Here is a 115,343-nt window from a genome sequence, read left to right as displayed (position 1 = left end):
CGACATCGGCGCGGCGATCATCGGCGTCAACGCCCGGGACCTGAAGACCTTCGATCTGGACCGGGACCTGTTCGGGTCGCTGGCCGATCGCATCCCCGCCGGAACCGTGAAGGTCGCCGAATCCGCGGTGCACACCCCAGAGGATGTCGCGCACTACCGCGCGGCCGGTGCGGATGTCGTCCTCATCGGTGAGGCGCTGGTCACCGGCGATCCGGTGGCGACGCTGCGGGCGTTCCTGGGCGAGACCGATCAGCACGACAAGGAGCACGCATGAGCCTTCGCGATGTGCACGGGCCGTTCTTCGGCGACTTCGGCGGCCGCTACATGCCCGAATCGCTGATCGCCGCCATCGACGAGCTGACCGCCGTCTACGAGACGGCCATCGCCGACCCCGCCTTCCACGCCGAACTCGACGCGCTGCTGCACTCCTACGCCGGCCGCCCCTCCGCCCTGACCGAGGTGCCCCGGTTCGCCGAGCACGCCGGCGGCGCACGCGTCTTCCTCAAGCGCGAGGACCTGAACCACACCGGCTCGCACAAGATCAACAATGTGCTGGGCCAGGCGCTGCTGACCAAGCGACTGGGCAAGACCCGGGTCATCGCCGAGACTGGTGCGGGCCAGCACGGGGTGGCCACCGCGACCGCCGCGGCGCTGTTCGGCTTCGACTGCACGATCTACATGGGCGAGGTCGACACGCAGCGCCAGGCGCTGAACGTCGCGCGGATGCGGCTGCTGGGCGCCGAGGTGATCCCGGTCACGACAGGTTCGCGCACCCTGAAGGACGCCATCAACGACGCATACCGGGACTGGGTGGCGAGCGTCGAGACCACCAACTACATCTTCGGCACCGCGGCCGGCCCACACCCGTTCCCGGTGATGGTGCGCGACTTCCAGAAGGTCATCGGCGAAGAGGCGCGCGCGCAGCTGCTGGAGACCGTCGGGCGCCTTCCCGACGCCGTGATCGCCTGCGTCGGCGGCGGCTCGAACGCGATCGGCATGTTCGACGCGTTCCTGGATGACTCCTCCGTCGCGCTCTACGGCGTGGAGGCGGCCGGCGACGGCGTCGACACCGACCGGCAGGCGGCCTCGATCGAGCGCGGCCGGCCCGGCGTGCTGCACGGCGCGAAGACCTTCGTGCTGCAGGACGAGGACGGCCAGACCATCGAGTCGCACTCGATCTCGGCGGGCCTGGACTACCCCGGGGTGGGACCCGAGCACGCCTGGCTCGCCTCGATCGGCCGGGCCGATTACATCCCGGCCACCGACGACGAGGCGATGTCGGCGCTGCGCCTGCTCAGCCGCACCGAGGGCATCATCCCGGCCATCGAATCCGCCCACGCCCTGGCCGGTGCGCTGCGCATCGGACGCGAGCTGGGCCCGGATGGTGTGATCGCCGTCTCGCTCAGCGGCCGCGGCGACAAGGACATGGACACTGCCGCGCGGTACTTCGACCTCTACGACAAGGGAGCCGCGTCATGACGTCCGCCCTGGCCGCGGCCCTCGACGCCGCCCACGCCGCCGGTCGCGGCGCGTTCATCGGCTATCTGCCGCTGGGCTACCCAGACCTGCGCACGAGCATCGAGGCCGCCGTCACGCTCGCCCAGAACGGCGCCGACATCATCGAGCTGGGTCCGCCGTACTCCGACCCGGTGATGGACGGCGCCGTGATCCAGGAGGCGGCCGTGGCCTCGCTCGCGGCCGGCTTCAGGATCCGCGATCTGTTCCCCGCAGTCAAGGAGATCACCGACCGCACGCACGTGCCGGTCGTGGTGATGACGTATTGGAACCTGGTGCTGCAGCACGGCGTCGACCGCTACGCCGACGATCTGCTGGCCGCCGGCGGCGCGGGCCTGATCACGCCCGACATCACTCCGGATGCGGCAGCGGAGTGGATCGCCGCCAGCGAGCGCACGGGCCTTGACCGGGTGTTCCTGGCCGCGCCGACCTCCACCGACGAGCGGCTCGAGCTGATCGCGCGCAGCACCACCGGCTTCATCTACACCGTCTCGACGATGGGCACCACGGGGGAGCGCACCGAGCTGGATGCCGCCGCGCGCACCCTGGTCGGCCGGCTGCGCGCGCACGGCGCCGTGCACTGCTGCGTCGGCATCGGCATCTCCAACGCCGATCATGTCGCCGGCGTGCTGGAGTACGCCGATGGGGCCATCGTCGGCACGGCACTGGTCAAGGCTCTGCGCGACGGCGGGCTGGACGCGCTGGCCGCGACCACGCGGCAGCTGGTCGCGGGCACCGCGCACGGAGCCGGGACACCGAGCGCTTAGACTCGTAGCCATGACGTTTGCCCCCGCCAGTGCGATCAATGGCGTGCTCGCCAGCATCCCGAGCCCCACCATCAGCTACTTCGACATCGGGCCGGTGCGGATCCACTTCTACGCGCTGTGCATCATCGCCGGCATCATCGTCGCGACTCTGATGGCCAACCACCGGCTGACCAAGCGGGGCGCCGAGCCGTGGATCATCATCGACATCCTGCTGATCGCGGTGCCGCTGGCGATCATCTGCGCGCGCATCTACCACGTGCTCACGCACTGGTCTTTCTACTTCGGCCCCGGCGCCAATCCTTGGACGGCGTTCTTCATCTGGGAGGGCGGCATCGCGATCTACGGCGCCCTGATCGGGGGTGCCATCGGCGCGTACCTGGGATGCCGGTGGACCGGCATCCGGTTCTGGACCTTCGCCGACGCGGTGGCCCCGGGCCTGATCATCGCGCAGGCGATGGGGCGGCTGGGCAACTACTTCAACAACGAGCTGTTCGGCCTGCCGACCAACCTGCCCTGGGGCCTGCAGATCCAGTCGACCAACCCGGCCTTTCCGGCGGGCCTGGCTCCGGGCACGCTGTTCCACCCGACGTTCCTGTACGAGATGATCTGGAACCTCCTGGGGGCCGCGGTCATCCTGTGGGCCGGCCACAAGTTCACGATGCGGTGGGGCCGCCAGTTCGGCCTCTACCTGATCTGGTACAGCGCCGGCCGCATCGTCTGGGAGACGATCCGGATCGACCCCAGCGACGTCTTCCTCGGGCTGCGCACCAACGTCTGGGCGGCGATCTTCGGCGTCATCCTCGGTGTGGTCATCATGATCGTGCAGAAGCGCCGGCACACCGGCCTGGAGACATCGCCCTATCGTCCCGGCCGCTCCTGGCACAACGAGGCTGTACAATCGGGAAACACCCCCGAATACGTCGATGTCAGCGAGCCTGGCGACGACGAATCCGCGGCAGACGTCACGAGCGCCGTAGCCGCCCCCGCGGGCCGATAACCGCGGCGGCCTTTCCCTTCCCGGGCCGACGTCGTCCCACCCTGAGAAATGTGAGGACGGCAGACATGCCCGTGACCCCAGCCGACAGCGCCCTCGGCGGCTCCCTCCCACCCCGGCAGGGGCTGTACAACCCGGCTTTCGAGAAGGATGCCTGCGGTCTGGCCATGGTCGCCACCCTCCGCGGCGCCCCGGGCCATGACATCATCGAGCTCGCCCTGACGGCACTGCGCAATCTCGAGCACCGCGGGGCGATCGGCTCCGACGCCGGAACCGGCGACGGCGCGGGCATCCTCACCCAGATGCCCGACGCGTTCCTGCGCGCGGTCGTCGGCTTCGAGCTGCCGCCTGCGGGCGAGTACGCCGCGGGCACCGTGTTCCTGCCGACCGAGCCGGCCGAGCGCGACGCGCTCAAGCAGTCCATCGAGCGCCTGGCGCAGTCCGAAGACCTTCACGTCCTCGGCTGGCGCGAGGTGCCGACCGACGACGACCAGCTCGGCAAGCTCGCGCTGGCGGCGTGCCCCGGGTTCGAGCAGCTGTTCTTGTCCCGCCCCGCCATCGGTGGTGCGCCGGCGATGAGCGGGCTCGAACTCGACCGTGTCGTCTATCGACTCCGCAAGCGCGCCCAGCATGAGCTGGGCGCGTATTTCGTCTCGCTGTCGTGCCGCACCCTGGGCTACAAGGGCATGGTCACGACCCTCCAGCTGGAGCCGTTCTACCCGGACCTGCAGGACGAGCGGTTCGCCTCCGAGCTGGCCGTCGTGCACTCGAGATACTCCACCAACACCTTCCCGTCCTGGCGACTGGCCCAGCCGCTGCGGATGATCGCCCACAACGGCGAGATCAACACGATCGGCGGCAACCGCAACTGGATGCGCGCGCGGCAGTCGCAGCTGGCATCCGATCTGCTCGGCGACATGGCGCCGCTGCTGCCGATCTGCACGCCCGGCGGCAGCGACTCGGCCTCGTTCGACGAAGTCCTCGAGCTGCTGACCCTCAGCGGCCGCAGCCTGCCGCACGCGATGCTGATGATGGTGCCCGAAGCCTACGAGGGCCGCACCGATCTGGCCCCCGACCTGCGTGCGTTCTACGAGTACCATTCCCTGCAGATGGAGCCGTGGGACGGCCCGGCCGCGATGATCTGCACCGACGGGAGCCTGGTCAGCGCGACGCTGGACCGCAACGGCCTGCGGCCCGGACGCTGGCTGGTCACCACCGATGGCCTGGTGGTGGTCGCCAGCGAGACCGGCGTGCTCGACATCGCCCCCGAGCGCATCGCGCGCCTGGGCCGGCTGCAGCCCGGGCGCATGTTCGTCGTCGACACCGCCGCACGGCGGATCGTCGAGGACGAAGAGGTCAAGGCGGAGCTTGCCGCACTGCAGCCCTGGGCGCTCTGGCTCCGGCAGAAGCTGGCGCTGAACGAACTGCCCGACCGCGAGCACATCGTGCACCCCATCGCCTCGATCACCCGCCGGCAGCGCACCTTCGGCTACACCGAGGAAGAGATCCAGGTGCTGCTGGCACCGATGGGACAGCACGGCGCAGAGCCCATCGGCGCGATGGGCACCGACACGCCCATCGCTGCGATCAGCGACCGTCCCCGGCTGCTGTTCGACTACTTCGCGCAGCAGTTCGCCCAGGTCACCAACCCGCCGCTGGACTCGATCCGCGAATCCGTCGTGACGAGCCTGGAAGCCGGCATCGGCCCGGAGCGCAACCTGCTCGCCTGGGGTCCGGACCACGCCCGGCAGATCACGATCGACTTCCCGGTGCTCGACAACGACGAGCTCGCGAAGATCCAGAACATCGAGCGCACCATGCCCGGGCGGCGCGCCGTGACCCTGCACGGCCTGTACCACTTCGACGCCGGCCCCGGCACGATGCGCCGGCGGCTGACCGAGCTGTGCGCCGAGGCCGATGCGGCCATCGCCGACGGCGCCGAGTTCCTGATCCTGTCCGACCGCGACTCGAACAAGGACCTCGTCCCGATCCCGTCGCTGCTGCTGGTCTCGGCCATCCACCATCATCTGATCCGCAACCAGGACCGGATGAAGGTCGGACTCGTCGTGGAGGCGGGCGACGTGCGCGAGGTGCACCACGTGGCCACGCTGCTGGGCTACGGCGCGTCGGCGGTGAACCCGTACCTGGCGATGGAGACCGTGGAGTACCTCGCCCGATCGGGCGTGATCGAGGGCCTCGAACCCGAAGCGGCCGTGGCCAACGTCATCCACGCGCTGGGCAAGGGCGTGCTGAAGGTCATGTCGAAGATGGGCATCTCGACCATCGCGTCTTACGCCGGCGCACAGGTGTTCGAGGCGATCGGGCTCGGGCAGGAGCTGATCGACGAGTTCTTCACCGGCACCGAGTCCAAGCTCGGCGGCATCGGCCTGGAGGACGTCGAGGCGGAGAACCAGCAGCGGCACGACTTCGCCTACCCGCCCGACGACGCCGCGCGCGTGCACGAGCGGCTGTGGACCGGCGGCGAGTACCAGTGGCGCCGCAACGGCCCGCCGCACCTGTTCAACCCCGAGACCGTGTTCCGGCTGCAGCACGCGACGCGCACCCGCCGGTACGACATCTTCCGCGACTACACCCGTCGCATCGACGATCAGGCTGCCGAGCTGAAGACGCTGCGCGGCATGTTCACGCTGCGCACGGGCGTGCGCCCGCCGGTGCCGCTGGAGGAGGTCGAACCCGTCTCGTCCATCGTGCGCCGGTTCGCCACCGGTGCGATGAGCTATGGGTCGATCTCGCGGGAGGCCCATGAGACCCTCGCGATAGCGATGAACTCGATCGGCGGCAAGTCCAACACCGGCGAGGGCGGCGAGGAGGTCGACCGGCTGCTGGACCCGTCGCGGCGCAGCGCCATCAAGCAGGTGGCGTCGGCGCGCTTCGGCGTGACCAGTCTGTATCTGACCAGTGCGGACGACCTGCAGATCAAGCTGGCACAGGGCGCCAAGCCGGGGGAAGGCGGCCAGCTGCCGCCGGGCAAGGTGTACCCCTGGATCGCGCGCACCCGGCATGCGACCCCCGGCGTCGGGCTGATCTCGCCGCCGCCGCATCACGACATCTACTCGATCGAAGACCTCAAGCAGCTGATCTTCGACCTCAAGCACGCCAACCCGGACGCCCGGGTGCACGTGAAGCTGGTCAGCCAATCCGGCATCGGCGCGGTGGCCGCGGGGTGTGCGAAGGCGCTGGCCGACGTCATCCTGGTCTCGGGGCACGACGGCGGCACCGGCGCGAGCCCACTGGGCTCGCTCAAGCACGCCGGCACCCCCTGGGAGCTCGGCCTGGCCGAAACGCAGCAGACGCTGATGCTCAACGGACTGCGCGACCGGGTGGTGGTGCAGACCGACGGACAGCTCAAGACCGGGCGCGACGTCATCATCGCCGCCCTGCTGGGCGCCGAGGAGTTCGGGTTCGCGACGGCGCCGCTGATCGTGTCGGGGTGCATCATGATGCGCAAGTGCCATCTGAACACCTGCCCGGTGGGCGTGGCCACGCAGGACCCGACGCTGCGGGACCGGTTCACCGGCAAGGCCGAGTTCGTCGTGAACTTCATGCAGTTCATGGCCGAGGAGGTGCGCGAGCTGCTCGCGTCGCTCGGGTTCCGGACGCTGGAAGAGGCCGTCGGCCACCACGAGCTGCTGGATGTCAACGAGGCGCTGCAGCACTTCAAGGCCCGGGGGCTCGACCTGGAGCCGATCCTGGTCGGACCCGAATTCGAGCCGGACGCGCCGCGGCGCCACCTGCGCGATCAAGATCACGATCTGTCGTCCCACATCGACGTGCAGCTGATCGAGCGTGCGCAGGAGGTCATCGCCGCCGGCGGGCAGGTGCACATCGACATGCCGGTGCACAATACCGACCGCGCGATCGGCACGATGCTCGGCAACCGCGTCACGAAGGCGCACGGCGAATTCGGGCTGCCCACCGACTCGATCACCGTCGACCTGACCGGGTCGGCCGGGCAGTCGCTGGGCGCGTTCCTGCCCGCCGGCATCACGCTGCGGCTGCACGGCGACACGAATGACTACGTCGCCAAGGGCCTGTCCGGCGGCCACGTGATCATCCGGCCGCCCGAAGGCGCGCACTTCGACGCCGCCACCAACGTCAGCGCCGGCAACGTGATCGGCTACGGGGCCACCAGCGGCATGCTGCTGGTGTGCGGGCAGGTGGGGGAGCGCTTCCTGGTACGCAACTCCGGCGCCACCGCCGTGGTCGAAGGCGTCGGCGATCACGCCCTCGAGTACATGACCGGCGGCATGGCCGTCATCCTCGGACCCACCGGGCGCAACCTCGGCGCGGGGATGTCCGGCGGCAGCGCGTATGTCTACCGGCTGGACACCGATCTGGTCAACAGCGACGCGCTGCGCGACGGATCGTTGATGATCGACCCGCTCGGACCGGCCGATGCCGCAATCGTGCGCGACCTGCTGCAACGCCATGTCGACGAGACCGGCTCGGCTCTCGCCGCGGCGATGCTGGCGAACTTCGATGAGACCGTCGCCGACTTCTCCCGCATCCTCCCGCGCGAGTACGCGGCGGTGCTGCAGACCCGGCAGGACGCGATCGAGGAGGGGCTGGACCCCGACGGCGACGTCGTCTGGAACCGCATTCTGGAGGTGACCCATGGCTGACCCCCATGGCTTTCTGAAGCTCACCCACCGCGAGCAGCCGCCGCGCCGTCCGGTGCCGGTGCGCATCATGGACTGGCGCGAGGTGTACGAGCCGGCCGACACGGCCATGGTCGGCAGGCAGGCCAGCCGCTGCATGGACTGCGGCGTGCCGTTCTGCCACCACGGCTGCCCGCTGGGCAACCTCATCCCGGAGTGGAACGACCTGGTGCGTCAGGACCGCTGGCAGGCTGCCAGCGAACGACTGCACGCGACCAACAACTTCCCGGAGCTGACCGGCCGGCTCTGCCCCGCACCGTGCGAGAGCGCGTGCGTGCTGGGCATCAACCAGCCGGCCGTCACGATCAAGCGCATCGAGCAGACCATCGCCGATGAGGCCTTCGCGCACGGCTGGGTGCGCCCGCAGCCCCCCGCCCGCCTGACCGGGCGGACCGTCGCCATCGTCGGGTCCGGACCGGCGGGCCTGGCCGCCGCCCAGCAGCTCACCCGCGCGGGGCACACCGTCGCGGTGTACGAGCGCGACGACCGCGTCGGCGGTCTGCTGCGCTACGGCATCCCCGAGTTCAAGCTCGAGAAGGCGGTGCTCGAACTGCGGCTGGAGCAGCTGCGCGGCGAGGGCACCATCTTCCGCACCGGCGTCGAGATCGGCCGGGACATCACCTGGGACCAGCTGCGCACCCGGTACGACGCGGTCGTGGTCGCCACCGGCGCGCTGGTGCCGCGCGATCTGCCCCTGCCCGGGCGCGGGGCCGACGGCATCCATTACGCGATGGAGTACCTCGTCCAGGCGAACCACGCCTCCGCCGGCGACACGGTGCCTGATCAGATCACCGCCGCCGACAAGCACGTCGTGGTCATCGGCGGTGGCGACACCGGCTCGGATTGCATCGGCACCGCGCACCGGCAGGGAGCGCGCAGCGTGACGAACCTGGCGATCGGCAAACGGCCGCCGGTCGACCGGCCCGACCACCAGCCGTGGCCGATGTCGCCGAAGATCTTCGAGGTGCAGTCTTCGCACGAAGAGGGCGGCACGCGCAGCTACCTGGCCTCCACCGTCGAGTTCCGCACCGACGAGGCCGGCCGGGTGCGTGCGCTGCGGGTCGCCGAGACCGAGGTCTCCGACGGTGTCCGGCGCCCCAAGCCCGGCACCGAGCACGAGATCCCCGCGGACCTCGTGCTGATCGCGATGGGCTTCGCCGGCACCGAGCAGGACACGCTGCGCAGCCAGATCGGCGCGAGCTTCAGCCGGCTGGGCGCGCTCAAGCGCGGTGCCGACTTCCAGACCGGGCAGCCCGGCGTGTTCGTGGCCGGGGACGCCGGGCGCGGGCAGTCGCTGATCGTCTGGGCGATCGCCGAGGGCCGTGCCGCGGCCGCGAGCGTCGACCGGTACCTGTCGGGCGACACGATGCTGCCCGCCTTCGTCGCGCCGACCGATTCCGCGATCAGCTTGGACCCCGCGTAGGCTGGCCAGAGTCTGCCCGCTCAGACAATCTGCTTTTCACATACGAACCCGGAGTACAGCTCTCTATGAGACGCGCGAAAATCGTCGCCACACTCGGGCCCGCGACATCGACGTATGAGATGGTCCGTGCGATCATCGACGCCGGTGTGGATGTGGCCCGATTCAACCTCAGCCACGGCGACTACGCCGTGCACGAGAACAATTTCGCCAACGTGCGCAAGGCTGCCGATGACGCGCGCCGCGCCGTGGCGATCCTGGTCGACCTGCAGGGGCCGAAGATCCGCCTGGGCCGGTTCGCCGACGGCCCGCACGACCTCGCCGTCGGCGATGTCTTCAAGATCACCACGGAAGACGTGCCCGGCACGAAAGAACTCGTCTCCACGACGTTCAAGGGCCTGCCCCAGGACGTGAAGGCCGGCGACTTCCTGCTCATCGACGACGGCAAGGTGCGGGTCCAGGTCGAATCCACCGACGGCACCGTCGTGACCACCCGGGTCATCGTGGCCGGCACGGTCTCCAACAACAAGGGCATCAATCTGCCCGGCGTCGCCGTGAACGTCCCTGCGCTCAGCGCGAAGGACGAGGCGGATCTGCGCTGGGGCCTGCGCATCGGCGCCGATCTGATCGCGCTGTCGTTCGTGCGCGACGCGAGCGACATCGAGCGCGTGCACGCGATCATGGCCGAAGAGGGCCGCAAGGTGCCGGTGATCGCCAAGATCGAGAAACCGCAGGCCGTGGACCACCTCGAGGAGATCATCGACGCGTTCGACGGCATCATGGTCGCCCGCGGCGACCTGGGCGTGGAGCTGCCGCTGGAGGCGGTGCCGATCGTGCAGAAGCGCGCCGTCGAGCTGTGCCGCCGGATGGCCAAGCCGGTCATCGTCGCCACCCAGATGCTCGAGTCGATGATCAGCAACCCGGTGCCCACCCGCGCTGAGACCAGCGACGTGGCCAACGCCGTGCTGGACGGCGCCGACGCGGTCATGCTCTCGGGTGAGACGAGCGTGGGGGAGTACCCCGTCGTGGTCGTGCAGACCATGGCCCGGATCATCGAGTCGACCGAGGACCACGGTCTGGAGCGCATCCTGCCGCTGGGCACGACCCCACGCACGCAGGGCGGAGCGATCACCGCCGCGGCCCTGGAGGTCGCCGAGTTCGTCGATGCGAAGTTCATCTGCATCTTCACCGAGTCCGGCGACACGGCGCGGCGGATGTCGCGGCTGCGCCCGAAGATCCCCATGATCGCGTTCACCCCGGAGCCGGCCATCCGCCGCCGGATGGCGCTGACCTGGGGCATCCAGTCGACCCTCGTGGAGCACGTGCCGCACACCGACCGGATGTTCCATCAGGTCGACGACTTCATGCTCGGCACCGAGGTCGCCGAGGTCGGCGCCAAGGTCGTCGTGATCTCGGGATCGCCTCCCGGGATCACCGGCTCGACCAACGACATCCGCATCCACAAGGTCGGCGACGCGGCGCACGGCGCAGCGCCGATCTACCGGGAAGGCAAGTAGCGGCGCAGGCGTCGGTCTAGGCTGTGCCCGTGAGCGCCGAGCCGGAACCGCCGCAGCAGGCCTTCGGCCGTCGCGTGCACTGGCTCGAGCTGTTCTTCGACCTGGTGATGGCCGCCTATATCGGTCAGATCGCGCTCGGGCTGCACGGCGACCCGACCTGGGGCGACGTGGGGGCGTTCGTCGTGCTGCTGGCGACTGCGTGGTGGGCGTGGGTGAACGCCAGCATCACGATGAACCTGTTCGGCGCGCGCGTCACGCCGGTGCTGTGGGTGGCGGGCACCGTCGCGATGATGGCGATCGGGCTGATGGCCGTGGCCGTGCCCGACGCGCTCGGCCAGCGCGCGGCGGCCTTCGCGATCGGCAACGCGGCCATCCGGCTGGTGTGGATGACGCCGTGGTTCATCCAGCGGCGTCGCACCGGGGCCGTCTGGTGGCGGCCGGTGCTGTACAACCTCCTGCCGGCGGCGCTGTGGCTGGTCTCGATCGCGCTGCCGATGCCGTGGCAGTTCGTGCTCTGGGCCGCTGCTGTCGCCGTCGAGATGGTGCTGCTGGGCACGATCCGCCGATCCGGACCGTGGCTGCAGCAGAACCTGGATCTGGACCACATGATCGAGCGGGTCAACCTGCTGGTGGTGATCGTGTTCGGCGAATCGGTCATCTCGATCATCGCGCAGCTGTCGGAGCACTGGATGCCGCTGCCGGCGCTCTGCGCAGCCCTCGGGTTCAGCACGGTGGCGCTGCTGGCGTGGATCTTCTTCGGGCACGCGGTGATCGGGGTCGAGCGCGGACTGCACCGGCTGCAGCAGGCCGGCAGCCTGTCGGGGCTGCGCGACACCGTGATGTACCTGCCGTACCTGCTGGTGGCGGGCATCGTGATGCTGGCGGCCGCCCTGGGCACCGCGGTGGCCGACGCAGCGGCTCGGTTGCCGCTGGGCGTCACGCTGCGCCTGGCCGCGGGCATCGCACTGTTCTTCGTCGCGGCGGGGGCGGAGTCGCTGCGCTACGGCGCACCATGGCGCGACGTGGTCGGCTGGGCGCCGGCCGGACTTGTGCTGCCCTGGCTGTGCGTGCCGCTCGCGCGCCTCGTGCCGGCGTGGGGCGTCGTGGCCGGCGCGCTGCTCGTGGTCGCCGCGCTGACCGTGCTGCTCACACGCAACGCGACCCGCATCGCACGCCGCCGACACGCCTGATCTCTGGTGGCCCGGCTCGCGACGGGTGAGAAGGTGCCGAGGGTGGGAGACCACGGGTACAGGTTTTCCCGCATGGAAGTGTGGCATGACACATTCGAGAGGGCCAACTTCCGCGCAGTGCCGCGGCAAAACGGGGTGCCGATGGTGGGAGTCGAACCCACACGCCCTTTCGGGCAACCGAGTTTGAGTCGGTCGCGTCTGCCATTCCGCCACATCGGCGTACCGATCGTGCCGATCGCACGCCGGGAACGACGATACCGTAGGATTCAAACGTGACTGAGCAGGAACAGAATCCCACTTCTTCCGCGCCGCGCCGTGTCGTGGTCGCCGAAGACGAATCATTGATCCGTCTGGACATCGTCGAGATCCTGCGCGACAACGGCTTCGACGTCGTCGGTGAGGCCGGAGACGGCGAGACGGCCGTGGCGCTTGCCACAGAGTTGCGGCCGGACCTGGTGATCATGGACGTGAAGATGCCGCAGCTGGACGGCATCTCGGCGGCCGAGAAGCTCAGCAAGAACCACATCGCCCCGGTCGTGCTGCTGACGGCGTTCAGCCAGAAGGAGCTCGTCGAGCGCGCCAGCGAGGCCGGCGCGCTGGCCTACGTCGTCAAGCCGTTCACTCCAAACGACCTGCTGCCGGCGATCGAGATCGCCCTGGCCCGCTACGAGCAGATCATCACGCTCGAGGCCGAGGTGGCCGACATGGTCGAGCGCTTCGAGACCCGCAAGCTCGTGGACCGGGCCAAGGGCCTGCTCAACGAGAAGATGGGCCTGACCGAACCCGAGGCGTTCCGCTGGATCCAGAAGGCGTCGATGGACCGGCGCCTGACGATGCAGGATGTCGCCAAGGCCATCATCGAGCAGCTCGCGCCGAAGAAGGCCTAGCCCCGCGGCATGTCCTTGATGAGGTTCGTGATGCGCACCGTGGAGCAGCGCCGGCCCTGATCGTCGGAGACCACTATCTCGTGCACCGTCATGGTGCGGCCGAGGTGGATCGGCGTGCACACGCCGGTCACCAGACCCGACTTCGCCGAACGGGTGTGCGTCGCGTTGATGTCGGTGCCGACCGCCAACCGCCCCGGGCCGGCGTACAGGTTCGCAGCCATCGACCCGAGCGACTCACCGAGGACGACATACGCACCGCCGTGCAAGAGACCGACCGGCTGGGTGTTGCCCTCGACCGGCATGGTCGCGACCGATCGCTCGATAGTGAACTCCACCCACTCGAAGCCCATCTTCGCCGCCAGCGCCCCGACGCCGCGGCGGCGGGCCCAGGCGAGGGCCTCGGACTCCGTCGGCGGAACGAACGGCTCCACGGGGGCCTGGTCGGACATCGCTCACCTTCGGTCGACGAATCGGGATGTCCGTCGCGCTGGCTAGGCTGTCAGGGTGACGGACTCCGCAAAGCCTACCCTTCTGGTTGTCGACGGTCATTCGCTGGCCTACCGCGCGTTCTACGCACTGCCGGTCGAGAACTTCTCCACGAAGGACGGGCAGCACACCAACGGCATCTACGGATTCCTCTCGATGCTGGTGAACCTGATCAAGGCTGAGCAGCCGACCCACATGGCGGTCGCCTTCGACACGTCCCGCGTCTCGTTCCGCACCCGGGAGTACCCGGAGTACAAGGGCACCCGCAGCGAATCGCCCGCCGAGTTCCGCGGGCAGATCCCGCTTTTGCAGGAGTGTCTGGCGGCGATGAGCATCTCGGTGCTCACGAAAGAAGACGTCGAAGCCGACGATATCCTGGCCACCCTCGCGACCCAGGGCACCGAGGCCGGCTACACCGTGCTGGTGTGCTCGGGCGACCGCGACAGCATCCAGCTCGTGAACGACCAGGTCACGCTGCTGTATCCGAGCGTGCAGGGCGTCTCGCAGCTCAAGCGCTACGACCCGGCGGCCGTGTATGAGAAGTACGGCGTCGAGCCCGCGCAGTACCCCGACATCGCGGCTCTGGTGGGCGAGACCAGCGACAACCTGCCCGGTGTGCCCAAGGTCGGCGAGAAGACCGCGGTGAAGTGGCTGAACCAGTTCGGATCGCTGGATGCGATCCTCGACGGCGCCGACCAGATCAAGGGCGTCGTCGGCGGCAACCTGCGCGATCACCTCGATGACGTGCGCCGCAACCGCCGGCTCAATCGGCTGCTCACCGACGTGGAGCTGCCGCTGGGCCCGGCCGACCTGGCGGTACGGCCGATCGACGAGGTCGCGGTGCGCGACATCTTCTCGCGGCTCGAGTTCCGCACGCTGCTGCCGCGCGTGTTCGACGCCACCGGCACCGTCGTCGCCGAGGAGGCGCCCGAGCAGATCGCCACCGCACCCGAACCCGGCCAGCCGGCGCCGCACGAGCTGGCGGCGTGGCTCGAGGCCGCGACCGGCGAGATCGGCGTCACCGTGACGGTCGAGGCAGGCCTGCCACGACGGCTCGGCTTCGCGGTCGCCGATGCCGCGGTCGAGACCGGCTGGTCGCCCGAGGTCGCCGCGGCCATCGGCGGCTGGCTGACCTCCGACGCACCCAAGGTGCTGTGCGACGCCAAGCCCCAGTACAAGGCGCTGCGCCGGGCCGGCGCCGACGCCGCCGGAGTGGCCTACGACGTGCTGATCGCCGGGTGGCTGGCGCGGCCGAGCTTTCCCGACAAGACGCTCGGTCACCTGGTCGAGCGCTACCTGGACGAGAAGCTGCCCGAGGCCGACCCTGCCCAGCTGGTGCCCGAGCACGACGGCGCCACCCCCGGCCAGTTGTCCTGGTATGCGCTGCGGGTCGCGCGGGCCCAGCGCGACCGGCTTCCGGAGCGAGTGGCCGGGGTACTCGCCGACATCGAGCTGCCGACCCTGGTCGCCCTCGCCGAAATGGAACTGGCCGGCGTCGCCGTCTCGCACGCCGTGCTCTCCGAATTCTCCGGCGAGCTCGGCGCCCGAGCTGATGCCCTCGCCCAGGACGCCTACGCCGCGATCGGGCGCGAAGTGAACCTCGGCTCGCCCAAGCAGCTGCAGGAGGTGCTGTTCGACGAGCTCGAGCTGCCCAAGACCCGCAAGACCAAGACCGGGTACACGACGGATGCCGGGGCGCTGGCCACTCTGCAGGAGACCAATCCGCACCCGTTCCTCGACCTGCTGCTGCAGCACCGCGAGGCGACGAAGCTGCGCCAGATCATCGAATCGCTGGATGTCGCCATCGCGTCGGATCGCCGCATCCACACGACCTATCTGCAGACCGGCAGCCAGACCGGGCGTCTGTCGAGCACCGACCCGAACCTGCAGAACATCCCGGTGCGCACCGAGGAGAGCCGGCGCATCCGCACGGCCTTCGAGGTCGGCGACGGCTACGAGACGCTGCTGACGGCGGACTACTCGCAGATCGAGATGCGCATCATGGCGCATCTGTCCGAGGACCCCGGCCTGATCGAGGCGTTCCGCACGGGGGAGGACCTGCATCGGTTCGTGGGGTCGCGGGTGTTCGGCGTCACGCCCGCCGAGGTGACCTCGGCGATGCGCTCGAAGGTCAAGGCGATGTCGTACGGCCTGGTCTACGGATTGAGCGCCTTCGGGCTGTCCAAGCAGCTGCGCATCGAGCAGTCCGAGGCCAAGCAGCTGATGGCCGAGTACTTCGCCCGGTTCGGCGCCGTGCGCGACTATCTGCGCGCCTCCGTTGAGCAGGCCCGGATCGACGGGTACACCGAGACGATCTATGGGCGCCGCCGGCCGTTCCCCGACCTGACCAGCCCCAACCGGGTGCTGCGCGAGAACGCCGAGCGCGCGGCGCTGAACGCCCCCATTCAGGGCAGCGCCGCCGACATCATGAAGATCGCCCTGGTGCGCATCCACCGGCAGTTCCGTGAGGAGCACCTCGCTTCACGGATGCTGCTGCAGATACATGACGAACTCGTGGTCGAGGTGGCGCCGGGGGAGTGGGATGCCGCCGAGCGCATCGTGCGGGGGCGGATGGGCGATGCCGCCGAGCTGACGGTGCCGCTGGACGTGCAGATCGGCCGCGGCCCGAACTGGGACGCCGCCGCGCACTGACCCGACCGGCCTTCGGTGCGGCGGATTGCCGGGTGCCGGCCGCACTCGTAGGCTCGGATGATGACCGATTCCGCACGCACACCCACACCCGTCGACACGATCGCGGAGCAGTGGGTCGATGACATCGCCGGACTGTTCCCCACGGTGGCCACCTACATCGGGCGCACCCAATACAACGACCGGTTCGGCGACTACTCACCGGCCGGCACCGAGGAAGCCGTGCGACGGGTGCGCGCCACGCGCGATGCGCTGCAGACCGCCGAGCCCGTCGACGCCGTCGACGAGGTCACCAAGGCAGACCTGAGCCGTGAGCTGGGGCTGCACCTGGAACTGGTCGAGGCGCGCGCACAGCTGCGCGACCTGAACGTGATCGCCTCGCCGGTGCAGGACATCCGGTCCGTGTTCGACCTGATGCCGACGGCCACCGCCGACGACTGGGACGTCATCGCCACCCGCTTGTCGGCGCTGCCCGGCGCGATCGAGGGCTACATCCAGACGCTGCGCAACGGCATCGGCGCGGGCGTCGTGCCGGCCCGCCGCCAGGTGCGCGAGGTCATCACGCAGATCGCCCGCTACACCGCCGACGACGGGTTCTTCGCCCACTTCGTCAGCGATGCCGCACCCGCCGAGGGACAGCTGCCGGCATCCCTCGCCCGCCGCCTCGCCGACAACGCCAACGGGGCGCGCGTCGCGTACGACAAGCTCGCCGCCTTCCTCGGCGCGGACCTCGCCCCGGTCGCCGCCGAGCAGGATGCCGTGGGACGCGAGCTGTACAGCCTGCACTCCCGCCAGTTCCTGGGCGCCGCCGTCGACCTGGACGAGACGTACGAGTGGGGGCTCGAGGAGCTGGCCCGGATGGTCGCCGAGCAGGAATCCGTCGCGCGCGAGATCAAGGCGGGGGCATCGGTCGCCGAGGCCATCGCCTTCCTCGAGACCGACCCGGCCCATCAGCTGCACGGCACTGCCGAGCTGCAGAGATGGATGCAGCGCACCGCCGATCAGGCCGTCGCCGACCTGGGCGCAACGCACTTCGACATCCCCGAACCGGTACGGCGCATCGAATGCATGATCGCGCCCACGCAAGAGGGCGGCATCTACTACACCGGCCCGACCGACGACTTCTCGCGCCCCGGCCGAATGTGGTGGTCGGTGCCCGAAGGGGTAGAGACGTTCGACACCTGGCGCGAGCTGACCACGGTCTACCACGAGGGCGTGCCCGGCCATCACCTGCAGATCGCGCAGGCGGTGTACAACCGCGGCGAGCTGAACTCGTGGCGGCGACTGCTGGCCGGCACGTCCGGGCACGCCGAGGGCTGGGCCCTGTATGCAGAGCGCCTGATGGAGCAGCTCGGCTATCTGCAGGACCCAGCGGACCGGTTGGGGATGCTGGACGGCCAGCGCATGCGCGCCGCCCGTGTCGTGCTCGACATCGGCGTGCACCTGGGCAAGCCCCGGCCCGACGGCCAGGGGGTATGGGACGCCGGCTATGCGCTGGAGTTCATGCGCGGCAACGTCAACATGTCGGACGAGTTCATCCGGTTCGAGGTCAACCGCTACCTGGGCTGGCCGGGGCAGGCGCCGTCCTACAAGGTCGGGCAGCGCATCTGGGAGCAGCTGCGCGACGACTTCCGCGCGGCCCAGGGCGACGCGTTCGACATCAAGGCGTTCCACAAGCGCGCGCTCGACCTGGGCGGCGTGGGGCTGGACACGCTGCGCGCCGCGCTGCTGCCGGGAGCCTGAGCCGATGACGCAAACCCCGCAGCGCGTGGAACTGGGCCTGGACACCTTCGGGGATGTCACCCGGGACGAGCATGGCGAACTGCTCACGCAGGCCCAGACGATTCGCAACATCGTCGACCAGGCGGTGCTGGCCGATCAGGTCGGCCTGGCGTTCTTCGGAGTAGGGGAGCACCACCGGCGCGAGTTCGCCGTCTCGAGCCCCGAGCTCGTCCTGGCCGCCGCCGCGGCGCGCACCTCGCACATCCGGCTGGGCACCGCCGTGACGGTGCTGTCCTCCGACGACCCGGTGCGCGTGTACGAGCGCTTTGCGACGCTGGACGCGCTCTCGCACGGCCGCGCCGAGGTGATCCTCGGGCGCGGTTCGTTCACGGAATCGTTCCCGCTGTTCGGATTCGACCTGAACGACTACGAAGTGCTGTTCGACGAGCGTGTGGAGCTGTTCAGCCGGCTGGTGACTGAGCAGCCCGTCACCTGGCGGGGCACCACCCGGGCGGCGCTGTCCGACGCGGATGTCTTCCCGAAGACTGAGAACGGCCTGCGGGCATGGATCGGCGTCGGCGGCTCGCCCGAGTCGGTGGTGCGCGCGGCGCGGTACGGCTACGGCCTGATGCTGGCTATCATCGGCGGCTCGTCCGCACGCTTCCGCCCGTTCGTCGACCTCTATCACCACTCGCTCGGCGAGTTCGGCCATGACCGGATGCCGGTGGGCGTGCACTCCCCGGGACACGTCGCCGACACTGACGAACAGGCGTGGGACGAGATGTACCCGGCGATGGCCGCCAACCGGGATGCGATCGGGGCCGAGCGCGGCTGGGGCCGGTACACCCGAGCGCAGTTCCAGCACGATGTCGGCCCGGACGGCGCCGTCTACGCCGGCGCACCCGAGACCGTGGCGCGCAAGATCGCGGCCACGGCCCGGACGCTGGGCCTGGACCGGTTCGATGTGAAGTTCTCCAACGGCACGCTGTCGCACGAGCGGCTGCTGCACAGCATCGAGCTGTACGGCACCCGGGTCGCGCCGCGCGTGGTCGAGCTGCTGGCGGAGGACGCTCCCGGCCGGCCGTAGGCTGGATCGGTGACATCCGTGCGATTCGTGGCCATCGGCGACTCCTTCACCGAGGGCGTGGGCGACGAGCTGCCGGATGGGCGCGTGCGCGGGTGGGCGGACATCGCCGCGCAGGGCTGGGCGGATGCCACGGGTGAGCCGATCGAGTATGCCAACCTCGCGATCCGAGGCAAGCTGATCGAGCCCATCGTGCGCGAGCAGCTGGAGCCGGCGCTGGCCCTGAAGCCGACGCACCTGGCGTTCAACGGCGGCGGCAACGATATGCTGCGCCCGCGCACCTCGATTGCGAGCGTCGCGGACCTGTTCACGCACGTGCTGCGCCGCTGCGACGAAGAGCGCGTGCAGCTCATAGCGCTGTCCGGGGCGAACCCGTCCGGCCAGCTGCCGCTGCGCGGACTCATCCAGCGCCGTGGCGACCTGCTCTCGGCCGCCGTGGCGCAGCGCCTGGCGACGCGCCCCGATGTGGTCACGGCGTGGAACTGGCCCGACCGGGAGCTCAGCACACCCGGCTACTGGTCGCAGGACCGCCTGCACATGAATCTGCGGGGCCATCACCGCGTCGCCGCGCGTGTACTGACCGCGCTCGGGCTGGATACCCCCGCGCAATGGTGGTCGCTGCCCGAGCTGTCCGACCGAGCGCTGACCTCGGCGGCGTACTACCGCCGGCATGTCGTGCCGTGGGTGCGACGCCGGCTCACGCACACCTCGTCCGGCGACGGCCATGCCGCGAAGTATGCAGGGTGGACCGAGATCGCGCCGCTGCCGAGCTGAGCCGCGCTCAGTGGCGGCCGCTGCGTGGCACGCGCGCCCGATCCAGCCCCATCCGGATGCGGGTGCGCTTGCGCTCGTAGATGATGAAGAACGCCCCCACCAGCCACAGCGGCACCTGGGTGAGGAACGCAATCCGGAACGCATCGAGCGTGAACGTCTCCGGCGTGCCGGCGCCCTGCAGGTCCAGGGCCGCGCCGATCAGGAAGATCGAGATCAGACCGGCGATGAAGCCGCCCGTGTTCGTGATGCCCGTGGCGGTGCTCAGCCGGTGGCCCGGGTTGTGCGTGCGGGCGTGGTCGAACGCGATCATCGACGCCGGGCCGCCGCTGCCCATCGCGACCGCGAGCACGAACAGGAGCCACAGCGGCGCCGGCCCCGGCCAGACGATCACCGTGAGCCACGCCACCAGTTGCAGCGCCACCGTGGGCAGCACCAGCATGCGCGACCGGTGGTTGGGCATTCGGCCCGACATGGTGCCCATGATCGGACCCAACACCATGCCCACCAGCACGTAGGCCGTGGTGATCAGCGCGGCTTCGCCGGCGGAGCGTCCCTCGCCCGCGGTCAGGAACGGGATGCCCCACAACATGATGAACGCGGTGCCGGCGAACGGCGTGGTGAAGTGCGACCAGAACGCCAGCCGGGTGCCCGGGTTGGACCACGTGTCCTTCAGACCGATGCTGGTGTCGACGGCCGAGGTGACGACCCGGATCGCCCCGGTGTCGGTGTTCACCGAGACATCCGCGTGCACCGTCGGCGGATGGTTCTGCACGACCGCCAACAGCAGGATCGCGAACAGGATGCACAGGCCGGCGACGGATCCGAAGGCGACGGCCCAGGTCGTGGCGTGCACGAGCGCGGCCAGCGGCGCGATGGCCAGCAGCTGCCCGCACATGCCGACGATGCCGGTCAGCTGCACCATCACCGAGCTGCGCTGCGCCGGAAACCAGGTGGCGACCGTCCGCAGCACGCTCGGGAACACCGCGGCGTCGCCGGCACCGAGCAGCATGCGGGCGCCGATCGCGATGCCGACGTTGGGTGAGAACGCCATGACCGCCTGGCCCACGGCCATCAGCAGCATCCCGCCGATGATGATCGGCCGGGTGCCGACCCGGTCGAGCATGACGCCGATCGGCAGCTGCATCGCGCCGTAGACAGCCAGTTGCAGGACCGCGAACATCGACAGCGTCGAGGCATCCGCATTGAACCGGTGCGCGGCCTCGACGCCGACCGCCGCCAGCGAAGTGCGGTTCGCGACCGCGAGCACGTATGCAGCGGCGGCGACGCCCCAGATCAGCCAAGAGCGCCACGTCGGTGCGGGGCGCAGAGGGATGATCGTCACGTGCGGTCCGTTCAGATGAGCAACCTGTCCAGCTTAATCCGCCCGGTGGTCGTGCTCTGCGGCCTGGCTCAGTCGCTGTCGCGGATGTCGCGTGCGAAGGCAGCGACGTTCGCCTGCAGCGCCGCGATGCGGCGGTCGCGCGCGGCGGCGCGGTCGAAGCCGGGGTAGGCCAGCGGCGGCAGCTTGCGCGCGTTGCGCGAGCATTCGAAGCCGGCGCAGGCGAGGGTGCCGACGGTGTTGCCGTTGCGCCCGGCTCGGCCGGCCCGCTTCGCGCTGTAGAACACGACGTCGTTGGGCAGCGTCACGTCTTCGCACCAGGCGCACTGTGCGCGCGCCGTCGGACGCCGGTCATGCTCGCGCAGCAGGACGCCGGTCAGCGCGCCGTCGAGCGGCACGACGAGATAGCCCTGCGGGGCGAGCTTCGGGTCGCGCCAGGCGAAGAAGTCGACTGTGTCCCAGTCCAGCGCGGCGAAGCCGTCGGGCAGGCTGAGGCTGCTGCGTTCGCGCACGGATGCGTTCACGAAGGACGTACGGATGTCGTTCTCGGTAGGGGCATGCACGACGAGGGCTTTCTGTGGTCAGAGGTCGAAGAGGGGTGCGAGCAACCCCGCGGAGCGGTGCAGCGGCTACCTGACGTCGGCGAGCAGCACGCCGACGACCTCCCGACGCCCGAAGGGGCGATGACGACACAGAAGCATGCCTGCGATTGTACCCGCGCCCGTGGCCTGCCCGGCGGCGCGCAGGGGCGCGATAGCCTCTCAGACGGTGCCGGGGGAGTACGACCCCGCCTGAGTGCCTCAGCGCGGCGTCCGCGCCCGCCGGACGGTCTGCACCGCCGCGCCGCCGATCAGCCCGAGGAGCGCACCGACGAGCACCCCGGGCACGGCGAGTTCGACGACGGCCGCCCACGCCGTGGGTGGGTACGCGATGAGCCCGAGAATGAGGCCGAGGATAGCACCGGCGACACCGAACACGATGATCCCACCCACGACGAAACGCGCCACCAGGGGCATGGTCTGCACGCCGCGCCATATCGGGCCCATGCCTGGAGCGTAGCGCCCAGCGCGTACCCGCATACTGACGGAGTTGCCCGATCAGAAGGGCGCGGGGTCTCGAGCGAGTGAGCGCTCGATCTGGTGTCTGTGGAGAGGGTCCGGGTCGATCAACGCGACCGGGTCGAATCTGACAGTGCCCGGTGGTCTGGTCAGATGCGTGCGTCCGGTGGGCGCGGTCCAGCGTAGGACCCCGCCCGGCAGCTGCTCCACACTCCAGTCGGTCTCGTGCTTGAGAGTGTGGTGTCGTTTGCACAGGTGCTCGAGGTTGCACAGGCAGGTGGGCCCGTCCTCGATGCGGGCGACGGTGTGATCGATCTCGCACTGCTGCGCGACGCGACGGCATCCCGGGAACCGGCACTGCTGGTCTCGGACCTGGAGGAACAGCTTCTGCTTCTTCGTCGGCCGGTATCGGTCGACGCTGATCGGCACGCCGCGGCAGGGGTCGGTGAAAACTCGCGTCCAGGACGGTGTCGCGCCGACCAGAAGCGTGGCGGTGTCGTTATCGATGGGCCCGAACCCGCTGACGGTTGCACCGCCGATGGTCTGACCAGCCAGTGCGGTGGCCGGAATGGTGACCTGCACGGTCGCGGTGATCGCGCCCAGGGCATCGCGCGCGTCCTTGGTGGCGCCGTGCCCGTCGGCCGCGCTGGTCAGCAACAGGTCGCAGAAGACATCCGCCATGATCTGCGCATGCGTGCGCTCATCGAACGTCGGCCCGTCGGTCTGTGCGTCCGCACCGCGCGCCGTGGAACCGGCATCCGTCGTGCTGGCGGCAGCTTCGACGGCCTGTGCCTCGGCTTTTTCTGCTGAGTTCAGATCGAACAGTTCGGCGGCCATGTCGCGCAGGCGGTTGTAGGCGCCGACGCCCTGCGCAGTGGGCACGTCCGCGGTGATCCGGGACAGTCCCGGCTCGAGCTCGCGCACGGTCACCTTCCGGCGCTGCGCGGCCTCGCGCACACGCCGCTCGGTGCCCTCCGGGTCCAGACGAACGACCAGCCCGCTCAGCGCGGGCCCCAGCTGGCCGGGGGTCATCTCCAGCGCCATGTCACGGGCGACCGTCTCGTAGTCGGCGCGCACCGAGTCATCCGCGATATCGGCGCCGATGTCGGCGATCAGGGTCGCATGGTCGGGGGAGATCTGGCCACAACTCGCGTCGCACAGCGTCTCGTGGAACCGATTGGTCAGTGCCCATGCGACCGACACCTTGCGGGCGACCTGCCATTCGCTCAATCGCAGTGCCGCGCCGATCTCGGCGAACACCTCGCGCATCGCGAGCTGCGAGGAAGAGGTGATCGCGCCGGTGACCTGCGTCGCGCGTTCCTGCTCACGCTTGTCTAAGAGGCCGGAGACGCGTTCGAAGAAGAACATCTCCGCCGCGAATGCCGACGCCGCACGCTGCCTCGACTGCGAGAGGTGATCAAGGATCTCATCGAGCTCGGAGATCGCTGGGGGCAAGCCGCCCGTCGTTGTTGACATCGACTACCTCCTCGTCGCCAGCTTCGGTCTGATGGTTCGATTGTATCGAACATAGCTACGATATACAAGACTCGATTACAAAACTCGCTGGCTATATTCCGGGGGAGTGGTGGCGCGGGAGGGGACATGGCGAGTCGTGTTGATACGGATCGAACGTCGTACGTTTCGACGCACGCTGTGGGTGCCTGACGTCATTCGCGCCGGTTTCGATGACTGCTCCGGCGCAGCGGCTGAGTTGATGACGCGCCGTCGGACGGTGCTGCCGGGGAGTCGAACTCGGCAGCGCTGACCGATCAGTCAACGCCGATTGTCGGTGCGGTTGGGGGAATGTCGTCGACCTCGTACCGACGCTCGATTCCGGCGCGGTTCGATCGTGCTGACATAATGTGCATTATCGGCAAAGAGCTTTCGCGGGATCAGGTCTGGTCGGCTGCAGCACCGACGAGCTCGCCGGCGAAGAACTGGCGGATGTCCGCTGCCAGCGTCGGCGCCGTCTCCACCGGTGCGAAGTGACCACCCGAGTCGAAGATCGTGTAGCGGCGGATGTCGTGGGTCCGCTCCGCCCATTCCCGCGGAGGCTTCAGCAGGTCGGCCGGGAACAGCGCGAGCGCCGTGGGCACCGGAACGAATTCGTACGGCGGCGGCGCCTCATAGTAGGGCCGCAGCGATGTCCCTATCGTGTTCGTGAACCAGTACAGGCTGGCCTGCGTCAGGACGAAGTCGTCGGCCAGCGAGAACGGCGTGCCCGCACGACGGTCGCTCCACTGGTAGTACTTCTCGAGGATCCACGACAGCAGGCCGACCGGTGAGTCGGAGAGGCCGAAGGCGAGGGTGAGTGGGCGGGTCTGGTGCTGGTGCATGTATGCGCCTTCGGTCCGCAGCCATGCCTTACCCGCCGCGAGGTGCTCCCGCTCGGCCGGGGTCAGCGAATCCTCGTCGAAGGAGCGCGGAGCCCCGAGCGACATCACATGGATCGCACGGACGGCCTCAGGATGAGCGGCCGCCAGGCGCGACGTTATTCCGCTGCCCAGGTCTCCCCCGTGGGCGAAGTAGGTCTCGAAGCCCAAGCGGATCATCAGGCGGTGCCACAACTCGTGAGTGGGAGTCGTGGGAGGCGACGATGCCGCCGGATCGGAGAACGTGAAACCCGGAAGGGAAGGCACGACCACAGTGAAAGCCATGCCAGTGTCGCCGTAGCGAGAGGGCTCCGCGAGACGCCGCGCAAGCTCGACGAGTTCGAAGAACGTGCTCGGCCATCCGTTGGTGAGCACGACCGCGGGGGCGTCCGGTGTCTCTGCGTCGAAGCGCAGGAAGTGGATGCGCTGACCGGCGATGATCGTCCAATAGGACGCCAGTCGATTGATCTCCCGTTCATGCCGGCGCCAGTCGTACTGGCTCCCCCAATGCTCCGTGAGCCGCCGCAGCTCGTCGAAGTCGGTACCCGCCGTCCAGGGCTCTCCGAGGGGCCAGCGGCGGGGCCAGCGCGTCTGGTTCAGCCGTCCGATGAGGTCTTCGAGATCGGCCTGCGGCACGTCGATGAGCGGGGTCCACCTGTGCACGCCCTTGCCCGCTCTGTCCACAGTCGCCTCCGAGCGCCATTGGTGAGTACGAGCCACTGTACCGGTGCCAGGGTGAGCTCGTTCGGCCCAGAGCCCCTTTCGTGACCAGAATCTATGGGCTTTCGGTGAGACTGCAACCGTCCGCTCACAGCGCGCTACCGTGAAAACTGCCGAGCAACGGCTATCGGCAGAGAGGTCAGCGCATGACTACGGCAACTTCTTCATTGGGCAGCAGCACGATCGGTGAGATCCGCTCCACGGTGGGCATGACCGGCACGGTCTCGGTGTTCGTTGGTCTTCTGATCCTGGTCTGGCCCTTGCACAGTGCCGTCGCCTTCGTGTGGGTGCTCGCGATCTACGCCGCCGTGGTCGGTCTGCTCTACCTGGCACTCGGCGCCCTCGCCGCGCCGCTGGGCACCGGGCGCCGGATCGGCCACCTCGTCCTCGGCCTGGTGTTCATCGCATCCGCCGTCATCGCGTTCTCCAATGCGGCATACGCCATGCAGTGGCTGGTCACCTTCTTCGGCCTGTTCCTGGGCATCGCGTGGATCCTCGAAGGCATCGCCGCGATCACGATCCCCACGACCGAGGACGGACGCTCCTGGGCGATCCTGTTCGGCATGCTCAGCGTGATCGCCGGCATCTTCCTCGTCGTCTCCCCTGCCTGGGGCGGCCTGGTGCTGTGGGGGCTGTTCGCGGTCTGGCTGATCGTGCGCGGCTCGGTGCAGGTCATGCGGGCGCGGCACTTCGAGGCGCCCGAAGGCTGATTCAGCGCGCGCCGACGTAGTCCGCCAGATGTCGTCCGGTGAGCGTCGACTTCGATGCCACCAGGTCGTGCGGCGTTCCCTCGAACACGACCCTCCCCCCGTCGTGGCCGGCACCGGGACCGAGATCGATGATCCAGTCCGCGTGCGCCATCACCGCCTGATGGTGCTCGATGACGATCACGCTCTTGCCGGCATCCACCAGGCGATCCAGCAGCGCGAGGATCTGCTGGATGTCGGCGAGATGAAGGCCGCTGGTGGGCTCGTCGAGCACATAGACGTCCCCCTGCTCCGCCATCTGGATCGCCAGCTTCAGACGCTGCCGCTCCCCTCCGGACAGCGTCGACAGCGGCTGGCCCAGCGACAGATACCCCAGCCCGACATCCTCCATCCGCGTGAGCATCCCGACGACGACGGCGACCTTGGCGGCGTCGCCCGCGAAGAACTCCCGCGCCTGTGACACCGGCATCCCGAGCACCTCGGTGATGTCCTTGCCGCCGAGCGTGTATCCCAGCACGGCCGCCTGGAAGCCCTTGCCCCCGCAGTCCTCACACGGGGTCTCGACGGTGTCCATGAAGCCGAGCTGCGTGACGATCACGCCGCTGCCCTTGCACGACGGGCACGCGCCCTCCGAGTTCGCGCTGAACAGAGCGGGCTTCACCCCGTTGGCCTTGGCGAAGGCCTTGCGGATGGGCTCGAGCATCCCGGTGTAGGTCGCGGGGTTGCTGCGTCGCGACCCCTTGATCGCGGTCTGGTCGATCACGACGACGCCCTCGCGGCCGGCGACCGATCCGTGGATCAGCGAGCTCTTGCCCGAGCCCGCCACGCCCGTGATCACCGTCAGCACGCCCAGCGGGATGTCCAGGTTCACGTTCTGCAGGTTGTGCTCGTTCGCGCCGCGGATCCGCAGGGCCCCGGCACCGCGGCGCGCTTCGGGCTTCAGAGCGGCGCGGTCGTCCAGATGGCGCCCGGTGAGCGTGTCGCTGGCGCGCAGCTGCTCGACGGTCCCCTCGAAGCACACCCGGCCTCCCCCGGTGCCCGCGTCCGGGCCGAGGTCGACGATGTGATCGCCGATCACGATCGTCTCGGGCTTGTGCTCGACGACGAGCACCGTATTGCCCTTGTCGCGCAGGCGCAGCAGCAGCGTGTTCATGTTCTGGATGTCGTGCGGATGCAGGCCGATGGTGGGCTCGTCGAACACGTACGTGACATCCGTCAGCGAGGAGCCGAGGTGGCGCAGCATCTTGATGCGCTGTGCCTCTCCCCCGCTCAGCGTGCCCGAGGGCCGGTTCAGGCTCAGATAGCCCAGGCCCAGCGTCACGAAGGAATTGAGGGTCGCGCCCAGCCCGGACAGCAGCGGGGCCGCCTCCGGCAGGTCCAGGCCGTGCACCCACGCGGCGAGATCGGTGATCTGCATGTCGCACGCGTCGGCGATGCTCACGCCGTCTATCTTCGACGACCGGGCGGCCTCGGTCAGGCGGGTGCCGGCGCAGTCCGGGCAGGTCATGAACGTCGCCACCCGCTGGACGAAGGCGCGGAGGTGCGGCTGCAGCGCATCGAGGTCCTTGGCGAGCATCGACTTCGTGATCTTCGGGATGAGCCCCTCGTACGTCATGTTGATGTTCTGGATCTTGACCTTGCGCGGCTCGCTGTACAGAAAGTCGTCGCGCTCCCGCGCGGAGAACTGAGATATCGGTTTGTCGGGACTGTAGAGGCCCGATTCGGCGAAGCCGCGCACCATCCACCCGTCGGCCGTGTACCCCGGCACCAGGATCGCGCCCTCGAGCAGCGATCTGCTCTCATCGACCACCTGCGTCAGGTCGATGTCGCTCACCGCTCCTCTGCCCTCGCACCGCGGGCACATGCCGCCGAGGTAGATCGCCTCCTTCACGATCTTCTTCTTACCCGTCGCCGAGGTCATCACCCCGCCCGCCTTCTGCGTGGGGACGTTGAATGAGAACGCCGTCGGGCCGCCGATGTAGGGGTGTCCCAGCCTGCTGAACAGGATCCGCAGCATCGCGTGGGCGTCGGTCACGGTGCCCACCGTCGACCGCGGGTTGGACCCGAGCCGTTCCTGGTCGACGATGATCGCCGTGGTCAGGCCCTCGAGCAGGTCGACGTCGGGCCGCGAGAGGCTGGGCATGAAGCCCTGCACGAACGCACTGTAGGTCTCGTTGATCATCCGCTGCGACTCGGCGGCGATCGTCGCGAACACCAGCGAGCTCTTGCCCGAGCCGGACACCCCGGTGAAGACCGTCAGGCGCCGCTTCGGGATGTCGACGTCGATGTTCTTCAGGTTGTGCTCGCGCGCACCGCGCACCCGGATCAGATCATGCTGGTCAGCCTCATGCATGGGCACCAGCGTAAGGCGTGTCGGGTGGTGCCGAGATAACGCGCCCAGTAGCCTCGAGACACCACGATCGCACGGAAGAATGTCAGGAAGGCGATTTCCCCATGTCCACTGATTCTTCATCCGCCACCAGCGCTGTCGCCCGCGGCATCCGCACCTCCCTAGGCGTCGGCGGCATCATCGCACTGATCATCGGCATCCTGATCCTCGTGCTGCCGGGGAAGACCGCCGTCGTCGTCACCGCGATCATCGCCATCTACGCGATCGTGGTCGGCCTGGTCTACCTCGGCCTCGGCCTGTTCTCTCAGGCCACCGGCGGATGGGCACGCGTGGGCCACATCGTGCTCGGCGCGATCTTCATCCTGGCCGGCATCGTCGCCTTCATGAACCTCAGGCTGGCGGCCGCATCGCTGGCGGTCTTCCTCGGCATCCTGGTCGGCATCATGTGGATCATCGAAGGCATCGTCGCCCTCACGACGCTCGGCTCGAGCCGCGCGAAGGGCTGGACCGCATTCTTCGCGGTGCTGAGCATCGTCGCCGGCATCATCCTGCTGCTCTCGCCGCTATGGGGCGCCCTCGTGCTGTGGTGGCTGCTGGGCATCTCGCTGGTGGTGCTGGGCATCACCCAGATCCTGCGCGCGTTCACGTTCTCGGTCACCAGCGACTGAGCACCGGCGGCCTATGGGGCGACGAACGAGCTCACGTCGCCCACCAGGCGGATGTTGTCGGCCGGGATCGGATCTACGGCAGCCGAGGCGACCTCGGCGGCGAACTCGGCGACGTTGTAGAGCCGACCGGCATCCGCCCGGCGCGACGCGATCGCGTCGGGGTTCGCGCGGGCCAGCAGCGTCGCGGTGATCGTGCCCTCGATCATGTCGCCCGAGACGACGACGAACCCGATGCCGTGCTCGGCGAGCTGCGGAATCCGCTCCCGCAGGGCATCCTCGCCCGCGCGCTTGGACAGTGCGACCTGCTCGTACTCCGGCATCGTGGGCGTCGTGTCGATGAAGTGCGCCTGATGGCTGGTCACGAAGACGACCCGGGACCCGGCTCGCAGCAGCGGTGTCGCGGCCTCGAGCACCCGCACTTGCGCGTCGCGGTTGAGTTGCAGCGCATAGTCCGCCGCCATCCCCGACTCCATGCCGCCGGACGCATTGAGCACCAGGACGTCCAGCCCTCCGAACTCGCTCTCGATCTGGGCGAACATGTCATCCACGGACTGCTGGTCGGTGAGGTCCGCGCCGACGACCAGCGCCCTGACGCCGAGTGCGCGCAGCTGGTCAGCGAGCTTCTGCGCACGCGGTGCCTTGTTGCGGTAGTTGATGACGACGTCCGCCCCCGCCTCAGCCAGATAGCGCACGGTGTCGGCGCCGATGCCGCGCGAGGAGCCGGTCACCAGCGCGGTCTTGCCGCGCAGGGACTCGGCCGGAAGGACCGGGACCACAGGGATATCGGCCGGAGGGATCTGGGACACGCTGACTCCTGGTTTCGGTGGGATGACGGTGCCGCGCGGGCGCGTCGCACCGTGCGTCTCGACCTTACCAATCCCGCTGTCCGCCACCGGCGCCATGCTAGATTCTGAGGACCAGAGGGGGCTGAGTGGAACTCATCACGGGTATTGAACAGTTCGCATGGATCGGCTGGATCGTGCTGATCGCGATCTTCCTGGTGATCGAGATGCTGACCCTCGATTTCACCTTCCTGATGCTCAGCATCGGCGGCCTCGCGGGTCTGGTCTCCGACCTGTTCGGCGCCCCGCTGTGGGGCCAGGTCGTCATCGCCGCCGTGGTCGCCGTGCTGCTGATCTTCGTGCTCCGACCGCCGCTGATCCGCCGGTTGCATCGCGGCGAAGACCCCACCCTCTCCAACGTCGCGGCGCTGATCGGCATGCGCGCGACCGTCATCTCCACGGTCACCGGGCTGGGGGGCCTGGCCAAGCTCGCCAACGGCGAGACCTGGACCAGCCGTGCCGTCGACGACGGCGTCTCGTTCTCGCCCGGCACCGCACTGCGCGTCGTGCGCATCGACGGTGCGACCGCCTTCGTGACATCCGATACCGCGACACCCCAGGAGAGCCAGGCATGACGCCAGAGCAGATCATCCCCACGGCGATCGGATGGCTGCTGGCCATCGTCGTCTTCATCTTCGTGATCGTGGTGATCGTCCGGTCGATCCGGATCATCCCACAGGCCACGGCCGGTGTCGTCGAGCGCCTGGGCAAGTACCACAAGACCCTCGATCCGGGGCTGAACATCCTCGTGCCGTTCGTGGATCGGCTGCGCCCGCTGCTGGACATGCGCGAGCAGGTCGTCTCGTTCCCGCCCCAGCCGGTGATCACCGAAGACAACCTGGTCGTCTCGATCGACACGGTCGTCTACTTCCAGGTCACCGATGCGCGGGCCGCGACCTACGAGATCGCGAACTATCTCGGCGCCGTCGAGCAATTGACCACCACGACGCTGCGCAACGTCGTGGGCGGTCTGAACCTCGAGCAGGCGCTGACCAGCCGTGATGAGATCAACAGCAAGCTGCGCATCGTGCTGGATGAGGCCACCGGCAAGTGGGGCATCCGGGTGTCGCGCGTCGAGCTGAAAGCCATCGACCCACCGCTGTCCATCCAGGACTCGATGGAGAAGCAGATGCGCGCCGAGCGTGACCGGCGTGCCGTGATCCTGACCGCCGAGGGCACCAAACAGTCCGACATACTCGAGGCCGAGGGGCGCCGGCAGGCGGCCATCCTCGAGGCCGAGGGCGACAAGCTCGCCCAGGTGCTGCGCGCCGACGGCGAGGCACAGGCCATTCAGCGCGTGTTCGACGCCATCCACGCCGGCAATCCGGATGACAAGCTGCTGGCCTACCAGTACCTGCTGACACTGCCCAAGATCGCCGACAGCGCATCCAGCAAGCTGTGGATCATCCCCAGTGAGTTCACCGAGGCACTGAAGGGCCTCACCGGCGCGTTCGCCGGCAAGATGGCGGATGCCGCCGCCGCCGCGACGCACGCGGGACCGCAGTCGACACCGCCGGTGGCACCGCCGGCCGCGAGCGAGCAGCCTCCGCTGACCCCGCCCACGCCGTGACCCATCCGTGGTTCACGGCGTCCACGCGTCCGCGCGTGCTCGCCCACCGCGGCCTGGTGACGCCGGACGCGGCAGCGCTCGGCGTCTCGGAGAACTCGTTCGCGGCGGTCGCCGAGGCGCACGCGGCGGGTGCGGGCTATGTGGAGTCGGACTGTCATCTGAGCGTCGACGGCGTCGTGGTCCTGTTCCACGACGACACCCTCACCCGGGTGACGGGGGACCCGCGGCCGATCGCCGAGGTCACCACCGCCGAGCTGGAAGACCTGATGGCGGACCGTGGGGGTCTGATCACGCTGGAGCAGGCGCTGGATGCCTTCCCCACGCTGTGCTTCAATCTCGACGTGAAGGCGCCCGGGGCCGCGGCCGATGCCGGTCGCCTCGTCGCGCCCCATGCCGATCGGGTGCTGCTGACCAGCTTCTCGGACGCGCGGCGGCGCACGGCTCTGGCTGCGGCAGCCGCTGCCGGCGGCACACCCGCGACCTCCGGCGGCAGCGGCACGATCGCGCGCGCCGTGGCGGCCGCCGCACTGCGCTCGGACCGGCTGCTGGCGCGGGCGCTGGCCGGCATCGACGCGCTGCAGGTGCCAGAGCGGCACAACGGCATGCGCATCCTCACGCCGCGACTGCTCGCCGCCGCCCACCGTCACGGCGTCGAGGTGCACGTGTGGACGATCGACGAACCCGCCGACATGACGCGGCTGCTGGACATGGGCGTGGACGGACTGGTGACTGATCGCGCCGACATAGCACTGTCGCTGGTGGCCGGCCGCGGTGGCCCTGAGCATCCGCTGTGAAACCCCGGTCTTCCAGGCCGGTTCGGATGATGCGCACAGGTGGTGACGTTATACCTGGGTAGCGACGAGAGGACCACACCATGGCAGACCGCAGCCTTAGAGGCATCCGACTCGGCGCCCAGAGCTTACAAAGCGAAGAGGGTGTCGTGTTTCATGAGCGTGTTCAGAAGACCTACGAATGCACCGTGTGCAAGCGCGACACGACACTGACATTCGCTGCTGACGCCGAGATCCCCGAGGCGTGGGAGTGCCGCGTTTGCGGCGCCGAAGCCGTGCTGCGCGTCGGCGACGGCACCGTCACCATCGACCACAGCGCCGACAAGGTCGCGCGCACCCACTGGGACATGTTGCTCGAGCGCCGCACGATCCCCGAGCTGGAAGAGCTGCTCGAAGAGCGCCTGGCCTTCGTGCGCGCCCGTCGCGGCGCCGGCGCGGGCATCTCCAAGCTCACCGCCTGACCCTCATCCCTGCGCTGCGATGCCGGTCCCTCCGGGGCCGGCATCCTTGCGTTGGGCACGGCGGCGCCAGGCCAGCAGACCGACCACCGCCAGCACCCCCGCACTCCCCCACCCGAAGACCGCCTTCAGTGCGGGTCCGGCGATCACCGCGGGTGTCAGCCCGGTGCGCAGCGGCACGTCTTCGAGCATGGCGCCGGCGGTGTCGGCGTCCAGCCCCGCGATCTCGCTGCCGTCGGGCGCGATGATCTGACTCGTGCCGACCGTGGAGATGTTCACGACCGCCCGCCCCGTCTCGATCGCGCTCATCCGCGCGAACGCCAGCTGCTGCAGGTTCTCGTCGGTGCCGCGGAAATCGGCGTTGTTGGTCTGGAAGGCGTACACCTGCGCGCCCGCGCGCGCACCGTCGAAGATCACGTCGTCATAGATGACGTCGAAGCAGATCGCCAGCCCCACCTCGATGCCGTGCACGTCGACGATCGGCGGCGCCGTGCCTGGTGTGTAGTCGCGCCCGATCAGATCGATCAGCCCCGGTGCGAAGAAGCGGTAGACGGCACGATCGGGCACATACTCGCCGAAGGGCACCGGATGCCGCTTGTCGTAGATCTGCACTGGGTTGTCGGCGCCCGACTCCCATAGCAGCGACGAGTTGAAGTAGTCACCGCCGCGCTGCGTGATCGCACTGACCAGCAGCGGCGCCTGCATCGAGGTCGCCAGGGAGTCCAGCGTGGCGGCGGTGGCCGCCTCGCGCGTCGGATCGGAGTCGATGCCGCCCTCGGGCCACACCAGCAGGTCCATCTTCTTGCCGCCCAGCGCGGCGGTCGCGGCCAGCTGCGCATCCAGCACGGCCCCGGGCGAATGCCGGTCGAAGTAGCCGGTCGGACCGTTGCCCTGCACGGCGCCGATGCGCATCGTGCCGGCCGGGGTGGTCGGGAACTGCGGCACCGCCAGCAGCACGACTGCGGCGGCCAGAATCGGGATGGCGAGCCGGAGGTCGCGCAGCCGCCGGATGCGCGCGTATTCGATCACCGCCGCGCACCCGAACACGACTACGAACGTGATGCCGCTGATCCCGGTCCACGACGCCAGCGGCGCGAACGGACCGCCCACCTGGCTGACGCCGATGCGGCCCCACGGGAACCCGCCGTAGGGCCAGGACCCGAGCACCTGCTCGCGCATCGTCCACAGCCCCGCCACCAGCGCCGGCAGCACGCTCACACGCGCCCAGGGCGCCGGCAGCAGCGCCGGCAGCCACCGGTAGGCCCAGGCGATCGGCACGGCGAACGCGGCGGTCAGAGCGGCCTCCAGTGTCGTCAGCGCGAGCCACGGCACGGGACCCAGATAGCGGGCGGTGAAGCCGACGTTGATGAGGAAGAACACCGCACCGAACACGAAGCCCACCAGCACGGCGCCCCATGCGCGGCGCCCGATCAGGGTCAGCAGCGTCGGCGGCACGGCGACCAGCGCCATCGGCCACCAGCCGAGCGCCGGGAACGCCAGGGTCAGCACCGCGCCGGCGACGGCCGCGACGAAGGCGGCGATGCCCAGCGGCAGCAGGGGGCGCGGCAGGGCACGGCGTTCGGGCACCCGTCCAGCCTAGGTCAGCGAGCCGGCCGGCCCGCAGCCTCCGGCGCTACGCGTCGATGCGGTCGCGGGCGAGCCGGTCGCTGGAGTCCACGATGAAGGAGCGGCGCGGCGCGACGTCGCTGCCCATCAGCATCTCGAAGATCCGGGCGGCCGACTCGGCGTCATCCACGTGCACGCGCCGCAGCGTGCGGGCGCTGCGGTCCATCGTGGTCGTGGCCAGCTGCTCGGCATCCATCTCGCCGAGTCCCTTGTAGCGCTGGATCGGCTCCTGCCAGCGCCGGCCGGCCTTGCCGAGCTTCGCCAGCAGGGCGTGCAGCTCCGCCTCGCTATAGGTGTAGATGGTCTCGTTCGGCTTGGAGCCGGGGTAAATCACGATCACCCGATGCAGGGGCGGCACGGCCGCGAACACCCGGCCGTCCTCGATCAGAGGGCGCATGTAGCGGAAGAACAGCGTCAGCAGCAGCGTGCGGATGTGGGCGCCGTCGACGTCGGCGTCGCTCATCATGATGATCTTGCCGTAGCGGGCTGCGCTCAGGTCGAATGAGCGGCCGGAGCCGGCGCCGACGGACTGGATGATCGCGGCGCACTCGGCGTTGGAGAGCATGTCGCCCACCGACGCCTTCTGCACGTTCAGGATCTTGCCGCGAATCGGCAGCAGCGCCTGGTACTCGCTGTGCCGCGCCAGCTTGGCGGTGCCCAGGGCCGAATCGCCCTCGACGATGAACAGCTCCGAGTCGGACACGTCGTTGGAGCGGCAGTCGACGAGCTTGACCGGCAGCGAGGAGGACTCCAGCGCGTTCTTGCGGCGCTGGGTCTCCTTGTGCGCGCGCGCCGAGATGCGCGCCTTCATCTCGGAGACGATCTTGTCGAGCACCTGGGCGGCCTGCACCTTGTCGTCGCGCCCCGTCGAGGTCAGCTGCGCGGTCAGCGCGGTGTTGACCACGTTCGAGACGATCTGGCGCACCGCCGGGGTGCCCAGCACCTCTTTGGTCTGGCCCTCGAACTGCGGCTCGGGCAGCCGCACCGTCAGCACGACGGTGAGCCCGGCGAGCATGTCGTCCTTCTCGACCTTGGCGGTGCCGACCTTGAGTTTGCGCGCGTTCTGGTCGATCTGAGCGCGGATCGCCTTGACCAGGCCCTGTTCGAAGCCCTGCTGGTGAGTGCCGCCCTTGGGCGTGGCGATGATGTTGACGAAGGAGCGCGACACCGTGTCATAGCCGGTCCCCCAGCGCAGTGCGATGTCGACCTCGCAGCGACGCTCGACCTCCGTCGGGATCATCGTGCCGGAGGGCTGCAGCACCGGCACTGTCTCGGTGAAGCTGCCCGATCCGGTGAGCCGCCAGGTGTCGGTGACCGGCGGGTCCACGGCCAGATACTCCGCGAACTCGGAGATGCCGCCGTCGAAGCGGAACGCCTGCTCGATTGGGTCGGCGGTGGCATCCCGCTCATCGCGGATCGCCATCTCCAGGCCCGGCACCAGGAACGCGGTCTGGCGCATCCGCTGCTCGAGTTCGGTGACGCCGAACTCGGCATCCTTCGTGAAGATCTGCGGGTCGGCCCAGTACCGGATGCGGGTGCCGGTGACGCCCTTCTTGACCTTGCCGACGGCGGTCAGCCGGCTGGCTGCGCGGAACGGCGTGAACGGGGCGTCCGGCCCCTGGCCGTCGAAAGTGCCGGGCTCACCACGGTGGAACGACATCGCCCACGTCTTGCCGTCCCGGTCGACTTCGACGTCCAGGCGGGCCGACAGCGCATTGACGACCGAGGCGCCCACCCCGTGCAGGCCGCCCGAGGAGGTGTAGGAGCCGGAGCCGAACTTGCCGCCGGCGTGCAGTTTGGTGAAGACCACCTCGACACCGGACAGGCCCGTGCGCGGCTCGATGTCGACCGGGATGCCGCGTGCCGTGTCGCGCACCTCGACGCTGCCGTCGGTGCGCAGCAGCACGTCGATGCGGGTGCCGTAGCCGCCCAGCGCCTCGTCGACGGAATTGTCGATGATCTCCCACAGGCAGTGCATCAGACCGCGCGAATCGGTGGAGCCGATGTACATGCCGGGCCGCTTGCGGACCGCCTCGAGCCCCTCGAGGACCTGGAGATGATGCGCGGTGTACTCGTCGGTCACAATCCTCAAGGATATCGGCCGGCCTCCCCGGGCCCGCCCAGGGACACGGGTGCGGGCTGAGGGTACGCGCTCAGCGAACTGTGCGCCGTTCGCGGCATTCACCCACCCGGCGCGTGGTTGTATGTGAGGAACGGCCCGAAAGTCAGCAGCCCGAGGAGGCAGACGATGAGCACACTTGCAACGCCCGAAGAGCACCGCGTCGTCGAGTACCGTCTGACCGCCATGGATCGGTGCGACGCCTGCGGCGCCCAGGCCTACATCGCCGCCGAGGTCAATGGCAGCGAACTGCTGTTCTGCGCGCACCACGGTCGCAAGTATCAGGACAAGCTGCGCAGCGTGGCAACCTCGTGGCACGACGAGACCTCGCGGCTTCACGAAGCGGTCTGACCCGGCACCGGAGGGCGCCGCGGCAGCCGCGTCAGGCAGCCGCGCTCAGATAGCGCCGCGGCAGTCGCGGCGAGATCCGCAGTACGACCTCTTCGCCGATCGTGTGCAGCATTTCGGCGACGTCGGTCGCGGATGCCGGTGCCCGGCCCCCGAACAGGGCGACATCGTCGCCCACGGCCGCACCCGGCCACGCTGCCACCTGCGCCGACACCGGTCCGATCGCGGTGACCGGCCGCGGCCCCGCGGGCGTGCCCACCTGCAGACGCCCTGCCAGGCGTGAGTCGAGCCCGTCCAGGCTCCCGACGTCCACCGTCACCGCGTCGGTCGCCACGTCCGTCACGGAAGCGATCAGGGTGCCGATCGGACGGATGCCCAGTTCGGCGTCGCTCGGGCCGTCGGACGGACGGATGCCGTAGGCGAAGGCGCCGATGCGCACCAGGTCGAGCTGGAATCCGGGACGCGCGAACGCCGCGGCGCTGGCGGCCAGGTGACGTAGCGGCGGCGCCTGCTCGAACGCGTCCACGGCGGTGAAGAACTCGTCGCGCGCCCGGTCGTCGGCCTCGTCGGAGGCCTCGGCGATGTGACTCCACACGCCCTCGATCGACAGCGCCCCGGCGCGCTGCGCATGCTCCGCGGCGGCGACGGCGGCGGCCCACCCTTCCGGCCGGATGCCGTTGCGGTGCAGGCCCGTGTCGACCTTCAGGTGCACTCGGGCCGCATGCCCGGTGCGGGCGCCGACGGCGGCGGTCGCCGTGATCAGTTCGTGCGTGCCCAGGCCGAGGTCGATGTCGTGGGCGAGCGCTAGGTCGATCTCGCCCGCGTTGTAGACCGTCCAGGCCACGATCCGCGGCGCCGGCCCGGTCAGAGCCCGCACCGCGACGGCGGTGGCCACGTCGAACGTGCCGAACCAGCGCACCCCGCCGACGCGGGCGGCGGGCACGATTGCGGCCAGGCCGTGGCCGTATGCATCGTCCTTGACGACCAGCATGTGCACGGCCGGGGCGACGGTCGTGCGGATCGTGACGAGATTGGTGGCGAATGCGGTCAGGTCGACCTCGAAGCGGGCCATCAGCGCTCGTGCCTCCGCGTCGCGCGCGCGCCCGCCAGCGTGGTGATCTCCCCCGCCGTCAGCCCGGTCACGGCGCACCAGTCCGCCAGGGCCGGCCGCCCCTGCCCAGGGTCGCCGAAGAAGCAGACGTCGCAGCCTGCGGCGGCGGGGGTGTCCTGCAGGTCGACCACACATGCGTCCATCGCGACTCGACCGATCACCGGCAGCAGGGCTCCACCCACCTGCACCCGCACCCGATTGCCGAGCTCGCGGACGATGCCCTGGGCGTATCCCCCGCCGACCAGGCCCACCGTGGTGTCGACTGCGGCACGGAACGTGTAGCCGTACGAGACGCCTTCACCGGCGAGCAGCGGCTTGACGCTGAGCACGCTGCCGTACAGCGACATGACCGGGCGGCAGCCGGCGCCGGCGAAGCCCCACAGCGCGGCGGGATCGACCACGTCCGCGTCACCGGCGGCGTCGGCGTCGGCGTCGGTCAGGATCCGCATCCCCGCTTCGGTCAGGGTCTGCGCGCACTCGGTGAGCCCGTGCCCCCACGCGTCACGGCGCAGGTCGGCCCACAGCGGCGCGCGGCCGGGCGCCCGGTCGATCAGGCGTTGGGCGTTGTGCCGCAGCGCGGCGTGCGAGATGACCGTGCGCACCGGAGACGGCACGTGCGGCGCGCGATCGGGGCCGGTCATCGCTACCAGGTCATCACGGCTTCGTGCTCGGGGCGCGAACCGATGCGGATGCCGGTGGCCGTCACCCGGGTCTCGTACAGGCCGGGGATCCAGTTGCCCTCGATCAGCACCGGCCCTTCCGCAGTCATCGCGATGTCCCAGCCGACATACGGCACCTCCGGCACGATCCGGGCGGCCCGGTCGATCAGTGCGACCGCCTCATCCCACCTGGGCACCCGGAAGTCGACGATGGACTTCCCGGAGTCGGGGTGGGTCGGGTAGAAGGTGTTGTTCTTTCCGGAGTGGCCCTGCCCGACGGCCCGGCCGTCGCGGTCGAGCATCGTGAAGAATCCGCCCCAGCTGAACTGGTCGCTGACGGCGCCGCGGCCGAACTTCTGCACCCGCGAGACGATGTGCACGTCGGTGCCGTCGAAGTACGACACCAGCCGCGTGGTGTTGACCGTGCCCGGGCAGTATTCGGCGAGGTACGGGTGCTGCACGATCGCCTCTTCGACCAGCAGCTGGCCTTTGGCCACGAGCTCGGCGTGGAAGGCCGCCCAGTCGGTGACCTCGTCGGCCCGATAGCGGAACACGCCGTGGCCCTCGCGGCTGATCGGCTCCTTGGCGATCAGCACCGGGTGCCGCACGGCGAACTGCTCCAGCTCGGCGGGGCCGGTCTCTTCCAGGTCGAGCCACTCGCGGCCGGTGAACCCGGCGAACGCCCGGTGGAAGCGGCGCTTGTCGGCGAACACCTCGGCGGCGTCGGCATCGTTGAGCCGGTTCGCGATGTGGTGCTGGATGAGCGAGGTCATGAACGTGCGGCGCTCGCGACGCGAGAGCGCCGCGAAATCGGCCTCGTAGTAGTCGATGAACGCCGTGTCGCAAAACGCCGCCGAGAACAGCATGTCGGCGGCCACCGCCGGCATCCACTTGTTCTGCTCCCGGGCGATCTGCCGGGCCAGGGCGGTCACTCGTGCAGGCTGGAACCGGCGGACGCGGCCGACGAAGTAGTGCACGCGCGCGCTCAGGTCGATCTTCATCCTGCCAGGGCCGCCTTCCGGGTTCGTCGTGGCGCGTTCGCGCCCGCGACAGGGACTGTGGGACGGCCCCAGCATACCGGCCACCGCCTGCGTGATACCTTCGAGCGCATGGGTCAATTCGCCATGCGGCTGCGCTATCTCGCAGACCGTGCCCGTCACCTGAGCCCCGCGAATCTGGCCGAGTTCACCGACCAGGTGCACCTGGTCTCGACGGCGCCGGCACCCGTGATCATCGCCGACATGCTGTGGTGCTCGCTGCGCTACGAGATGGGCTTCCGGGACTATGCCGTCTGGGACATACGACTGCTGAACGCGCGGGAGCGGGCGACCTGGATGACCCACCCCAAGTCGTTCCGCATCACGAAGGCGCTCAACAGTCCCACCGCGAAGCAGCTCGTCGAAGACAAGCCGCAGTTCTACCGGGACTTCCCCGATGTCATCCGTCGCGAATGGCTCGATCTGCGCACCGCCGAGCCTGGCGGGATTGACGCATTCCTGAAACGGCATGAATATGTGCTCGCCAAGCCTGCGACCGGCTTCGGCGGGGCCGGCATCGAACGGATCACCTCGGCCGATGTGACCGACAGCGACTCGTGGCGCCATGCACAGATCGAGAAGGATCAGACCCTGCTCGAGGAGATCCTCCCCCAGCATCCGGATCTCGCCGCCGTCTACCCCGACAGCGTCAACACGGTGCGGCTGGTGACCTTCCTGGACCCCGGCGGCACCTTCCACGTGATCGCCGCGGTGCTGCGCATCGGCAACGGCGGTGTGATCGACAACTTCGCCGGCGGCGGCATGTTCACGATGCTCGACGAAGACGGCGTCGCCCTCTACCCCGGGGTCGACAAGAAGAGCCACGTGTTCGTGAACCACCCGGTCACCGGAGTGCCGATCCGCGGCATCCGGGTGCCGATGTACGCCGAGGCCGTGCAGATGGTCGAGCGGCTCTCGCGCCGGCTGCCGCAGATCCCGTACATGGGGTGGGACATCGCGATCACCCCCGACGGCCCCGCGGTCATCGAGGCCAACCACAACTCCAGCGTGTTCCAGATGAAGCCGACGGTCTCGGGCGTGCGCACCGGGCTGCTGTCCCGCTATCGGGACGCCACGGGCCTGGACCTGTAGCTCAGGCCGGGCGCACGATCCCCAGGGGGGTCGACTCGTGGCCCTGGCCCAGCGGGTTGTCCTTCAGGATCGCGAGCAGCCGGTGCTCGCCGGCCTTGTCCATCGTGGACCCGAGGATGTTGCCGCCGAGATCGTTGATGTCGACGACGGCGACCTCGCAGCGCCCGTCCAGCAGCGCCTGCAGTCGCGCCGAGACCTCGCGCGGGCGGTCCGGCCCGAGCACGACGGCCTCGTTGTACGGCGGGATGGTGTGCTTGGTCGGACCGTCGATGGCCCGGGCCTTGGGTCCGGCGATGCGGTAGAAGTCGCCCTTGCGGCCCAGGGCCTTGGTGACGGCGGCGACGGCGGCCGCGAGCAGGATGCGCGGCGTGCCGCACTCGCGCAGCGCCATCTCCATCGTCTCAGGCATGCCCAGGCCGATGCCGTACGGAGTGCGGGTGACGTACTTCGACAGCAGCACGGCCAGCTTGCGCGGCGCGATCTCGGCCACCGGGAACGACCGCCCCTGTGTGATCGCGACGATCTTCTCGGTCACGAACAGGATGTCGCCGGGCAGCACCTGGTCGTCGGCATACTCGTGCACGAAGACATCCAGATCATCGCCGGGCAGCACCACCCGGGTGCGCACCGGGATGCGCGTGTACGAGGTGCCGTCGACGGCGACGCTCAGCGCCTTGCCGGTGTTGGCCTCGCCGCTCACTCGAGGTAGTCCCGCAGCGACTGCGACCGGGACGGATGCCTCAGTTTGGCCATCGTCTTCGACTCGATCTGCCGGATCCGCTCGCGGGTCACCCCGAACGTGTCGCCGATCTGGTCGAGGGTCTTGGGCTGGCCGTCGCCGAGACCGAAGCGCATCCGGATGACACCCGCCTCGCGCTCGCTGAGCGAGTCCAGCAGCGACTCGAGCTGGCGCTGCAGCATCGTGAAGCCCACCGCGTCGGCCGGCACGACGGCCTCGGTGTCTTCGATCAGGTCGCCGAACTCGCTGTCGCCGTCCTCGCCGAGCGGCGTGTGCAGCGAGATCGGCTCGCGGCCGTACTTCTGCACCTCGACGACCTTCTCGGGCGTCATGTCCAGCTCGCGGGAGAGCTCTTCGGGGGTGGGCTCACGGCCCAGGTCCTGCAGCATCTGCCGCTGCACCCGAGCGAGCTTGTTGATGACCTCGACCATGTGCACCGGAATGCGGATCGTGCGGGCCTGGTCGGCCATCGCGCGGGTGATGGCCTGACGGATCCACCAGGTGGCGTAGGTCGAGAACTTGAAGCCCTTCGTGTAGTCGAACTTCTCGACGGCACGGATCAGGCCCAGGTTGCCCTCCTGGATGAGGTCCAGGAACTGCATGCCACGGCCCGTGTAGCGCTTGGCCAGCGACACCACCAGACGCAGGTTCGCGCCCAGCAGGTGGCTCTTGGCGCGCTGCCCGTCGCGTGCGACCCACTGCAGGTCCAGGCCCAGCTGCGCGGATTTCTCGGCCGCCGACATCGGCGCCAGCTTCTCTTCGGCGAACAGGCCCGCCTCGATGCGCATGGCCAGCTCGACCTCTTCGGCCGCGTTCAGCAGCGGAACCTTGCCGATCTGCTTCAGGTAGTCCTTGACCGGGTCGGCGGTGGCGCCGGTGATCTGCGCCGAGTAGACCGGCACGTCATCCTCATCCTTGGATGAGATAACGATGGCCCCGGAGGGAAGGGGCTCGGTGAACACCTTCTTCTTGGCGTCGGTCTGCTCGTCGTCCTCGTCCTCGTCGTCGCCCGCGGCCGCGGCCTCGTCGACCGGGTCGACCTTCTTGACGCGGCCGCCGCGCGGTGCGGGCTTCTTCGCCGGGGCCATCTTGGCAGCGGCCTTCTTCGCGGGTGCCTTTGCGGCGGCGGCTTCAGCCGCGGCGGTCTCGGCGGCCTCGTCGGGCTCCGGGGCTTCGGCCGCCTTCTTGGCGGGGGCCTTCTTGGCGGGCGCCTTCTTGGCGGGCGCCTTCTTGGCGGGGGCCTTCTTCGCCGCCGGCTTCTTGGCCGCAGCGGACTTCGCGGGGGTGGCCGGCGGGGTGGTCGCGCCGTCGGACACGGCGACTTCGTCGACGTCGGTGTCCTCTGCGCGGGAGCGGGTGGTGGTCTTTGTGCCTGCGGTCACGTTTCGCCTTTCACCGGGGGCCATGACGCTGCCCTCGGTCGTTCTCGGACACTAGTAAGACCCTTGTCAAGTGCATCCGACGGTTGAGAGGAACTCGGGTCGGGTGCTGACAATGGGTCGCTGATCCATTGTCGCACATCCGGTCCTTGATCCTGGACACCGCGACGCACGGGTCATGCCCGACGAAACGTCCGTCCCCGTGCGGATATTCCGCCGCTCAGCCGAGCGGGCCCCCGAACTGGTCGTCTTCGCCGGTCGGCCGGTTGGCCAGGAACCGCTCGAGCTCGGCAGCCAGTTCGTCGGCGCTGGGCAGATCCCCGGTGTGCACGATCGGCGCGGCCAGGGTGGAACCGGCCATATAGGCGTCGTAGCGGTCTTCGAGTCCCTTCAGCATCTGGGTCAGATCGGCGCTCTCGCTGACCTGTTCGGTGACGCGGCGCAGGAACTCCCGGTTCTGCTCCCGCAGCTCGTCCCCTGAGAAGAGCAGCCCGGTCGCCGCGCTGATGCAGTCCAGCGCCGCCAGCGTCGCCGCCGGATACTCGGTGTCGCCCAGGTAGTGCGGCACCAGCAGGATGAAGCCGGCCACGGGGATCTCCTCCTGCGCGAACCGGTACTCCAGCAGGTGGCCGACGGTGCCCGGCACCTCGGTGTGCGGGCGCCACACCGAGTGCGCAGCCGTGAGCTTGTCTCGGGTGCCGCTGACGGTGGTGCCGATCGGCCGGGTGTGCGGCACCGGCATCGGGATCGAGTGCAGCCAGGTCACCGAGGCGACCTCGTGCTGCTGCGCCAGGCCGATCACGGCGCGGGAGAACCCCTCCCAGACGAAGTCGGGCTCATAGCCGCTGAGCAGCAGGAACGGTGCACCGACGGCGTCGCGGGTCAGGGTCAGCTCGAGCCGCTGCGGCCGGTAGTCGGTCAGGCGCTCCCCATCGAAGGTGATCACCGGGCGGCGCGCCCGGTAGTCCAGCAGCACATCATTGTCAAAGGACCCGACCAGCTGCGACGACAGCTCATCGCGCAGATAGGTGATCAGCTGCGACACCGCGCCGCCGGCATCGGTGAATCCGGTCAGCGCGATCACCAGCGGCAGCCCCGGGGGTACGGGCGGGGCCGATGCCGCACGCTCGAACAGCGGCGCGGATGAGGGCATGCTCCCACTCTAGGAGGCCAGGGCCCGCGCCCGACGCGATCCCGCTGTCAGCGAACACCGCCCCTCGTAGGATGGACCTCATGCCGTTCCCGACGCTGACGCCCACGAGCGCGCCGGTCCACGAATCCGATGCCGAGCTGCTGATCCTGGCGCTGCCGCCGCTGGACGATGTGGACTTTCCGCCACTGCCGGACTGGCCGGATCTGGTCGACGCGCTGACGGCCGTGGGCTTCACGGGGACGGTCGGCAGCGTGCAGCGCGTGCCGGTGCCCGCCGTGGCGCCGCGTCGGGTCGCCGTGGTCGGCACGGGTTCGCAGCCGACCCCGGCCGACCTGCGCGATGCGGTGGGCGCGGCCGCCCGCACCCTGACGGGGTTCGCGTCTGCTGCCGTCGCAGTGCCGGGTGCCGACGGGGAGGGACTGCGTGCGGCGGCCGAGGGCGCCGCGCTGGGCGGCTACTGGTTCGACGACTACAAGTCCGATCCCGCTCCCCAGCGCCGCGTCGCCGACGTCACGCTGCACGGTGATGCCGTTCTCGATCTGACAGCGCCCGAAGCCGCGGCCGCCGCCGTCGCACTCGTGAAGGACCTCGCCACCACGCCCGCACAGTGGCAGAGCCCCGCCGATCTCGCCGACCGAGCGGTCGCCGAAATGGCCGACCTGCCGGTCGATGTGCACGTGTACGACGAACAGGAGCTGGCCGCCGGCGGGTTCGGCGGCATTCTCGGGGTCGGCCAGGGGTCGGCGCGTCCGCCCCGGCTGGTGCGCCTGGACTACCGTCCGCAGGGCGCCACCAGGCACGTGGCCTTGGTGGGCAAGGGCATCACGTTCGACACCGGCGGACTCTCGCTGAAGCCGCCCGCCTCGATGGTCGGCATGAAATACGACATGACCGGGGCCGCCACTGTGCTCGCGGCACTGCAGGCGGCCGCGCGCCGTGCGCTGCCGGTGCATGTCACGGCATGGCTGTGCGTGGCCGACAACATGCCGTCCGGTTCGGCGATCCGCCCCGGCGACGTGCTGCGGATGCACAGCGGCTTGAGCGTCGAGGTGCTCAACACCGACGCCGAGGGGCGGCTGGTGCTCGCCGACGGGCTGGCTGCGGCCAGCGCCGAGCATCCGGACGTCATCGTGGACGTCGCGACCCTCACGGGCGCCATCGTCGTGGCCCTGGGCAACCGGCACACCGGCGTGATGGGCTCCGACGACGCCGTCGCCGAGTTCCTCGCCGCCGCCGAGCGCACGGATGAGCTCGCCTGGCACATGCCGCTGCCGCAGCACATGGAGCGGGAGTTGGACTCCCCCATCGCCGATCTGCAGAACGCGAAGATCGGCGACCGCTCGGGCGGCTCGCTGTTCGCCGGCCTGTTCCTGCAGCGCTTCGTCGGCCGCGTCCGCGACGCCGAAGACGCTGACCGCATCCCCTGGGTGCACCTCGACATCGCCGGATCCGGCGAGAACCACGGCTCCGGGTTCGGGTTCACCGACAAGGGCCCGACCGGCGCGACCGTGCGCGCACTGATCGCATTCCTCGAAGGAGCGGAATCCTGATGACACAGCACAATGTCGACCTCGTCGTCCTCGGCGGCGGCAGCGGCGGGTATGCCGCCGCGCTGCGCGCGGCAGAACTGGGCAAGTCCGTCGTCCTGATCGAGAAGGACAAGGTCGGGGGCACCTGCCTGCACCGCGGCTGCATTCCGACCAAGGCGCTGCTGCACGCGGCCGAGGTCGCCGACGCGGCGCGGGATGCGGCATCCTTCGGCGTCCGCGCACGCCTGGACGGCATCGACGCGGCCGGCCTGCGCGCGTATCGCGAGGGCATCGTCGCCAAGAAGTACAAGGGGCTGCAGGGCCTGATCAACGCGCGCGGCATCACCGTCGTCGAGGGCACCGGCACCCTGGCTTCGGACCGCACCGTGCACGTGGGCGACGACGTCTATGCCGGCACCGACGTGGTGCTGGCCACCGGGTCGTACAGTCGCAGCCTGCCGGGACTTGAGATCGGCGGCCGCATCATCACGAGTGAGCAGGCTCTCGAACTCGACGAGGTCCCCGCCTCCGTCGTGATCCTCGGCGGCGGCGTGATCGGGGTGGAGTTCGCCAGCGTCTGGCGCTCGTTCGGCGTGGACGTCACGATCGTCGAGGCACTCGACCATCTGGTGCCCAATGAGGACGTCGCTCTGAGCAAGGGGCTGGAGCGCGCGTTCCGCAAGCGCGGCATCGCCTCGTCGCTGGGCGTGCGGTTCGCCTCGGCGACGCAGACTGCGGATGCCGTGACCGTCACCCTTGAAGACGGCAAGACCCTCACCGCCGACTATCTGCTGGTCGCCGTCGGCAGAGGCCCGGCCACCGACGGACTCGGCTTCGAAGCGGCCGGCGTCGTGGTCGAGCGGGGCTTCGTGCACACCGACGCGACACTGCAGACCGATCTCGCGCATGTGTGGGCCGTCGGCGACATCGTGCGCGGTCTGCAGCTGGCCCACCGCGGATTCGCGCAGGGGATCTTCGTCGCCGAGCAGATCGCCGGGCTGGCCCCCGTGCCGGTGCCGGAATCGCAGATCCCGCGGATCACCTACTGCAGCCCCGAGGTGGCGTCGGTCGGACTGACCGAGGCCCAGGCCGTCGCGGCGCACGGCGCCGACGGCGTCACGTCGTACGAGTACAGCCTCAACGGCAACGGCAAGAGCGAGATCATCGGCACGACCGGGCTCGTGAAGGTCGTCCGCGCGGCCGGCGGCCCGATCCTGGGCGTGCACCTGCTCGGCGACCGGATGGGCGAGCTGATCACCGAGGGGCAGCTGGCCGTCGCCTGGGAGGCGTTCCCGGACGACATCGCCCCCTACATCCACGCGCATCCGACCCAGAGCGAGTCTTTGGGCGAGGCCTTCCTCGCGCTCGCGGGCAAACCGCTGCACGCGCTCTGACGCGTGCCCGCATCCGCACATCACTAAGCTGGAATAGTTATCGGCTTTTAAAGGAGACACACCCATGAGCACATCCGTGGTCCTCCCCGCGCTCGGCGAGAGCGTCACCGAGGGAACGGTCACCCGCTGGCTCAAGAACGTCGGGGACACGGTCACTGAGGACGAGGGACTCCTGGAGATCTCCACAGACAAGGTGGACACCGAGATCCCGTCCCCCGTCAGCGGCGTCCTCGAGGAGATCCTCGTGCAGGAGGACGAGACCGTCGAGGTGGGTGCGGTCCTCGCCAAGATCGGCGACGGCGCCGGATCGCCGGCCGCCGCACCGGCGCCCGACCAGGCCGCCGCGCCCGCCGAGCCCGCAGAGGCGGCACCCGCGCCCGCCGAGCCGGCTCCGTCCGAGCCCTCGGCACCGGCTCCGGCCGCGCCCGAACCGGCCGCGTCAGCCCCCACGACACAGCCTGCCGCCGGCGGCAAGGACATCGTGCTCCCCGAACTCGGCGAGAGCGTGACCGAGGGGACCGTCACCCGGTGGCTCAAGAGCGTCGGCGACACCGTCGCGGTCGACGAGCCGCTGCTGGAGATCTCCACCGACAAGGTGGACACCGAGATCCCGTCGCCGATCGCCGGTGTGCTGCAGGAGATCCTGGTGCAAGAAGACGAGACCGTCGACGTCGGCGCCGTGCTGGCCCGCATCGGCGACGGTTCGGCTGCGGCGGCACCCGAGCCCCCGGCGCCGGCGGCCGAGCCCGCTGCGCCCGAGCAGGCCGCGCCGCCGGCCGAGCCCGTCCCCGCGCCGCAGCCCGCCGCACCCGCAGAACCGGCCCCGGCCGCACCGGCACGGCCCGCCGCGCAGGCAGCACCCGCTGCTCCGGCTCCCCCTGCACCAGCCACCGCGGCCGCCGCAGCCGGCGATGACATCACCTACGTGACGCCGCTGGTGCGCCGCCTCGCGCAGCAGCAGGGGGTCGACCTTTCGTCGGTGCAGGGCACCGGCGTGGGCGGACGCATCCGCAAGGAGGACGTGCTCAAGGCCGCCGAGGTGGCCGCCGCCGCTCCCGCCGCCGAGGTACCGGGCGCCGCGTCCGCACCCGTGCAGGTCTCGCCGCTGCGCGGCACCACCGCGCCGATGTCGCGCCTGCGCAAGGTGCTCGCCGAGCGGGCGGTCGCGTCGATGCAGCAGACCGCGCAGCTGACGACCCTCGTCGAGGCCGATGTCACGAACCTGGCGGCGCTGCGGGAGAGCACCAAGGGCGCCTTCCTCGCCAAGACGGGCAACAAGCCGTCGTTCCTCCCGTTCTTCGCGCTGGCCGCCGCCGAAGCGCTGCAGGCCTACCCGGTGATCGGTGCGACCGTCGACGGCGACACGATCGTCTACCCGGCCACCGAGAACCTGTCGATCGCGGTGGACACCGAACGTGGCCTGCTCACGCCGGTGCTGCGGGATGCCGGGGGCAAGAGCATCGCCCAGATCGCCGCGGAGATCGCCGACCTCGCCGCCCGCACGCGGGACAACAAGCTCAAGCCCGATGAGCTCAGCGGCGGCACGTTCACGGTGACCAACACCGGTTCCCGCGGAGCGCTGTTCGACACGCCGCTGGTCTTCCTGCCGCAGTCCGCGATCCTCGGCACTGGCGCGGTCGTCAAGCGGCCGGGCGTGGTCACGGTCGACGGGACGGACGCCATCGCGGTGCGCTCCTACGTCTACCTGGCGTTGTCGTACGATCACCGGATCGTCGACGGTGCAGATGCCGCACGGTTCCTGAGCGTCATGAAGGCGCGGCTGGAGGCCGGCGCCTTCGAGGGCAATCTCGGCATCTGACCGGGCGTCACGGCGTCACCGGCTGCTGCGCGACATCATGGATGTCGCGCAGCAGCCATTTTCCGTCCTTGCGCACGATGACCACGAGCTGATCGCCCATCTCAGCGAAGTCGGCATGCGCGCGCAGCACGGCCGCACCGCCGAAGTCGTCGAGCAGGGTGAGCGTGCGCTGGTCGGCGTCCAGATCGATCACACCGGCGGGCAGGGTCCGTCCGGGCTGCTCCTGCGTACGCACGCGGCAAGCGGCATCGGCGCACCCTGCCCGTTCGACCAGCAGCGCGTCCGCTATCGCCGCCAGCGCGGGCGGGTCGGCCGACGACGCCGGCGGACCGGGTTCCGCACTGGCGGCGCGGTCGGGGCCGCGCAGGTCTCCGGCGGTCGGTGTGGACCCGGCCGTGCTCAGCTGGGCCGCATCGGCGTTCGCCGGCGCCGGCGCGCCGTCCGGCCACATCACCCCGACGCCGAGCACGATCGCACCCGCGGCGGCGGCCCACATCACCGGATGCCGCCGGCGGCCGGGCCGATCGGTCCGCAGCCGCCGCCACAGCGCGGTCGCCGCCCGGGATGCCATCTCGGGCAGCGCCGCGTCGACGTGCGGCGCGATCGCGTCCCACCAGCGGCCGCCGTCCGGCGCGTCGAGGGCGGGCGCCGGCGGGCGGTCGACCGCGACGGCTCGGGCCAGCGCGGGTGCGAACACGGTCGTGGCCAGCGGCTGCGGCTCGGCGGCCGCGAGCAGCCCCTCCTCGAGGTCGGGCACGACGTTGCCCAGTCCCCGCGGTTCGTCCAGCGCCGCGACCGCGGCATCGAGTGCCGCACACACCTCGTCGTGCCCGGGTGCGGCGGCGGTCTCCTCACGCACTCGCTGCAGGAGTCCCTGCGCCTCCGGTGCGGCATCCACCTCGCCGCCTGCCACCAGCAGCGGGCGGCCGTCGTCGGCGAGCCACCACGACCCGGTCGCGGCATCGCCCTCCCGCGCACACAGCGACACGGCTTCGGCGGTCCCCCGCAGCACGCTCACCGCCACCGTCACCGACTCACCCGGCGTCAGCGGCACGTCGCCGGCACTGCGCCGCGTCAGGAACACTGACAGCTGCTCGGTGCACATCGGCAGCACGACGTCGTGTCCTTCTGCGTGCCGCACCAGATCGCGGGCCGCGGCGAGGTGGCCGTCGGGGGCTCCGCGCCACGTCCAGGAGTGCGCGAGCTGGGCGGCATCGACCAGCACACACGCCCGACCAGCGGCATCCTGCGCCAGCACCCCGGACCAGGGCGCATCCGGCGGCCCGATCCGGCGGATCGGCCGCGGCCCCGGCGGCACGGCGGTGAGGGCGGCATCGCTCATGACTCCAGAATGGATGCCGCCGGCAGCCGGCAACCTCGATGGCCGTGGATCTGTGCACAACTGCCTCCTCGGCAGCGGCTGGGGAGGAGCCGCCGCGAAAAGGTAGGCTGGAGGGCATGGCCGCACGCAGTTCACAGACCGAGAAGAAACCCAACTTCTTCGTCCAGCTCAAGTCCCTCTTCACGTTCACCAAGGACGTGTTCGGATGGCTGCCGTGGGCCCTCGGCGGCATTCTGCTCGCGGGCATCTGGGTGGGCATCCTGATCGGCTTCCTGCTCCCGCCGCTGGAGCTGTGGAGCATCGTCCTGTGGGGCTTCACGGGCCTGCTGTTCGGAATCCTGGCCGCGCTGATGACGATGACGAGGCTCTCGACCAAGGCGATGTATCAGAAGATCGAAGGCCGCCCCGGCGCCGTCGGCCACGTCCTGTCCACCTCGCTCGGGCGCAGCTGGCAGGCCGGCGATACTCCGGTGGGCGTGAACCCGAAGACCCAGGAGGCGGTGTATCGCGCGGTCGGCCGCGGCGGCGTCGTGATCGTCGGCGAGGGCGCGCACGGCCGACTCACCCGGCTCGTGAACGAAGAGCGCGCCAAGGTCACGCGGGTGGCCAGCGGCGTGCCGGTGACGGTGCTGTATGTCGGCCACGGCGAGAAGGACGTCGCGATCAGCGACCTCGCCAAGACCGTCAAGAAGCTGCCCCGGGCCATCAACCGCGCCACCCAGGCCGCCGTCATCAAGCGCATCGACTCGGTCTCGCAGTCTCTGGCCTCGCTGCCGATCCCCAAGGGCATCGACCCGATGCGGGCCCGCGCTCCGCGACCGCGCTGACCAGCAGCAGCGGCAGTGCCGGCGGGGCGGGCCACCGCTAGACGCGGATCAGCACCGTGCCGGCCGCCTTGTCGTGCAGGCCGCGGTGGTCGGCGTCCCAGATGAGTGCGGGAATGATCAGGAACAGCAGCGCCGTGCGCACGACCGGCCGCCACACGCCGACCCAGCCGCCGCCGACCCGCACGACCCGCATGCCCAGGATGCGGTGACCCGGGCCGCCGCCGATGGTCGGGATGAACAGGATCTGCATGATCGCGAAGATGATGTTCGCGGCCAGCGGGTCGGCGACGAGGGCGCCGGTGGCCTGATCGGTGTGGTGGAAGAAGGCATAGCCGATGAGTGCGGCACTGGCGATGTCGATGACCAGCGCCCCCACCCTGCGCCAGAACCGCGCGACGCTCAACGGCCCCGATTCGGACAGCCCCATCCGCTCACCGGGAAACTGTTCACGTGGGGCCTCGGGCATTCCTCTAGCCTAGATGCGGACGTGTAACACGCCCGAAACACACCAGACACGGCCGGGCAATGCGACTTCGGTAGTTTCGAGCTCGCCACGCTGAGGCTGGCAGCCGCACCCGAAACTGGAGAGTACATGTTCAACGAACCCGCCGAGGTGCTGAAGTTCATCAAGGACGAGGATGTCAAATTCCTCGACATCCGATTCACGGACCTTCCTGGTGTGCAGCAGCACTTCAACATTCCCGCCGCCACCGTCGACGAAGACTTCTTCTCGGTGGGGCAGATGTTCGACGCCTCGTCGATCCGCGGGTTCGCCAGCATCCACGAGTCCGACATGCAGTTGATCCCGGACGTGACCACCGCCTACCTCGACCCGTTCCGGGACGCCAAGACGCTGATCATGCTCTTCGACATCTACAACCCGCGCACCGGTGAGATCTATTCGAAGGATCCGCGCCAGGTCGCCAAGAAGGCCGAGAAGTACCTCGCCTCCACGGGCGTCGCCGACACCGCCTACTTCGCCCCCGAGGCCGAGTTCTACATCTTCGACGACGTGCGCTATGAGGTCAAGCAGAACTCGAGCTTCTTCGCGGTGGACTCCGAAGAGGGCGCCTGGAACACCGGCCGCGAAGAGGAGGGCGGCAACCTCGGCAACAAGACGCCGTTCAAGGGCGGCTACTTCCCGGTCTCCCCCGTCGACAAGCAGGCCGACCTGCGCGATGACATCAGCCTCAAGCTCATCGAATCGGGCCTGGTGCTCGAGCGCGCCCACCACGAGGTGGGCAGCGGCGGACAGGCCGAGATCAACTACCGCTTCGACACCATGGTGCACGCGGCCGACGACATCCTGAAGTTCAAGTACATCGTCAAGAACACCGCCGAGCTGTGGGGCAAGTCGGCCACGTTCATGCCCAAGCCCCTCTTCGGCGACAATGGGTCGGGCATGCACACCCACCAGTCGCTGTGGATGGGCAGCACGCCGCTGTTCTACGACGAGAAGGGCTACGGCGGGCTCTCCGACATCGCGCGGTGGTACATCGGCGGCATCCTGCAGCACGCAGCCGCGGTGCTGGCGTTCACCAACCCGACGCTGAACAGCTATCACCGGCTGGTGAAGGGCTTCGAGGCCCCCGTGAACCTGGTCTACTCGGCAGGCAACCGCTCGGCAGCCATCCGGATCCCGCTGACCGGGACCAGCCCGAAGGCCAAGCGCATCGAGTTCCGCGCGCCGGATGCCTCCAGCAACCCCTACCTCGCCTTCGCGGCGCAGCTGATGGCGGGGCTGGACGGCATCAAGAACCGGATCGAGCCGCACGAGCCGATCGACAAGGACCTGTACGAGCTGCCGCCCGAGGAGGCCCGCGACATCCCGCAGGTGCCCAACTCGCTGCAGGACTCCTTGGACGCCCTCGCGGCCGACCACGACTTCCTCCTCGAGGGCGGCGTGTTCACGCAGGAGCTGATCGACACCTGGATCGAGTACAAGGTCGAGTACGAGATCCTGCCGCTCGCACAGCGCCCGCACCCGTTCGAGTACGAGCTGTACTACGGCGTGTAGCCGGCTCCGTCCCACACGTCTCCACGCAGCGCTGCGGTTGCCGGCGATCAGCGACAGCGGGGCGAACACAACTCCGAGACATGCCGAGCAGTCGTCGGACCATGGTGAGGTTCTCCTGGCCGCTCAGGTCCTTTGGTCTCGGGCCCCACCGTGTGTCTGAGGATGCGACTTCCGTCCTCGTCGAACAGTCTGGGAGACTTCGGTTCATAGGACCGTCGGTGCACGGCGACCGATTCGACGTCATCCCACGTGACATGCACGTCCCAGTCCAGCCCGTTGCGCACCCGGAGACCATCCGGTCCGAACGGCCTGCGAAAGACCGCACGCCCGATGCTCGCATAGATGACCTTCTCCACACTGCTGCCGCGAGCCAGTAGCGCCTTCACTCGACTGGGTTCGGGCGGCGCCGACAGAGATTCGACGCTCATCAGTAGTGCCCCGGTTCATACCGGGGCACTACTGGTCAATTCCACGAGTCGGGCGAGCATCGCGTCCATTCCCCGTCCGAATGCCGCGCGGTCAGCGGGGGCCACGGCATTGCCGAGGTCGGCGTTCAATTCGGCATGCTCCCGCTGCATCCGGACCATGACCGCGTCGCCTTCGGCCGTCAGCTGGACCAGCACCGCCCTGCGGTCCGACGGATGCGGAACGCGCCGCACGTAGCCGTGCCGTTCGAGCACATCCACGAGGCCGGAGATGTTGCGCGGGCTGACGGACAGAGATTCGGACAACGCCTGCTGCGTCGATGGCCCGGTCAGAGCAAGAGACCACAGCAGCGTGACCCGTGACTCCGTGAGCGGTGTGCCCGCAAAGGCCCGAGTCATGTCTTGTCGGAACAAGCTGGTGATGAGCAGAAGCTTGTCAAGGAGCACGGGACTCATATACGTACACTACTACATTATGAATAATGGTAACGATATGTGCGGCCGGCTCAGCCGTAGAACAGCTTCTCGAACACCCGGCGCCCGCGTCGCGCGGCGCGCAGCCAGTCCTCCTCGACGGCGCTGGCTGCGCGCGGCGGATAGGTCAGCAGCCGGCCGATGCCGTCCAGCTGTCGCCGGTCGGTGGGCAGCACGTTGCTGGTCCCCCCGGTCAGCAGCGTGTTGGCCGAGCGCAGTCGGCTCGCCAGACGCCACGCCTGCCCGAGCCGCAGCGCGGATGCCTTCGGCACGAGGTCGGCCGCCACCGCGGCATCCAGTGCACCCAGCGTCGAGGTTGTCCGCAGCCCGGGCACCCGATGCGCGTGCTCGAGCTGGATGACCTGCACCAGCCACTCGACGTCGCTCAGGCCCCCCGGGCCCAGCTTGAGGTGCCGCTCCGGCGGCGCGCCCTGCGGCAGCCGTTCCGCTTCGATGCGCGCCTTGATGCGCTTGATCTCACGCAGATCAGGTGTGCGCACGGCATCGGGGTAGCGCACCTCGTCGGCCATCGCCATGAAGTCGGCGATCAGCCCGGCGCTGCCAGCGATCCCGCGGGCCCGCAGCAGCGCCTGCGCCTCCCAGGACAGCGACCAGCGCCGGTAGTACTCGCGGTACGCCTCCAGAGACCGCACCAGCGGTCCGTTGCGCCCCTCTGGGCGCAGATCGGCGTCCAGCTCCATCGGCAGCCGGTGGTCCTCGGCGTGGGCGCGCAGCTCGGTGACCAGCTTCCGGGCGAGCGTGCTCGCGCGCTCGGGCTCCACCGAGCCGGCCCGATAGACGAAGAGCACGTCGGCGTCCGACCCGAAGCCCAGTTCGGCGCCGCCGAAGCGCCCCATCGCGATGACGGCGAACTCCAGCGACGAGTCCTCCTCGGGCACGACGTCCCGATACACCGCGCGCAGCAGCGACTGGATCGTCGTCTCGGTGATCGTCGTCAGTGCGTGGGCGAGCTCTTCCAGGCTCATGACGCCCAGCACCGTCGCCATCGCCGCGCGCAGCAGCTCACGACGGCGCAGCGCGCGCACCGACTTCATCGCGCCGGAGATCTTGGTGTGGCGGGTCTGGATCGCCCGGGCCTCACGATCCAGCGCCTGCGCGCTGCGCGGCTGCAGCAGGCCGACGTCGTCCAGCCATGCCGCCGACTCCGGGATCCACTCCATCAGCTCGCCGATGTAGCGCGACCCCGACAGCACCCGGGTCAGGCTCTCGGCGGCGCCGGACGAGTCGCGCAGCATCCGCAGGAACCAGGGCGTCGCCCCCAGTCGCTCGCTGATGCGGCGGAACGCGAGCAGCCCGTAATCGGGGTCGACGCCGTCGGCGAACCAGCGGATCATGATCGGCATCAGGTGGCGCTGGATGCTGATCTTGCGGCTGCTGCCGCTGGTCAGCGCGGCGATGTGCCGCAGCGCGCCGGCCGGGTCCGTGAACCCGATCGCAGCGAGCCGATCGTGCGCCTGCGCGGTCGACAGGCTGCGCTCGGCCTCAGGGAGGGCGGCCACGGCAGACAGCAGCGGCCGGTAGAACAGCCGCACATGGATGTCGCGCACTTCGCGCTTGACGTCGTCCCACACCCGCAGCACACCCTCGGCGCCATCGGCGAGCCGGGTCGCCCGTGCCAGGACGCGCAAGTCCTCCGGCCGGGCCGGCATCAGGTGGGTGCGGCGCAGCTCGCGCAGCTGCACGCGATGCTCCAGCACCCGCAGCACGCGGTAGTCGTGATCGAAGGCAGCGGCGTCGACTCGCCCGATGTAGCCCTCCGCGACCAGGGCCGAAAGGGCGTCCAGGGTGCCGCGCTGGCGGATCGCGGGGTCGGTGAGGCCGTGCACGAGCTGCAGCAGCTGCACGGTGAACTCGACGTCGCGGATGCCGCCCGGACCGAGCTTGATCTGCAGCGGCACCTCCTCGGCGGGGATGTTGTCGGTGACCCGTTCGCGCATGCGCTGCACGCTGTCCACGAAGTCGGCGCGCGCGGCGCTGCCCCAGACCCGTTCGGCCACGGCCCGCACATACTCCTCGCCCAGATCCGCGTCACCGGCGATCTGGCGCGCCTTCAGCAGCGCCTGGAACTCCCAGCTGTGCGCCCACCGGTCGTAGTAGGACAGGTGCGATTCCAGCGTGCGCACCAGCGCGCCCTGCTTGCCCTCGGGCCGCAGGTTCGCGTCGACATCCCACAGCGGCGGTTCGATCTCCATGCTCGCCACCCCGCGCATGGTCTGGATCGCCAGCCGCGTGGCGATGTCGATGGCACGAGTGGCTGCCAGGTCGGGCAGCGCTTGAGTGTCCGCCTCGCCGACGAAGATCACGTCGACGTCGCTGACGTAGTTCAGCTCACGCGCCCCGGCCTTGCCCATGCCGATGACGGCGAACCTGGTCGCCGCGACCTCGGCGCGGCTGAACAGCGACATCGCCCCGCCGGTCGCGATGCGGGTGCGCGCGACGGCCAGGGATGCCTCCAGCGCGGCGCCTGCGGCATCGGCCAGCGCCGCCGCGACATCGGCGACGGCGGCCACCGGGTCCTCGCTCAGCAGATCGTAGACGGCGATGCGCGCCAGCATGCGCCGGTAGCGGATCCGCAGCGCGACCCACGCCGCTTCGGAGCCGTCGTCGGCGAAGCCGTCATGGGCGGCGACGGCATCCATCAGCTGCCCGGTCAACTCTGCGGCCGTGGGCAGCCTCGTGCGGGCGACTGTCAGATCGGCCAGTTCATCCGGATGCCGCAGGTAGAAGCCGCCGAATCCGTGCGACGCTCCGACCAGCGCCCACACCGCCTGCGCGCCGGTGGCGGTGCCGAACACCTCGCGCACGGCCGCCGCATCCCGGCGCGCAACCAGCACCAGTGCCTCCAGCGCCCCGTCGGGGTCGGCCGCGACCGCGACCGGTTCCAGCAGCGCCGCGCGGGCCAGGCCGGTCGCCTCGGACAGCTCGGTCAGGTGCTCGCCGGCGGCGGCCAGCTGGGCGAAGCCGGCGCGCGCGAGCGCCGTCAGGCCGGACGCGCGATCGGCCCTGGCCATGGCTGCCTAGAGCATCTCCAGGTTGCGCGTCAGCTCGAACGGGGTGACCTGCGCGCGGTAATCCTGCCATTCCCGCCGCTTGTTCAGCAGCACGTAGTTGAACACCTGCTCGCCGAGCGTCTCGGCCGCCAGCTCGGAGTCCTCCAGGTAGTCCAGCGCGTGGTCCAGGCTTGCCGGCAGCGGCGCGAACCCGAGGGCCCGGCGTTCCGCGTCGGTGAGCGACCAGACGTTGTCTTCGGCCTCCGCGGGCAGGTCGTACTCCTCTTCGATGCCCTTCAGCCCGGCCGCCAGCATCAGTGCGTAGGCGAGGTAGGGGTTGGTCGCCGAGTCCAGCCCGCGGTACTCCACCCGGGTGGACTGCTCCTTGGTCGGCTTGTACATCGGCACCCGGATCAGGGCGGACCGGTTGTTGTGACCCCAGCAGATGAAGCTGGGCGCCTCATCGCCGCCCCACAGCCGCTTGTACGAGTTGACGAACTGGTTGGTCACCGCCGCGATCTCGTTCGCGTGCCGGAGCAGGCCGGCGATGAACTGGCGCCCCACCCGGGACAGCTGGTACTGCGCGCCCTCCTCGTAGAACGCGTTCATGTCGCCTTCGAATAGCGACATGTGCGTGTGCATGCCGCTGCCGGGCTGGCCGCCCAGCGGCTTGGGCATGAACGTGGCGTAGACCCCCTGCTCGATCGCCACCTCCTTGACCACGGTGCGGAAGGTCATGATGTTGTCGGCCGTGGTCAGCGCGTCGGCGTAGCGCAGATCGATCTCGTTCTGACCCGGGCCGCCCTCGTGATGGCTGAACTCCACCGAGATGCCCAAGTCCTCCAGCATCCGCACCGAGCGCCGGCGGAAGTCGTGCGCCGTACCGCCGGGCACGTTGTCGAAGTAGCCGGCGGAGTCGACCGGCACGGGGCCCTCCGGGCCCAGTCGCGAGGACTTGAGCAGGTAGAACTCGATCTCGGGGTGCGTGTAGAACGTGAAGCCGGCATCGGCGGCCTTGGCCAGCGCGCGCTTGAGCACGTTGCGCGGATCGGCGACGGCGGGCTGCCCGTCCGGAGTGGTGATGTCGCAGAACATCCGCGCCGTCGGATCGACCTCACCGCGCCACGGCAGGATCTGGAACGTGCCCGGATCGGGGTTGGCCAGCAGATCCGACTCATACGACCGGGTCAGCCCCTCGATGGCGGAGCCGTCGAAGCCGATGCCCTCATTGAACGCCCCCTCGACCTCGGCCGGCGCGATGGCGACCGACTTCAGCGTGCCCACCACATCCGTGAACCAGAGCCGGACGAACTTCACTCCGCGCTCTTCGATCGTGCGCAGGACGAAGTCCCGTTGCTTGTCCATGTCTCTCCTGATCGTCCCCGCGCCGCCGCGGTCAGCCTTCGATTCCGGCTTCGCCGCCGGTACGCCAGTCGTCCTCGGCGCGATCGTCTTCGCGCCACTTGCGCGCGCGCTCTTCGATGATCTCCGGGGCCCGGGCGGCTTCCTCGGCGGTGTCGAATGGACCGGCCCGATCCACTGCCGGCGATTGCATGCCGCGCTCGACCTGCCTGGTGACGAGGTTGTACCAGAACTTGTCGTCGTCGTCTGCCACGATGCCTCCTCGGATCCGCGCCGCCGAGCGGCCTGCGCCGGCCGTGTTCGGCCGCAGCTCGATCCTACTGAGCTTGATGGTGCGACGCGTGATGGGATTGCGCGGGCCGACGAACCCGCGCACCGCACCCACGGATGAGGGCGGCCGCCAGGTCTGGATAGGCTGGGACCCATGGGAGCAGAAACGACACGAGCGGTCGGAGTCGACATCGGCGGCACCGGGATCAAGGGCGGCATCGTCGACCTGCAGACCGGGAGCCTGGTCAGTGACCGGATCAAGGTCGCCACGCCCGACGGGGGACGCCCGAAGGACGTGCTGACCGCGGTCAAAGAGGTGCTCGCCACGCTCGGTGTCACGGATGCCGACACGATGCCACTGGGCGTCGCCTTCCCCGCCATCATCAAGCACGGTCGCACCCTGTCGGCGGCCAACGTCTCGCAGAAGTGGGTGGGGTTCGAGGCCGAGAAGTTCTTCGAAGAGGGACTGGGCCGCAGCATCCATTTCGCCAATGACGCCGACGTGGCCGGCGTCGCCGAGGTGCGCTACGGCGCCGCGAAAGGCCAGGAGGGCCTGACCATCCTGACCACGCTCGGCACCGGCATCGGCTCGGCGATGATCCACAACGGGATGCTGATCCCCAACTCCGAGCTCGGGCACCTGCAGCGCGCGAAGCACAAGCACGACGCCGAAGCGTGGGCGGCCTATTCGGCCGTGGAGCGCGAGAGCCTGAGCTGGGAGAAGTGGGCCGACCGGCTGCAGTGGTACTACAGCTACCTCGAGTTCCTGTTCAGCCCGGATCTGTTCGTGGTCGGCGGCGGCGTCTCCAAGCATGCCGACGAGTTCCTGTCGCTGCTGAAGCTGAACACGAAGATCATCCCGGCCGTGCACCGCAACAACGCCGGGATCATCGGAGCCGCCGCACTCGCAGCCGACTGAACTGCAGCGGGGGCGAATGGGCCGGCCTGTACGCCGGGTTCTGTCCCGGGGACGGATCCCCATGGATGGCCATCTCTCTCGGCGACACGTTGCCGTGCCGCTCCAGCGACCTACCCGGGGACTCGGCGGGCCGCGTCAACATCCCCTGTATGGTCTTGCTCCGGGCGAGGTTTGCCGTGCGAGTCGCGTCACCGCGACTCCGGTGGTCTCTTACACCGCCCTTTCACCCTTACCGGGGCACGCCCCGGCGGTCTGCTCTCTGTGGCACTGTCTCGCGGATCACTCCGGGTGGACGTTATCCACCGCCCTGCCCTGTGGAGCCCGGACGTTCCTCGGCGCACCCGGCGAACCGGCTGCGACGCGGCCATCCAGCCGACCCATTCGCGTGGCCGAGTCTATCCGCACTCCCGGGATACGCGCATACTTTGGCAATGGCCTCGCGATGACGTCGTGGCTGGGGTATGCTCGGCTGTGAAAGCGACCACTGGGAGGTCGCGGGTGGTCTTGGGGACCGCGTTACGCCTACTGGGGAGGCTCAACACATGTTCCGTGCGCTCACTGTCGCCGTATCTGTCACGGCACTCATCGCATTCGGCGGCGCAGCCGCCGCGTATGCGCAAGACGATTCTGGCTCCTCCGGTGCGATATCGCCGGTCGCGTCGCAGAACAACTACACGCCTCACACACCGACCGTGCCGAGCCTGGCTGGGTCCACCGCGCTGGCAGAGTGCGTCGGTGATGTGCCCTGGATTGTGTATTCGGTCACGCTGACCGACCCCGATAACCAGTCGACCGGCCACACGGCCAAACTCGTCTTGACCGACGGCAGCCAGAGTCACACGATCACTCTTGGCAAGCTCGTGAACAACAAGCTCAGCGGGCGTGTCCTGTGGCCCGGTGCGTCACTCGACTCCTCCGGTGACCCCAATGGCTGGCCCGGTTGGGAGTATCGCAACGGCCAGTGGGTGCAGACCTCGGGCAACTTCGCGTGGACCCGCGGACACATCACCGCGACCATCGAGGTGAACCCGCACATCACAGTCGCGCTGAGCTATCCGCCGGCGACCGCTGTCTGCGCTTCGCCCACGATCGCCCATGCAGCCTCGACCGACGGTACCTCGGCTGACCCTATCCTGGCCGTCACCGGACTGAACGTGCCGGTGATCCCGATCGGGATCGGCGGCGGCGTGATCATTCTGCTGGGTGCGGTGCTGTTGACAGCACGACGCCTGCGCCGACACTGACGGAATGACTGACGACGGCCGGGCGCCTGTGCAGTCCAGGTGTTGAGAAGACTTTGGCCGCGGGTCCGCGGGGCGAACTGCTGACGCGGCAGGATCACGGCGGCGACGACGTGTACGGTCGTCGACGGCGGTGGGAACCCGGTGATCGTGCACACGCCGATGCTGACGCCGCCTGCGCTGGTCACGGCCGGGCCGGCCTGCGGCTGAGCGGACCGTTAGCCCTTGGCGCCGGTCCGGCTGATGTGCAGGTCCAGTGGGAAGTCGATCGGGAAGTCGCCGAACAGCAGGGATGCCGCCGCCTGCGCCGCCTCGCGCACGATCTCGGCGACCGCCTCGGCGTGGCGGGCCGGCGTGTGCACGATGAGCTCGTCGTGCAGAAAGAACGCGAGATGCGGCACACGCGCGAAGGCGGCACCCGAACGCGGCGCGGCCTCGGCGGTCGGCACCGGATCGAGCCGGGCCAGGCGCGCACGCACCTCGCCCAGCCAGGCCAGTGCCCACTCAGCGGCCGTGCCCTGCACGACGAAGTTGCGGGTGAACCGGCCGCGGTCGCCCGCGGCACGCCGGGCTCGGTCTCGGTCGGCCGCCGACGCGCCCTCACCGGCCGCGCTCGCCTGCCGGGCCCGCCACCCGGCGGACGCCGGCGGCGAGGTGCGCCCCAGCCACGTCGAAACCTGCTCGCCATTCTCGCCGGCGCGGGCCGCGGCATCCACCAGCTCCATCGCACGCGGATAGGTGCGCCGCAGCCGCGGCACCAGCCGGCCGCTGTCGCCGGTGGTCGCGCCGTACATGGCGCCGAGCATCGCCACCTTCGCCTCGTGCCGCTCGGCGACGGCGCCGCGCTCGACGATGCCGGCGTAGAGGTCGTGACCGCGTGCGGACTCCGCCAGCGCGAGGTCGCGCGCCATGGCCGCCAGCACGCGCGGCTCCAGCTGCGCGACGTCGGCGACCACGAGCCGCCAGCCCGAGTCGGCGCGCATGGCCTCGCGCAGCTGTCGCGGGATCTGCAGCGCTCCCCCGCCGGAAGCGGCCCATCGCCCGGTGACCACGCCCGCCGGGATGTACACCGGCCGGAACCGGCCGTCATGGACCCACTCGGCCAGCCAGGCCCATCCATTCGCCGTGAGCAGTCGGTGCAGTCGCTTGTATTCCAGCAGCAGCTCGATCACCGGATGGTCGAAGTCACGCAGCTCCCACTTGGCCGTGGTGCGGGCCGGTATGTCGATGCGGTGCAGGCTGCGCAGCAGCTTGGCGGGTGAGTCGAGATTCGCCTGCGGGTCGCGCAGCTGCGCGCGCACCGCGGCGGCAAGCTCGGCGACGCGCGCCGGCAGCCCACCGGCCGCCGGTCGCCGGCCCAGCTCGGCGATCAGAATGTCCTCGTGCACCGCCGCATCCCACGGCAGCCCGGCATGACGCAGTTCGGCCGCGATCAGGGCACCGGCCGACTCCGCCGCGCAGAGGATCTCCAGCCGTCGCGGGTCGGCGGCGCCGGCGATCGCCGCACGCTGGCGGGCGAATTCGGCCAGCGCCTCGTCGATGCCCTCGGGCGGGCCGGATCTCGCAGCCGGGTCGTCGGCGAGCGTGAACAGGGCATCGCCGGTGGGGCCCTCCGGTGCCGCGACGGCGTCCCACTGCGTCGCGGCGCGCAGGTCCGCAGCGCGAGCGACCGACGAGCTGGTGCTCAGGATCGCGTGGCACAGTCGCAGGTCGTGACAGCGGCCCACGCGCACTCCGGCGTCCAGCATGGCCGGGTAGCGCCGCGCCGTGTCGTGCCAGACCCAGCGGGCACCGGGCTCGGCCTGCTGCCGCTCGGCGACGTGCACCGCCAGTTCGGCGGTGCCGACCACCCGGCGGTCCAGCTCGCGCCCGTCGGGAGCGAGGCGCACCACGACGACCTGCTCGGCCTGACCGCCCACGACGATCCACGCCGCGCCGCCTCGCGGTGCACTCATCTCGCGGTGGCGCCGGGCGCGATCACAGCCCCGACTCGTCGGTGCGCACCAGAATGCTGCCGCACTCGGGGCAGGTCACGACGTCGTCCTCGGCGGCCTGACGCAGGGCGCTGAGGTCCGAGCCGGAGAGCATCATGCGGCATCCCTCGCACATGCCGCGACGCAGCAGTGCCGCGCCCGCGCTGCGCTCGGCGAGCGTGTCGTAGCGCGCGACGAGGTCGGCGGGCAGATTCGCGACGATCGCGGCACGATCGCGCGCGATCTGGTCGAGCACGGTGGTCGAGTCGGCGACGATGGCCTTGGCCTCGGCACTGAGCCGGCCGCCCTCGTCGTTCGTGGCGGCGATCAGCGCCTCCTGCTCGGCGACGGCCTCCTCGGTGGTCTCGAGCCGCTCCATGGCCTCCAGCTGGGTGTCTTCCAGGTCGCTCAGCCGTCGCGCGAGCGAGGCGATCTCGTTCTCGAGTGCGATGGCGTCCTTCGGAAGCGTGACGGTCTTCAGCCGGTCCCGGTCGCGTTCCTGGCGGGTGCGCGCGACGGTGACATCGCTCTCGATCCGGGTGATCTCGGCCTGCACGTCGTCGCGTGCGCCGGCGCGCGTGGCCAGTTCGAAGTTCTGGGTCTGACGCAGCTCGGTCAGCTCGCGGATCCGGGCTGTCTGCGGCGGATTGCGCCGAGCCGCGTCGGCCTGCTTGCTGCGCCGGTCGAGGTCGGCGACGTCAAGGAGTGCCTGCTGTGCGGCGGGGCTCGATTTCACGGTTCCAACCTACCTTGCCTGCCGCGGCGATGTCCGTCGGCCGGGCGATCAGAGCGCGGTATCGGCCGCGGTCGCGTGAAACGTCGTGGTTCAGAAGGGGATCGGTTCGGGGGGTCCGAATCGGACGGTGCCGGGTGGCCTTGTCAGGTGGCGGCGACGGGTGGGTGCGATCCAGCGCAGGATGCCGCCGGGCAGTTGCTGCACGGTCCAGTCGGTGTCGTGTTTGACGGTGGGCCCACGCGCCGAGAGGCTCCGCGCAGCGCGCAGCGATGCGTGGAGTAGGCGTGGGGAGGGTGCCGTTTGCACAAGTGTGCGAGGTTGCACAGGCCGGTCGGTCCCCCGTCGGCGTGGGCGAGGGTGTGGTCGATGTCGCATTTGTGGGCGGGGCGGCGGCAGCCTCGTTTGCTGGGCCGGTATCGGTCCACGCTGATCGGGACCCCGGTGCACGGGTCGGTGAACACCCGCACCCAGGACGGGGCCGCACCGGCCAGGCACCTGGCGGTGGCATCGTCGGTGGCCCCGTACCCGGTGATGATGCCACCCCCGGTGGCCTGCCCGGCCAGGGTGGCGGCGGGGAGGGCGACCTGCACGGTCGCTCCAGGCCGAAGGCGGGGTTGGATGCTCAAACCGCGCATGTCGCTGGTTTGAGCATCCAACATTGGGTGGGCCCTGCCGGGTTCGAACCGACGACATCCACGGTGTAAACGGGCACGACCCCATTGGACACTTCATTTCCGGCGTTTCTGATGTTTCATGGGGCCCCGGATTCTGGCTGTTTCTCATGTTGGGGGTACGCCGGGGGTACGCGAAGCTCCGATCGCATGCCCGGGAGGGTGCTGGATCCGCTATGGCTCAACGCGAAACTATACATTCGCCACCGCGGAGCCGAGTCCGCCAGGGGGCCGCTCACCGCCGTCGAGTGCCGCGCGAGCTGCCCTGAGGCGAGCCTAGGAACGTTGTCCATTGGCAGTCGTTCGGGCGCGGAGAGGATATTCCTTATCCGCGGTGACACCACGCCAGAGTTTCTGCCTTAAAGAGATGCGGACGGCGGCTTGCGGAGCCAGTTAGGCGGTGACCAATTCGCAGCGATGGATCCATCGGGCAAGGATGCTCAGCGTTGCCAGCTGCTCCAGCGCTTCTTGACGCGCCATGTCGTCAGTCGAGTGAGTGGCGGGGTTACGAATTGCGGAGAAGACGCCCTGACTCATGTTCAGGATGCCCTGACGCATCGCCTTAACTGTCAGGTCGGAGTCTTCCCCTGCCCAACGCAGACGCGGGCGCTCAGCCTGAGGCGACTCCAAACAGAACGTCTGTTGCATCAGTCCGGCGTCTGACACGTCGTGACGCCCCACTCGATCTTGGACTTCCGCGTTGAGCGTGGTCGCTGCGCGCTGCACCGCCGCGGAGTAGTGACCTACATTCCAGTGTTTCGAAGCGGCGTCCCAGATCAACGGATGGAGCGCATCAGCCGCCATCGTGGGCGCATCGTTCCCGAGAATTGCCCGCGTCTCTGCGTCAGTGCGCAGCTTTCCGAGCGCGTAGGTGATCAAGTCGACCCCGAGCCCACCGAGATGTAACTGACACCGGGGTGACGATATAGAAGCTCAGGGAGCGTGTCCCTACTCAGGGCACGAGCGAGCACACGGCGAGTCTGGTTCTCGCGCGCCCTCAAGGCGACCAGGTCGATCGAAGACTCGAGCACCCCAGGACCACGCCCCGCGGCCCTGCGAGCCGTCGCAACCCACCATGCCAGAACTTCGATTGCACGTTCGGTATCCACCCCCGCAGGTTACCGGGGGTGCCGGCCAGCCCCCCATCGATCGGCCTGGATACTCTGGAGCGAATCCGAGATGCCCGCGAAGTCCAGGTGTCTCGATCTTGCAATTCGCTTGGGGGAATATGCTGAACAATCGCGAACTGGCGTCCGTGATCTTGATCGCGCTGCTCATCCTGCTCGCGCTCGCGGTTCCCAAGTGGCGCAACATCTTGCTGCCTTCGGTGGGAATTGTTGCGCGCTCATTTTTCCAGTGGACGATCCTCCGCATCTTTGGGCTATTCGTCGTCTGGGTGGCTCTTTGGGTGTGGCTCGCATCGCTCATCGGCGCGTGGGAGCTGGAGCTGCTGAAGGACACCATCATCATCCTGTTCGGTGTCGGCTTCCCCCTCCTGTTCAGCTCGATACGAGCCAAATCCGGCGTCGAGATCCTCGGGCACATTCGCCGCGAGACACTGGCGTTGTCCACCCTCTTTCTGTTCTACCTCAATCTTGAATCGCTGCCGCTGTGGGGCGAGCTGATCGCGCAACCGATGATCGTCCTCTTGTCGGTGATGACGACCTTCGCTCAGCGCGATGAGAAGGGACGGCGAGTCCTCGGCTGCTTCTCCATCCCTCTCTTGTTGATCGGAATCGGCCTGATCGTATGGACCACCGTGCATACCGCCAACAACTGGAACGAGCTCGACTGGACAGAGCTGCTAGCTCAGCTGGCGCTCTCGGTGTGGCTCCCGTTCGCTATGTTTCCCTACCTGTACGTGGTGGCGTTCTATGCCGCCACTGAGGTGATCTTGAAACGGCTTCTGTGGACAAACAAGGAGATGCCGCTGCGAGCACGCCTGGGGGTGCTAGTCGGGCTGCACGGGTCCGTGCGATGGGCGAAGGAGCTGACGGGCCGGTACTACCAGGTGGCGCAAGCCAAGACGCTCCGGGGAGCGTTGTCAGAGATGCGTCTCTTCCGAGACGACGTGACCCGACGCGAGAACCGGGAAGCAGATCGCCTTGCGGATCTCGAGGGCTTCGCAGGCCAGACAGGAGTGGATGGGACCGGCGCACAACTCGACCGAAGAGAGTTCGACGGAACCAAGCGTGCTCTGGACTTCATCCACACCGCCCAGGCTCTCCGGTACGAGCGACGCCAAGAGACGTTCTGGGACGATCTCACCGACATGGTGATCAGCCCGGTATCAAAGTGGGGTCTGCCAGACCAGCACGGCATCGTCGTTGAGATCACGACCGATAAGAAGAAATGGCGAGCATGGCGGCGCTTGCCATCCGGCTGGGTGCTCGGGATTGGAGCAACCGGGCGCTTCGGAAAGTACCGCTACGCCCGTGACCAACCTCCGACGTCATGGCCGGGAGAATCTGACGAGTGGATCGACGCTGCTGTCGCGCTCGGACCCGTGGATTGGGAACGCAACGACGGGACCCGCCTCTAGGCCGTGATCGCCTAGAGCGTCGAGATCACCCGATAGAGCGTTGCCTGCGAAATGCCCGTCATGCGAGCGATGTCGGCCCTGCTGTGGTCTCCACTGTTGACAAGCTTCTTGATGGTAGCGAGCTTCTTGAGGTCCACGACGGAGGGGCGACCGCCGACACGGCCCTTCGCCTTGGCTGCATCGAGACCGGCGCGGGTGCGCTGCACGATGGTGTCGCGTTCGAGCTGCGCGAACGCTGCCATGATCGTCAGCATCGCCTGACCCATGGGGCCGGAGTTGAGGTCGATGTTCTCGGTGAGGCTGCGGAAAGTCGCGCCCTTGGCCGTGATCCGCTGCACCGCTTCGAGGACGTTCAGCGTGTTGCGCCCGATGCGGTCGAACTTCCAGATGACCACCTCGTCACCTTCTTCGAGGCGGTCGATCAGCGCATCCCACTGCGGGCGAGATGCGAGTGTGCCGGAGACTCCCTCGTCGGCGTACACGCGTTTGATGCCGTCCACCTTGGCAATGGCATCGCGCTGGAGATCAGCATTCTGATCCTTGGTCGAGGTGCGAACGTATCCGAATTTGGCCATGGATAGAATCTTGCACAACTCATCTCGCATAACACGAGGAATTGAGAGATAGTTCTGAGACTATCAGGAGCTGCTGATCGATCCGATCTCGACACTCTCACCGGACCATCGTTTTTGGTAGCTCAGCGATGGAGCGCCACTCCATGCGTCAGGTGCCGCACCGGTCGAGTGTCAACCGTCGGCTCGCATATGCCCGGCGGCCTACGGAGTCACGCCAACCTTGCATCTTCGCCGTTCGTTTGCTCCGGTTCGCGCCCGACGTCACTCCAGTCGTCCTGTGCGTAAGAGATCACGACCTCAATGATGGAACGCACCGCGCTTGAGCAATTCTTGAAAACCAAATGATCTAGACCAGCCGGAGTTTCACTCCGAACTGCCTCAGCAATCAACGCGTGCACGAACGACTGTGTGGCTAGCGAGACTCCCTCGAAGTCCAGGATCACGTCCTGCCCGCGAGAGATGGCCGGTAGCACTCTCTCCGTGCGAAGCAGCTTCGCAATCTCTTTACTCTCCGCGAAGGCACCGACCTCGGTCGCGATTGAAATCTTGATTCAAATCGTCCGCTTCGCTTTACCGTCGCCCGCTTTGCCGACTGAACATCGACGCTGTATGCCGTCCGTACGTAGTCCATGAACATGTTGAATTCTGCGAACGCGTTGAGTTTGATGTCGATCCCAACAAAGGTTCCCGGCCAACCCGGCATGTCGTCGTATCGGGTGGCGCGATCGAGTGAGGGATCGCCGTAAAGCACGCGAGCTTCAGCATCGTTCCGTGGGGTCAACAGTTTGAAGAGACCGGTCCCTGAGTGGAGCACCATGTAGTTTCGCGAGGTCAGAGCCATGGACTTGCAGAAGAACAGCCCTGCTCCCGCGTTGTCAGCCGTGCCACCCGGGGCGCGTGTTGTTCCGGTCACGCCGGGGCGCATGGCGAGCTGGACCGCTTCCAAGTCTGTGTCTGTTTCGTAGCTACGCGCGAGACTCTTGCGGATCCCCGTCCCGCAGTCGGCGACGCCGATCGAGATAACGCCGGTCTTCGCATAGACCTGTGCAGCAATCACAGAGGGGGTGGAGAACCCGGCGTGTTCGAGCGTGTTTCGTACAAGCTCGCTGAGCGCATATCGAATCGGTTCTATCTGTTCCGGAGTTTCGGCATGCAGCAGCGGCACGATGTCGATCAAGAAGGAGGTGAGCTGTCGTCCGCTGCGGATGACATTGATCGGCACGAACCTCCCGGCCTCTTCCTTTGCGTGAACAGCGAGGCCTGACTCGACACCCAGGGTAGAGAACAGTGCCATTCGGTCGAGGTAGCGGGCGCTTGGTGTATCTGGTATCGACTCCACAACAACGGGGTGACCCGCCTCGATCGACCGGAGCCCGGCGGCGGCAGTCGCTGCCAAGACGACGGGATGCACCGAGAAGTAGGTGGAAGGCATCACTACCGTCAGCGCTGTCTCATCCGGCTCCTCAATGCGCCGGGTAAATGACTCGATGTTCTGACGTCGGGCCGCTGTGGGCAGTTCGATTCGCACTTCGCCTCCCTCGTGGAAGCTACCAGAGAACTAGTGGCCTACACCCGCGCGTTTGTAGCTCTTGCCGTTACCTCCGGCACAGTTCCGACCCTTCGAGCCATGGATGATGCTCAACATGCTCGACTGAATGCATGACCCGCGCAGGCAGCAGCAGGGCCCGGCAACTTCGGGGGCCGTCGGGGGGCCGCGCATCGAGTACCACTAGTTGACAGACTCGCGGGATCTCAATGTTCTCTAGGTGGGCCCTGCCGGGTTCGAACCGACGACATCCACGGTGTAAACGTGGCGCTCTACCGACTGAGCTAAAGGCCCGTCCGGCAAGTCTAGGACCCGCAAGTCGATAGGCTGGGCGCGGTGTGTCATCCACACCCAACCCGGTGTTCACCCGCGCCTGCTGAGATCCATCAGGCCGAGAAAGGTCTCCCGTGACTGTCCACGACCAGGATCCGTACTCTCAGGGCCCCCTCGACAGCGATCCGGATGAGACCGGCGAATGGCAGGAGTCGCTGCATCAGCTCGTGCAGGCCAAGGGTGCCGGCCGCGGGCGCGAGATCATGCTGAGCCTGCTGAAGACCTCCAAGGATCTGCGCCTGGGCGTGCCAATGGTGCCCACCACCGACTATGTGAACACCATCGCGCCCGAGAACGAGGCGCCCTTTCCCGGCGATGAGGAGCTGGAGCGCCGGTACCGTTCGTGGATCCGCTGGAATGCCGCGATCACGGTGCACCGCGCGCAGCGCCCGGGCATCGGCGTGGGCGGGCACATCTCCACCTATGCGTCGTCCGCCTCGCTGTACGAGGTCGGCTTCAACCACTTCTTCCGCGGCCAGGGCCACCCCTCCGGCGGCGACCAGGTCTTCTTTCAGGGGCACGCCTCCCCCGGCATGTACGCGCGCGCCTTCCTCGAGGGCCGGCTCACCGAGGCTCAGCTGGACGGCTTCCGGCAGGAGAAGTCACACGCACCGCACGGCATCCCGTCCTACCCGCATCCCCGGCTCATGCCCGACTTCTGGCAGTTCCCGACCGTGTCGATGGGCATCGGCCCGATCAACGCGATCTATCAGGCGATGACCAACAAGTACCTCACCCACCGCGGCATCAAGGACGTCTCCGATGCGCGCGTGTGGGCCTTCCTGGGCGACGGCGAGATGGACGAGGTGGAGAGCCGCGGGCAGCTGCAGGTGGCCGCCAATGAGGGCCTGGACAATCTCACCTTCGTCGTCAACTGCAATCTGCAGCGCCTGGACGGCCCGGTGCGCGGCAACGGCAAGATCATCCAGGAGTTGGAGAGCTTCTTCCGCGGCGCCGGCTGGAACGTCATCAAGGTCGTCTGGGGCCGCGAATGGGACGATCTGCTGGCCCGCGACGTTGACGGCGCGCTGGTGAACCTGATGAACGTCACCCCCGACGGCGACTACCAGACCTACAAGGCCGAGAACGGCGCCTACGTGCGGGAGCACTTCTTCGGTCGCGACGAGCGCACGCTGGCGATGGTCGAGGACTTCAGCGACGAGCAGATCTGGCACCTGCGCCGCGGTGGCCACGACTACCGCAAGGTGTACTCCGCGTTCAAGGCCGCCGTCGAGCACAAGGGGCAGCCCACCGTCATCCTCGCCAAGACCATCAAGGGCTACGGTCTCGGGTCGCACTTCGCCGGCCGCAACGCGACCCACCAGATGAAGAAGATGACGCTCGAGGATCTCAAGCAGTTCCGCGACGGGATGCACATCCCGATCACGGACGTCCAGCTTGAGGAGAACCCCTACCTGCCGCCGTATTACAACCCGGGCGCGCAGGACGAGACGATCCAATACATGCTGGATCGGCGCCGCGAGCTCGGCGGGTTCCTGCCCGAGCGCCGCACCGCCCACGTCGACCTGGCGCTGCCGGACGACAGCGCCTACGCGCTGCCGAAGAAGGGCTCGGGCACTCAAGAGATCGCCACCACGATGGCGTTCGTGCGGCTGCTGAAGGACCTGCTGCGCGCCAAGGGCTTCGGGCACCGGATCGTGCCGATCATCCCGGACGAGGCGCGTACCTTCGGCATCGACGCGTTCTTCCCCACCGCGAAGATCTACAACCCGAACGGCCAGCACTACACGTCGGTCGACCGCGAGCTGCTGCTGGCCTACAAGGAGAGCGCGCAGGGCCAGATCGTGCACGTCGGCATCAACGAGGCGGGCGCCATGGCGGCGTTCACCGCCGCCGGCACGTCGTACTCGACGCACGGCGAGCCGCTGATCCCGATCTACATCTTCTATTCGATGTTCGGCTTCCAGCGCACGGGCGACGCCAACTGGGCCGCCGGCGATCAGATGGCCCGCGGATTCGTGATCGGCGCCACCGCCGGACGCACCACCCTGACCGGCGAAGGGCTGCAGCACGCCGACGGGCACTCGCCGCTGCTGGCCTCGACCAACCCGGCCACCGTCTCGTACGACCCGGCATACGGCTACGAGATCGCCCACATCGTGCGCGCGGGCCTGGACCGGATGTATGGCGGGCAGCACCCCGACCCGAACGTGATGTACTACCTCACCGTCTACAACGAGCCGATGGTGCAGCCCGCCGAGCCGGCGGATGTCGACGTCGAGGGCATCGTGCGAGGCATCCACCGGGTGCACACCGCCGATGGCGACGGCCCCCGCGCCCAGCTGATGGCCTCCGGCGTCGGTGTGCCGTGGGCGCTGGAGGCCGCGCAGCTGCTGCGTGAGGACTGGGGCGTGCAGGCCGACGTGTGGTCGGTGACCAGTTGGGCCGAGCTGCGCCGCGACGGACTCGCCGCAGACGAGCACAACTTCCTGCACCCCGACGAGCAGCCGCGCACCGCCTACCTGACCGACAAGCTGGCCGGCGCGCCGGGTCCGGTCGTCGCCGTCAGCGACTACATGCACGCCGTGCAGGACCAGATCCGCCCGTGGGTGCCGAACCGGTTCGCCACGCTCGGCGCCGACGGCTTCGGCTTCTCGGACACCCGTGCCGCCGCCCGCCGCTTCTTCAAGATCGACGGCCCCTCGATGGTCGTGCGCACCCTGCAGGCACTGGCCGACGAGGGCGCCGTCGACCGCTCGTTGGCCGGACAGGCCATCGCCACGTACCGGCTGCACGACGTGACCGCCGGCACGACCGGAAACGCCGGAGGAGAGAGCTGATGACGCGATGATCAGCGAGAAGGCCCCCACCGACAAGGCCCAGACCCTGGTCTGGCTGCGACGGATCTCCGGCGACCTCGCGACGGCCACCATCACCCGACTGCAGGAGACGCTCCCCTGGTACGCCGAGATGCCGCCCGCGCGCCGGTCGGCGGTCGGGCTGGTGGCGCAGGCCGGCATCACGTCGTTCATCCAGTGGTACGAGGACCCGACATCCACGCCCTGGATCGCCGCCGACATCTTCGCCGCCGCCCCCCGCGAGCTGCTGCGCAGCGTCAGCCTGACTCAGACGCTGCAGCTGATCCGGGTGACCGTCGAGGTCACCGAGGAAAAGGTCGCCGGCCGGGGCGAGCACCTGCGCGAGGCGATGCTGCTGTATTCGCGCGAAGTCGCCTTCGCCGCGGCGGACGTCTATGCGCGCGCCGCCGAGGCGCGCGGACTGTGGGATGCCCGCCTGGAGGCGCTCGTGGTCGACTCGATCCTGACCGGCGAAGCGGATGAGGAGCTGCCCAGCCGGATCGCCGCGCTGGGCTGGCACGGCCACGGTGAAGTCGCGGTGCTGGTGGGGACGACTCCCCCGCAGTTCGACGTCGACCAGCTGCGCCGCACCGCCCGCAAGCTCGGCGTCGACGTGCTGATCGGCGTGCAGGGGTCGCGCCTGGTGCTCGTGCTCGGTCGCGCGCTGCCGGCCGGACGCGCCGCCGACGAGACCGAGGCGGCGATGCCGTTCGCGCAGATCGCCGACCGGCTCGAGCCCGGTTTCGGCAGCGGCTTCCTCGTGCTCGGCCCGACCGTGCCGGCACTGGTGGATGCCGGGCAGAGTGCGCGAGCGGCCCTGGCGGGCTTCGCCGTCGCCGGCGCGTGGCGGCACGCGCCGCGTCCGGTCGAGGCCGACGACCTGCTGCCCGAGCGCGCGCTCGCCGGCGACCAGGTCGCCAAGCACACCCTCGTCGAACGCATCTACCGGCCCCTGCAGGGCCACAGCTCCGACCTGGTCACGACGCTGTGGAGCTATCTCGACAACGGCCGGTCGCTGGAGGCGACGGCGCGCGAGCTGTTCGTGCACCCCAACACGGTGCGCTATCGGCTCAAGCGGGTCTCCGAAGTCATCGGATGGGATGCCACCGGAGCACGCGAGGCGCTGATCCTGCAGACCGCGCTCATCCTCGGGGCCATCGGCACCGACACCACCCGGCGCCGGATGCCCTCCCCTCGCCGCCCGCGCTGAACCGCCGCCGCGCTGTATACCGGGTACAAACGATTTTCACATTGTTGTGCCATGTCGGCCAGTTCCCGGGCGCTTACTTTGGCAGGATGGGAAGGTGATCATCGCCGTCTTCCCCGGTCAGGGCTCGCAGTCCCCCGGCTTTCTCGCTCCGTGGCTCGAACTGGACGGCGCACGCGAGCGCCTCGCGGACTACTCCGACCAGGCACAGGTCGATCTGGTCGCCGCCGGCACGCAGTGGGACGCCGACGCCATCCGCGACACCAAGGTCGCCCAGCCGCTGATCGTGGCGGCCAGCCTGCTCTCCTGGCACGCGCTGGTCGACGGAGGCACGGCGCCGACCGGTGTCGCCGGTCACTCGGTCGGTGAACTCGCCGCGCTGCCCGCGGCAGGAGTGATCTCCGAAGCCGATGCGCTGCGCCTGGTCGGCATCCGCGGCCGGGCGATGGCCGCAGCCGCCGATGCCGCCCAGACCGGCATGAGCGCCGTCGTCGGCGGCGACCAGGACGCCGTCGTCGCCCAGCTGCAGGCGCTGAACCTGACCCCGGCCAACTACAACGGCGGCGGGCAGATCGTCGCCGCCGGCACGCTCGCCGCCCTCGCCGAGCTGGCGGCGAACGCACCCCGCGGCGCGCGGGTGATCCCGCTGCAGGTCGCCGGGGCATTCCACACCGGCTATATGGCGCCGGCCGTCGACACGCTGCGCACGGCAGCGGCCGCGGTGGCGGCATCCGACCCCGCCCTGACGCTGTGGAGCAACAACGACGGCGCGGTGGTCGACTCCGGACGCGCCGCCGTCGACCGGATGGTCGCGCAGGTGGCCTCTCCGGTGCGCTGGGACCTGTGCATGGCCTCGTTCGCCGCGCACGAGGTCACCGGCATCATCGAGCTGGCGCCCGCCGGCACCCTCGTCGGCCTGGCCAAGCGCGCACTGCGCGGTGTGCCCTCGGTCGCCGTGAAGACCCCTGACGACCTTGCGGCCGCCACCGCCCTGATGAACGGAGCCGCCGCGTGAGCGTCGCACTGAACCAGCCGGTCGGCCCGGCACACACCCGCATCTACGCCTACGGCGCGGCCCGCGGCGAGAACGTCGTGCCGAATGAGGACATCATCGGCCCCATCGACTCCAGCGACGAATGGATCCGGCAGCGCACCGGCGTCATCACCCGGGTGCGCGCGGTGGCCACCACCACCGCGGTCGATCTGGCCACAGACGCCGCCCGCGAAGCGGTCGAGCGCTCCGGCGTCGACCCGCACCAGATCGATGCCGTGATCGTCGCGACGATCAGCAACCCGCGGCAGACGCCGTCGGTCTCGGCGATCGTCGCCGACCGGATCGGCGCGAACTCGGCCGCAGCCTACGACCTGAACGCGGCATGTGCGGGCTTCGCGTACGGCGTCGCGCAGGCCGATGCACTGATCCGCGGCGGCGTTGCGCATTACGCCGTGGTGGTCGGCGCCGAGAAGCTCAGCGACATCATCGACCCCACCGACCGGAGCATCTCGTTCCTGCTCGGCGACGGCGCGGGCGCGGCCGTGATCGGCCCGAGCGAGACCCCGGGGATCGGCCCGACGGTGTGGGGGTCGGATGGCTCGAAGTCGGAGCTGGTCGCAATGAACGGCACGCTGACCCAGTTCCGCGACGGTCTCGTGCCGTGGCCGACGATCCGCCAAGAGGGTCCGAGCGTGTTCCGCTGGGCGGTCTGGGAGATGGTGAAGGTCGCCCGACAGGCATTGGAAGCGGCCGGAGTCGGCCCCGGCGATCTCGCGGCGTTCATCCCCCACCAGGCGAACATGCGCATCGTGGACGAGTTCGCCAAGCAGCTGAAGCTGCCCGAGTCGGTCGCCGTCGCGCACGACATCGAGACCACCGGCAACACCTCGGCGGCGTCGATTCCGCTGGCGACGCACCGGCTGCTGCAGGAGCACCCCGAGCTCTCCGGCGGGCTCGCCCTGCAGATCGGCTTCGGCGCCGGCCTCGTCTTCGGCGCACAGGTCGTGGTCCTGCCCTGATGCGGGTACCGGCGACTCTAGACTTGTGCACGGCCCGCCGGGCCCCTCCCCTGACCGCAACTGAAGAAACTAAGAAACAAGGAGTACGAAATGGCATTCACGAACGATGAGGTCCTCGCCGGCCTCGCCGAGCTGATCACCGATGAGACCGGCATCTCGGCCGACGAGGTCGCCCTGGAGAAGTCGTTCACCGACGACCTCGACATCGACTCGATCTCGATGATGACGATCGTCGTCAACGCCGAGGAGAAGTTCGGCGTCACCATCCCGGACGACGAGGTCAAGAACCTGAAGACCGTCGGCGACGCCGTCACCTTCATCACGTCGCACCAGGCGTGAGATTGGTGGGGGCCGACCAGCCCCCACCAGCACAGAACACCCGAGGAATCCCCCGAATATGACCACTCCCCGCATCGTCGTCACCGGCATCGGCGCATCGTCCCCCATCGGCGGCACCGCGCCCGAGAGCTGGTCCGCCCTGCTGGGCGGCGCCAGCGGCACGCACACCCTGCAGCATGACTGGGTGGAGCAGTACCAGCTGCCCGTCACCTTCGCCGCCGAGGGGCTCGTGCGCCCCGACACCGTGCTGGCACGGCCGGTGGCCAAGCGCCTCGACCCGTCGTCCCAGTTCGCCATGGTGGCGGCGCAGGAGGCGTGGGCGGACGCCGGCGCCCCGGAGGTCGAGCCCGAGCGTCTGGGCGTCGACTTCGCCACCGGCATCGGCGGACTGTGGACCCTGCTGGATGCCTGGGACACCTTGCGCGAGAAGGGGCCGCGTCGGGTCATGCCGATGACCGTCCCGATGCTCATGCCCAACGCGGCCGCCGGCAACCTGTCGCTGCACTTCGGCGCGCGCGCCTATGCCCGCACCGTCGCCAGCGCCTGCGCCTCCAGCACCGAGTCGATCGTGAACGCGTTCGAGCACCTGCGCGCCGGGCTCGCCGACGTCGTGATCGCCGGCGGCACCGAATCAGCGATCCACCCGCTGACGATGGCGGCGTTCGCGTCGATGCAGGCGCTGTCACGGCGCAACGACGACCCCGAGCACGCATCCCGCCCCGGCAGCATCGATCGCGACGGCTTCGTGATGGGCGAGGGCTCGGCGGTGCTGATCATGGAGACCGAGGAGCACGCCAAGGCGCGCGGCGCGAAGATCTATGCGTACGTGGTCGGCGGCGGCGTGACCGCCGATTCGTATCACATCACGGCGAACGACCCGGAGGGCCACGGTGCCGCCCGCGCGGTGCGGATGGCGCTCGAGGTCGCGGATGCCTCGCCCGAGGACGTCACGCACATCAACGCGCACGCGACATCGACGCCGGTGGGCGACCCCAACGAGTACCAGGCCCTCAAGCAGGTGTTCGGCGATCGGGTCGACGAGATCCCGGTGTCGGCGACGAAGGCCTCGACCGGCCACCTGCTGGGCGGCACCGGAGCGCTCGAGGCGGTGTTCTCGATCTATGCGATCGGCAACCGGATCGCCCCGCCGACGATCAACATCACGACGCCCGACCCGGAGGTGCCCTTCCGCCTCTCCGGCGACACGGTGCCGCTGGGCGGCGGCCCGCAGCTGGCGATCAGCAATTCGTTCGGTTTCGGCGGGCACAACGCCGTCGTCGCGTTCTCGTCGGAGTGACCGGCCGCACGGCATGAGAGAAGGCGCCCCGCTCGAAGCCTGAGCGGGGCGCCTTTCTTCCTCGACGGGCGGTGATTCGCGGTCTCAGCCGCCGGAATGCTCCGACTGCCGGTACTGGCGCCTCCAGCCGCCCGAAGTCTTCACCCGACCTTGTGCAGCCAGACCACCGGAGCATCGTCGGACGCGTGCCGGAACGGCTCCAGCTCCTCGTCCCACGCGGCGCCGAGCGCGACCTGCAACTCGCGCTCCAGCTCGAGCACGTCGCCGGCGGCGACCTCCATCGCATAGCGCACCCGATCCTCGCCGATCACGATGTTGCCGGCGGAGTCGGTCTGCGCATAGTGGATGCCCAGACTCGGGGTGTGCAACCACCGGCCGCCGTCGCTGCGCGGGGTCGGGTCTTCGCTCACCTCGAAGCGCAGGTGCTCCCAGCCGCGGATCGCGGTCGCCAGGGCGGCGCCGGTGCCGGCGGGGCCCTCCCAATAGAACTCAGCACGTCTGCTGCCGCCGAGCACCGGCTGATCGATCCAGTCGAAGCTCACCGCGCGGCCGAGCACGCGCCCCACCGCCCACTCGAGGTGCGGGCACAATGCGCGTGGCGCAGAGTGTACCAAGACCACTCCACGCGCCTGTTGCGTCACCATGGTTTCTCCGTTTCGTCAGGTGCGTCTTCCCCTACGACCTGACCGGTTCACTCGGTGACGTGCTGTTCAGTTCTCCGCTCATTATTGCGTGCCCGCGCCGGAATCACAAGCGTGTGATTCGCGCGCGGGCACGCGAGTGCTCAGACGCTCACGCCTCGCTCATGGCGCGGACCTCGGCCTGGCCCTTGGCGGCGTAGTACGCGGCCCGTGCGGCATCCTTGCGCGCCTGCTCGGCGTAGCCCGCATCGAGGATCGCCTGGTCCACGGCCACGCTCGCGGTGTGACTTTGTCCGTGATGCTTCTCGATGTAGGCATCCAGCTCGGGGCCACTCGTCCACGACGTGATCAGGTTGTAGCGCGGCTCGGTGCCGAGGTGCGTGGTCGCGTGCCACAGCCGCTGCGTGTCGATGATCAGCTGCGCCCCGGCCGGCAGCGCGATGCGCACCTCACCCTGCGGGTCGGTGCGGTTCTCGCGCAGCACGAAGAAGCTGTCCTTGTCGTCGGTGAGGTTGAAGAACCCGCGCACGACCCAGCCGGTGCCGTCCGGGTTGAGGCGATTGTTGTCGTCCTGGTGCAGGTTGTACAGGCACTCGCCGTACGGGGTCGGCTGCAGCTCGATGACGCGGCAGCGACCGACGTTCGCCCCCGGCTCCTGCGCCCGACGGGTCAGGTTCGGCGCCTTGACGACCTGGGCGTCGATCCAGACGCCGTCCTTGTCGGTGCGCGGCGGCTTGTGGTTCCAGAAGCCGTTGCACTCGATCTCGCCCTTTGCGCTGGCCAGCGGCGCGAACCGGGTGTCGCCGGAGGACTTCCAGTCGACGTATTCGATGTCGAGCCACTCCTGGGGGTCCACCTCCTGGTGGTAGCTGTCGAGGACGACATAGCCGGTCTCTTCGAGCGCGGCGGACTTGATGTAACCCATGCGGATCACCTTTCGTAGGGGGCCAGCACGTTTTAACAGGCCCGACTTAGGCAAGCCTACATCGGCGGTCTGCGACGCCCCCGGTGGCCGCACCGGGAATATCCGTCGCCCGCAATAGAGTGGTTCGGGTGCCGCGGGCACCCGCGTTCCGAGCTGAGAGGATGTTGCCGCCGATGGGCAGTGCCACGAACGTCGACGCCACCGCGGTGAACACCATCGAGTGGCTCGCGCAGACTCGCGCCGCGATCGTGGTGCCGGTCTATCAGCGTCAGTACCGGTGGGACATCGGCGGGTGCGAGCAGCTGCTTGCCGACGTGCGCGCGGTGGCCGACTCCGACGGCCGCAGCATGCACTTCATCGGGTCGATCCTCTCGGCGGCGACCTCTCAGGCCGGAGCGGACGAGCTCGTGCTGATCGACGGTCAGCAGCGCATCACGACGTTGATGCTCCTCGTGGCGGCGCTGCATCACACCGTCCGCGACCAGGACCCGGCACTCGCCGCCCAGCTGCTGCGGGTGCTCACCGTGCCCGGCCAGGAGCGCACCAAGCTGCGCCCGCACCGCGAGTGGGCCGATGTCTTCCAGAGCGTCGTGCTGAGCGTGCGCTCCCCCGGCGACGAGCGCCGCGAATCGCGCTTCGACGACAACTACGCGTTCTTCCGCAGCCAGGTCGCGCCCGAAGACGCGCCTCGGGTATGGCGCGGCATCCAGAGGCTCGAGCACGTGTCGATCACGCTGCAGACCGGCGCCAACGCGCAGCAGATCTTCGAGAGCCTGAACTCCACCGGAGAACCGCTGCGCGACCATGAGCTCATCCACAACTACATCCTGATGGGGCTGGGCCACGCGCAGCAGACCGCCGTCGAAGACGAGTTCTGGCTGCCCATCGAGCAGGCCACCGGCGAGCAGATCGCGGCGTTCTGGCGGCACTACCTGATCATGACGACGGGCCGCGAGGTGACCGTGGCCGGTGAGCGCGGCGTGTACGACGCGTTCCGGGCCGAGGTGCCGCGGCTCGATTTCGACACCCTGCGCGCACACGCCGCCCAGTGGCGCGACTACGCCCAGGCCTACCGCGTCCTGCTGCACCCCGATGACGAGCCGGATGCCGCCGTCTCGCGCCAGCTCGGCTACGTCGCCACGTTCGGGCGCGGCATGTACCCGCTGGTGCTTCGCGCCTATCACGAGTGGACCGCCGGCCACTCCGACCGGGCCGAGCTCATCGAGCTGCTCGAGCAGGTGCAGGCGCTGCTGCTGCGCCGCCAGATCGTCGGGATCAGCAACGATCGCCTGGTCGCCCGGCTGTGCCGGGCGCGTGCCGAGGGCCCGGCACAGCTGCGGCACGCGATCTCGCGGATCATGCCGTCCGACGAGCGTGTGCGGGTCGCGCTGAAGTACGGTGACCTGCCGCACGCGGCATATGTGCTGGGGCGCATCGCCGGCATCGAGGCGGGCCGGCCGGTGGACGTCGATCACATCTTTCCGCTCGCCCCGGCAGACGACTGGACCGGCGATGGCATCCGCACCTGGGCGGAGCTGACCGACGACGAGCAGAACAGTCATCGCGCGCTCGCCCAGTCGCTGGGCAATCTGACTCTGCTCGAGCAGCCGCTGGCCGAGCGGGTGTTCGGGGCCGCGTTCCCCGACAAGCGTGCGGTCTACGCACGCAGCGGCATCATCGCGACGGCCGAGCTGGCGACCGTGGATGTCTGGGGCACGGCGGCGATCGCAGCCCGGACGGTCGCCCTGACCGAGGCCGTGCTGCAGATCTGGCAGCGCCCGGCGACCGTGCTGATCGACGACGACGGCTTGACGCCGGTGCTCGATGCCAAGCGCCGGCGCGGCTGGCCGCGCGGGTGGGAGCGGGAGTTCGAGTACGTCGAGTACCGCGGCGAGCACTGGGAGGTGCACGACGTGAAGTACCTGTTCAACCGCATCTTCCGCCGCCTCTGGGCCGATTCCCGGGCCGACGTCGTCGCGTACAGTGCACGGCACGGCGGACCGATCTTTTCGGCGCAGGCCTGGAACGGCCAATGGGATCCGCTGGACGAGTCGAACTTCCTCTACATGGGGTGGGACTCGAAGTACATGCTCACTGCCGTGCAGGGAGTGCTCGATGAGGCGGGTGTGGCACCCGAGGTGTTCATCAAGTACTCCTACCTCGGCGCAGCGATGTAGCACGGGTGATTTCAGGCACACTTCCGGGCGCGTGCACAGCGGCGCGGCCGACGGAACTGTTATCCTTGATGAGGTCGATTGCGTCCGCCCACAACGAGTCCCCAGCTCGGTGTCCTGTTCCCCAGACGGGCCGTGGCGACGGGCGCGATTGCCTTGGTGGGTGCTGCGGGCCTTCGTTCCCCAACGCTGATGCTCGCGGCGCCCACCCTCTTCGCGCACCTTCCCGTGCAGTCCGCCGAAGTGGATCGATGCGAACTGCCGCGCTCGGCGCGACAAGTGACTTCAGATTAGCGGATTCACACGATTTCTGTCCCCCATGTGGGGGACAAGATCCATTCCTTGGGAAATCTTCAGCTTCCCTGAACGCCACGTCTGGCGGTCGTGAGACCGGACAAGACGCTGTCTCTCGGTAGGGCGGGTGGGACTTGAACCCACGATCGTCGGGTTATGAGCCCGCTGCCTTAACCAGCTTGGCCACCGCCCCTCGGGGTTCGAGCCTACCGGTAGCTCACCGCTTCGGTGTGCCCGGTGTCGGACCGCCGCTGCCGCGGCGGAACGGCAGCTCCTGGCTGTCACTGACCACCTGCGGGTGGTTGCGCGCGAGCGAGAACACGCCGTAGACCGCGATCGCCCCGGCGACGCCGAAGCCGATGAACGCCCACGGTCCGGCGGTGGCAGCCTCTTTCAGCACGGTCAGCCCGATCAGCACCGCGACCAGCGGATCGACGACGGTCAGACCGGCGATCACCAGATCGGGCGGGCCGACCGAATACGCCGTCTGCACGAAGTACGCCCCCAGCGCCGCGGCCACCACCACGCCCACGGCGCAGATGATCGTCACGGGGTCGATCTCGCCGGCCTGCACCCGCTTGATGACGATCTTCGCGAGGGTGGCGACGAAGCCGTAGAGGATGCCCGATGCGACGATGTAGAACAGCGGGTGCGCACGCCGGCGCACCAGCACCCACGTCGTCGTGAGCACGATCAGCACCCCCAGCAGCATCAGCAGCACGCTCAGCAGTTGCCAGCCCTGCAGCGGCGTCTCGGTCGCCACGAACGCGGCGATCGTGACGAAGATGAAGATGCCGCCCACGCAGGCGATGATCGAGGTGATGGACTGCCGCGTCGGCGCGTGCCCCGACACGCGGGCGTTCAGCAGCGTCGTCAGCACGAGCGAGACGGCCCCCAGCGGCTGCACCAGGATCAGCGGCGCGAACGCGAGTGCCGACAGCTGGCAGACGATCGCGAGCACGAGCATGAGCGTGCCGGCCACCCACGAGGGCCGGCGCAGCAGGCTCAGCAGCTGCCGCATGCTCAGCCCCGCGCTCCCGGAGGTGCCGGTCATGCGCTCGACCTTGGTCACGCCGCGATGCTGGTACTGCGCACCGAACGACATGAACACGGCACCCAGCAGCGCCAGCGGAATGCCGATCAGGATGGCGGGATCGCGGAACACGCCGACGAGATGGTCGGTCACGTCGTTCAGCGGCAGGCCTGTCGCGATCACCCTTCGAGATTAGTCGGAGGCACTGTTGGTTAGGCTGAAGACGTGGCCATTCTGCCGATCCGCATCATGGGCGATCCCGCCCTGCACTCCCCCGCAGTCGACGTGACCGAGATCACCGACGACATCCGCCGGCTCGTCGCCGACATGTTCGAGACGATGGATGCCGCCCCCGGCGTGGGGCTGGCCGCCCCGCAGGTGGGCGAGTCGCTGCGCATCTACGTCTACACGTACCAGGACGACGAGGGCAACCCGTGGCGCGGCGAGATCATCAACCCGGTGCTGTGGATGAAGCCGTGCGAGCCCGGTGATCCGGACCCGGACGACGAGTCGGAAGGATGCCTGTCGTTTCCGGGCGAGCGCTTCCCGCTGCGCCGCTCCGACGAGGTGATGGTCACCGGGATCGACGTCAGCGGGGCGCCGGTGCGGATCGAGGTGGACGGCTGGCGGGCGCGGATCATGCAGCACGAGTTCGACCACCTCGACGGCATCCTGTACATCGACCGGCTGGGCGAGCGCGACTGGAAGACGACGCAGAAGATCGCGCGCAAACGCGGCTGGGGCGGCCCCGGCCAGGCCTGGACGCCGGGCGTCGACGACATCGACGCGTAGCGCGGCGGGATCAGCGCTTGCGGGCGCGATCCTGCGCGGCCCGCGGCGGGTCCACGCTCACGTCGAGCGACTCCTGCCCGTTCAGCGACGACCAGCTGCCCGCCGTGCCCTCGGCCGCACGCGCCGCTGCCCGCACGGCACGCTCGTCGGCCCAGCTGTTGAGGCGATGGCCGGCATGCCCGCGCACATGCTCGAGGACCACGTCGGGCAGACCGTGCGCGCGCCGCTGGTCGCGCTCGGCGATGAGGTCCTTGAGGATCTCGACGTTCTTGGTCGGAGCGCCGGTGCTGGTCTTCCAGCCCCGCCGGGCATGGGCATCCATCCACTTGGTGTAGGTGTCGATCGCGTACCTGGAGTCGGCCTGCACGGTCAGCTGCTGCACGTCACGGTGATCACGGATGGCGTTGAGCAGTCCGAGCAGCTCGCCGATGTTGTTCGTGCCCTGCGGGATCGCCCCCGCCGCCCAGTGGCCGTCTGCGCCGACCCAGGCCCATCCGGCCGGCCCGGGATTGCCCGAGCAGGCACCGTCGGTGGCAACCGTGTATTCCCTGATGATCGGCATCCTTCCAGTGATTCGGGGCGCGCTCCCGACCAGTGAGTTTACCGGTGGCCGGCGCGCGATCCGCAGACCACGCGCAGCGTGGTCGCATCGGTAGGGTGAGGGGATGACCGGCAACCCGTCCCAGGTGCCGGCCGCCGATGGGGCGCTGCGGATCCTCTCGTTCCTGGCCGCCCAGCGCGGCCCCGTGGCCGCCGCGCGCCTGGCCACGGCGCTGGAGCTGCCGCGCTCGACGGTGTATCACCTGCTGGGCGTGCTGCAGCAGCGCGGCTTCATCGTGCATCTTCCCGAAGAGCGGCGCTACGGGCTCGGGTTCGCCGCGTTCGAGCTGTCCAGCGGGTTCTCACGGCAGCAGCCGCTCGCGCGTTTGGGCCGGCCGCTGGTGGCGGGCCTTGTCGACCGGGTCGGCGAGAGCGGCCACCTGGCCGTCCTGCACGGGCGGGATGTGCTGTATCTGGTCGAGGAGCGCGCGCCGCGGCGTCCGTCGCTGGTCACCGACGTCGGCGTCCGGCTGCCCGCCCATCTGACGGCGACCGGCCGCGCCCTGCTGGCCGCGCTGCCGCCCGCCCAGCTGCGGGCGCTGTATCCGGATGCCGCGGCCTTCGCCCAGCGCTCCGGGGGCGGTCCGCAGACCTACCGCCAGCTCAGGCAGCTGCTGTCGGCCGTGCGCGCGGCCGGCTACGCCACCGAGAGCGGCGACGTCACGTCGGGCCTGGCCTCGGTGGCGGTCGCGGTGCTCGACCACGTCGGGTGGCCGGCGGCGGCTGTCGCCATCACCTTCGCCGCCGATGCGGCGGACGAGCGGACCTGGGCGGCTCTGGCCGCCGAGGTGCGCACCGCTGCGGCGGAGCTGACCCGCCGGATCAGCGGCGCGCCGGCCGGATCGCTGCGAGGATGAACCCCGCCTGCTGCTCCCCCACTTGGACTCGAACCAAGAACCTGCCGGTTAACAGCCGGCTGCTCTGCCAATTGAGCTATGGAGGATTACGTCCGCATGTGTGCGGCACCCAGATATCGTAGCAAACTTCCGCAGCCGGTCAGGACGCGAACACGCTGCGATCGGCCTCGCCGCCCGGCGTCCACAACAGGTCATCCGCATCGTGCCCGGTGGCCACCACATGGCCCGAGCGCACCACCAGCACGGCGGCGTCCAGCGCGCGCACGGCGGCCCGATCATTGCCGACCAGCAGGGTTGACATGCCGTAGCCGTCGCGGCGTCGCACGATCGCCGCCAGCACCGCCCCGCGCGCCTGCACGTCGAGACCTGCGAACAGATCGTCGGCGATCAGCACCTGAGGCTGCAGCATCAGGGCCCGCGCGAAGGCGACCCGCTGCCGCATCCCCGCACTCAGCTCGTAGGGGTACTGCACGCTGATCCCCAGCGGCAGCTTCAGCTCGTCCAGCAGGGTCGCCACCCGCACCGCGAGGGCGTGCTTGTTGACCCGTCGGTCACGGCTGGCCACCGGCGAGCCGACCACCTCTTCGACCGTCAGCCGGGCCGGCAGCACCGCGCCCGCGCCCTGCCCGACATAGCCGGTCAGATAGGTCAGCAGCCGATGCGCCCGCCCCGCCCGGCGCACGTCGACGCCCTCGACCTGCGCGCTGCCGCCGACGACGGCCAGGCCCAGCTCGTCGGCGCCCGCGAGCACCGCCGCCAGCGACGACTTGCCGGATCCGGTAGGTCCGAGCACCGCCAGCGTGCGCCCGTGCGGCAGCACGGCATCGACGCCGTCGATCACGCGGGCGCTCGCGCCGCCACGGCTGCCCACACGGGCGATCGACAGATCCGTGCAGCGGAGGGCGACATCGGCGTCACGACGGCGGGACATGCTCTCATCCTGCCCTGCCCGCCGGCGCCGCGCCACCGCGGCCGTCAGATCGACTGGCTGTACCCGAAGAACTCGTGGTCGTTGTTGTACCCGCCGTGCCCGCCGCCGACTTCGGCGAAATGCTCGACGAACTCGATGCCCTTGATCCACTTGACCATCTTGAAACCGAGCTGCACCTCGTTGCGCAGCCGCAGCGGCGCCCCGTGCCCGTACGAGAGCGTCTCGTCGTTCATGTCGTACGCCAGCATGGTCAGGTCGTAGCTCATCTGCTCGATCGGCTGCGCGTCGTAGTAGATGCCGCCGTCGGACCCGTCGGCGAACGAATAGAAGATCACCCACTTGGCCTCCGGGCGCGGGCGTACCAGATCCACGATCGTCTGCATCGACACGCCGCCCCATTTGGCCACGCCCGACCAGCCCTGGATGCAGAAGTGCTGTGTGATCTGCTCGTGGTGGTCAAGGCCCCGCAGCGTCACCAGGTCGAGTTCGACCGGGTTGTCGACCAGCCCGTTGATGCGCAAGCGGTAGTCCGCGAAGTTGCCGTCCCGCAGCCGCTGGTACTCGTCGCTGTCGGGGTATTTGCCGTTGTGCCAGAAGTACGGCGAGATGTCCTTCTCGGTGTACTGGCCGGGCTTGGCGTCGACGTGCTCGAACAGGCGCTGGGCCGGGCCGATCAGGGCGTAGCCTGCCTTCTGGATGACGCGCGGGAACCGCCGCGTCGCAGGGCTCGCCGCCCCCCAGCCGACGATCATGACGACCATGGATGCCGCGAAGATCCAGAAGCCGGCCCACGAATCGTCATCGCGCATCGCGAACATGTGGTTGAGGTTCTGCAGGGCGCCGGTGGCCATCACCAGGGTCACGTGGATCACGATGAACACCACGAACCACACCATCACGAAGAAGTGCAGCGACCGCGCGACCTGGATGCTGAGCACCCGGCTGACCCAGTGGAACTTGGTTGACAGCGCCGGCGACATCCCGAGGCCCGTGATCAGCGCCAGCGGCGCTGCGATGAACACCGTGATGAAGTAGGCGATCAGCTGCAGCGAGTTGTAGTTGGTCCACCCGGTCTCCAGCGGCCAGTTCATCGACAGGTACTGGATGGCCACCGAGATCGAGTTCGGGATGACGTCCCAGTGCAACGGCACCAGGCGCACCCATTGGCCGGTGCTGAAGATCAGCACGTAGAAGATGATGCCGTTGGCCAGGAACAGCGTGTCGACGCCGAGGTGCCACCAGCGGGCAAGGCCGATCGTGTGCCGCCGACCGGGCAGCCCCACGCCGGCGGGCAGGGTGATCGAGTCCTCCTTCGCCGTGTACAGCGGGTTCGGCGGGATGGGATGCTGCATCCGGAACCAGTTCTTGCCGGGCCCGCTGTGCCGCGTCCAGTACAGCCGGGGATGATCGGCGAGGATCTGCCAGCCGGACCGGATGATGAAGATCAGGAAGAACGCGTTCAGGAAGTGCTGCCAGCCCAGCCACGCGGGAAAGCCGACCGGGGCCCACGACGGCAGCTCGGACTGCCCGGGATACGTGGTCATGAAGTCCTGCACGGCGGGGACCGTGCGCAGTCCGCGGGCCACCGCGATCGCCGCGACCAGGATCACGAACCCGATCGGGATGAACCAGAGCAGGTTGAACCACTTCGAATGACCGATCCGGATGCGCGGCGCGACGCCGTACTGGGCGGGGATGCCCCCGGCCCAGTCCCGATCGATCACGTCATGTTTCTTGACCGACAATTCGGACCGGAAGCTCTTCATGACCGCCTCGGGCACCACGTCGGGTGCAGGAGCAGGCAGGTCACTCGGCACAGGACCAGCACTCGTGCTCATGCATTTCACGCTACCCGCGCGGCGGCCGGTCACCGGCGCAGTGGACGCACCGAAAAGCTGGCAAACCGCTATCAGCGCAGGCGCACCGGCTACTGGTCGGCGAGCAGCCGCTGGCGGTCGGCATCCACCTCGCGCAGCTGCAGCCGTACGGCACGACCCTCTTCCGAGTCCGGCGCGACCCGCTGCACCGCTCCGAGCAGCTCGCGCTTGCGCGCGTCCAGCGACCGGGCGACCAGGCGCCGCGCCAGGTCCTGCGCCGACACCGTCGCGTGGTCGTCGTCGCGCGCCGGGAACTGGCCGGTCAGCAGCTCGGCGGCCAGCGATCGGTACGGCTCACGCACCCCCTGGACGGCGTCGGCCGCCCACCCGGGCCGCGACATGTCGGAGGCCGCCGCGACGCTCTGCCGCACCGCCTCGAGCCCGGGATGGCGCAGCGGCAGCGCCACCGCCCGTGCCCGCAGCTCAGGATCGATCCTGTGGCCGTACTGCAGAAAGCCCATCAGCGCGTCGCGCTCCAGCGGAGTGTCGCCACTGCGCGGCAGGGTCGCCAGAGTGACCCGCAGCTCCTCGCCGGCGGACGCGTCGGATGCCGCAGCCTCCGGCGGCGCGTGACGCACCGGCGCATCCTTCGCGCCGGTGCGCGCGGCCTGCTCTACGGCGCCGTGCACCTCGCCGACGTCCAGCCCGAGCCGGCGGGCCAGCACGCGCTCATACTCGCGGCGCATGATCGCATCGCGCAGCTCCGCGACGATCGGCGCCGCCGAGCGCAGCCCACCGATCCGCCCCTCCACCGTGGCCAGGTCGTAGCCGGCCAGCCGCTGGTCGATGACGAACTCGAACATCGGCACCTTGGTGTCCATCAGCGACCGGATCGCGCCGTCGCCGCGCTGCAGGCGCAGGTCGCACGGGTCCAGCCCCTCGGGCGCCACGGCGACGAAGCTCTGCGCCTTCAGGCCGCGAATCGACGCGAACGCCCGCACCGCCGCCTTCTGCCCGGCGGCATCCGGATCGAACGTGAAGACCACCTCGGCGGCGGCCTCGTCGCCGATCACGCGGCGCAGCATGTTCATGTGGTCGATGCCGAACGCCGTGCCGCAAGTGGCCACGGCGGTGGCCACCCCGGCGAGGTGGCAGGCCATCACGTCGGTGTAGCCTTCGACGATCACGACGCGCCGCGGGTCGCCGCGCGAGATGTCGCGCCGGGCCAGATCCAGCCCGTAGAGCACGTTCGTCTTCTTGTACAGCGGTGTCTCGGGTGTGTTCAGATACTTGGGGCCGTTGTCGTCTTCGAGCAGACGCCGCGCACCGAAGCCGAGGGTCTGTCCGGTGATGTCGCGGATCGGCCACAGCACCCGACCCCGGAACCGGTCGTACACGCCCCGCTGGCCCTGCGAGACCAGCCCCGCGGTCGTTAGCTCCTCGCGGGTGAAACCCTGCGCCGTCAGCGCGTCCAGCAGGCCCGACCACCCCTTCGGCGCGAAGCCGACGCCGAAGTGCGCGGCCGCCCCCGCATCGAAGCCGCGCTCGCCCAGAAAGCGCCGCGCCACATCGGCGGCCGGGGTCATCAGCTGGGTGCGGAACCACTCGGCGGCGGCGGCGTTGGCCGCATACAGCCGGGCGCGCCCGGAGGACTCCGGAACGGCGCCGCCCTCCTCGTAGTGCAGCGGGTAGCCGATCCGCGCCGCCAGCCGCTCGACGGCCTCGGTGAAGGTGAGGTGGTCCATCTGGCGCAGGAAGGTGTACACATCGCCGGACTCGCCGCAGCCGAAGCAGTGATAGAAACCCGCCTGCGGGCGCACGTTGAAGCTCGGGCTGCGCTCGTCGTGGAACGGGCAGAGTCCTTTCACCGACCCGATGCCGGCGGATTTGAGCGCGACGCGCTCGCCGATCACATCGGCGATGTTCACCCGCGCCTTGACCTCGTCGACGTCGGCCTGCGAGATGCGCGGCATCAGCCCACCTCCGCGTGCAGCGGTGCCGCCGGCAGCCATACGCCGATCGAACCGGCGTCGACATGCCCGACCAGGCGGCCGTGCCAGGCGACCGCGATCTGGTCGGTCAGGCTCGCGATCTGGTCGACGATCACGCGTCGGGCGGCGGCATCCGATGAGGCGGCGGCGAAGTCGCCGGCATACACGGCATCGAGGTGATCGGGATGCTGCCACAGGGCGTCCGCGAGGCGCTTCAGCACCCGCCGCTGCTCCTTGTAGAGCGCCTTGCGGCCCTCGATCGAGACGACGGTGGCGCCGATGATGCCCTTGAGCACGGCCATCTCGGCCTCGATCACCCGCGGCACCACGACGTGCGCGCGGTAGCGGGTCAGCACTGGGCTCTGATACGCCGCGCGCGTCGCGGCGGTGGCGGCGCGCGCGAAGCGGCCGATCAGATCGCTGGTGAGGTTCTTCAAGCGCGCGTGTGCGGCGCGCGAGCCGTCGAAGCGGGGCGTCCAGTCGGCCAATGCGGTCAACCGGTACAGCGCGTCCTCGAGCTCGTCGCGGTGGAAGTCGTAGCCCACCCACGCCTGGATCGCGTCCAGGAGCGACTCGTGCTCGTCGGGCGCGGTCAGCCGCGCCGGGTCGAGATAGCCGTTGACGATGGCGTCTTCGAAGTCGTGCACCGAGTAGGCGATGTCGTCCGAGAGATCCATCACCTCTGCCTCGATGCAGCGCACCCGGCCGGGAGCGTCCGCGCGCATCCAGGTGAACACGGCCTCGTCGTCGCGGTAGACGCCGAACTTCAACCGGCCGCCGGCGTCGGGCAGGGGCCGCTCGGCCGTCCACGGGTACTTGCAGGTCGCGTCCAGGCTCGCCCGCGTCAGGTTCAGGCCATAGCTGGCGCCGTCGTCGCCGAGCACCTTCGGCTCGAGGCGGGTGACGATGCGCAGCGTCTGCGCGTTGCCCTCGAAACCGCCGATGTCGGCGGCCCAGTCGTTCAGCGCGCGCTCGCCGTTGTGGCCGAACGGCGGATGTCCGAGGTCGTGATTCAGGCATGCCGTGTCGACGACGTCCGGCGAGAGCATCAGCGCGAGCGCGAGCTCCCGGCCCACCTGGGCGACCTCGAGCGAATGCGTGAGCCGGTTGCGGGCGAAGTCGACCGGCGAGGCGGGGCTGAGCACCTGCGTCTTGGCGGCGAGCCGGCGCAGCGCCGCGGAGTGCAGCACCCGAGCCCGGTCGCGCGCGAAGTCGTCCCGCTGCGAGCGGTGCCGCTCGCCGTGGAACCGCTCGGCATCCGCCTCATCGTATCCGCTCGGCCGTCCCGTCCAGACGCCGACCGCGGATGCTGCCTCACCCGCCACTGGTGTCGAGTTCCCCCTCGGTCAGATGCGCACTGGCCGCCGCGCCGATCTCGCGCGAGTCCAGCCACCGCTCCGGCAGCGCCGTGCGCTTCGGAGTGCCGGCGCGGCCGCGCTGCCCTTCCGCGGATTCACCCGGGTAGGGGGCGTCGCCGTCGAGCTCGCCGAGCAGGTCGTCGATCTCGGCGAGGCTCGAGGCAGTCGCGAGCCGCGCACGCAGGTCGCCGCCGACCGGATAGCCCTTGAAGTACCAGGAGACGTGCTTGCGGATGTCGCGGCAGCCGCGGTCCTCGTCCTCGAAGAACTCGACCAGCAGCTCGGCGTGCCGGCGGAACGCGCGGGCGACGAACCCCAGGGTGGCGTCGACGGGTTCGGCACGTTTCGACTCGCGGCGCTCGCGGGGCGGCCGGGGGGTTCCCAGAGCGCGCGTGAGATCGCCGAACAGCCACGGCCGGCCCAGGCATCCCCGACCCACCACGACGCCGTCCGCGCCGGTGGTGGCGATCATCCGCTGTGCGTCGTCGGCCGACCAGATGTCGCCGTTGCCGAGCACGGGGATGCTGGTGACGGCTTCCTTGAGCGTTGCGATCGCAGCCCAGTCGGCGTGCCCGGAGTAGAACTGCGATGCGGTGCGCGCGTGCAGCGCGATTGCGGCGACCCCGGCGTCTTCAGCGATCCGCGCGGCGTCCAGGTAGGTGAGGTGGTCGTCGTCGATGCCCTTGCGCATCTTGACCGTCAGCGGGATGGGCCCGGCGGCGCGGACGGCGCTGGTGACGATGTCGCGGAACAGGTCCAGCTTCCACGGCAGGGCGGCTCCCCCGCCCTTGCGGGTGACCTTGGGCACCGGGCAACCGAAGTTCATGTCGATGTGATCGGCGCGGTCCTCGTCCACCAGCATCCGCACCGCATCGGCGACGGTGCGCGGGTCGACGCCGTACAGCTGGATGGAGCGCAGCGTCTCGGACGAGTGGTGTCGGATCAGCCGCATCGTGGTCTGATTGCGTTCGACCAGCGCGCGCGTGGTGATCATCTCGCTTACGTACAGCCCCGCCCCGTATTCGCGGCACAGCCGCCGGAACGCCGTGTTGGTGATGCCTGCCATCGGCGCCAGCACGACGGGCGCGTCGAGCTCGATCGGCCCGATGCGCAGCGCAGGGGCGGGAGCGGTCGCGACAGTCACCTGACCATTCTCCCAGACTGGGGCTGTGCCGTGTCGCACCGACCTACGCTGGGGGATATGAGCGAGCACACCACGACCACCACGCAGTTGCGCGACATTCCCTTCCGCACCGCGGACGGCGGCACCGCGACGCTCGCCGACTATGACGGCAAGGTCCTGATGATCGTCAACGTCGCCTCCCGGTGCGGTTTCACCCCGCAGTACGAACAGCTCGAGAAGCTGCAGCAGACCTACGGCGACCGCGGCTTCACGGTGCTGGGCTTTCCGTGCAACCAGTTCATGCATCAGGAGCCCGGGACCATCGACGAGATCCTCGACTACTGCACGACCACCTGGGGCGTGACCTTCCCGGTGCTCGACAAGCTCAAGGTCAACGGCCGCGACGCCGCGCCGCTGTATCAGGCGCTGAAGAATACCGAAGATGCCGAGGGCGTCCGCGGGCGGGTCGCCTGGAACTTCGAGAAGTTCGTGCTGACGCCGTCAGGCGAGGTGCACCGGTTCCGCTCCAAGACGGTGCCGGATGCCCCGGAGGTCGTCGAGATCATCGAGCGGAACCTGCCGGCCGCGCACGGACAGCTGTGCTCAGGCGGGCTGCGCGCTGCGCTCGTCCCGCACCTGGCGCACGATCTGCGTGAACGCCTCGGGCGGCTGGGCGCCGCTGACACCGTACTTGCCGTCGATCACGAAGAACGGCACGCCGTTGATCCCGTACTTCGCCGCCTGTTCCTGGTCGGCGCGAACGTCCTTCAGGTGGCGTCCCGACTCCAGTGCGTCGCGGGCGGCATCGCCATCCAGCCCGGCGTCTTCGGCCAGCGCGACGAGGTCGTCGATGCGGCCCACATGCCGGCCCTCGAGGAAGTAGGCCGACATCAGCCGCTCCTCCATCTCGAGCTGACGGCCCTGCTCCTTCGCGAAGTGCAGCAGCTCGTGCGCCTTGACGGTGTTGGTGTGCTGCAGGATGTCGTAGCGGTAGTTCAGCCCGGCCTCGGCCGCGACGCCGGTGACCCGCGCGAGCATCTGCTGCACCTGCTCGCGCGCCAGACCCTTGTGCGAGGCGAGGAAGTCCAGCTCGTCGCCTTCGAAATCGACCGGCGTGTCGGGCGACAGTTCGAAGGAGTGATACACCACCTTGACCTCGGGGGCGTTCTCGTCGGCGGATGCAGCAGCCAGCCCCTTCTCCAGATTGCGCTTGCCGATGTAGCACCAGGGGCAGGCGATGTCGGACCAGACGTCGATGGCGATGGAATCAGTCACATCGAGTGCAACGGGCCGTACTCGGCAATATTCCCGTGCCACGGGCGCCTACAGGCCGGTGTCAGGCGCATCCACCGCGCCGCCGAACCGGCGATCGCGGCCCAGGTACAGGTCGATGGCATGCCACAGGTCGGTGCGGGTGAAGTCCGGCCAGAGCGTGTCGAGGAAGACGAACTCGGCGTAGGCGGACTCCCAGAGCAGGAAGTTCGAGGTGCGCTGCTCGCCCGACGAGCGCACGAACAGGTCGACGTCGGGCATCTCCGGCACGTACAGGCGGCGCCGCACCAGCTTCTCGGTCACCGCGGACGGCTTGAGCCTGCCGGCCGCGACGTCGGTCGCGATTGAGCGCATGGCGTCGACCAGTTCGACCCGGCCGCCGTAGTTCACGCACATCGTCAGGGTCAGCACGTCATTTCCGCGGGTGAGCTGCTCGGCGTACTGCAGCTCGGAGATCACCGAGCCCCACAGCCGCGGCTTGCGGCCCGCCCATCGGATGTGCACGCCCCACTCGTTGAGCTGGTCGCGGCGGCGGTGCAGCACCTCGCGGTTGAAGCCCATCAGAAACCGCACCTCGTCGGGTGCGCGCGTCCAGTTCTCGGTCGAGAAGGCGTACACCGAAAGATGCTTGACGCCTGCCTGGATGGCGCCGGCGACGACGTCCAGCAGGGCGGCCTCGCCGGCGCGGTGGCCCTCGATGCGGGTCAGTCCGCGGCGGTTGGCCCAGCGGCCGTTGCCGTCCATCACCAGGGCGATGTGGTTCGGCACCGACCCGCGCGGATAGTCCGGCGGGTAGATCCCGGTCCAGTCCACACGGCGGTAGGCGACGGCATCCGCGTGGGTGTACGGCTTGGGCGTCATCGGCGGGCGGCCTCCGGCTGGGCGGGCTCGCGCAGCACGTGCGACAGCGCACGGATGCCGCGCTCCAGGTGGTACTGGGCGTACGCGCCGACCAGCCCGGAGGCGGCGGCGGTGGCGCCGGCGGGTGCGGCATCCACTTCGTCCCATTCCCCCGCGATCAGCGACTGCAGCAGGTTCGTCGTGGCCACGTCCACGTGCACCGCTCCGGCGGGTGCGCAGTCGCGGCAGACGACGCCGCCGGCCTGCGCGACGAACGAGCCGTGCGGGCCGGGCAGTCCGCAGCGGGCGCAATCGCTCAGACCCGGCGCCCAGCCCGACAGCGACATCGCCCGCAGGAGGTAGGAGTCCAGGATGCTGCGCGCGGCATGCTCGCCGCGCGCCAGAGCGCGCAGGCCGCCCACCAGCAGCAGGTACTGCTGCCCGGTGGCCTCGGCCTCGTTGAGCCGATCGGCGGTCTCGACCATCGCACTGGCGGCGGTGTAGCGGTCGTAGTGCACGGCGATCTGGGCGCCGTAGGCACCGAGCGATTCGGCCTGCTGGATGATGTCGAGACTGCGCCCGATGTACACCTGCACGTCGGCGACCATGAACGGCTCCAGCCGCGCGCCGAACCGGGACGAGGTGCGCCGCACCCCCTTGGCCACGGCGCGGATCTTGCCGTGCCGGCGGCTCAGGCAGGTCAGGATGCGATCGGCTTCACCCAGCTTGTGGGTGCGCAGGATCACGACCTCGTCACGGTAGGTGGGCACCCCTCGATTATCCCGCGGGCAGCGGGAATGTGCCCGCGGCCCCGCCGTGCGACCGTGGATGACGCATCGCCACCGGGGCGCCGGCCTCACACGGCGGCGAGCTGGTGCTGCCGCGTGCGGATCGACCGGTTCACGCCCGAGACGATCGCCTTCAGGCTCGCCGTCGAGATGTCGCCGTCGATGCCGACGCCCCACAGCCGCTGGCCGTCCACCTGCAGCTCGACGTAGGCCGCCGCCTGCGCGTCGCCACCGGTCGAGAGCGCGTGCTCGACGTAGTCGTACACCGTCACGTCGATGCCCTCGGCCCGCAGCACCTCGACGAACGCGGCGACCGGTCCGTTGCCGTGCGCCTGCGTCTGCACCTCGGCGTCCCCGTCGCGCAGGCTCACCTCGAGGGTGACCTCTCCGGTCATGTCGCTCTGCGTGCGGGTGCTGCGCAGCTCGAACCGGCCCCACTGGGCGTCGACGTCGTCGGTGGGCAGGTACTCGTCGGTGAAGATGTCCCAGATCTCGCCGCTGGTGACCTCGCCGCCCTCGGCATCCGTCTTGGCCTGCACGACACCCGAGAACTCGATCTGCAGCTTGCGCGGCAGGTCCAGCGCGTGGTCGGCCTTCAGCAGATAGGCCACGCCGCCCTTGCCGGACTGCGAGTTGACCCGGATGACCGCCTCGTACGAGCGGCCCAGGTCCTTCGGGTCCACCGGCAGGTAGGGCACCGCCCATTCGATGTCATCCACCGTGACGCCGGCGGCCGCGGCGCGGGCGGCCATCGACTCGAAGCCCTTCTTGATGGCGTCCTGATGCGATCCGCTGAACGCCGTGAACACCAGGTCGCCGCCCCACGGCGTGCGCTCGGGCACCGGCAGCTGGTTGCAGTGCGCAACGGTGCGCTTGATGTGGTCGATGTCGCTGAAGTCGATCTGCGGGTCGATGCCCTGGGTGAACAGGTTCACGCCCAGGGTGACCAGATCGACGTTGCCGGTGCGCTCGCCGTTGCCGAACAGACATCCCTCGATGCGGTCCGCACCGGCCAGGTAGCCGAGTTCGGCGGCGGCCACGGCGGTGCCGCGGTCGTTGTGCGGATGCAGCGACAGGATGACGTTCTCGCGGTGGTTCAGGTGCCGGCCCATCCATTCGATCGAATCGGCGTAGACGTTGGGGGTGGCCATCTCGACGGTCGCGGGCAGGTTGATGATGACTTTGCGCTCCGGGGTCGGTTCGAAGACCTCGAGCACCTGATTGCAGATGTCGGCCGCGAACTCCAGCTCGGTGCCGGTATAGCTCTCCGGCGAGTACTCGTAATAGACGGTCGTGCCGGGCACGGTCTGCTCGTACCGGCGGCACAGCCGCGCGCCCTCCAGCGCGATGTCGATCACGCCCTGCTTGTCGGTGCGGAACACGACGTCGCGCTGCAGGATGCTGGTGGAGTTGTACAGGTGCACGATGGCCTGCCTGGCCCCGGCGATGGCCTGGTAGGTGCGCTCGATCAGGTGCTGCCGCGACTGGGTGAGCACCTGGATCGTGACGTCGTCCGGGATCAGATCCTCCTCGATCAGCTGCCGGACGAAGTCGAAGTCGGTCTGGCTCGCGCTCGGGAAGCCGACCTCGATCTCCTTGTAGCCCAGCTGCACGAGCAGGTCGAACATGATGCGCTTGCGCTCGGGGCTCATCGGATCGATCAGCGCCTGGTTGCCGTCGCGCAGATCGACGGCGCACCACCGCGGTGCCGTGGTGATGTGCTTGGTCGGCCACGTGCGGCCCGGCAGGTCGACCCGGATCTGCTCGTGGAACGGCCGATACTTGTGGATCGGCATCGACGTGGGCTGCTGGTTGTTGTGCATGATGCGGCTTCTTCTCTGACTGGAAAATGGGCGGACCGGCACGAAGCTCCGCGACGAGGAAGGTCCTAGAACGAGGACTCGTCGCGGCGGCTAAGAAGAAGCAGTCCGCTGAAGCGCATGCTGACAGGGTACACCCATCAGCCGGGCGCCTTCACGCTCAGAACCCGAGCCGGCCGAGCTGCTTCGGGTCGCGCTGCCACTCCTTGGCCACCCGCACGTGCAGCGACAGGTACACCCGCGAGCCGACCAGCGGCTCGATCTGGGCGCGGGCGCGGGCACCGACCTCCTTCAGGCGCGAGCCCTTGTGTCCGATGATGATCGCCTTCTGGCTGTCGCGCTCGACGATGATGTCGGCGAACACGTCGGTCAGCTCGCTGCCCTCACGGGGGGCGATCTCCTGCACCACGACGGCGATCGAGTGCGGCAGCTCGTCGCGCACGCCCGCCAGCGCCGCCTCGCGGATCATCTCGGCGACCCGGTCGGGCACGCTCTCGTCGGTGACGACCCCGTCGGGATACAGCGCCGGGCCCCTCGGCATCAGCTTCAGCAGCTCGTCCACGACCACGTCCAGCTGCTGCCCGGACTGCGCCGAGAGCGGGATGACGGCATCCCAGTCCTCGCGCAGTGCATCGACCTCGAGCAGCCGCTCGGTGATCTGGTCGCGCGAGGCGGCGTCGGTCTTGGTGACGATGGCGACCTTCTTCGCCCGCCGGTAGCCGTCCAGCGACGCGGCGATGCGGCGGTCGCCGGGGCCGACCTTCTCGGTCGCCGGGGCGCAGAACGCGATCACGTCGACGTCGCCGAGCACCTGTTCGACGAGGTCGTTCAGGCGCTGCCCGAGCAGCGTGCGGGGCCGGTGGATGCCGGGGGTGTCCACGATGATCAGCTGGCCGTCGGGCCGGTTCAGGATGCCCCGGATCGCGCGCCGCGTGGTCTGCGGCTTCTCGCTGATGATCGCCACCTTCTCGCCGACCAGAGCGTTGGTGAGGGTCGACTTGCCCACGTTGGGTCGCCCCACGAAGGTCACGAACCCGCATCGGATATCGGTCATGTGCATCCTCGTCTCTGTGCGGTCTTGCCGCGGTCTCACCGGTGTTCCGCCGGCGGCGTCTGCGTCGGGCGCGGCGCCCGCTCCACGAACACGGTCGCGATGCCCCGGCCGCGACCTCGTGAGGCGCCGCCGGTCAGCCGCAGCCCGTCGTGCACGGCCGACGCCCCGGGCTGCGGCACGCGCCCGAGCACCTTGCCCAGCAGTCCCCCGATCGAGTCGACGTCGTCGTCGTCCAGCTCGATGTCGAACAGCTCGCCGACGTCGGCGACCGGCAGCCGGGCGCTGACCCGGTAGCGGCCGGGCTCGATCTGCACGACCTCGTTCTGCGGCGGGTCGTACTCGTCGGCGATCTCGCCGACGAGCTCCTCGATGAGGTCTTCCAGGGTCACCAGTCCCGACACGCTGCCGTACTCGTCGACGACGATGCACACATGCACGGCATCGCGCTTCATCTGCTGCAGCAGCGTCTCGGCGCGCATCGACTCGGGCACGAACACCGGCGGCCGGGCGATGGCGCGGGCCGGCGAGTCGCGCCAGCCGTCCTGGTCACGCACGCTGACCGGCACCAGATCCTTCAGATACAGCACCCCCACGACGTCGTCGGCGTCGTCGTCGACGACCGGGATGCGCGAGACGCCGCGGTCGAGGAACACCGTCATGGCGTCGCCGGCCGTGCTGCCGGCATCCACCGTCACCATGTCGGTGCGCGGCACGCACACCTGTCGCACGAACGTGTCCGTGAAGTCGAAGACGGAGTGGATCAGGTCGCGGTCGTCCTCTTCGATGAGGTCCTGCGTCGCGGCCTCGTCGACCATGCTCAGCAGCTGCTCTTCGGTCGCGAACGAGGCGCCGTGCGCGCCCGGGGTGACCTTGCCGCCGAACACGATCAGGCCCTGCACGACCGGGCCGAGGATGATCCGCAGCCCGCGGATGATGCGCGCCGACCCGCGCAGCAGCCCGTGCGCGTGCCGGCGGCCCACCGAGCGCGGGCTGGCGCCCACCAGCACGAACGAGATGCCGGTCATCAGCACGGCCGCGGCGAGCATCGCCCACCAGATGTTGCCGAACAGGATCGTGAAGGCGACCGTGACCAGCACCGCCGCCGTGGTCTCGGCCAGCACGCGGATGAACACCACGGCGTGCAGATGCGCGTCCGGATCGGCCGCGATGCCCCGCAGCTGCGCCGCGCCGCGGCCGCCGTCCTCGGCGAGGTCGAGATAGTCCTGCCGGCCGGTCACGCCCATCGCGGCGTCGATGGCCGCCGTCAGCCCGCCCAGGGCCACCAGCAGCACCGCGGCGACCAGCAGCAGCGTCGCGGTCATCGCGGGCGGTGCCGCTCGGCGGTGTGGAAGCTCAGCAGCAGGTCGCGCTGCAGCGCGAACATCTCGCGCTCTTCGTCGGGCTCGGCGTGATCGAAGCCGAGCAGATGCAGCAGGCCGTGCGTGGTCAGCAGCAGCAGTTCGTCGAGGGTCGGGTGGCCGGCCGTCTCGGCCTGCGTCTCGGCGACCTGCGGGCACAGCACGATGTCGCCGAGCAGGCCCGGCGCGGTGGGCACGTCCTCGGTGCCCGGGCGCAGCTCGTCCATCGGAAAGCTCAGCACGTCGGTGGGGCCGGGCTCATCCATCCACTGCACGTGCAGCGCCTCCATGGCGCCCTCGTCCACGAGCAGGATCGCGACGTCGGCGTCGGGGCTGACGTGCAGCTGGGCGAGGTTGTGCTCGGTCAGCCGCAGCAGCACGGCCTCGTCGACCGACATGCCGGATTCGTTGGTGATCTCGATGGTCATGCGCGTCCTCGCTTGGGGATGTGGTCGCGGGGCCCGCGCGGTCGCCGGGCGCCGCGCCGCTCGGCGCGGTTGGCGAACTCAGCGGCCTCGTCGCGCTCGCGCCGGCCGGCCAGCCGCTGCTCGTCGTATGCGGTGTAGGCGTCGACGATGCGCCCGACCAGAGTGTGCCGGACGACGTCGGCGCTGGTCAGATACGAGAAGTGGATGTCGTCGATGTCCCCCAGCACCCGGGTCACCAGCCGCAGGCCGGACGCCGCAGTGGGCAGATCGACCTGCGTGATGTCGCCGGTGACCACCATCCGGGTGCCGAATCCGAGGCGGGTCAGGAACATCTTCATCTGCTCGGGGGTGGTGTTCTGCGCCTCGTCGAGCACCACGAACGAATCATTGAGCGTTCTTCCGCGCATGTACGCCAGCGGGGCGACCTCGATCGTGCCGCTGGCCATGAGCTTGGGCACCAGCTCGGGGTCCATCATCTCGTTGAGGGCGTCGTAGAGCGGCCGCAGGTAGGGGTCGATCTTGTCGGTGAGGGTGCCGGGCAGGAAGCCGAGCCGCTCCCCCGCCTCGATCGCGGGGCGGCTGAGAATGATGCGGCTGACCTCTTTGCGCTGCAGCGCCTGGATCGCCTTGGCCATCGCCAGGTAGGTCTTGCCGGTGCCGGCCGGGCCGATGCCGAACACGATCGTGTTCTGGTCGATCGCATCGACGTATTCCTTCTGGCCGGCGGTCTTGGGCCGGATGACCTTGCCGCGCGAGGTGAGGATCGCCTCGCCCAGCACTTCGGACGGGCGCGGCCCGCCCTCGCTGCGCAGCATCCGGCTGGACGAGACCACGTCGACCGGGTCCAGCCCCTGCCCGGAGCGGGTCATCGCGATGAGCTCGTCGACCAGGGCGTGCGCGGCGGCGACCGAGGCGGCATCCCCGGTCAGGGTGATCTCGTTGCCGCGCACGTGCATGTCGACGTCCGGGTGCTCGCGCTCGACGACCCGCAGCAGCCGGTCCTGCGGGCCGAGCAGCTGCACCATGGCCACACCGTCGGCGTACACGCGCTCGGTGACAGCCTCCTCATCCGGCATTCACGCTCTTCTCTTCCGGGCCCAGGCGACCGCGGCGCGAAGGCCGATCCTGGGCGGACTCGTGGCATCCATCCTACTGAGCGCTCAGATCCGGCCGAGCTGGATTCCGACGGCGACCAGGGCCGCCGGTCCCGCGGTCGAGGTGCGCAGCACGTTCGGGCCCAGGGTCGCGACGGCGGCGCCGGCGTCGACCAGAGCGGCACGCTCTTCGGGCGCCACCCCGCCCTCCGGGCCGACCACCAGCACGACGTCACGGCTGTCGGCGGCGTGCAGTGCGAGCGCGGACAGCGGGATCTGGCCGACCGGGTCGAGCACCACGACGCGCGACGTCGCGGCCCGGGCCACCAGGGCCGCCGTGCCGGTGACCTCGGCCACGTCCGGCACCCACGCGCGGTGGGCCTGCTTGGCGGCTTCGCGCACGATGCTCTGCCAGCGCACCCGCCCCTTGGCCGCCTTGGCGCCGTCCCAGCGCGACACGCTGCGCGCGGCCTGCCAGGGCACGATCTCGTCGGCGCCCAGTTCGGCGGCCGCCTGCACGGCCAGCTCGTCGCGATCGCCTTTGGCCAGCGCCTGCACCAGTACGATGCGCGGCGTCGGCGCCGGCAGCGTGGCGCGGTCGGTGATCTGCACGACGACCTCGCGCGGGGCGACCGCGGTGCACTGCCCGGTCAGCCAGAGCCCGGTGCCGTCGCCGATCGTGATCTGCTCGCCCACGCGCACGCGACGCACTGCGGCGGCGTGGTGCGCCTCGGCACCGGTGAGCACGACCGTCTCGGCGGACGCCTCGGCGCCGGCGACGATGAAGTGCAGCGGCACGTCGGTCAGCTGTTCCGGAACCGGTCGCGCAGGCGCGCGAACAGTCCCTGCTGGAACTCGGCGAGCTTGGGCCCGGGCGCCTTCGTGGCCTTCTTGAACTGCTCGATCAGGGCGCGCTCCTTGGCATCGAGCCGGGTCGGGGTGACCACGTGCACGCCCACGCGCAGGTCGCCGCGCTGCGACCCGCGCAGCGGCGTGATGCCGCGGCCCTTGATCGTCAGCACGTCGCCGGACTGCACGCCGGGCCGCACCTCGAGCTCGACCGGGCCGTCCAGGGACTGGATGCCGGTGGTGGCGCCCAGGATCGCATCGGGCATCGACACCTCCAGCGTCGCCAGCAGGTCGTCGCCGTCGCGGCTGAACACCTCGTGTGGCGCGACCGTGATCTCGATGTACAGATCGCCGTGCGGGCCGCCGGCGGGGCCGACCTCGCCCGAGCCGGGCATCTGCAGCCGCAGCCCGGTCTCGACGCCGGCGGGGATGTCGACCGAGACGGTGCGGCGTGCGCGCACCCGCCCCTGCCCCTGGCAGGTGGCGCAGGGGAACGGGATCGTGGTGCCGTGCCCCTGGCAGACGTTGCACGGCACGCTGGTCACGACGTTGCCGAGCAGGCTGCGCACCGTGCGCTGCACGTGCCCGCTGCCGTGGCACACGTCGCATGTGACCTCGGAGGTGCCCGGCTGGCAGCACGAGCCCTGGCAGGTCTCGCACAGCACGGCGGTGTCGACCTCGAGGTCGCGGTGCACGCCGAAGACGACGTCGCCGAGATCCAGGTTCACCCGGACCAGGGCGTCCTGCCCGCGCTCGCGACGGGAGCGCGGGCGGGCACCGCGGCCGCCGGCCGCGCCGAAGAACGTCTCGAAGATGTCGCCGAAGCCGCCGAAGCCGCCGCCTTGGCCGAACGGCATGTCGCCGCCGGCGTCGTAGCGCCTGCGCTGCTCGGGGTCGCTGAGCACGTCGTACGCGTGCGTGACGTGCTTGAATTTCTCCTCGGCATCCGCGCCCGGGTTCACGTCCGGGTGCAGCTGCCTGGCAAGACGTCGATAGGCCTTCTTGATGTCGTCCTGCGAGGCGTCCCGCGGGACGCCGAGAATCTCATAGTGGTCCTGGTCAGCCACATTCGCCTTCCTGCCCGCAGATCACGGGGTGATGTTGTGCCGGGTGCTCAGCGCGACGTGTCGTCTTCTTCGAGCAGGCGGCTCAGGTAGTGCGCGACGGCGCGAACCGCCGCGAGGTTGGTCGGGTAGTCCATGCGGGTCGGACCCAGCACGCCCACGCGTGCGCGGGACCCGGTCGCGTCGTAGTCGCCGGTGACGACGGATGCCTCGCTCAGGCCGAACGCCTCGTTCTCGCGCCCGATCGACGCGGCCAGGCCCTCCCCGTCGGCGACCATCTCGCCCATCAGCCGCAGCAGCGTCACCTGCTCTTCGATGGCCTGCAGCAGCGGGTAGATGCTGCCTTGGAAGTCGTCCTCGCGCCGCGCGAGGGTGGCGCTGCCGGCCAGCAGCAGACGGTCCTGGCGGAACTCCTCGAGCTCTTCGGAGACGACGAGCAGGAGGCTGTGCAGCACGTCGTCCAGCCGGAGCGGGCGCGGCTGGTCGCGGCGCTCGGCCAGCGCCGCCGTCACGGCCTTGGCCCCTTCGCCGACGCTGCGGCCGGTCACCAGCACCGACATCCGCGCACGCAGCTGGCCGATGTCGCCCTCGTCCAGGTCGGCCGGGGTGCCCACGATGCGCTGCGAGACCCGGCCGGTGTCCGTCACGAGGATCACCAGCACCCGGCTGCCGCCGAGGTCGACCAGTTCGACGTGCGAGACATTGGCCCGGGCGAACGACGGATACTGCACGATCGCGACCTGACCGGTGAGTCTGGTCAGCGCATGCACGGTGCGGGAGAGGATGTCGTCGAGGTCGGTGGAGCCGTCCAGGAACGCCGTGATGGCGCTGCGCTGTGCGGACGAGAGGGGCCGGAGCTCGGCGAGGTGGTCGACGAACAGCCGGTAGCCCTTGTCGGTGGGCACCCGGCCGGACGAGGTGTGCGGGGCGACGATGAGCTCTTCGTCCTCGAGCAGCGCCATGTCGTTGCGGATGGTGGCCGCCGACACGCCGAATGCGTGCCGGTCGACGATGCGCTTGCTGCCGACGGGCTCGCGGGTCTCGACGTAGTCCTGCACGATGGCCTGCAGAACCTGCAGACCGCGCTCGCTGACCATCTGCTCTCCCCTCCTCACATTGGCACTCAATGGTACTGAGTGCCAATTCTACCGAACTCGGCGGGGCGTCGTCGGCGGGGGTCAGTCCGTGAGCGCGCGCACCACCGCGTCGGCCAGGAGCCGCCCCTTCAGCGTGAGCACGATCCGCCCGTGCACCGCTTCGGTGCCGTCGACCAGGCCGTCGGCGATGAGTCCGGCGACGGCGCGGCGCCGGGGCTCGGGGATCTCGGCTATCGGCAGCCCTTCCCGGATGCGGGAGCGCAGCAGCACCGTCTCGAGCCGGCGCGCCTGTGCGTCGGGCTGCTCACGGCCGGCGGCCGGCGACTGGCCCGCGGCCAGGCGCTGCGCGTACGCGGCTGGATGCTTCACATTCCACCAGCGCACGCCGGCGATGTGACTGTGCGCCCCGGGGCCGAAGCCCCACCAGTCGGCATTGCGCCAGTACGAGAGGTTGTGCCGCGAACGGTGCGCGTCGCCGCGGGCCCAGTTCGAAACCTCGTACCAGGCGAACCCGTCGGCGGCCAGCATTCCGTCGGCCAGCTCGTACATGTCGGCTTGCAGGTCGTCGTCGGGGGCGGGCACCTCGCCGCGGCGGATCTGCCGGGCCAGCTTGGTGCCCTGCTCGATGATCAGCGCGTAGGCGGAGATATGGTCGGGCGCAAGGCCCAGCGCCGCGCGCAGCGACTCGCGCCAGTCTGCCAGCGACTCCCCCGGCGCGCCGTAGATCAGGTCGACGCTGACGTCCAGACCGGCGCCGCGCGCCGCCGCCACGGCAGTGGCCACATTGTCGGGGCGATGAGTGCGATCCAGCGCCGCGAGCACGTGCGGCACGGCCGACTGCATGCCCACCGACAGCCGAGTCACCCCGGCGCCGGCCAGGGTGCCGGCGACGGCGTCGGTCACCGTGTCGGGGTTGGCCTCGACCGTGATCTCGGCGCCGTCGGCGATGCCGAAGGTCGCCCGCACGCCGTCGAGCATCCGCGCGAGGTCGCCGGGCGGCAGCAGCGTCGGCGTGCCGCCGCCGAAGAAGACGGTGGATGCCGGTCGCACCCCGCCTGCTGCCTGCAGCACGTCACGGGCCAAGGCCACCTCGGCCAGCAGCGTGTCAGCGTACTGATCCTGACGCGCACCGCGCAGTTCGGTGGCGGTGTAGGTGTTGAAATCGCAGTAGCCGCAGCGCACCCGGCAGAACGGCACGTGCAGGTACACGCCGAAGTCGCCGGTCGCGTCTATCGCGGTGCCGGGCGGCAGCGCGCCGTCGGCCGGAGCCGGGTCGCCGATCGGAAGAGCCGAGCCCATCAGGCCGGCGACGTGTAGAGCGGCGAGATGGCCCGCAGATACCGCTGGAACAGCGCCTTGCGTCGTCGCCGGATCAGTGCCGGCATGACCCGGTAGCCGAGGGCGCGGGCGGAGTCGAAGGCCCGCACTGTGAACCACACCTCGTCGTTGTCGTACCAGTCGACCATGAACGATTCCTCGCCGCTGACGACCGATTCGCCGACGGTGCCGAGCGCGAAGCCGACCCGACGCGGCTCTTCGACGGCGAAGATGACGCGCAGTTCGGCGTCGGCGCGCATGCCAGCGACCCGGCCGTGCACGCGCAGCGTGGTGCCCGAGCCCACCCACGGCGTGCCGTCGGGATCGAAGCGCTGATCTGCTTCGAGCCGACTGGGCACGACCGGGGTGCCGTCGTGGTCGAAGGCCACGCCGGTGTACATGGGACCTGCGGCCGGGCGCACGTCTGAGACGCGCAGCCCGCCGTCGCGCAGCGCGCGCCAGGACAGCAGCGCTTCGGACGCCGTCGTGAAACGGCTCTGGCCGCTGCCGATCCGCCAGGACTGCTCGGCAGGGATGCTGCGCTCGGGAGGGTACTGCATCAGGTCGGGTGCCTGCGATGCCCCGACCGCGGCATAGTCCACCGTCTCGTCCCGGAAGGTCCCTCGGCGCATGGGCTCCAGCCTACCGACGCGATGCTGAAAACGGCGTGCACGTCATGCGCCGCCGGGCACCACCAGCCCCAGCTCGTAGGCGGCGATCACCGTCCATGCGCCAAAGGTACCGCCGGGCGCTGGGGGCCGCGCTGGCGGTGGTGGGCCCCGCCGGGTTCAGCATCTCGAACGCCACCGGGCTCACGATCGTGGCCCTGGCCCAGCAGCCCGATCGGGACGCGGCGTTCCAGACGGCGCTGGCCGTCACCGGTGACACGGTCCTGGGCACCGTGGGCACGGTCGGCTTCGTGCTCGAGATCGTCGCACAGCTGGGGATGCTGCTGGTGATCATCGGTCTGGTGCGAGTGCGGCTGGTCAACGCCTGGGTGCTGCCGCTGCCGGTGCTCGGGATCGCGGTCAACGCCGTCGTGGGGACGATGGCGGCGACGCTCGTCGCGGACCTGCTGCGTCTGGCGGCCGGAACGTGGATCGCGATCGGCCTGGCCCGCGGCAACCGTGCGCAGTGGCTCGGAGCCGCCCCGCCGCCCGCCGCTCAGGGGCGCCGGGCGCGGGCCGCCGCGGTGGACATCGCCTGACCCGGAGGCATCGGGCTACTTCTTGACCTTGCCCTCGACGTCCCCCGAGAGTGCGGCGATGAACGCCTCTTGGGGGACTTCGACGCGCCCGACCATCTTCATGCGCTTCTTGCCCTCCTTCTGCTTCTCGAGCAGCTTGCGCTTGCGGGAGATGTCGCCGCCGTAGCATTTGGCCAGCACGTCCTTGCGGATCGCGCGGATGTTCTCGCGCGCGATGATGCGCGCGCCGATGGCGGCCTGGATGGGCACCTCGAACTGCTGGCGCGGGATCAGCTTGCGCAGCCGTTCGGTCATCATCGTGCCGTAGGCGTAGGCCTTGTCGCGGTGCACGATCGAGCTGAAGGCATCCACCCGCTCGCCCTGCAGCAGGATGTCGACCTTGACCAGGTCGGCCTCCTGCGTGCCGCTGGGCTCGTAGTCCAAGGACGCGTACCCCTGCGTGCGGCTCTTGAGCTGGTCGAAGAAGTCGAACACGATCTCGCCCAGCGGCATGTCGTAGCGCAGCTCGACGCGCTCCTGGGAGAAGTAGTCCATGCCCAGCAGGCTGCCGCGGCGCCCCTGGCACAGCTCCATCACGGCGCCGACGTACTCCTTGGGCAGCAGGATCGCGGCCTTGACCATGGGCTCGGCAACCGTCGCGACCCGGCCGTCCGGGTACTCGCTGGGGTTGGTGACGGTCACCGTCTCGCCGGTGTCGGTCGTGACCTCGTAGATCACGCTGGGGGCGGTGGTGATCAGGTCGAGGTCGAACTCGCGTTCGAGCCGTTCGGTGACGATCTCCAGGTGCAGCAGGCCGAGGAAGCCGCAGCGGAACCCGAATCCGAGCGCGACCGAGGTCTCCGGCTCGTAGGCCAGCGACGCATCCGACAGCTTCAGCTTGTCGAGGGCCTCGCGCAGCTCGCCGTAGTCGCTGGCATCGATCGGATACAGCCCCGAGAACACCATCGGCTTCGGGTCGGTGTAGCCGGGCAGTGCCTGCTGCGCGGGCTTGCGGGCATCGGTCATGGTGTCGCCGACGCGGGACTGGCGCACGTCCTTCACCCCGGTGATCAGATAGCCGACCTCGCCGACGCCCAGGCCTTCGGCCGGGGTCGGCTCGGGGCTGGACACGCCGATCTCGAGCAGTTCGTGGGTGGCTCGGGTGGACATCATCAGCACCCGCTGGCGCGGCGTGAAGCTGCCGTCGATCATCCGCACGTAGGTGACCACACCCCGGTAGGAGTCATAGACCGAGTCGAAGATCATCGCCCGTGCCGGCGCGTCCGGGTCGCCGACGGGCGGCGGCACGGCGGCGACGATCTCGTCGAGCAGGTCCTCGACGCCGGCGCCGGTCTTGCCCGACACGCGCATCACGTCGTCCGGGCTGCCGCCGATCAGGTTCGCCAGCTCGGCGGCGAAGCGGTCGGGGTCGGCGGCGGGCAGATCGATCTTGTTGAGCACCGGGATGATGCGCAGATCGTGCTCCAGCGCCAGGTACAGGTTCGCGAGGGTCTGCGCCTCGATGCCCTGCGCGGCATCCACCAGCAGCACCGCGCCTTCGCAGGCGGCCAGGGAGCGCGAGACCTCGTAGGTGAAGTCGACGTGGCCGGGAGTGTCGATCATGTTCAGCGCGAAGGTCTGCGCACCGGTGGACCACGGCATCCGCACGGCCTGGCTCTTGATCGTGATGCCGCGCTCGCGCTCGATGTCCATCCGGTCCAGATACTGCGCCCGCATGTCACGGTCGGCGACCACGCCGGTCATCTGCAGCATCCGGTCGGCGAGGGTCGACTTGCCGTGGTCGATGTGGGCGATGATGCAGAAGTTACGGATCAGCTCGGGAGGCGTCGCGGACGGCTGAAGAGACTGCGTGGCGCGTGGGGACATGTTCCCCCGATTCTACCGGGGCGGCCAGCGCGGCCCCGCTCAGGTGGGCCTGCATCATGGCGTCGTAGTCTTCGTCGCTGAGCTCGTCGTACGACTTCGCCTCGCGGCGGTCCATCCGCATCCAGCGGAACATCAGGATCAGCAGCACGGGCACGTCGCCGATCTCCGCGATGAACCAGAGGAAGTCGCCGGACAGGTGCTGGTCGTGCAGCGGGTTCGGCCACCACGAGGCGGTGCCGACGATCGTCGGCGCGTGGTCGAGCACGGCCCCGTTCAGGCGCAGCAGGATGCCCGGGATCGAGTCGATCACCAGCTCGACGAACGCGAGCAGGAACTCGACCGTGATGAACAGGCTGGTCTGCGTAGCTGCCAGCGCCCCCAGCGGCAGCACCAGCAGCAGGCCCAACAGCCCCACGATCAGGCCGAGGCCCTCGTCGATCCAGCCGGCGCCCCGCAGCGTCCAGCCCAGCGGCGTCAGGAACAGGCAGAAGATCCCGGCCACCAGTGCCGAGCCGACCATCGCATTGCCGAAGATGCGGACGACCCGCGTGTGCAGCACCTTCACGACGCGGCCCGCCCCGGTGGGCCCGGTGGCCTGCTGGATCAGCTGCAGCGGCTGACCGAGCGAGATCAGCGGCGCCATCACGAAGATCAGCAGTGCGATGCGCGTGGTGAACGCCCAGCGCAGCTGGCCGCCGTAGGCGCCGAGGAAGCCGAGCTCGATGACGGCATACGAGCCGAGGCCGAGGCCGAGGAACATCAGCGTGCGGTGCAGCGGCCAGGAACCGCCGCGACGGGCGACGCAGTGCACGCCCCACAGGTACGACACGGCCGCGACCACAAGCACGCCGATCGTGAGCGGGTCGGCGCGCCAGGTGGTCAGGAAGATGGGAATGGAAGGCGTGGCTACAGAATACGCTCGTGCACGAGGACCAGATCGGAGGCGACGATGACGGTGCAGGTGGTGCTGGTGCACGGCATCCGCACGTCGGCGACGATGTGGCGCGCCCAGGTCGAGCATCTGCACGGGCTCAGGATTCCGGTCACGGCCGTGGACCTGCCCGGACACGGCACCCGCATGGACGAGCCGTTCACCCTCGACGGTGCGTTCGCGACCATCGACGCGGCCGTGACCGACGCGGCGACCCGCGGTCCGGTGCTGCTGTCCGGCCACTCCATGGGTGGCCTGGTCTGCACGGCGTACGTCGGGCGTGCAGACCCTCCCCCGGTCGCGGCGTTCATCGCGGCATCCTGCACCGCGATCCCGCGCGGAGCGGGCCTGGCCGCGTATCGCTTTCTGGCACGCCGGGTGGATGCGCTGCCCGACCATGGCATGTGGCTGGCCGAGCAGCTGACCGAGCGCACCCTGCCGCCGCAGACCCGGGCCGACTTCGGCGCCGGCGGCTATGCCTTCGCTGCGCAGGACGTCGCGCTGGCGAGCCTGTCGGTGCTGGATCTGGTCGCGGCGCTGCGCAACATCACGATCCCGATGTGGTTCATCAACGGCCAGTTCGACCAGCTGCGGGTCAACGAGCGGATGTTCACCCGACTGGTGCCGCACGCCGAGCTGATCGTGGTGCCGCGCACGACGCATCTGGTGACCGCGATGCGCCCGCGCGTGTTCAACGCGCTGCTGGATCTGGCCGTGGCGACGCTGGATGCACGCGCTCGCGGGCACGACCCGACATGAGGCCGCCGCCCACCGAGAACACCGCGCTGACGATCAGCAGCAGCCAGAACCCGCCGACCAGGCCCACCAGCAGCGCGCCCACCAGCGGCCCGACCAGCTGGCCGAGCGCCGCCGCGGTGTTCACCAGGCCGAGGTCGCGCGCGTTGTCGTCGGCATGCGGCAGCAGGTCGGTCGCGAAGGCGAGCCCCACCGTCGAGAACGCGCCGTAGCCGAGTCCGAGCAGGGCCGCCGCGACCATCGTCGTGGTCAGTGACGGGCGGATGACGATCACGATGGCAGCCAGCGCCTGCACGATCGCCGAGCCGACCGTCAGGGTGCGGCGCGCTCCGGTGCGATCGGACCACCAGCCTGACAGCACCGAGGCGATCACGACGAAGACCGTGTAGACCACGATCACCAGCAGCAGGTTGTCCTCCGCCTCGGGCTGCGGCTGCCCGAGGCCGTACATCAGGAAGAACAGGAACAGCGTGGTGGGCAGTGCGTTCCCGACGTTGGTGACGAAGCGGCCCGAGACGACCCAGCCGAAATCCCGGTCGCGCAGCGACTCCCAGCCGAAGCCGCCCGCGCACCGCGCGCTGAGTGCGGCATCCGGGGCCGGATCCGGCAGCAGCAGCGCCGCCGCCGTGCCCACGATGGCCGTGAACGCGGCGAGGGTGAGGTAGCCGGCGAGCACCGTGAGACCCAGCAGCACCACCGCGCCTACGCCGAGCACGATGCCCACCGCCTGCGAGGAACTGGCCGCTGCGGCCGCCGCGCCGCGCTGGGTCTCGGGCAGCTGATCGGCGATCATCGCCGTGAAGGCGGCCGACGCGACCGCGATGCCGATCGAGACGCCCGTCCATGCCACCCCGATCCACAGCGGGGTCTGGGCGAGTCCGGTGAGCACGAGGCAGAGGGCCGTGAGCAGACTGCCGCCGACCGCCCACGGCCGGCGCCGCCCCCAGGGCGTGCGGGTGCGGTCCGAGAGCGCCCCCGAAAGCGGGCCTGCGATCACACCGGCCACGCCGCCGACGCCGAGCACGATGCCGGAATAGACGACTCCGCGCACCCACGTGTCGGCGGCGCCCGGGGTGTTCAGCTGGCCGGGCAGCAGCAGTTGCACCGGCGTGAGCTGCACGGTCCAGATCGCGAGCCAGGCCAGCGTGAACACCACGAACCAGCCCTTGCCGACCTTGGGCCGGCCGGCCGACGGGGCGCGTGCGGGAGGCGTCATCGCTGCTCCTGGAACGTGGTGGTGCGAGTGAATCGGGTGTGAAGATCATCATGCACCCGCGGCCCGCCGCGTCACCGCAGCGGGTGCGGGGCGCGCGGGCTTTGCTGGTAGACTCACCTACTGGCTTGCGTGTGGGTTCTTCCCACACACGCCGTAGGGCACCCCTCTCGTGCTCAGCGGCACTGAACCGATCCTCCGAACGAAAGAATGTCCACACGTGGCGAACATCAAGTCGCAGATCAAGCGCAACAAGACCAACGAGAAGGCGCGCGAGCGCAACAAGGCCGTCAAGAGCGAGCTGAAGACCGAGGTGCGTCGCACCCGCGAGGCCGTCGCCGCCGGTGACAGGGCCGCCGCCGAGAAGGCTTTGGTGCGTGCCGCCCGCAAGCTCGACAAGGCCGTGAGCAAGGGTGTCATCCACCGCAACCAGGCAGCGAACCGCAAGTCGTCGATCGCCAAGCAGGTCGCCGCTCTCTGAGCCGCAGCATCCCGTCCCCGCACGGTTGCCAAGCCCGTCCCGGTCCGCCGGGGCGGGCTTCGTCGTCTGCTCAGCCGCCGAACGGCCGGCGGGTGGCGATCACCGTGATCATCCGCTCCAGCGCGAACACGGCGTCTCGGGATGCGCCCTTCACGTCGGCGTCGGCGCGGGCCGCGGCCTGGATCGCGCGGCCGAGGCTGGATTCGTTCCAGCCGTTCAGGTCGCGCCGGGCGCGGTCGACCTGCCAGTCCTTCATGCCGGTGTCGGCGGCGATCGCCGCCGACGACCCGCGCTTGCCGGCCACCCGCGCCATGGTGCGCAGCTTCATCGCGACCGCGGCCACCAGCGGCACCGGGTCTGCCCCGGACGCCAGCGCGTGCCGCAGCGCGATCAATGCGTCACCGTAGCGGCCGGCGATGGCCGTGTCGGCCACCGTGAAGGCGGATGTCTCGACCCGGCCGCCGTAGTACCGCTCGACGGTCTGCGCGGTGATGCTGCCGGGGGCGTCGGCGATCAGCTGCTGGCAGGCCGCCGCGAGCTCGTTCAGCTCGCCGGTGAACGCCGAAACCAGCGCGCGCAGCGCCGCCGGCTCGATCTTCTTCTTCGCGGCGGCGAACTCCCCCGCCGCGAAATCATGCCGGTCGCCGTCGCGCTTGATCGCCGCGCACGGCACTTCGACGCCGCCACCGGCGCCGGCACGCACGGCATCCAGCAGCTTCTTGCCGCGCACCGTCGCGCCGGTGTGCCGCAGCACGACGGTCGCGCCGTCCTGGGGATGTTCCAGATAGGACAGCGCCTCGGTCAGGAACGCATCGGATGCCTTCTCGACGCCGCCCACGCGCACCAGTCGGGGCTCACCGAACAGCGACGGCGAGGTGAGCCCGAGCAGGGTGCCGGATTCGTAGTCGTCGGCACGGATGTCGGAGACCTCCAGGCTCGGGTCCTCGGCGCGCAGATAGTCGCGCACCGCCGAGATCGCCCGCTCGGCACAGACATCCTCGGGTCCCGAGACCAGTACGATCGGGGCGGGCTGCGGACGCCGCCAGTCCAGCTGCGCAATCACGGTCCGCGCCGACCCGCGGGACGTGCGGGCGGGTGCGCGACGAGTGGCCATGCGACCAGCCTAGCCAGCACCGCCGACACTGCCCCGACAGGGTCGGTCCGAAACCTGCTACCCCTGTGGAAGCGGTGGCAGCGCTACGGCGGTGCGTGCTCGCGCCAGACCCGCACACTGTCGCCATCGGACGCCACCGCCACGACGCCGTCCTGGTCGGTGCGTCCGATCGTGTAGCCGTCCGCGCGCAGAAAGCTCAGCGTCTCGGTGCGCGGGTGCCCGTAGTCGTTGTCGGCGCCGACCGAGACCAGCGCGACCGCACCGCCGATCGCACGGTAGAGTTCGGGCGATTGATCGGCGCTGCCATGGTGCGCGACTTTGACCACCGGGTAGGGCGGGTCCAGCGCACCCGACCCCAGCAGCGCGCGCTGCGCGAGCGCATCCAGGTCGCCCAGGTACAGGGATGCCGGCACCCCGCCGCCGCGCACCTCGACGGCCACGCTGGCATCGTTTCCCGACGTGAACACCCGGTCCCCGGCGCGCGGCCACAGCACCGTCCAGGTCGCCGCGCCGAGGGTGCCGGTCATCCCGGCGTAGGCGTCGAGCAGGACGATGCCGTCGGCGGCCAGGCCCGCGAGCATCCGCTCGTCGTCGGCGCCGGACGGCGGACCGTGCAATGCCCGGATCACCCGGTCGCGCACGCCGTCGAGCCCGCCGACGTGGTCCAGGTCGTAGTGGGTGAGCACGAGCAGGTCGACGCGCCGGATGCCGAACCGGTCCAGGCACGCGCGCAGCGCGGCCGGATCCGGTCCGGTGTCGACGAGGGCGACGGCGCCCGCCGAGCGGATGAGCACGGCGTCGCCCTGCCCGATGTCGCACGCCGCGATCGTCCACGTCGACGGCACGGTGAGGGCCCCGGCGACGGTGCGCAGCGCCGCCGTGCCGGCGGCCACTCCCACCAGAACCGCCAGGAAGCCGGCGGCGGCGATGCGCAGCATCCGGGCCCCGCGCCGTGCGCCGTGCGGCAGCAGCACCACCACGATCGCGGCACCGGCGAGCGTGAGTCCGACGGCGCCGACCCAGCCCTCGGCCCACGGCAGCGCACTGGCCGGCAGGCTCGCCGCGGTCGTCGCGGTGGTGCTGATCCAGGCCGCCGGCAGCCAGGTCAGTGCGACCAGCCCGGAGGCGACGACCGGGATCGGGGCGGCCAGGCACGCCGCCAGCCCCAGCACCGTCGCGACCGGGGCCGCAGGGGCCGCGAGCAGATTGGCCACCACGCCGTACAGCGGCACAGTCGGGTTGATCAGGATCAGCAGCGGGCCGCAGGCGAGCTGGGCCGCCAGTGGCACGCCGAGTGCCAGCGCGAGCAGCTGCGGCAGGAACCGGGTCATGCCGCGCGCGAGCGGTGCGGCCAACACCAGCAGCGCCGCCGTGGCGGCCACCGACAGCGCGAAACCCAGAGACCCGGCCAGCCACGGATCGGCGATCAGCGCGGTGACCACGGCCAGGCACAGCAGTGCGATGCCGGCACCGGTGCGCCCCAGCAGCACGCCGAGCATCGCGATGGCAGCCATCGCCGCCGCCCGCACCACACTCGGTTCGGGGGTGACCAGCAGCACGAAGCCGCCCAGCGCGAGAAGCGCCACGGCGACGCGCACGCCGCGACGGGCGCCGCACAGCGCGGCGGCCGCGAACGCGAGCCCCACCACGATCGCGCAGTTCGCCCCCGAGACCGCGGTCAGATGCGACAGCGACGACGCCTTCATCGCAGCATCCAGCTCCACGGTCACGCCCGCGGTGTCGCCCACCGCCAGCCCGGGGATCAGCCCTGCGGCCGGTTCGGGAAGCCCACGGGTCGCCCGTGCCAGAGCGTGGCGCAGCTCGGCGACGGCCGCCAGCACGCCACCGGGAGCATCGACGACGTGCAGGCCGCGCTGGGCGCGCACCACCAGCACGGCCCGCCGGCCGGGGTCGGTGACGAACGCGGTGCCGTCGGCGATCACGCGTGCGCCGATGTCGGGGCGGTCATCCGAGCGGATCGTCGCCGGCACGTCCACCGCAAAGCGGGTCGGGCCGACGTCGATCCGGTCGGCGTGCGCATCGAAGGCGATGTCGCCGGCGGCCGTGCGCTCGGCCTTGCCCACCACCGTCGCGTGCACGCTGATCGCCCGGTCACCGCCGACGCCCAGGTGCACCGCGACGTCGCGCGCCGGCTGCGCGAGGGCCACGTGGGATGCCGCGGCCGCCGCCAGGGCGAGGCTCACGGCGGCTATCGCCCAGAGCGTGCGCCGGCGCCGGCCCGGGCGAGCGGTGACCGCGACCAGCACCAGCGCGGCCGCCCACAGCGCGCCGGCGATCCACGCCGCCGCGTGCGGCAGGTACACGGCTGCGCCGGCCGCACCCCACCCCGCCGCGGCGGCCGGTACCAGGCGCAGGTCGCGGACACGCACGTCAGACCGTCACCAGGTCGCGCAGCGTCTGCAGCATCTTCTCGCCGATGCCCGGCACCGCCAGCAGATCTTCGACGCTCGTGAACCGGCCGTTCTCTGCACGCCACTGCAGAATGCGCTGCGCCATCGCCGGGCCGATCCGCGGCAGCGTGTCCAGAGCCGCCTCGTCGGCGGTGTTCAGGTTGATGCGCCCGTCGGCAGAAGCTCCTGGGGATGCCGGCGCCGTCGCCTGGTCGCCGATGCGCGGCACCACCAGCTGCTCGCCGTCGGCGACGGGGCGCGCCAGGTTCACCCCGTCTCGGGCGGCATCGTCGGCGAAGCCGTCGGCGGCGGCGACGGCATCCATCACCCGCGCCCCGGGCGCGAGCAGGTAGAGGCCCGGTGCGCGCACCGCACCCGACACATGCACGTATGTCTGCCCACCCGCCGGCGTCGCGCCCGCGGTCTTCTGGATCGTGACGACCTCGGTCGGCGCGGTCGCCCCGCGGAACATGCCGATCGCCACCGTGACGGCAAGGGCGGCCAGCACGACGACCACCGCTGCGCCCGCTCCGAGGCGATGCCGGGTGGGCGCGCGTGGATCGGATGCGGCAGGCGTCACCGCACCACGCTAGGCACGCCGGCGCCGCGTACCGCGGGCATGCGGACGATCCGTGGACAACTCGCGCCCGGAGGCCGCCTGGGGAGGAGCCGCTGCGCCGCTCTGACGCTGACGGTCCCTCGCAGCGGCCCGTGTCAGCGCGGAAGGGTCAGGCCAGCCCGTAGTAGGTCGCGAACGGGTCCCAGTTCGGGTCGGGGTGGACCTCCAGTTCGATCTCCCGCGCCGTGGTCTGCGCTGCGTCGGTCCCGCTGAAGTGCCCGATGAGCGCGGCGGTCATGTCCAAGCCCGCGGCGACGCCCGACGACGTCCACCGGTCACGGTCGTGCACCCACCGCGCCTGCGCAACCCACTCGACGTCGTCGCCATGGGCGGACGTCCAGGCGAAGGCCCTCTTGTTCGACGTCGCCCGGTATCCCCCCAAGAGCCCGGCCGCGGCCAGGAGTGCCGATCCAGTGCAAACCGAGGCGACGATCTCTGCCCCGCCGGCCCAGGCCGAGAGCCGAGAGAGGAACTCCGGATCGTCAGCCAGCGGTCTGGTCCCCATCCCACCGGGCACCATCACAATGGCGGGTGTTCCCGCGGTCTCGAACGTCTCGGTGGCGATGACCTCGGCGCCCTGGCTGCTGCGTATCGCACCGGCGCGGGGTGCCACGTAAGTGATGGGGTACTCCTCCGAAAGCCGGCTGAGCAGTTCGACCGGGCCGAACACGTCGAGCACCTCGAAGCCGTCGAACAGCACCATCCCGACGCTTCTCGTCATCCGT

At 69.6% G+C, this 115,343-nt stretch carries 98 protein-coding genes, 4 tRNA genes, 1 other RNA gene and 1 pseudogene (1 of these 104 cut by a window edge); 42 read left to right on the top strand and 62 right to left on the bottom strand.

All coding sequences use genetic code 11. The annotated features are described in order from the left end of the window. The 8 genes from trpC to ABD705_RS12385 all read left to right on the top strand — a co-directional run. Positions 1-274 carry the 3' portion of an indole-3-glycerol phosphate synthase TrpC gene (gene trpC / locus ABD705_RS12420; protein ID WP_344784028.1) on the top strand. It extends 524 nt beyond the left edge of the window, so the window shows 274 of its 798 coding nt (coding positions 525-798); the start codon falls outside the window, past its left edge; its stop codon occupies positions 272-274. Then, positions 271-1,479: a tryptophan synthase subunit beta gene (trpB, locus tag ABD705_RS12415; protein WP_344784026.1), complete on the top strand. Its 1,209-nt coding sequence runs from the start codon at positions 271-273 to the stop codon at positions 1,477-1,479. Before trpC ends, trpB begins: the two co-directional genes overlap by 4 nt. Further along, the gene (trpA, locus tag ABD705_RS12410; RefSeq protein ID WP_344784024.1) at positions 1,476-2,282 is read left to right on the top strand and encodes a tryptophan synthase subunit alpha; all 807 of its coding nucleotides are present in this window, start codon (positions 1,476-1,478) and stop codon (positions 2,280-2,282) included. The genes trpB and trpA overlap by 4 nt, the downstream gene beginning before the upstream one ends. 10 nt (positions 2,283-2,292) lie before the next feature. Beyond that, complete coding sequence (lgt, locus tag ABD705_RS12405) at positions 2,293-3,279, top strand: prolipoprotein diacylglyceryl transferase (RefSeq protein WP_344784022.1); 987 nt, start codon at positions 2,293-2,295, stop codon at positions 3,277-3,279. Positions 3,280-3,344: 65 nt separating this feature from the next. Next, positions 3,345-7,919 (top strand): glutamate synthase large subunit, encoded by a 4,575-nt coding sequence (gene gltB / locus ABD705_RS12400; protein WP_344784020.1) that lies wholly within the window; start codon positions 3,345-3,347, stop codon positions 7,917-7,919. Further along, complete coding sequence (locus ABD705_RS12395) at positions 7,912-9,378, top strand: glutamate synthase subunit beta (protein ID WP_344784018.1); 1,467 nt, start codon at positions 7,912-7,914, stop codon at positions 9,376-9,378. The genes gltB and ABD705_RS12395 overlap by 8 nt, the downstream gene beginning before the upstream one ends. A gap of 65 nt (positions 9,379-9,443) precedes the next feature. Further along, positions 9,444-10,892 (top strand): pyruvate kinase, encoded by a 1,449-nt coding sequence (pyk, locus tag ABD705_RS12390; RefSeq protein WP_344784016.1) that lies wholly within the window; start codon positions 9,444-9,446, stop codon positions 10,890-10,892. Positions 10,893-10,921: 29 nt separating this feature from the next. Continuing rightward, on the top strand, positions 10,922-12,082 hold the full coding sequence (locus tag ABD705_RS12385) for a low temperature requirement protein A (protein ID WP_344784014.1): 1,161 nt from the start codon (positions 10,922-10,924) through the stop codon (positions 12,080-12,082). Between the two features lie 136 nt (positions 12,083-12,218). On the opposite strand, the gene ABD705_RS12380 is transcribed toward ABD705_RS12385, so the two are convergent. After that, positions 12,219-12,301 (bottom strand) — tRNA-Leu (locus tag ABD705_RS12380). Between the two features lie 53 nt (positions 12,302-12,354). Between ABD705_RS12380 and ABD705_RS12375 the strand changes: the two genes are divergently transcribed. Continuing rightward, positions 12,355-12,969 carry an ANTAR domain-containing response regulator gene (locus ABD705_RS12375; protein WP_344784012.1) on the top strand — a complete coding sequence of 205 codons (615 nt, stop codon included), beginning with the start codon at positions 12,355-12,357 and terminating at the stop codon, positions 12,967-12,969. Here ABD705_RS12375 and ABD705_RS12370 read toward each other — a convergent pair. Beyond that, positions 12,966-13,418, bottom strand: a complete 453-nt coding sequence (locus ABD705_RS12370) for a hotdog fold thioesterase (protein ID WP_344784010.1) — start codon at positions 13,416-13,418, stop codon at positions 12,966-12,968. The genes ABD705_RS12375 and ABD705_RS12370 overlap by 4 nt on opposite strands. Before the next feature lie 55 nt (positions 13,419-13,473). On the opposite strand from ABD705_RS12370, the gene polA reads away from it, so the two are divergent. The 4 genes from polA to ABD705_RS12350 are packed head-to-tail and all read left to right on the top strand — an operon-like array spanning position 13,474 to position 19,684. Then, positions 13,474-16,107: a DNA polymerase I gene (gene polA / locus ABD705_RS12365; protein WP_344784008.1), complete on the top strand. Its 2,634-nt coding sequence runs from the start codon at positions 13,474-13,476 to the stop codon at positions 16,105-16,107. Between the two features lie 60 nt (positions 16,108-16,167). Beyond that, positions 16,168-17,847 carry a DUF885 domain-containing protein gene (locus ABD705_RS12360; protein WP_344784006.1) on the top strand — a complete coding sequence of 560 codons (1,680 nt, stop codon included), beginning with the start codon at positions 16,168-16,170 and terminating at the stop codon, positions 17,845-17,847. Positions 17,848-17,851: 4 nt separating this feature from the next. Next, a complete protein-coding gene (locus ABD705_RS12355; RefSeq protein ID WP_344784004.1) occupies positions 17,852-18,913 on the top strand; it encodes an LLM class flavin-dependent oxidoreductase in 1,062 nt (353 codons plus the stop codon). A 9-nt stretch (positions 18,914-18,922) separates the two neighbouring features. Continuing rightward, the gene (locus ABD705_RS12350) at positions 18,923-19,684 is read left to right on the top strand and encodes an SGNH/GDSL hydrolase family protein (RefSeq protein ID WP_344784001.1); all 762 of its coding nucleotides are present in this window, start codon (positions 18,923-18,925) and stop codon (positions 19,682-19,684) included. A 7-nt stretch (positions 19,685-19,691) separates the two neighbouring features. Here the strand turns inward: ABD705_RS12350 and ABD705_RS12345 are convergent, their stop codons facing one another. From ABD705_RS12345 to ABD705_RS12325, 5 genes are all read right to left on the bottom strand, one after another. After that, the gene (locus tag ABD705_RS12345; protein ID WP_344783999.1) at positions 19,692-21,026 is read right to left on the bottom strand and encodes an MFS transporter; all 1,335 of its coding nucleotides are present in this window, start codon (positions 21,024-21,026) and stop codon (positions 19,692-19,694) included. A gap of 68 nt (positions 21,027-21,094) precedes the next feature. After that, positions 21,095-21,586, bottom strand: coding sequence for an FBP domain-containing protein (locus tag ABD705_RS12340; protein WP_344783997.1), 492 nt, complete (start codon positions 21,584-21,586; stop codon positions 21,095-21,097). Between the two features lie 237 nt (positions 21,587-21,823). Then, on the bottom strand, positions 21,824-22,069 hold the full coding sequence (locus ABD705_RS12335; protein WP_344783995.1) for a hypothetical protein: 246 nt from the start codon (positions 22,067-22,069) through the stop codon (positions 21,824-21,826). A gap of 51 nt (positions 22,070-22,120) precedes the next feature. Next, positions 22,121-23,557, bottom strand: a complete 1,437-nt coding sequence (locus ABD705_RS12330) for an HNH endonuclease signature motif containing protein (RefSeq protein WP_344783993.1) — start codon at positions 23,555-23,557, stop codon at positions 22,121-22,123. Between the two features lie 416 nt (positions 23,558-23,973). Continuing rightward, positions 23,974-25,137, bottom strand: coding sequence for an epoxide hydrolase family protein (locus ABD705_RS12325; RefSeq protein ID WP_344783991.1), 1,164 nt, complete (start codon positions 25,135-25,137; stop codon positions 23,974-23,976). A gap of 182 nt (positions 25,138-25,319) precedes the next feature. Between ABD705_RS12325 and ABD705_RS12320 the strand changes: the two genes are divergently transcribed. Continuing rightward, on the top strand, positions 25,320-25,883 hold the full coding sequence (locus ABD705_RS12320) for an HdeD family acid-resistance protein (RefSeq protein ID WP_344783989.1): 564 nt from the start codon (positions 25,320-25,322) through the stop codon (positions 25,881-25,883). Position 25,884: 1 nt separating this feature from the next. On the opposite strand, the gene ABD705_RS12315 is transcribed toward ABD705_RS12320, so the two are convergent. Continuing rightward, on the bottom strand, positions 25,885-28,233 hold the full coding sequence (locus tag ABD705_RS12315; RefSeq protein WP_344783987.1) for an ATP-binding cassette domain-containing protein: 2,349 nt from the start codon (positions 28,231-28,233) through the stop codon (positions 25,885-25,887). Between the two features lie 101 nt (positions 28,234-28,334). Here ABD705_RS12315 and ABD705_RS12310 point away from each other — a divergent pair, with 101 nt between their 5' ends. Continuing rightward, on the top strand, positions 28,335-28,898 hold the full coding sequence (locus tag ABD705_RS12310) for an HdeD family acid-resistance protein (protein ID WP_344783985.1): 564 nt from the start codon (positions 28,335-28,337) through the stop codon (positions 28,896-28,898). A gap of 11 nt (positions 28,899-28,909) precedes the next feature. Here ABD705_RS12310 and ABD705_RS12305 read toward each other — a convergent pair whose 3' ends face one another. After that, the gene (locus ABD705_RS12305; RefSeq protein WP_344784276.1) at positions 28,910-29,674 is read right to left on the bottom strand and encodes an SDR family oxidoreductase; all 765 of its coding nucleotides are present in this window, start codon (positions 29,672-29,674) and stop codon (positions 28,910-28,912) included. A 155-nt stretch (positions 29,675-29,829) separates the two neighbouring features. Here ABD705_RS12305 and ABD705_RS12300 point away from each other — a divergent pair, with 155 nt between their 5' ends. The 4 genes from ABD705_RS12300 (at position 29,830) to ABD705_RS12285 (ending at position 32,562) form a co-directional block, all read left to right on the top strand. Further along, positions 29,830-30,315: an NfeD family protein gene (locus ABD705_RS12300; protein ID WP_344783983.1), complete on the top strand. Its 486-nt coding sequence runs from the start codon at positions 29,830-29,832 to the stop codon at positions 30,313-30,315. After that, entirely contained in the window at positions 30,312-31,310 is a 999-nt protein-coding gene (locus ABD705_RS12295) for an SPFH domain-containing protein (protein ID WP_344783981.1), read from the top strand. The genes ABD705_RS12300 and ABD705_RS12295 overlap by 4 nt, the downstream gene beginning before the upstream one ends. Further along, the gene (locus ABD705_RS12290; protein WP_344783979.1) at positions 31,307-32,104 is read left to right on the top strand and encodes a glycerophosphodiester phosphodiesterase family protein; all 798 of its coding nucleotides are present in this window, start codon (positions 31,307-31,309) and stop codon (positions 32,102-32,104) included. The genes ABD705_RS12295 and ABD705_RS12290 overlap by 4 nt, the downstream gene beginning before the upstream one ends. An 80-nt stretch (positions 32,105-32,184) precedes the next feature. Beyond that, positions 32,185-32,562, top strand: coding sequence for an RNA polymerase-binding protein RbpA (locus ABD705_RS12285; protein WP_344783976.1), 378 nt, complete (start codon positions 32,185-32,187; stop codon positions 32,560-32,562). 3 nt (positions 32,563-32,565) lie between these two features. Here ABD705_RS12285 and lnt read toward each other — a convergent pair whose 3' ends face one another. Both lnt and ABD705_RS12275 read right to left on the bottom strand, forming a co-directional pair. Then, positions 32,566-34,146 carry an apolipoprotein N-acyltransferase gene (lnt, locus tag ABD705_RS12280; protein ID WP_344783974.1) on the bottom strand — a complete coding sequence of 527 codons (1,581 nt, stop codon included), beginning with the start codon at positions 34,144-34,146 and terminating at the stop codon, positions 32,566-32,568. 46 nt (positions 34,147-34,192) lie between these two features. Next, positions 34,193-36,268 (bottom strand): DNA gyrase/topoisomerase IV subunit B, encoded by a 2,076-nt coding sequence (locus ABD705_RS12275; protein WP_425562078.1) that lies wholly within the window; start codon positions 36,266-36,268, stop codon positions 34,193-34,195. 165 nt (positions 36,269-36,433) lie between these two features. On the opposite strand from ABD705_RS12275, the gene ABD705_RS12270 reads away from it, so the two are divergent. Continuing rightward, on the top strand, positions 36,434-36,655 hold the full coding sequence (locus tag ABD705_RS12270) for a DUF7455 domain-containing protein (protein WP_344783972.1): 222 nt from the start codon (positions 36,434-36,436) through the stop codon (positions 36,653-36,655). A gap of 31 nt (positions 36,656-36,686) precedes the next feature. Here ABD705_RS12270 and ABD705_RS12265 read toward each other — a convergent pair whose 3' ends face one another. Genes ABD705_RS12265 through ABD705_RS12255 form a run of 3 tightly spaced genes read right to left on the bottom strand, consistent with a single transcriptional unit; the run spans position 36,687 to position 39,423 of the window. Beyond that, positions 36,687-37,724 carry an alanine racemase gene (locus ABD705_RS12265; RefSeq protein ID WP_344783970.1) on the bottom strand — a complete coding sequence of 346 codons (1,038 nt, stop codon included), beginning with the start codon at positions 37,722-37,724 and terminating at the stop codon, positions 36,687-36,689. Then, positions 37,724-38,404 carry an alanine racemase C-terminal domain-containing protein gene (locus ABD705_RS12260; RefSeq protein WP_344783968.1) on the bottom strand — a complete coding sequence of 227 codons (681 nt, stop codon included), beginning with the start codon at positions 38,402-38,404 and terminating at the stop codon, positions 37,724-37,726. Before ABD705_RS12260 ends, ABD705_RS12265 begins: the two co-directional genes overlap by 1 nt. A 2-nt stretch (positions 38,405-38,406) precedes the next feature. Continuing rightward, a complete protein-coding gene (locus ABD705_RS12255; protein ID WP_344783966.1) occupies positions 38,407-39,423 on the bottom strand; it encodes a sugar-transfer associated ATP-grasp domain-containing protein in 1,017 nt (338 codons plus the stop codon). Positions 39,424-39,531: 108 nt separating this feature from the next. Between ABD705_RS12255 and ABD705_RS12250 the strand changes: the two genes are divergently transcribed. Further along, positions 39,532-40,551, top strand: coding sequence for a sugar-transfer associated ATP-grasp domain-containing protein (locus ABD705_RS12250; RefSeq protein WP_344783964.1), 1,020 nt, complete (start codon positions 39,532-39,534; stop codon positions 40,549-40,551). 1 nt (position 40,552) lies between these two features. Here the strand turns inward: ABD705_RS12250 and ABD705_RS12245 are convergent, their stop codons facing one another. The 3 genes from ABD705_RS12245 to ABD705_RS12235 all read right to left on the bottom strand — a co-directional run bounded on the left by ABD705_RS12245 (position 40,553) and on the right by ABD705_RS12235 (position 43,822). Next, positions 40,553-41,251: a coenzyme F420-0:L-glutamate ligase gene (locus ABD705_RS12245; RefSeq protein WP_344783962.1), complete on the bottom strand. Its 699-nt coding sequence runs from the start codon at positions 41,249-41,251 to the stop codon at positions 40,553-40,555. After that, positions 41,248-42,672 (bottom strand): RNA polymerase sigma factor, encoded by a 1,425-nt coding sequence (locus ABD705_RS12240; RefSeq protein ID WP_344783960.1) that lies wholly within the window; start codon positions 42,670-42,672, stop codon positions 41,248-41,250. Before ABD705_RS12240 ends, ABD705_RS12245 begins: the two co-directional genes overlap by 4 nt. Positions 42,673-42,889: 217 nt before the next feature. After that, on the bottom strand, positions 42,890-43,822 hold the full coding sequence (locus ABD705_RS12235) for a proteasome assembly chaperone family protein (protein ID WP_344783958.1): 933 nt from the start codon (positions 43,820-43,822) through the stop codon (positions 42,890-42,892). An 80-nt stretch (positions 43,823-43,902) separates the two neighbouring features. Here ABD705_RS12235 and ABD705_RS12230 point away from each other — a divergent pair, with 80 nt between their 5' ends. The 3 genes from ABD705_RS12230 (at position 43,903) to sucB (ending at position 48,564) form a co-directional block, all read left to right on the top strand. Then, positions 43,903-45,372 carry a leucyl aminopeptidase gene (locus ABD705_RS12230; protein ID WP_344783956.1) on the top strand — a complete coding sequence of 490 codons (1,470 nt, stop codon included), beginning with the start codon at positions 43,903-43,905 and terminating at the stop codon, positions 45,370-45,372. Next, on the top strand, positions 45,372-46,745 hold the full coding sequence (gene lpdA / locus ABD705_RS12225) for a dihydrolipoyl dehydrogenase (protein WP_344783954.1): 1,374 nt from the start codon (positions 45,372-45,374) through the stop codon (positions 46,743-46,745). Before ABD705_RS12230 ends, lpdA begins: the two co-directional genes overlap by 1 nt. A gap of 64 nt (positions 46,746-46,809) precedes the next feature. Next, positions 46,810-48,564: a 2-oxoglutarate dehydrogenase, E2 component, dihydrolipoamide succinyltransferase gene (gene sucB / locus ABD705_RS12220; protein ID WP_344783952.1), complete on the top strand. Its 1,755-nt coding sequence runs from the start codon at positions 46,810-46,812 to the stop codon at positions 48,562-48,564. 7 nt (positions 48,565-48,571) lie between these two features. Here sucB and ABD705_RS12215 read toward each other — a convergent pair whose 3' ends face one another. Continuing rightward, on the bottom strand, positions 48,572-49,906 hold the full coding sequence (locus ABD705_RS12215) for a hypothetical protein (RefSeq protein WP_344783950.1): 1,335 nt from the start codon (positions 49,904-49,906) through the stop codon (positions 48,572-48,574). A 116-nt stretch (positions 49,907-50,022) separates the two neighbouring features. Between ABD705_RS12215 and ABD705_RS12210 the strand changes: the two genes are divergently transcribed. Continuing rightward, the gene (locus ABD705_RS12210; protein ID WP_344783948.1) at positions 50,023-50,733 is read left to right on the top strand and encodes a DUF4191 family protein; all 711 of its coding nucleotides are present in this window, start codon (positions 50,023-50,025) and stop codon (positions 50,731-50,733) included. A 37-nt stretch (positions 50,734-50,770) separates the two neighbouring features. Here ABD705_RS12210 and ABD705_RS12205 read toward each other — a convergent pair whose 3' ends face one another. Further along, complete coding sequence (locus ABD705_RS12205; RefSeq protein WP_344783946.1) at positions 50,771-51,199, bottom strand: RDD family protein; 429 nt, start codon at positions 51,197-51,199, stop codon at positions 50,771-50,773. 126 nt (positions 51,200-51,325) lie between these two features. Here ABD705_RS12205 and glnA (ABD705_RS12200) point away from each other — a divergent pair, with 126 nt between their 5' ends. After that, positions 51,326-52,750, top strand: a complete 1,425-nt coding sequence (gene glnA / locus ABD705_RS12200; protein WP_344783944.1) for a type I glutamate--ammonia ligase — start codon at positions 51,326-51,328, stop codon at positions 52,748-52,750. 443 nt (positions 52,751-53,193) lie between these two features. Here glnA (ABD705_RS12200) and ABD705_RS12195 read toward each other — a convergent pair whose 3' ends face one another. Genes ABD705_RS12195 through ABD705_RS12180 form a run of 4 tightly spaced genes read right to left on the bottom strand, consistent with a single transcriptional unit; the run spans position 53,194 to position 58,275 of the window. Next, positions 53,194-53,631: a MarR family winged helix-turn-helix transcriptional regulator gene (locus ABD705_RS12195; protein WP_344783942.1), complete on the bottom strand. Its 438-nt coding sequence runs from the start codon at positions 53,629-53,631 to the stop codon at positions 53,194-53,196. A gap of 50 nt (positions 53,632-53,681) precedes the next feature. Continuing rightward, positions 53,682-56,681, bottom strand: a complete 3,000-nt coding sequence (locus tag ABD705_RS12190; RefSeq protein WP_344783940.1) for a bifunctional [glutamine synthetase] adenylyltransferase/[glutamine synthetase]-adenylyl-L-tyrosine phosphorylase — start codon at positions 56,679-56,681, stop codon at positions 53,682-53,684. Positions 56,682-56,687: 6 nt separating this feature from the next. Next, positions 56,688-58,025: a type I glutamate--ammonia ligase gene (glnA, locus tag ABD705_RS12185; protein ID WP_344783939.1), complete on the bottom strand. Its 1,338-nt coding sequence runs from the start codon at positions 58,023-58,025 to the stop codon at positions 56,688-56,690. Between the two features lie 31 nt (positions 58,026-58,056). Further along, positions 58,057-58,275 carry an SPOR domain-containing protein gene (locus tag ABD705_RS12180; RefSeq protein ID WP_344783937.1) on the bottom strand — a complete coding sequence of 73 codons (219 nt, stop codon included), beginning with the start codon at positions 58,273-58,275 and terminating at the stop codon, positions 58,057-58,059. A 171-nt stretch (positions 58,276-58,446) separates the two neighbouring features. On the opposite strand from ABD705_RS12180, the gene ppgK reads away from it, so the two are divergent. Further along, positions 58,447-59,211, top strand: a complete 765-nt coding sequence (ppgK, locus tag ABD705_RS12175) for a polyphosphate--glucose phosphotransferase (protein ID WP_344783935.1) — start codon at positions 58,447-58,449, stop codon at positions 59,209-59,211. A 13-nt stretch (positions 59,212-59,224) separates the two neighbouring features. Here ppgK and rnpB read toward each other — a convergent pair. Then, positions 59,225-59,591: RNase P RNA component class A (gene rnpB / locus ABD705_RS12170), an RNA gene on the bottom strand. An 81-nt stretch (positions 59,592-59,672) separates the two neighbouring features. On the opposite strand from rnpB, the gene ABD705_RS12165 reads away from it, so the two are divergent. Continuing rightward, positions 59,673-60,455 (top strand): cell wall protein, encoded by a 783-nt coding sequence (locus tag ABD705_RS12165; RefSeq protein WP_344783933.1) that lies wholly within the window; start codon positions 59,673-59,675, stop codon positions 60,453-60,455. Between the two features lie 215 nt (positions 60,456-60,670). Here the strand turns inward: ABD705_RS12165 and ABD705_RS12160 are convergent, their stop codons facing one another. The 3 genes from ABD705_RS12160 to ABD705_RS12150 all read right to left on the bottom strand — a co-directional run bounded on the left by ABD705_RS12160 (position 60,671) and on the right by ABD705_RS12150 (position 64,711). After that, positions 60,671-62,407 (bottom strand): bifunctional 3'-5' exonuclease/DNA polymerase, encoded by a 1,737-nt coding sequence (locus ABD705_RS12160; protein ID WP_344783931.1) that lies wholly within the window; start codon positions 62,405-62,407, stop codon positions 60,671-60,673. 22 nt (positions 62,408-62,429) lie between these two features. Further along, positions 62,430-63,161, bottom strand: coding sequence for a zinc ribbon domain-containing protein (locus ABD705_RS12155; RefSeq protein WP_344783929.1), 732 nt, complete (start codon positions 63,159-63,161; stop codon positions 62,430-62,432). A gap of 1,064 nt (positions 63,162-64,225) precedes the next feature. After that, positions 64,226-64,711, bottom strand: a complete 486-nt coding sequence (locus tag ABD705_RS12150) for a TIGR02391 family protein (protein ID WP_344783927.1) — start codon at positions 64,709-64,711, stop codon at positions 64,226-64,228. A 349-nt stretch (positions 64,712-65,060) separates the two neighbouring features. Between ABD705_RS12150 and ABD705_RS12145 the strand changes: the two genes are divergently transcribed. Then, entirely contained in the window at positions 65,061-66,374 is a 1,314-nt protein-coding gene (locus ABD705_RS12145; RefSeq protein WP_344783925.1) for a hypothetical protein, read from the top strand. Between the two features lie 11 nt (positions 66,375-66,385). Here ABD705_RS12145 and ABD705_RS12140 read toward each other — a convergent pair whose 3' ends face one another. The 4 genes from ABD705_RS12140 to ABD705_RS12130 all read right to left on the bottom strand — a co-directional run bounded on the left by ABD705_RS12140 (position 66,386) and on the right by ABD705_RS12130 (position 68,789). Beyond that, on the bottom strand, positions 66,386-66,949 hold the full coding sequence (locus ABD705_RS12140) for a recombinase family protein (RefSeq protein WP_344783923.1): 564 nt from the start codon (positions 66,947-66,949) through the stop codon (positions 66,386-66,388). A 209-nt stretch (positions 66,950-67,158) separates the two neighbouring features. Further along, the gene (locus ABD705_RS16115) at positions 67,159-67,392 is read right to left on the bottom strand and encodes an STAS-like domain-containing protein (protein WP_425562077.1); all 234 of its coding nucleotides are present in this window, start codon (positions 67,390-67,392) and stop codon (positions 67,159-67,161) included. Further along, the gene (locus tag ABD705_RS12135; protein ID WP_344783921.1) at positions 67,389-68,477 is read right to left on the bottom strand and encodes an ATP-binding protein; all 1,089 of its coding nucleotides are present in this window, start codon (positions 68,475-68,477) and stop codon (positions 67,389-67,391) included. The genes ABD705_RS16115 and ABD705_RS12135 overlap by 4 nt, the downstream gene beginning before the upstream one ends. A 239-nt stretch (positions 68,478-68,716) precedes the next feature. Further along, a tRNA-Val gene (locus ABD705_RS12130) sits at positions 68,717-68,789 on the bottom strand. Positions 68,790-68,902: 113 nt separating this feature from the next. Here ABD705_RS12130 and aceE point away from each other — a divergent pair. The 6 genes from aceE (at position 68,903) to ABD705_RS12100 (ending at position 76,503) form a co-directional block, all read left to right on the top strand. Then, on the top strand, positions 68,903-71,629 hold the full coding sequence (aceE, locus tag ABD705_RS12125) for a pyruvate dehydrogenase (acetyl-transferring), homodimeric type (RefSeq protein WP_344783919.1): 2,727 nt from the start codon (positions 68,903-68,905) through the stop codon (positions 71,627-71,629). A gap of 7 nt (positions 71,630-71,636) precedes the next feature. Beyond that, complete coding sequence (locus ABD705_RS12120) at positions 71,637-72,857, top strand: PucR family transcriptional regulator (RefSeq protein ID WP_344783917.1); 1,221 nt, start codon at positions 71,637-71,639, stop codon at positions 72,855-72,857. 94 nt (positions 72,858-72,951) lie between these two features. Next, positions 72,952-73,869, top strand: coding sequence for an ACP S-malonyltransferase (locus tag ABD705_RS12115; protein WP_344783915.1), 918 nt, complete (start codon positions 72,952-72,954; stop codon positions 73,867-73,869). Continuing rightward, positions 73,866-74,867: a beta-ketoacyl-ACP synthase III gene (locus ABD705_RS12110; protein ID WP_344783914.1), complete on the top strand. Its 1,002-nt coding sequence runs from the start codon at positions 73,866-73,868 to the stop codon at positions 74,865-74,867. The genes ABD705_RS12115 and ABD705_RS12110 overlap by 4 nt, the downstream gene beginning before the upstream one ends. 90 nt (positions 74,868-74,957) lie before the next feature. Beyond that, positions 74,958-75,206, top strand: coding sequence for an acyl carrier protein (locus tag ABD705_RS12105; protein WP_153746134.1), 249 nt, complete (start codon positions 74,958-74,960; stop codon positions 75,204-75,206). A gap of 58 nt (positions 75,207-75,264) precedes the next feature. Then, positions 75,265-76,503 (top strand): beta-ketoacyl-[acyl-carrier-protein] synthase family protein, encoded by a 1,239-nt coding sequence (locus tag ABD705_RS12100; RefSeq protein WP_344783911.1) that lies wholly within the window; start codon positions 75,265-75,267, stop codon positions 76,501-76,503. Positions 76,504-76,643: 140 nt separating this feature from the next. On the opposite strand, the gene ABD705_RS12095 is transcribed toward ABD705_RS12100, so the two are convergent. Together ABD705_RS12095 and ABD705_RS12090 are read right to left on the bottom strand one after the other, a co-directional pair. Beyond that, complete coding sequence (locus tag ABD705_RS12095; RefSeq protein ID WP_344783909.1) at positions 76,644-77,147, bottom strand: DUF3145 domain-containing protein; 504 nt, start codon at positions 77,145-77,147, stop codon at positions 76,644-76,646. A gap of 148 nt (positions 77,148-77,295) precedes the next feature. Next, positions 77,296-78,069 carry a hypothetical protein gene (locus ABD705_RS12090; protein WP_344783907.1) on the bottom strand — a complete coding sequence of 258 codons (774 nt, stop codon included), beginning with the start codon at positions 78,067-78,069 and terminating at the stop codon, positions 77,296-77,298. A 173-nt stretch (positions 78,070-78,242) separates the two neighbouring features. Between ABD705_RS12090 and ABD705_RS12085 the strand changes: the two genes are divergently transcribed. Then, on the top strand, positions 78,243-80,246 hold the full coding sequence (locus ABD705_RS12085) for a DUF262 domain-containing protein (RefSeq protein WP_344783905.1): 2,004 nt from the start codon (positions 78,243-78,245) through the stop codon (positions 80,244-80,246). Positions 80,247-80,656: 410 nt separating this feature from the next. Here ABD705_RS12085 and ABD705_RS12080 read toward each other — a convergent pair. After that, a tRNA-Ile gene (locus tag ABD705_RS12080) sits at positions 80,657-80,730 on the bottom strand. 24 nt (positions 80,731-80,754) lie between these two features. After that, positions 80,755-81,753 (bottom strand): DMT family transporter, encoded by a 999-nt coding sequence (locus ABD705_RS12075; protein WP_344783903.1) that lies wholly within the window; start codon positions 81,751-81,753, stop codon positions 80,755-80,757. 42 nt (positions 81,754-81,795) lie between these two features. Here ABD705_RS12075 and def point away from each other — a divergent pair, with 42 nt between their 5' ends. Next, entirely contained in the window at positions 81,796-82,362 is a 567-nt protein-coding gene (gene def / locus ABD705_RS12070; RefSeq protein ID WP_344783901.1) for a peptide deformylase, read from the top strand. 10 nt (positions 82,363-82,372) lie between these two features. Here the strand turns inward: def and ABD705_RS12065 are convergent, their stop codons facing one another. Then, positions 82,373-82,924, bottom strand: a complete 552-nt coding sequence (locus ABD705_RS12065) for a ribonuclease H family protein (protein ID WP_344783899.1) — start codon at positions 82,922-82,924, stop codon at positions 82,373-82,375. A gap of 103 nt (positions 82,925-83,027) precedes the next feature. Here ABD705_RS12065 and ABD705_RS12060 point away from each other — a divergent pair, with 103 nt between their 5' ends. Continuing rightward, a complete protein-coding gene (locus ABD705_RS12060) occupies positions 83,028-83,819 on the top strand; it encodes an IclR family transcriptional regulator (RefSeq protein WP_344783897.1) in 792 nt (263 codons plus the stop codon). Between the two features lie 13 nt (positions 83,820-83,832). On the opposite strand, the gene ABD705_RS12055 is transcribed toward ABD705_RS12060, so the two are convergent. From ABD705_RS12055 to dusB, 6 genes are all read right to left on the bottom strand, one after another. Then, positions 83,833-83,905, bottom strand: a tRNA-Asn gene (locus ABD705_RS12055). A 53-nt stretch (positions 83,906-83,958) separates the two neighbouring features. Beyond that, on the bottom strand, positions 83,959-84,750 hold the full coding sequence (locus tag ABD705_RS12050) for an ATP-binding cassette domain-containing protein (RefSeq protein WP_344783895.1): 792 nt from the start codon (positions 84,748-84,750) through the stop codon (positions 83,959-83,961). A gap of 44 nt (positions 84,751-84,794) precedes the next feature. Next, positions 84,795-86,588, bottom strand: a complete 1,794-nt coding sequence (locus tag ABD705_RS12045; RefSeq protein ID WP_344783893.1) for a molybdopterin-dependent oxidoreductase — start codon at positions 86,586-86,588, stop codon at positions 84,795-84,797. Positions 86,589-86,677: 89 nt separating this feature from the next. Beyond that, positions 86,678-88,540, bottom strand: coding sequence for a DNA primase (gene dnaG / locus ABD705_RS12040; RefSeq protein WP_344783891.1), 1,863 nt, complete (start codon positions 88,538-88,540; stop codon positions 86,678-86,680). Continuing rightward, positions 88,540-89,883: a deoxyguanosinetriphosphate triphosphohydrolase gene (locus ABD705_RS12035; protein WP_344783889.1), complete on the bottom strand. Its 1,344-nt coding sequence runs from the start codon at positions 89,881-89,883 to the stop codon at positions 88,540-88,542. The genes dnaG and ABD705_RS12035 overlap by 1 nt, the downstream gene beginning before the upstream one ends. Next, complete coding sequence (gene dusB, locus ABD705_RS12030; protein WP_344783887.1) at positions 89,873-91,060, bottom strand: tRNA dihydrouridine synthase DusB; 1,188 nt, start codon at positions 91,058-91,060, stop codon at positions 89,873-89,875. Before dusB ends, ABD705_RS12035 begins: the two co-directional genes overlap by 11 nt. A gap of 57 nt (positions 91,061-91,117) precedes the next feature. On the opposite strand from dusB, the pseudogene ABD705_RS12025 reads away from it, so the two are divergent. After that, positions 91,118-91,624: pseudogene (locus tag ABD705_RS12025) on the top strand (glutathione peroxidase); the annotation flags it as partial. 18 nt (positions 91,625-91,642) lie between these two features. Here the strand turns inward: ABD705_RS12025 and ABD705_RS12020 are convergent. The 13 genes from ABD705_RS12020 to ABD705_RS11960 form a co-directional block, all read right to left on the bottom strand. Next, positions 91,643-92,314 (bottom strand): DsbA family oxidoreductase, encoded by a 672-nt coding sequence (locus ABD705_RS12020; protein WP_344783885.1) that lies wholly within the window; start codon positions 92,312-92,314, stop codon positions 91,643-91,645. A gap of 48 nt (positions 92,315-92,362) precedes the next feature. Next, the gene (locus ABD705_RS12015; protein WP_344783883.1) at positions 92,363-93,172 is read right to left on the bottom strand and encodes an isoprenyl transferase; all 810 of its coding nucleotides are present in this window, start codon (positions 93,170-93,172) and stop codon (positions 92,363-92,365) included. Then, positions 93,169-93,921, bottom strand: a complete 753-nt coding sequence (recO, locus tag ABD705_RS12010) for a DNA repair protein RecO (protein ID WP_344783881.1) — start codon at positions 93,919-93,921, stop codon at positions 93,169-93,171. The genes ABD705_RS12015 and recO overlap by 4 nt, the downstream gene beginning before the upstream one ends. Before the next feature lie 86 nt (positions 93,922-94,007). Beyond that, positions 94,008-95,762: a 2-isopropylmalate synthase gene (gene leuA, locus ABD705_RS12005; RefSeq protein ID WP_344783879.1), complete on the bottom strand. Its 1,755-nt coding sequence runs from the start codon at positions 95,760-95,762 to the stop codon at positions 94,008-94,010. Positions 95,763-95,919: 157 nt separating this feature from the next. After that, complete coding sequence (gene era / locus ABD705_RS12000) at positions 95,920-96,813, bottom strand: GTPase Era (RefSeq protein WP_344783877.1); 894 nt, start codon at positions 96,811-96,813, stop codon at positions 95,920-95,922. A 35-nt stretch (positions 96,814-96,848) separates the two neighbouring features. Next, a complete protein-coding gene (locus ABD705_RS11995) occupies positions 96,849-98,135 on the bottom strand; it encodes a hemolysin family protein (RefSeq protein WP_344783875.1) in 1,287 nt (428 codons plus the stop codon). Continuing rightward, positions 98,132-98,599 carry an rRNA maturation RNase YbeY gene (gene ybeY / locus ABD705_RS11990; RefSeq protein WP_344783873.1) on the bottom strand — a complete coding sequence of 156 codons (468 nt, stop codon included), beginning with the start codon at positions 98,597-98,599 and terminating at the stop codon, positions 98,132-98,134. Before ybeY ends, ABD705_RS11995 begins: the two co-directional genes overlap by 4 nt. Next, positions 98,596-99,675 (bottom strand): PhoH family protein, encoded by a 1,080-nt coding sequence (locus ABD705_RS11985; RefSeq protein ID WP_344783871.1) that lies wholly within the window; start codon positions 99,673-99,675, stop codon positions 98,596-98,598. The genes ybeY and ABD705_RS11985 overlap by 4 nt, the downstream gene beginning before the upstream one ends. Positions 99,676-99,759: 84 nt before the next feature. Then, positions 99,760-100,491, bottom strand: coding sequence for a 16S rRNA (uracil(1498)-N(3))-methyltransferase (locus ABD705_RS11980; RefSeq protein WP_344783869.1), 732 nt, complete (start codon positions 100,489-100,491; stop codon positions 99,760-99,762). A gap of 5 nt (positions 100,492-100,496) precedes the next feature. Beyond that, positions 100,497-101,609: a molecular chaperone DnaJ gene (gene dnaJ, locus ABD705_RS11975; protein WP_344783867.1), complete on the bottom strand. Its 1,113-nt coding sequence runs from the start codon at positions 101,607-101,609 to the stop codon at positions 100,497-100,499. A 47-nt stretch (positions 101,610-101,656) separates the two neighbouring features. Then, positions 101,657-102,703, bottom strand: a complete 1,047-nt coding sequence (hrcA, locus tag ABD705_RS11970; RefSeq protein WP_344783865.1) for a heat-inducible transcriptional repressor HrcA — start codon at positions 102,701-102,703, stop codon at positions 101,657-101,659. An 81-nt stretch (positions 102,704-102,784) separates the two neighbouring features. After that, the gene (gene hemW, locus ABD705_RS11965; protein WP_344783863.1) at positions 102,785-104,002 is read right to left on the bottom strand and encodes a radical SAM family heme chaperone HemW; all 1,218 of its coding nucleotides are present in this window, start codon (positions 104,000-104,002) and stop codon (positions 102,785-102,787) included. Next, the gene (locus ABD705_RS11960; RefSeq protein WP_344783861.1) at positions 104,002-104,652 is read right to left on the bottom strand and encodes a DUF1990 domain-containing protein; all 651 of its coding nucleotides are present in this window, start codon (positions 104,650-104,652) and stop codon (positions 104,002-104,004) included. The genes hemW and ABD705_RS11960 overlap by 1 nt, the downstream gene beginning before the upstream one ends. A 95-nt stretch (positions 104,653-104,747) precedes the next feature. On the opposite strand from ABD705_RS11960, the gene ABD705_RS11955 reads away from it, so the two are divergent. Beyond that, a complete protein-coding gene (locus ABD705_RS11955; protein ID WP_344783860.1) occupies positions 104,748-105,227 on the top strand; it encodes a hypothetical protein in 480 nt (159 codons plus the stop codon). 15 nt (positions 105,228-105,242) lie between these two features. Here the strand turns inward: ABD705_RS11955 and lepA are convergent, their stop codons facing one another. Both lepA and ABD705_RS11945 read right to left on the bottom strand, forming a co-directional pair. Continuing rightward, entirely contained in the window at positions 105,243-107,093 is a 1,851-nt protein-coding gene (lepA, locus tag ABD705_RS11950) for a translation elongation factor 4 (RefSeq protein ID WP_344783858.1), read from the bottom strand. Next, positions 107,032-107,940, bottom strand: coding sequence for a cytochrome c oxidase assembly protein (locus ABD705_RS11945; protein WP_344783856.1), 909 nt, complete (start codon positions 107,938-107,940; stop codon positions 107,032-107,034). The genes lepA and ABD705_RS11945 overlap by 62 nt, the downstream gene beginning before the upstream one ends. A 102-nt stretch (positions 107,941-108,042) precedes the next feature. Here ABD705_RS11945 and ABD705_RS11940 point away from each other — a divergent pair, with 102 nt between their 5' ends. Next, positions 108,043-108,783: an alpha/beta fold hydrolase gene (locus ABD705_RS11940; RefSeq protein ID WP_344783854.1), complete on the top strand. Its 741-nt coding sequence runs from the start codon at positions 108,043-108,045 to the stop codon at positions 108,781-108,783. Here ABD705_RS11940 and ABD705_RS11935 read toward each other — a convergent pair. Next, positions 108,716-109,996, bottom strand: a complete 1,281-nt coding sequence (locus ABD705_RS11935; protein WP_344783852.1) for an MFS transporter — start codon at positions 109,994-109,996, stop codon at positions 108,716-108,718. The two genes, ABD705_RS11940 and ABD705_RS11935, sit on opposite strands and share 68 nt — an antisense overlap. 217 nt (positions 109,997-110,213) lie before the next feature. Between ABD705_RS11935 and rpsT the strand changes: the two genes are divergently transcribed. After that, a complete protein-coding gene (gene rpsT, locus ABD705_RS11930) occupies positions 110,214-110,474 on the top strand; it encodes a 30S ribosomal protein S20 (RefSeq protein WP_344783850.1) in 261 nt (86 codons plus the stop codon). Positions 110,475-110,544: 70 nt separating this feature from the next. Here the strand turns inward: rpsT and holA are convergent, their stop codons facing one another. The 4 genes from holA to ABD705_RS11910 form a co-directional block, all read right to left on the bottom strand. Continuing rightward, positions 110,545-111,588, bottom strand: a complete 1,044-nt coding sequence (gene holA, locus ABD705_RS11925) for a DNA polymerase III subunit delta (protein WP_344783848.1) — start codon at positions 111,586-111,588, stop codon at positions 110,545-110,547. 83 nt (positions 111,589-111,671) lie between these two features. After that, positions 111,672-113,978: a ComEC/Rec2 family competence protein gene (locus ABD705_RS11920; RefSeq protein ID WP_344783846.1), complete on the bottom strand. Its 2,307-nt coding sequence runs from the start codon at positions 113,976-113,978 to the stop codon at positions 111,672-111,674. Position 113,979: 1 nt separating this feature from the next. Then, positions 113,980-114,579, bottom strand: a complete 600-nt coding sequence (locus ABD705_RS11915; protein ID WP_344783844.1) for a ComEA family DNA-binding protein — start codon at positions 114,577-114,579, stop codon at positions 113,980-113,982. Between the two features lie 148 nt (positions 114,580-114,727). Beyond that, a complete protein-coding gene (locus ABD705_RS11910) occupies positions 114,728-115,339 on the bottom strand; it encodes a DJ-1/PfpI family protein (protein WP_344783842.1) in 612 nt (203 codons plus the stop codon). Between the last annotated feature and the right edge of the window lie 4 nt (positions 115,340-115,343).

The organism is Microbacterium kribbense, from assembly GCF_039537285.1.
GTDB lineage: Bacteria > Actinomycetota > Actinomycetes > Actinomycetales > Microbacteriaceae > Microbacterium > Microbacterium kribbense.
This window is presented reverse-complemented; position numbering and strand designations above follow the sequence as displayed.

Bases quoted from the DNA above. Each gene is read 5' to 3' on its own strand.
- trpB (WP_344784026.1), top strand. From the start codon at position 271: ATGAGCCTTCGCGATGTGCACGGGCCGTTCTTCGGCGACTTCGGCGGC.
- trpA (WP_344784024.1), top strand. From the start codon at position 1,476: ATGACGTCCGCCCTGGCCGCGGCCCTCGACGCCGCCCACGCCGCCGGT.
- lgt (WP_344784022.1), top strand. From the start codon at position 2,293: ATGACGTTTGCCCCCGCCAGTGCGATCAATGGCGTGCTCGCCAGCATC.
- gltB (WP_344784020.1), top strand. From the start codon at position 3,345: ATGCCCGTGACCCCAGCCGACAGCGCCCTCGGCGGCTCCCTCCCACCC.
- ABD705_RS12395 (WP_344784018.1), top strand. From the start codon at position 7,912: ATGGCTGACCCCCATGGCTTTCTGAAGCTCACCCACCGCGAGCAGCCG.
- pyk (WP_344784016.1), top strand. From the start codon at position 9,444: ATGAGACGCGCGAAAATCGTCGCCACACTCGGGCCCGCGACATCGACG.
- ABD705_RS12370 (WP_344784010.1), bottom strand. From the start codon at position 13,418: ATGTCCGACCAGGCCCCCGTGGAGCCGTTCGTTCCGCCGACGGAGTCC.
- ABD705_RS12360 (WP_344784006.1), top strand. From the start codon at position 16,168: ATGACCGATTCCGCACGCACACCCACACCCGTCGACACGATCGCGGAG.
- ABD705_RS12355 (WP_344784004.1), top strand. From the start codon at position 17,852: ATGACGCAAACCCCGCAGCGCGTGGAACTGGGCCTGGACACCTTCGGG.
- ABD705_RS12335 (WP_344783995.1), bottom strand. From the start codon at position 22,069: ATGGGCCCGATATGGCGCGGCGTGCAGACCATGCCCCTGGTGGCGCGT.
- ABD705_RS12330 (WP_344783993.1), bottom strand. From the start codon at position 23,557: ATGTCAACAACGACGGGCGGCTTGCCCCCAGCGATCTCCGAGCTCGAT.
- ABD705_RS12320 (WP_344783989.1), top strand. From the start codon at position 25,320: ATGACTACGGCAACTTCTTCATTGGGCAGCAGCACGATCGGTGAGATC.
- ABD705_RS12315 (WP_344783987.1), bottom strand. From the start codon at position 28,233: ATGCATGAGGCTGACCAGCATGATCTGATCCGGGTGCGCGGTGCGCGC.
- ABD705_RS12310 (WP_344783985.1), top strand. From the start codon at position 28,335: ATGTCCACTGATTCTTCATCCGCCACCAGCGCTGTCGCCCGCGGCATC.
- ABD705_RS12295 (WP_344783981.1), top strand. From the start codon at position 30,312: ATGACGCCAGAGCAGATCATCCCCACGGCGATCGGATGGCTGCTGGCC.
- ABD705_RS12285 (WP_344783976.1), top strand. From the start codon at position 32,185: ATGGCAGACCGCAGCCTTAGAGGCATCCGACTCGGCGCCCAGAGCTTA.
- ABD705_RS12270 (WP_344783972.1), top strand. From the start codon at position 36,434: ATGAGCACACTTGCAACGCCCGAAGAGCACCGCGTCGTCGAGTACCGT.
- ABD705_RS12265 (WP_344783970.1), bottom strand. From the start codon at position 37,724: ATGGCCCGCTTCGAGGTCGACCTGACCGCATTCGCCACCAATCTCGTC.
- ABD705_RS12260 (WP_344783968.1), bottom strand. From the start codon at position 38,404: ATGACCGGCCCCGATCGCGCGCCGCACGTGCCGTCTCCGGTGCGCACG.
- ABD705_RS12255 (WP_344783966.1), bottom strand. From the start codon at position 39,423: ATGAAGATCGACCTGAGCGCGCGCGTGCACTACTTCGTCGGCCGCGTC.
- ABD705_RS12250 (WP_344783964.1), top strand. From the start codon at position 39,532: ATGGGTCAATTCGCCATGCGGCTGCGCTATCTCGCAGACCGTGCCCGT.
- ABD705_RS12235 (WP_344783958.1), bottom strand. From the start codon at position 43,822: ATGCCCTCATCCGCGCCGCTGTTCGAGCGTGCGGCATCGGCCCCGCCC.
- ABD705_RS12230 (WP_344783956.1), top strand. From the start codon at position 43,903: ATGCCGTTCCCGACGCTGACGCCCACGAGCGCGCCGGTCCACGAATCC.
- lpdA (WP_344783954.1), top strand. From the start codon at position 45,372: ATGACACAGCACAATGTCGACCTCGTCGTCCTCGGCGGCGGCAGCGGC.
- sucB (WP_344783952.1), top strand. From the start codon at position 46,810: ATGAGCACATCCGTGGTCCTCCCCGCGCTCGGCGAGAGCGTCACCGAG.
- ABD705_RS12215 (WP_344783950.1), bottom strand. From the start codon at position 49,906: ATGAGCGATGCCGCCCTCACCGCCGTGCCGCCGGGGCCGCGGCCGATC.
- ABD705_RS12210 (WP_344783948.1), top strand. From the start codon at position 50,023: ATGGCCGCACGCAGTTCACAGACCGAGAAGAAACCCAACTTCTTCGTC.
- ABD705_RS12205 (WP_344783946.1), bottom strand. From the start codon at position 51,199: ATGCCCGAGGCCCCACGTGAACAGTTTCCCGGTGAGCGGATGGGGCTG.
- glnA (WP_344783944.1), top strand. From the start codon at position 51,326: ATGTTCAACGAACCCGCCGAGGTGCTGAAGTTCATCAAGGACGAGGAT.
- ABD705_RS12195 (WP_344783942.1), bottom strand. From the start codon at position 53,631: ATGAGTCCCGTGCTCCTTGACAAGCTTCTGCTCATCACCAGCTTGTTC.
- ABD705_RS12190 (WP_344783940.1), bottom strand. From the start codon at position 56,681: ATGGCCAGGGCCGATCGCGCGTCCGGCCTGACGGCGCTCGCGCGCGCC.
- glnA (WP_344783939.1), bottom strand. From the start codon at position 58,025: ATGGACAAGCAACGGGACTTCGTCCTGCGCACGATCGAAGAGCGCGGA.
- ppgK (WP_344783935.1), top strand. From the start codon at position 58,447: ATGGGAGCAGAAACGACACGAGCGGTCGGAGTCGACATCGGCGGCACC.
- ABD705_RS12165 (WP_344783933.1), top strand. From the start codon at position 59,673: ATGCTCGGCTGTGAAAGCGACCACTGGGAGGTCGCGGGTGGTCTTGGG.
- ABD705_RS12160 (WP_344783931.1), bottom strand. From the start codon at position 62,407: ATGAGTGCACCGCGAGGCGGCGCGGCGTGGATCGTCGTGGGCGGTCAG.
- ABD705_RS12145 (WP_344783925.1), top strand. From the start codon at position 65,061: ATGCTGAACAATCGCGAACTGGCGTCCGTGATCTTGATCGCGCTGCTC.
- ABD705_RS12140 (WP_344783923.1), bottom strand. From the start codon at position 66,949: ATGGCCAAATTCGGATACGTTCGCACCTCGACCAAGGATCAGAATGCT.
- ABD705_RS12120 (WP_344783917.1), top strand. From the start codon at position 71,637: ATGATCAGCGAGAAGGCCCCCACCGACAAGGCCCAGACCCTGGTCTGG.
- ABD705_RS12105 (WP_153746134.1), top strand. From the start codon at position 74,958: ATGGCATTCACGAACGATGAGGTCCTCGCCGGCCTCGCCGAGCTGATC.
- ABD705_RS12100 (WP_344783911.1), top strand. From the start codon at position 75,265: ATGACCACTCCCCGCATCGTCGTCACCGGCATCGGCGCATCGTCCCCC.
- ABD705_RS12095 (WP_344783909.1), bottom strand. From the start codon at position 77,147: ATGGTGACGCAACAGGCGCGTGGAGTGGTCTTGGTACACTCTGCGCCA.
- ABD705_RS12090 (WP_344783907.1), bottom strand. From the start codon at position 78,069: ATGGGTTACATCAAGTCCGCCGCGCTCGAAGAGACCGGCTATGTCGTC.
- ABD705_RS12085 (WP_344783905.1), top strand. From the start codon at position 78,243: ATGGGCAGTGCCACGAACGTCGACGCCACCGCGGTGAACACCATCGAG.
- ABD705_RS12065 (WP_344783899.1), bottom strand. From the start codon at position 82,924: ATGCCGATCATCAGGGAATACACGGTTGCCACCGACGGTGCCTGCTCG.
- ABD705_RS12060 (WP_344783897.1), top strand. From the start codon at position 83,028: ATGACCGGCAACCCGTCCCAGGTGCCGGCCGCCGATGGGGCGCTGCGG.
- ABD705_RS12050 (WP_344783895.1), bottom strand. From the start codon at position 84,750: ATGTCCCGCCGTCGTGACGCCGATGTCGCCCTCCGCTGCACGGATCTG.
- ABD705_RS12045 (WP_344783893.1), bottom strand. From the start codon at position 86,588: ATGAGCACGAGTGCTGGTCCTGTGCCGAGTGACCTGCCTGCTCCTGCA.
- dnaG (WP_344783891.1), bottom strand. From the start codon at position 88,540: ATGCCGCGCATCTCGCAGGCCGACGTCGACGAGGTCAAGGCGCGGGTG.
- ABD705_RS12015 (WP_344783883.1), bottom strand. From the start codon at position 93,172: ATGACGCCCAAGCCGTACACCCACGCGGATGCCGTCGCCTACCGCCGT.
- leuA (WP_344783879.1), bottom strand. From the start codon at position 95,762: ATGCACAACAACCAGCAGCCCACGTCGATGCCGATCCACAAGTATCGG.
- era (WP_344783877.1), bottom strand. From the start codon at position 96,813: ATGACCGATATCCGATGCGGGTTCGTGACCTTCGTGGGGCGACCCAAC.
- ABD705_RS11995 (WP_344783875.1), bottom strand. From the start codon at position 98,135: ATGACCGCGACGCTGCTGCTGGTCGCCGCGGTGCTGCTGGTGGCCCTG.
- ybeY (WP_344783873.1), bottom strand. From the start codon at position 98,599: ATGACCATCGAGATCACCAACGAATCCGGCATGTCGGTCGACGAGGCC.
- ABD705_RS11985 (WP_344783871.1), bottom strand. From the start codon at position 99,675: ATGCCGGATGAGGAGGCTGTCACCGAGCGCGTGTACGCCGACGGTGTG.
- hrcA (WP_344783865.1), bottom strand. From the start codon at position 102,703: ATGGTCAGCGAGCGCGGTCTGCAGGTTCTGCAGGCCATCGTGCAGGAC.
- hemW (WP_344783863.1), bottom strand. From the start codon at position 104,002: ATGGGCTCGGCTCTTCCGATCGGCGACCCGGCTCCGGCCGACGGCGCG.
- ABD705_RS11960 (WP_344783861.1), bottom strand. From the start codon at position 104,652: ATGCGCCGAGGGACCTTCCGGGACGAGACGGTGGACTATGCCGCGGTC.
- ABD705_RS11955 (WP_344783860.1), top strand. From the start codon at position 104,748: ATGCGCCAAAGGTACCGCCGGGCGCTGGGGGCCGCGCTGGCGGTGGTG.
- lepA (WP_344783858.1), bottom strand. From the start codon at position 107,093: ATGTCCCCACGCGCCACGCAGTCTCTTCAGCCGTCCGCGACGCCTCCC.
- ABD705_RS11940 (WP_344783854.1), top strand. From the start codon at position 108,043: ATGACGGTGCAGGTGGTGCTGGTGCACGGCATCCGCACGTCGGCGACG.
- ABD705_RS11935 (WP_344783852.1), bottom strand. From the start codon at position 109,996: ATGACGCCTCCCGCACGCGCCCCGTCGGCCGGCCGGCCCAAGGTCGGC.
- holA (WP_344783848.1), bottom strand. From the start codon at position 111,588: ATGGCCACTCGTCGCGCACCCGCCCGCACGTCCCGCGGGTCGGCGCGG.
- ABD705_RS11910 (WP_344783842.1), bottom strand. From the start codon at position 115,339: ATGACGAGAAGCGTCGGGATGGTGCTGTTCGACGGCTTCGAGGTGCTC.